We start from the raw sequence: 115,343 nt of genomic DNA, 5'->3' as shown, positions 1-115,343 counted from the left end.
GATCACCAATGCGGAATACCGGATTCAAGGAAGTCATTGGCTCCTGAAAAATCATTGCCATTTGATTTCCTCTTAACTTCTGCATTTCAGAAGTCGGAGTATTTACAACATTGTATACCTGATCTCCCGCATCAAAACGGATTTCTCCTTCTACTGTCTGACCGGTAGGTCTTTGTACTAACTGCATCATGGAAAGACTTGTTACAGACTTTCCACAACCAGATTCTCCTACGATACCTACTGTTTTTCCTTTTGGTACTTCAAAGGATACTCCATCTACTGCCTTTACTACTCCGATATCTGTAAAGAAATATGTGTGTACATTATCAAATTCCACTACATTGTTCGGATTTTTCATTTTTGTAATATATTCTTCTTTCGGAATATTTTTACGATTTCTCTTTTTCTCTATTTCAGCAGTAATTTTACGATTCTCCTTGGAAATTCGTCTGGATTCTTTTGCTGAAATATAATTTGCATTGTTTTTATTTTTATTTCCAAATAATCCCATACTGCTCACCTACCTCTTCATTTTCGGGTCAAATGCATCACGAAGTCCGTCACCGATAAAGTTAAATCCTAAAACGGTCAGCAAAATCAAGATACCTGCCGGAATCCATACAAACCAGAAGTTTGTCATAACATAAGAATCGTTTACTGCATTGATAATGTTTCCCCAAGAAGCATATGGGAATTTAACGCCCAATCCTAAGAAGGATAATGTTGCTTCTGTTAAAATAGTATCACCAAGTCCCATGGTTGCAATAACAATCAACTGTGGAACTACGTTTGGAATTAAGTGTACAAAAATTCTTCTATGAGTACTAATTCCTAATGCTTCTGCTGCTGTCATAAACTCTTGTTCACGCAAGGAAAGAATCTGTCCACGCACCATACGCGCAACACCTGCCCATCCTAACAATCCTAACATAGCACATAACACGAAAATACGAAGCTGTGGATCAATTTTCCAGAAGTCCATGATGGCTCCTAAAATAATATATAATGGCAAAGACGGGATACAATAGAAAATATCTACCAGTCGCATAATCAGGGTATCTACCCAGCCGCCGAAATATCCGGCAACGCCTCCCATGATAACACCGATAAACACTTCCAAAATAACGGTAACAAATCCTACCATAAGGGAAATTCTACCACCGAACATCAAACGTGTCAGCATATCCATACCATGTCCATCCGTTCCGAGGATATGTGTTTTGGAAGGTTTGGCATATGTATCGTTTACCTGCGTTTCCACATAATTTCTTACGGTGTACTGTTCATTCTTACGTTTTAAAACATATTCTGTTTCTTTTCCTTCTTCATCGGTATAGGAAAACTTTTCTTTTCCTTTGTCAATTGCTTCTAATGCAGCTCTTCTAAAATCCAAAGTTAAGAAAACACCATCATTTGCAGGGCTGATATTATAAGTAGACACAAGAACATATTCTTTGCCATCTTTATAAAACAATGCACCCTCGTCATTTTCTTTAATGGTATATGTGGTTCCTTCAATTTCTACGGATGTAGTTTCTGCTTCTACTGCATCTAAAGCCGCACACTTGAATGTAAAGGACGGCTGAATATCTGCTGTAGCGCCACTAAATACAAATTTAGATGCAATTGCAATATTTTCTGCCACATTGATACTGGTCATACGTCCCTTCTGAGTAATGCTGTAATGAACACCATCTGCATCAAACTCTGTTGCATTTGTAGCTACTGCTGCTTCATAAGCTGCCTTTACGCTGTCTGTAAGCTTACCTGCTACTACTTCGTTATAATTAAAAGCTCCACGTACATTTGTTGTAGTAGCTATCTCTTCACCCTGAACAATATAATACAAATTATCGCTTTTTTTCAACAATCCATAAGTAACATCTTTTGCTGTGAAACTTGTTTGTTCTTTATTAATTGCAAGAATCATCTGTGCCTGTGCTGCTGCCGGAAAATCCTTTCCATCCGCAATACTATACTGCCAGTCTTTATTTTCTGCTACACCTGCATAATCCTTAATAGCTGTCTCTGTGGTACGGAATACCTGTTTTTCACTGTAAGGAGCAAACATTCCTCCTACAAATGAAAATAAAAACATACAGACAATAATAATCAAACCAACCATGGCTAAACGGTTACGAAAGAAACGTTTTGCAACCATCATACCTGGTGACAGCACTTTTACTCTTTGCTCATCATCCAAAGAAGTAGATGTGCTATTATGCTTTGTATCTAAATTCTTTTCTTCGCTCATCGTGCTTCTCCTTCCTAGTGAACTCGTACTCGTGGGTCAACTACTGCATAAAGAATATCCGCAATCAAGTTACCCAGCAATGATAATATTGCCAAAAATGTCAAATAGAACATGGAGAATGGAATATCTCCTCTGGTCATACTTAAATAAGATACATATCCAATTCCCGGTATCTGGAACAACTGCTCGGTAATCATTGCTCCTGCAAATAATCCCGGAAGACTTCCTCCTAAGATGGTAACAATCGGAATCAATGTATTACGAAATGCATGATGATTGATAACACGTTTTTCTGAAAGTCCCTTTGCTCTTGCAGTACGGATAAAATCTGAATTCAATACTTCAAGCATGTTGGTTCTTGTATAACGCATCAAACTTCCGATACTTACAATTGTCAAGGTTATAACCGGAAGAATTAAGTGTTTTGCATAATCTAAGAACTGTCCAAATGGACTTAACTGTTCATGCATACGACCTACAATTCCATATAAGTCTAACCAGCCTAATTTTACAGAAAATATCATTTTTAATACCGTTGCAAAGAAAAAGCTTGGTAATGAAATACCAATCAATGCAATAACTGTAACTGCATAATCGGTTCTCGAATACTGTTTCCTTGCCGCTAATATTCCCAAAGGTATCGCTATTACTATTTCTAATATAAATGAAACCGCTCCTAACGCAAAGGAATACCAAATAACATCTTTAAATTTTTCAATTACAGGTACATTCCACTGCCAGGAATCTCCAAAATCACCTTGAAAAACATGTCCCATCCAGACCACATATCCCTGTGGAATGTTAACATTTAATCCATAAGACTCATTTAACTGATCTAACCACTCTTCGTATGATTTTGCACCTGGCTTAGAAGACATTTCTCTCGCCTTATTTTCTACATAGGATGTTGGCATACATCTCATGATAGAATAAATAATTAATGTTACGAAGAACAGGATTACAATGCTTATTCCTAAACGCTTTGCTATGAACTTTTTCATCGTTCCACTCTCCTATCTCTCTTTCCTTATCTCTTCTATATTAAAATACTTTACTCGCTCCCAAAAAAGTATATTATTTTCTACCTTAATATTGTTCTGCGCTTTCATTTCTGCCCCATAAGAATGCGCTACCTCTTAACAATAACTTTGAGCCCACAGGATGCGGGCTCAAAGCCAATTTTGAATCTTATTTGATTCTATTATTTCATTTCTACATTCTGAACTTCGTTTAACCATCCGTAGAATGGTGTAACATCTTTTGTCATTGTATCCTCATTGATACGTTCTGGACTGTAGATTACACAGTTTTCTCTCTGGTAAGTAGGAAGTTCTACTGCCCAGTCTAAGATAATATCCAAGCACTGTTTATACTCTGCCTTACGGAATGCCTGATCATCACTTGTACGAGCTTCCATAATTAAAGAGTCTAATTCTGGATCTGCAATGTGATAATGGTTAGAGTTTGTTCCACCCTGTCCTACAACATTTGTGCTGTAGTATACCTGATACATATCCGGGTCAATGGTTGCTCCCCAAGCTGCTGTCCAGAAGTTTTGTTCTCCTGCATCTAACTTATCCCAAAGAACGTTAGAATCACTTGGGTTATTGATTGTTAATGTAATACCGATAGACTCAAAAGCTTCTTTCGCATCTGTTAAAATACCAAATGCCGGATGGTCTGAGCTACCTTCTGCTGGAATAATTACTTCATATTCCATGCTTGCACCTTCTGGTGCTGCTGTTACTTTACCGTTTTCTACAGTATAACCAGCTGCTTCAAAATATCCTAAAGCTGCCTGTTTTGCTGCTTCATATTTTTCATCTGCGCTCATTCCATCTGTGTAAATTGGGTTACCATTTACATCCTTAGAGTAAGCTACTTCATAATCTGCATCAGATTTCTGTGGTGCAGCCCAAGAAGTATTAGAAATTGGGTAATTAATAATGCTTGCTGCATCGCCATAGTAAGAGTCAATATTAACATCTCTATATACGGAGAAGATTGTCATCATTGCTTTTCTTAAATCTTTAGAAGCATCGCTACTTGGATCTCCACCAACGTTTACAGTATCTGCGTTACAACCAAGGTATCCATATCCAAGATTATCAACTGTATCTGTGATAAGCTTATCTCCGCTAGTCTCACCATTGCTGTTGATACCAGCGATCTGCTCGAATGTCTCTTTGCTTCCGGATGGATCTGTTAAGTCAACTGTTCCCTGCTCTACTGCAGTAACTTTTTCTGTTTCTGCAGTTTCTTTGAACTGTACATTCTTTGTCTTTGGAGCACCTAAGAAGTAATTCTCATTTGCTGTATAGTAAATAGTCTTGTTTTCGTATTTATCAAATACATATGGTCCAGCTCCCATTGGCTTATCTGTCTTTTCACGAACGATAGATAAGTCTCCACGAGTGAATCCAAAGGAGTTGTTATCATAATCATACAGACTCTTGTCACCATAGTAATGCATTGGCGCAACTGCAAGTCCTAACTGATAAATTGTTGTTGCATCATATCCATCAGTTACAACCTGTACGGTGTAATCATCTACACGAGTAATACCGGAAATATTAGGAACTTCTTCACCTTCACCAGCTGCTCTCATATCTTCGATTACAGCAGTTTCAGCAAGTTTAGTTACATCTTCATCAAAATAACTTTCATCACCATAGTTGGTTGCTAAAGTTTTATAATCTGAACCGTACTGTGCAATAATGTCTGCTAATACAGTATCATCATCCTTATCTGCAGGATCATAATTTTCATCTACTGCATATAATGTTGCAAAACACTGTGCTGCTGTCATTCCCTCTTCGCATCCGTAAGAAGTAGGATCAGAAACTACGTCTGATTTTACCCATTCGAATTCGGATGTAAGTAATGGAGTAATTAATGTTTCTTTAATCTGGTTAGCTAAATCTTCTGGCATTTCATCGATTTTAGCCTGAACCATTTCATCTGTTACAGAATCTGCTGCTGTAGAGTTAGCACGATATGCCTTCACACCTTTGATTGGCTGAGAATACAATGTGCTGCTTCCATCATAATCATTATCGCATAATACATACATATTAAAGATTACATCGTCAGCTGTTACTGGCTCTCCATCGCTGAACTTAAGGTCATCACGCATCTTAATAGTATAAGTAGTATCTCCAGTTGCATCATCGATATTTACATCTACATCAGATGGGGTATAGTATGTATAATCTGTACCGTTGTAAGATGTTGTCTGTCCTTCAATACCGTTGTAAATAATTCCGCCTGCTCTGTCAGTTCCGATAAGTAGAATCTGTGTCATGTTTGCTGCATCCTGATCGTACTGTGTGTCTGCAAAGAAAGGACTGAACTTTGCGCTAAAAGGTGCATACCCCACTACTAATGGTGTTTCACCATCACTTGCTTCTGTCTTTTTGTCAGAAGAAGTCTTTTTTCCATCGTCAGTTTTACCGCATCCTGCAAGCATTCCTGCTGCCATGCATCCAACGAGGAAAAGGGAAAGTAATTTCTTTTTCATAATATTTCCTCCTTATAAATATGGTATATATATAAACGCAATTGCGTTCATATCAAAATTATTTTGTATCTTTCTGCTTCTGTGCTTCTACCACTACACTCTTATACATCTTATTGTGATATACAAGTGCTACATAATCCATTACTGCCAGAACTATCATTATTGCTAAAAATATTCCCTCTGACAATGTATCTGTATTTTCTTTATTTCTTATAAGAAACATTCCGTCAGCACCCACGGTAAAGATACATAGAAAAAATATTGCCAATATCGACTTCATCATCCGGAGTATTGTCATTTCATACTGGTGTTTCTCCATTCTTTCCGGAATCCGAAAAAATCCTACTGCTCCCATCGTGTAATAAATCAACGGAAGTATCATACAAAGATACGGTAATACGATGTATGCCTTATAGCTTCCCGGACTATTCAATAAACCGGCGATAACAATCAAAACCATCTGCAATACTGCAAAGACCAATTGAATTACAGAACGTTTCTTTTTGTCTGTTTCTTCCATATAGAAGATATAATAATCTCCTTCATACGAAAACTTATCTTCACCTGATTTTCTCTTATAATCCTGGACAAACTTTTTCTTCATACCATCCTCTTTTACGACACAATGTTACGGCACATTATACCACAGCTTCAAACCAGCGACAAGTCAATGTGTTACCGCTTTACTGTTTTACCTAGTGAAATTGTCGGTTTTTTGCTTTGTGGACATTCGTCTTTCTGTGGCAAACACTTTTTTCAATGTTCTAAAGTATATCATAAAGTTTTTATTTGTACTATACGTTTCTACTGGTATTTTTGGGTTATTTTTACTACTTTTTTGCATATATATGCCTTTTTTCATTATTTTTATTCAACTCTTTATTTAAACAACGCGATAGTGTGATAAATTGCACATTATTTTTTTCATACATTTTTTATACTTTCCCGCTTTTTCTCCTTTTTTTGCCGTCTGGCATATTTATTCAAGTTTATTTATTATTTATTCTTATAAATGCTCGTACTTTTATAAACTTATGCTTTTTTTAGCTTTTTATACTCTTTTTTCCCATCACTACTCAAAAAGTACCACCACACAACTCCGTTCATAATTAAAAAGGCTGGTATTGCTTTTGTTTTGTCCCAGAGAACAATATCTGTATCTGTTACAATGGCTGCTATTAATAATAATGAAAAGGTAACTATCACTGACATTATTCCTGTGATAATAATCATTCCCATATCTAAGTTTGCTTTTTTCTTATTTTTATTCTTCATTTGCTTATCCTCGCTTTCTTATACATTTATATATGGCTCTCTTTCTTATGGGATTATTCTAGCAGAATAGATGTACCGAAAACGGGACTTGTTTTTTTCTTGTTGCGTTTTTTTTAGTTCTGGTATAATATGAATACTTGGTGAGTACGAGCGGATGTGCTGTACCACCTTAACATGAAATGAATTTTAAATAAGGAGAGCTCAGATGAAAAACTGTTTTGTTGCCCAGTCCGGCGGTCCTACCGCTGCAATTAATGCCAGTCTCGCCGGTGTAATCAAAGGTGTATTGGAACATTCTGATTTTGACCGCATATATGGTTCTTTAAATGGAATCACCGGTATCTTGGAAGGAAGATACTTAGACCTAACCGATATTTTTCAAAAAGAAGAAACTTTGAATCTTTTAAAGCGAACTCCTGCCATGTATCTTGGTTCTTGTCGCTTTAAACTCCCAAAACCGGAAGACGATATTCAACCTTATCAATTTATTTTTGAAAAATTCGCAGAAATGAATATCGGTGCCTTTTTCTATATTGGCGGAAATGATTCTATGGATACAGTGGACAAGCTTTCTGCTTATGGTGCTTCTATTGGCAGTGACATTCGTGTCATCGGTATTCCGAAAACCATTGATAACGACTTATGTGCTACCGACCATACCCCCGGATTTGGTTCTGCTGCAAAATACGTTGCATCTTCTATTTTGGAAATTTCACATGATACACTGATTTATCATGTAAAGAGTGTTACCATTGTGGAAATCATGGGACGTGACGCAGGATGGCTTACCGCTGCTTCTGCCCTTGCAAGAAATGAATATTCCACTGCTCCTCATTTGATTTATCTGCCAGAACGTGACTTTGATACCGAGGCATTTTTAGCTGATGTTTCCAGACTTTTGCAGGAACGTGACAATGTAATTATTGCTGTTTCCGAAGGTATTCGTGATAAAGACGGCAATTATATCAGTGCTTCTGCCGGTGCGGTAGATAATTTTGGACATAGCCAGTTAAGCGGTGCAGGAAAAGCCTTGGAATATCTGGTACAGGAACGTCTGCATGTAAAGGTTCGTTCCGTAGAAGTAAATATCTTACAACGATGTGGTGGACACATTGCTTCTCTGACAGATTTAGACGAATCCTTTGCTCAGGGTGAATTTGGCGTAACACTTGCCGGAAATGGCGAAACCGGAAAAATGGTAACACTTTCCCGTACCTCTAATACTCCTTACGCTGTCTCCTATAGTGCTACTGCTATCGCAGATATTGCCAACAAAGTAAAGAGCGTTCCTATGGAATATATTAATGCTGAGGGAAATGATGTTACTTCTGAAATGATGACTTATCTGAAACCTCTGATTCAGGGCGAACCGGTTGTTGACTTTAAAGATGGTCTTCCGGTATATCTTCCGGTTGCACATTTGGTATAAAATAGCTATATTAAATACTTGTAACGCAAACAGGAAGAAGTGCAAATGCATTTCTTCCTGTTTTTATGCTTAAGTGTGATATTTACTTGTTCTTATTTTCTTGTACTTTATTTTCCTGTTACTACTTCAAAGTACCGTTTTATTTCTGTCCATGCTGCTTTTGATTCCGGCATTAACATCATTCCCATTTGAAATACATGAAACATTCCTTTATAAATATGGAAACGCACACGCACACCTTGCTGTTTTGCCTTATGGGCAACTCCTACCGAATCACTTAACAACATTTCTACTTCTCCTGCCTGTATTAACATTGGCGGAAATCCCCAATATTCTCCAAACATAGGTGAAATATATGGATGACGCGTGTCATTATCCCCCACATAGTCTTTATTGTAAATAAGACTATCACGGGTATTTCCGAATAATGGGTCACGTTCATAGTTATCTTCGTAAGATGGTCCACTGGCTGTTAAGTCCGCCCATGGGGACATGAGAATCAATCCTCCTGGAAGCTTTCGATTATGATCTTTTAGATACATACAAAGTGCTAAGGCCAAACCTCCACCTGCCGAATCTCCTGCTACGATAATCTGTCTGCTATGCCATCCTGCTTTTTTCAACCATCCGAAAGCTGCAACTGCATCTTCTAAGGCTGCCGGATAAGGATGTTCCGGTGCTACGCGATAGTCGATGGTAAGGACATTCATTCCTTTACTTGCTTCGCAATACAAACCTGCGAAAGAACGATAGGCATTGCGCATAGCTCCAATATATCCACCGCCATGAAGCTGCAAAATCACATAATCCTTGCGTGGTTTTTCCTTTCTCGATAAGTACTCCATGGTAAAATTCGGCATGGTTATCTCTTCCATTTGAAAACAATCCGGACAATGCCATTTGGGTTCTATCAACTTTTTTCGTAACTCTCCGGTTTTAATTTTTCTTCCTATCAGGTTGTCATTGGTAACATGTGCAATCATTTCCCGAATGACTCTTCCTCTTGTGCTGACTTCTGCCATTTTTCCTCCTATACATGGAATCTTCGCTTCAATTCGTTCTTTGCCTTGCGGTCACCAAATATCACGGTTGCCAACAATAAACAGGCGGATACTGCTGCTGCAATCACGGAAAGAACGGGACTGGTAATTACATCCATTTTCCACATAACAAGACATGCCCCAGACACTAATACTGTGCATATCTGCATCAGCAAATAACTCTGCCAATTTGTCATATTTACCAGCATTAATATTACAATGGTCATATCCAATAAAAGTACCGCTCCCGGCATGACGTAGTTTACCGACCAGCCACGGTACCCCACAATATTATCTACTGCAATCACAAGTAATACCGCACCTATAACCTGCACCCAGATAACGCTTCGATATCCGTTATTCTGCTGAATGGAATATTTTAATGTAATATAAAAATATAAAATACTAACTCCTGTAATGGCAGACCACCAGGTTCCATGATAGTTCAGGTAATTTATTATAATTAATGCGACTTCTGTTACAATAGCTAAAAAGCTATAAAGTCTAACTACAAAATTCAGTTTTTTCACATTACTTTTTACATTGGGATATCCTACCGCTATGTCTTCCTGTGGTAATTGCTTTTCTTGTTCTAACACACTTTTACACAACGGACATATCACTGCTTCGTCTAAAATTTCTACATTACATTTCTTACATCGTCTCATTCTTCATATACTCCATTTGTTTCTACCTGTACGGCAATTCCATCTTGAGCAAGTCGCTGGAAAAATCCTCGTTGCACGGCAGTTTCTGCCAAGTTGGAACTTATGGTAAATACCAATCTGTCTTTATAGGAACAAATTGTTCCTTTTACATTTTGCCCTTTGGACATGGATAAAAATGCGGAAAATTGTTGAATATATGCCTGATACTCTTCCCGCACTTGAATGTTTCCGATATTTGTTACCGTTGTAGTGTTGGCAAGTGCACTGGTACGATATACATACTTCATTGCCAGACTTTTTACAAATAACGGAACTGCACGCAAAATAAAATTTTTCTCATTGGAAACATTGTATGCAAACAAATTTTCTAAGTTTTCACGGGTAATCTGACTGCGCAGACTTTCTGCTACTATTTTTATTACTTCTTCAAAAGTATAATTTTCTTTTTCAGGTTTAAATACCGCTGAAACAATTACAAAAAAATTCTTCATGGTAATGGAATCAAAATACGGTCTTAAGTTTACCGGTACACAAGAGCTAATTGGTCGTCCATGCCTGTTTTTCGCTCCATGTAAAGAGTCCTGATAAATACTCCACAAAAAAGCGGCTACCAGATACTCATTAATGGATACTCCATAACCTGCACTTACTTTTTTTAACTCTTTTACCGACATATAGCCATGCATTATGCCTAGCTCTAAAGGGTCTAATTTTTCCCCTTTTACCATATATGCACGTTCTGTCTTATAGGACTTTTTATGCCCCTTTTTATAATTTTCCAGATAACTGTCCTCTCGATTTAAGGAAGTTTCACTGCTTAATCCATCCCCTAATTTTTCTGTTAATTCAGGATGGGCAAGTCTCAAATATTGATACGTTAATTCTTTTAAAAAGGTAATTCCACCCATTCCGTCTGTTAATACATGGAATACCTCAAGATTAATTCTGTTTTTATAATAATTTACCCGGAACAGGTAATTCCTGTTCCGGTTTGGTGAAATATATCTACAAGGATAACGATACTCTTCTTTTACCTCCGGTGCCGGTTTCTGGTTGGTTTCAAAATAGTACCAGAACACTCCGGAACGTATACGCACATTGAACACATCAAACCAAGGCAATACCCGCTCTAATGCCTCTTGCAGCAGTTTCGGTTGTACCTCTTCTGTTAGTGTTACCGATATACGATAGACGTTGCTCATACTCTCTCCGGCGATAACCGGAAAAAGATGCGCTGTATTATCTAATTTATCCCACTTTATTTCACTTGAATTTCTTTTCATGCTTCTACCTTTATTGTTCTATAATGTTTTGGATTCTCATAATCCTTTTCGTAACCGTCATCTTCGTAAAGTTCATATTCTGCTGTTTTGGTTACAAAATCTAATGTCTTTAATTCCTGTTTTTCTGCTTCTTCCATATATTGTCCACCCACGGTATATGGAACAATTTTCTCCGGACGAATGAAAAATACTACTTCATCTAATGCAATATCTACATAGTAATGACCTTTTTCTAAGACTTCTGTCTTAATATCTGTCATACTCTTCATACGAACCAGTTTCATTTTTTCCGGCAGATATACATATCTTCCTTCGGCATTCTGTGTATAAACAGGTGCTATCATAATGCTTTCTCCCAATAGCAACTGATCTTCTACTTTTGCTGCCTGTTCATCCTTTGGATATGCAAATGCCAATGGTGTGAAAAGCATTTCATTACGCAACGCTGCCTTCATATATTCACTATACAAATATGGCATTAAACCATAACGTATTCCAATGATATTCTTAAATGCCTCCTTATGGATAAACTGATAAGCCTCCTGTTCTCTGGTTCCGATTGCCGCATGATTACGCATAAGTGGGGTAAATACACCCAGTGCCATCCAACGAAGTACCAAATCCTCTGTGGTATCTGCACCGAATCCACCTAAATCTGCCCCTGTATACAAGAAACCACACATATTCATAGATGGCAACATTTGAAGATTCATCAATAAGTGTGACCACCAGGACTGATTGTCTCCCATCCAGGTTCCGCCATATCGATGCATTCCGATATAGGATGCTCTGGAGTAAATAAGTACACGCTTTTCCGGTTCTAATTCTTCAAAAGCCTCACCTGCTGCTCTTGTCATGTTATAGCCATACAAATTGTGTACTTTATCATGGCATACCTTTTTTCCATCCATATTATGGTAGATAGATGCATAATCTTCCGGATTATTGGCAAGTCCGTTTACTAAATCTCGGAAACCGAATACTTCCCACATATCCATATCACGATTATCCATTTTCTTAATCTTTTTCATTACAGCATCCAGATTCTTATCGGAATAGAAAATAGCAGGCTCATTCATATCATTCCAAAAGCCTTCAATTCCCTGATCTAACAGAATCTTATACTGATGTCCAAACCATTTTCTTGCGTTACTGTTTAAAAAGTCTGGAAAATGTACTCTTCCCGGCCATACTGCACCTACAAAGTTGCTGCCATCTTTTTCCTTACAAAAATACCCTTTCTCTACGCCTTCTTCGTAAGTTTCATAGCCTTCTTCAATCTTTACCCCTGCATCGATAATCGGTACTAAATGAATATGCTCCTTTTCCATTTCCTTAACAAATTCAGGGAATTTCGGAAATGTCTCTTGGTTAATGGTAAAATCCTTAAAGCGTTCCATATAATCAATGTCCATGCACACATTGTCTAATGGAATGCCATTTTCACGATATCCTTTTACTACATTACGAATATCTTCTTCACTCTGATATCCCCAACGGCTCTGTGTATAACCAAATGCCCACTTTGGCGGAATGTAGCTTCGTCCTATCATAGTACGGAATTCTTTGATAATATCAAGAATCTCTTTTCCCTCTATGATGTATACATCTAAGTTCCAATCCTCTGGGGTAATACGGATTTCATCCATTCTGGTATACCCCATATCCAATACCAGTTTTCCCGGATAATCTATAAATACACCAAATCGTTCTTTTCCTTCAACTACAAAGAAGTTGTGTGCTCCATACAAAGAATGCTGTGTCTCTGTATGATTTGGCTGATCTGCACAATTACTCTCATATATCCAGCCTCTTTTATTGATTCCTCTTACATTTTCGCCCAATCCATAGATACGGTCTTCCGCGTTAAGCTGATATACAAAGCTCTTCTCTTCTTTTTTTAAATATGGAATTTTTCCTTTTTGAATCGCAATTTTTTCTACTACTGCATCTGTTTGAATTGGGTTCCCAATACGGTATTTACGAATTTTGTTCATGATTTTTCCTCCTGATTGTGTCTCCCTTTACAATCTTATGATTTCATAAATTGAACATCCTTTGTCCACCAAACATACAATCCAACTTTCTATTCTGGTGGGCGGCACTGGTATTAACGGAAACATATGTCGCAAAATAATATTTTCCTCTAACTCACTCAAGGTAAAATCTTCACTTGCATTTCTCAATGCGGTTCTTGGATGATGAAATCCATGCAGTCTGTGACTTTTATCCTTTTCATGCCAGTCATATAAAAAATAATCATGCAACAGTGCACCGTATATTAATTCTTCCTTATGTCTGGTAAGATGCAGAAATTCTGCAAGACACAAGCTATAATATGCTACGCGAATACTGTGCCAATATACCGATGTATTGCCATGCTGACAAAAGGCTCTAGACTCATTCATCCTTCCTTCGCGACATAACTTACGCAAAGCTCCTGCCACAAAACGTTTTCTTTCTGCCTTCGTCATTTTCCTACCTCCTTTGGCTGGTAACATTTTACCATATACACGGATATTTTTCCATAAGTCCCGCTATTTTCCCCTTAAAAATTTATGGGTATCCTGGGCAATTATTTTTTGCAAACACCAGATGCAGGCAATATTTGGAATCGCCATCAGGGAATTGAATAAATCAGAAACTCCCCATGCTAATTCCAGCGACATGACTGCTCCTAAGTATACTGCAAACAGATACAGAATCCGATAATTTTGAATTCCACCCTCTCCCCACAAATATACTACTGCACATTCTCCATAATAGTTCCATCCGATGATGGTTGCAAAGGCAAATAATACCAATGCAACAGATAATATTCGTTCTCCCTGAAAAGGCAATTGGGAAAAAGCCACAAAACACAGTCTATCCTGAGATACCTGTATGTATTTTTCCGGGCTTCTTATCATACTACTAACAATGGTAATTCCGGTAATGGCACACATCACCACTGTGTCCCAAAAAGTTCCCGTCATGGATACCAGCCCCTGCTGCACCGGTGAAACAGTTCTTGCTGTTGCTGCTGCCATTGGTACAGATCCTAACCCTGCCTCATTAGTAAACAATCCCTTAGAAATTCCTACTCGCATAGCAGTCATCACAAGTGTTCCTGTCATTCCTCCTGCCAAAGACTTAGAGGTAAATGCCGAACCTACAATTACCTGTATGGTTTCTCGCAAATAAGCTACATTTTTTCCCATAATAAAAAAGCACCCTCCTAAAAAAAAGATGCTCATAATCGGCACGAGAAATGCACAGACCTTGGCAATCTGTTTTCCGCCACCTAAAATCACAATTCCAGCCAGCATGGCTGTTCCCATTCCTATTAGATGTGGGGATATTTCTGTCTGACCGCATACTGCTGCTGAAATGGAATGTGCCTGTACACTGCTACCGATTCCAAAAGATGCCAATACTGCAAATATGGAAAATAAAATTGCCGCCCACTTTTGATGTAATACCTTTTCCAACACATACATGGGTCCTCCCACAAAGGAACCGTCTTTTCTTCTTACTCGGTATTTTACAGACAAAAAGCTTTCTGCATAACAGGTGGCAATTCCAAATACTCCGGTAATCCAGCACCAGAATATTGCTCCCGGTCCCCCTAATGCAATGGCTGTTGAAATTCCGATAATATTTCCGGTTCCAATGGTTGCTGCCAATGCTGTTGATAATGCGGAATAAGGGGAAACATTTCCTGTTTCCCCTTCTGTCTTGCTAAAACTTTTTCTAATTCCCATTGGTATCCATTTTTGAATAATTCCTAACCGAAATGTAAAATAAATATGTGTTCCAAGCAGTATTACCAACATTGGGAAGTTCCATAAATATGCCTGTATGGTTTTTACTACTTTTAATATTGTGTCCATTCGGTACTCCTCTATACTTATTCTATTTTAAGTATATTGGTACCTGCCTTTTTCTATGAAATATTTTTACATTAATCTGTTCTCTGTTTTTTGCACATACAAAGGGCATGCACAGCTTTCCTGTACATGCCCTTTTAAATCAATTTCTACTTATCTATCAACCTTCTTTGGGATGCTTTTCGCAGTCACAATCAACTGCCGCCTTGCCCGCTTCTGCTCTTGCACCAAAAATAACCGGTACTTCTACGCACAATTTCTGACTGATGGTAAATTTACATACTTCTTCCGGCTTTTCAAAATGAATATCGCATCCCGGTGAAATCACTGCCTTTCGGATTCAACATTTTGTTTTATTGTCAAATCTTCTCCCCTCAGGATTATTTTATGTAAATTGTATTAATAGGTCACTACTTTTTACCTCAAACTGCTAAACACTAAAATGTTGCATGCTTTCTTCTAAACCATCTGCAATGGACTTTAACCCTTCTGTACTTCCTTCTACCTGTTTGAAATTCTCTGATACCAAATTGGTATTTGCACTTACCTCCTGGGTTACCGCTGCATTTTGCTTTGCAATATCTGATAATTCTGCCACTGTTTTTATAATTTCCTGTCGTGCCGTATCCAAATAAATAACGCTATTTTCAATTACATTCATACTTTCTAAGGATTCTTGCAGCTTCAACATTACTTCATCTGTCATGCTTCTTGTTTCTTTCATATTATTTGTCTGATTTTCAATGGTCTCTGCTACTTTTTCCATAGTTATAACCGCCATATTAGAATCTTCCATTAGTTGAGCTACAATTTCTTCTATTCGTTTACTAGATTCATTGGACTGACTTGCAAGCTTCTGTATCTGGTCTGCAACAACTGCAAATCCCTTACCATTTTCTCCTGCCCTTGCAGCTTCAATGCTTGCATTCAGGCTTAACAGGCTTGTTTCGTCTGCAATAGATGCAATGATGTCTGTTGCCTCTTTTATCTTCTGGGCTGACTCATTGGTCTGCTTTGTCTGTCGTGAAATCTCTGTTACAAGAGCTCTTACTTCCTGATTGCTTTCTAACAGCTTATGAATGGTTTGTGCATTCTTTTCTTCTGACTCATGCATTGCTTTGGCATTTCGCTTCATTTCTGACATTTCTCTGGAAGTCTGTTCAATTTTTTCTCCCATATCTGTTACATTATCCGATGCTTTTCCGGAAATATTTGCCTGCATGGAAGCACTTTCTGCAATACTATTTACTGCATTACCCACTTCTTTCATGGATGCTGTTGTTTCTCTTGCCGTATTTTCCAGTTCTCCAGATGCATCCCAGACTGCCTTGGCATTATCGGCAATTGCTTCAATACTTTTTGCCATCTCACTTTCCAATATTTTAATTGCTCTAGACAAATCACCAATTTCGTCTTTTCTTTTTAATAATTGTTTATCAACCTCTGTCTTTAAATCACCTTTCGCAACAGATTGTACCAATCCAATACTCTTCTTTAAGGAGCCTGTCAGCGAACCTGTAAATATCATTGCCGCTACAATACATATTGCCATTACCACTACTGCCACGGCTACTATGGCATAAACAATTTTATTTACTGCGGCATCTTTTTGTCCCTTATTACTACCTACAAAAATCATTCCTATAGGTGTGTCTCCTTCATCCTGACACACCGGCATATAATAACCATAATACATCGTTCCATCGATAGAAACTGTTTTACTAAAATATTCTTCTCCCTTTTCTAAAACCTGCTTTTTTACTATCTCCCCTGCCGGTGAACCAAGAATTCTATCTCCGTTTTTATCAACTGCAGAACTCATAATTCTTCTATCTCCGTAGAAAAATGTGACCTCCATTCCTGACTTTTCTTTAATACTGTCTACAATGCTGTCTGATTTTGAAATATTGTAACTTCCCTTCCAAATATCACCATTTTGCGCTTCCAAATACTCTCCTGCATTTTGGTCATATGCGGCAAATGTTGCCGTTGCCGCACTTCTTAACGCATCTTTGATTTCCTGTACCAATGCGCCTTTTACTACTGTTAAGGAAATTAATATTACTACTATTCCTAACAACAGAACCGGTAAAACCATTAATGAGAATATCTTCTTTTTCATAACATTCCCTCCCTAGTCCACAACTTGTACATTTTTATAGTACCAGTTAATATTTCCTGTTATTGTTGCATCATCTAATGTCTCACCTGTTTTTCCAATTATTTCTCCTGTATTGGTTTCTATTTCTCCGTCAAAAACATTGCATTCCCCAGATAAAATTTTTGCTTTTGCTTCATCTACCTTTTCCTGTGTTCCGTCTACACAAAAATCAGCTAAATCGGTAATTGCTACCAATCCTTCCTGCATACCACCGTAATAGTTTTCTCCCGTCCATGTTCCGTCAATGACGCTTTGTACCGCAGTTGTATAGTAAGCACTCCAATTCCATATAACACTGCACAAACAAGAATCCGGTGTTTCTTTCCGCATATCTGAATTATAACCTATGCCATATACCCCGGCATCTTGCGCCATTGTCTGTGGATATGGGGTATCACAGTGCTGTGCCATCACATCGCACCCCATATCCAAAAGTTCTTTGGATGCTGTTTCTTCCGCTTCCGGGTCATACCAACTATTTGTTACTTTTACATATACTACAGCATCAGGATTTACCGAAGCGATTCCCATTGCAAATGCATCGATTCCTCCTGTTACTTCTGAGTTGGAAGAATCCTGTGCTGCAACATAACCAATCTTATTGGTCTTTGTATTCATTCCTGCTACAATTCCACTTAAATAACGCGCCTGATAAATCCTTCCAAAATAATTTATAAAATTCTTGCCATTACTCTTGTACCCCGTTCCATGGCAAAAATAAATATCCGGGTATTCTTCCGCCATTTCGGCGGTTACATCCATATATCCCCAACTGGTAGCAAATATAATATTGCACCCTTCCTCTATACACTCCTGTAACGCAGTTCTAACTGCATCTTCATCTGTATCATCCACATTGATTTTTCTTATAATCTGATCATTGGAAAGTCCAAGATTTTCTTGCATTCCCTGGATTCCCAAATCGTGTGTATAAGAATAACCGCTTCCTTCTGCCGGATCAGAAAGATGAAGCACTCCCACCTTGATATTTTCTTTGGCAATGCCTGTTCCTTTTCTATCCGTTTGCTTTTTATCCGATGTTCCTGTTTGTTTTGTGCTTACGCTGTCTTCATACCCTTGATTCGTTGCATAATCATCCACTTCTTGTTTCGTACCACACCCTGCTGCCAATAGTATCCCTAAGGATAGTATCGCAGTTTTCAGCCAACCTTTTCTCATACCTCTTCCTCCTAAACTGTAAAAACCATACATTATAAATATAATTTTATTTTATCCTATTTCATACACTACTGCAATAGCAAGCTAAAGTTATACTATTCTTCTAAAACCTTTTTGCAATACCACTCCCTATTTACCTGTTTTGCGATTCCATGAGTTAAAATAACAGGATGATTGATATCGTTTGGAGGGATATATGCAACTATGCCGATTTTTCCATCAGACATCATTACTTTTCTTTTTCTAAAATGTCTTACCATATTATTTACAAAAACAATGGTGAGTTTTTCATCTAATCCGGTATATTCATTGGCTTTCATTTTCGCCAAAATATCAAAGGGCAAACGTTCTTCTTTATAACTGCGTTCTGAAACCATAGCATCATAAACATCACAAATAGCGGTAATCCTTGCAAAAACAGATATTTTTTCATCGCAAAGCTTATCCGGATACCCTGAACCGTCTAATTTTTCATGGTGATGTCGAACCGCATCCCGCACACTTTCGTCGTATTGCTCGTCCAATAATTCACTGGAATAAACAGGATGTTTCTTTATTATCCGGTATTCTTCTTCGGTAAGTTTTCTTGGTGCTAAAAGTATCTGTTCCGGTATTCTGGTTTTCCCGATATCATGAAGCAGACCTGCCATAACTAACATTTGTATTTTCTCTTCCGGCATTTTTAGCCAATACCCCATCATTCCGTTTAAAAAAGCAATATTTAGTGAATGACGTTGCAATCCTTCGTCAATTTTTCTTGGCACATTTATGCATCGAAAGAAATCCTGAAAATCCATTCCTTGTATTTTCTTTGTTACTTCCTCTGTTACTGCCTCTGCCCCCTCATATTCCACTTCTGCTGCATGTTCAATCATTCCTAAGAAATATTGCACTTCTTTTTTTAGTTTGGTATATCCAAATCGATCTTCTACTATTTTTTGCTGAATCTCCGCAGGCATATCCTTTTGTTTCATGATTTCCTGATAAGCTTCTTCACAGACCATAACACAATCATCCACGGTTCCCAGATTGCGCAGTTGTTCAATTGTTTTTTCTGTAATTCGTTCCCCGGCTTTTATAAAAAGCACTTTTCCATTTTCATTATATAAATCATCGGATAATACCATTCCATCCCACAAATATCTAATTGGAACCTTTTTTAACTTTTTTACTTTCTTCTCTTCTGCCATAGTCTTTCCCACGCTTTCTCCCAACAATATAACGGCATCCGTACTCTGTTGTCCATAAATTCTGATTCTGTATCCGAACTACTTCATACTCTCCTTGTATGGTAGTTTCTCCTAACTCAAGCAAAATCTGTATTCTGTCACCCTTTTCAAAACTTCCTGCCATAGTCTCTAGAAGCACTCCGTTGGCACTGATATTGTGTGTGATAAATTCAATGGGTTTTCGTAATATAATCATCTGTTTTTCAATTACAATTCCTTCTACTTGTCCCTTTGCTTTCATCTCATATCGCTGTTTTTTTCTGTCTTCCTTATTTCTTCCGCTGTGAAGTCTAATCTCAAATTCATTGGCTATTACCGGTCGTTCCAGTACTCCATAATACTCTAATAATCTATTTGGACAAAATATTAACACGGATACTTCCTGTTGACCGGAATACTTTAAACCACTTGCACTGATTTTTACAACCTTTTGCACTGTATCGTATGCAGTAATTCTTGTGTCTGAAATAAGTTGACTGCTCTTTCTGTCTTTCACTTGTATTTTACAACCAACTAAGTCATTTTCATGCCCTGTCATATACCTTTACTCCTTTCCCCTATCCTCGGAAATCTATTTTAAACCTTGTCGGATGCAACCTGCATTTTGTAATTTTTGCCCCAACTGCACATTGCGTCTAAAACAGGTTTTAAACTATATCCCAATTCTGTTAATGTATATTCTACCCGAGGTGGCACTTCTGCATATACCTTACGAGTTAAAAGTCCGCTTTCTTCCATTTGTCGAAGCTGTGATGTCAATACTTTCTGACTCACATTTCCTACAGACTTTTTCAACTCTCCAAATCGTTTGGTTCCCGTAAGGAGATCTCGCACAATCAGTACCTTCCATTTATCACTAATTAGTGTTAAAGTTGTTTCTACCGGACATGCCGGAAGTTCTTTTCCTGTAACATCCATTATAGTACCTCCATTTACCGTTTTTGCTATATATTCCTATACTACGGTAACTTACCAGACATTGTCAAGTTCCCATGCTTATGGTTACCTGAAAGTAACTATGCCACAATATTGTGCGTACTTCTCAATGTTCCATGATGGATATACAATTAAGACGAATCAAGGGAAATCCTTTTTCCCACATTACTTAATTATAATTATGGAGGTATTTATCATGAACAAAGTTATTACATTTTTACAGGAAAATCCAGTACAGTATTTAGCCACTATCGGTCGTGACGGGAAGGCAAAATGCCGTCCATTTATGTTTGCCGGTGAGTTAGACGGAAAATTGTGGTTCTGTACCAATAATCAAAAGGATGTATACAAAGATATGCAGGAATATCCGGAAATCGAGATTTCTGTTTCCAGTCCATCCTATGCATGGATTCGTCTTCATGGAAAAGCTGTGTTTGAAAACAACATGGTGGCGAAAGAAATGTGTATCAAAAATCCGATCGTTAAAAGTCAGTACCAAACTGCTGATAATCCGATTTTTGAAGTATTTTATCTGGAAAATCCACATGGTGTAATTGCTGATTTTTCCGGTAATCCACCATACGAGTTTTAATTATAAGAAGAAGGTGTGAATATGAATCAAAGCGAACGAAGACAATTTCTAATACGGGAACTTTTGCGGGAAAACCGGGATTACCAAGACCTATCCATTCCCAAAGCCTCTGAGGAACAACAATCTCTTTTGCGTGGATTATTAAATATCCGTCCGCCCAAAAGCTGTAATGATACCTTTTTACAGATACAGGATGCGTATCTCTTAGAAAGAACCCAATCGAAAGGTATTACCAAACTTTCCTCGTTAAAGCCGATGTTGCCGGGACTATATCTCTGGCAGGGTGATATTACTACATTGCAGTGTGATGGAATTGTAAATGCTGCAAACAGTGGATTAACCGGCTGTTATGTTCCAAATCATCGTTGCATTGATAACTGTATTCACACCTTTGCCGGTGTGGAATTGCGCCTTGCTTGCGCAGAACTAATAAAAGAACAAGGCTCCCCGGAGCCTACCGGACAGGCAAAAATCACATCTGCCTACAACCTGCCCTGCAAATATATCCTACACACTGTGGGCCCTATTATTCGTGGAGCATTGACAAAAGCAGATTGTGATTCCCTTTCTTCCTGTTATCGCTCCTGCTTGGAACTGGCCGCAAAACATAACCTTGAAAGTATTGCTTTTTGTTGTATTTCAACAGGCGAATTTCATTTTCCAAATGACAAAGCTGCGGAAATTGCGGTACAGACTGTAAAAGAATTTATGCTGAAAAAAACTAGTGTAAAGAAGGTGATTTTTAATGTTTTCAAAGACTCCGACAAATACATCTATGAAAAATTACTCCAAGCTGATTCATCAACTGACCGTTGCCATCCTGGAATCTGATGCCATAGTTATCGGAGCCGGTTCCGGTCTTTCTACCGCCGCAGGTCTTACTTACTCGGGCAAACGATTTAAAGAACATTTTTCTGATTTTCAGGAGAAATATGGCATCACTGATATGTATTCCGGCGGTTTTTATCCCTTTGATACGTTAGAAGAATATTGGGCATGGTGGAGTCGACACATTTTCATCAATCGTTATCAGAAAGCTCCATATGCTGTGTATGAGGACTTGTTTACATTAGTAAAAAATAAGGACTATTTTGTACTTACCACAAATGTTGATCACCAATTCCAGCTTGCAGGTTTTGATAAAAAGCGTTTGTTCTATACCCAGGGGGATTATGGTCTATGGCAATGTAGTGAACCCTGCCACCAGAAAACTTATGATAATGAAGAAATTGTACGAAAAATGGTTGCTGAACAGACGGATATGCGTATTCCTTCTGAACTGATTCCTCACTGCCCTATTTGCGGAAAACCTATGACTATGAACCTGCGTTGTGATAATACTTTTGTACAGGATGAAGGCTGGTATACTGCCTGTCAGCGATATGAAGACTTTATACGCCGCCACAAGGGACTTAAGGTTCTCTATTTGGAACTTGGTGTGGGCTATAACACACCCGGCATTATTAAGTATCCTTTTTGGCAGTACACCAGTGAAAATCCACATGCTAAGTATGCCTGCATCAATATGGATTCTTGCTTTGTGCCTGGGGAGATAATGGGGCCGTCGATTTGTGTGGAAGGGGATATCGGGGAGGTGGTGAAGGGGGTTGTTAAATGTAGTAAGCATAAATTATAATAATATACTTTTCTAACCATAACCTTTCCTTAACCAAAAATAGACAGTCATCACGCTGACTGCCTACCCGCTAATAGGATTCTTCCTGTTTTTATCTGCATTCTATTTATAAACCGATTATAGTTCTCTTGCATAAAGTCTGACCTCATCTATTCTATAACAATAGTCAGAAATTTTCTCGCGTCGCGAAGGCTTTACCTCAAATATCATTTCTTCAACACCATATATTTCACCTACATTCTTTCGGTTTAAAAACCAATCTGCTTTAGAAGGACGTGCATAACAACGCAGCCAATTCTGCTCCTTGATATTGTAAAATCCTTGTGCCAAATACCAGTAATTAGCTGCTTCATCTTCCTGTGTCCATACTTCACAATATTTGATACCTTTCATTATAAGTTGTTTTTTTACTTCATCCCATAGAGAAGCAGCAATATGATTTCTGCGATATTCTGGCAGTACAGCCAAATGCCAGATTACAGCTCCAACTTTTTTGCCTGCCACACACAAACTTCCAACTTCCTTTTCTATTTCAGCATCAATTAAGCCAATAATTTTGCCATCTTCTTCCGCCACAAGGCAAATTGAATCATTCTCATAAATTTCCCGGTGGGTCAAAACATCGTTGTAATATGAGCAATCCAAAAACGAAAGAACTCGACACCTCAACCATTCCAATTCATCGTTCTTTGTATATTCTCTGATTACCATTAAATTATCCTCCCTATATTATTTCCAAATGTTTAAACGCCTGCCTAATAGCTTCTTCTTTCTCTGGCGTACGCTTAGGCTGTGTTACATTGTCAAATTTAGTCAAATTAAAGTTCTTCCTTGGAAAGAATGCCCTTCATCGGTATATTCTCCTACAATCTCCATATCCTGAAATTCTGCATATTTTCTAAGCTTGTCCTTCTGTGCATCCAAGCTATAACCATCAACCTGAATTGCTGTTGATACACGAGTATATATGTAGCATTTTGTTTTCTTTTTCAATACATTCACTCCCCCTCTACTGTGGTAAAATCAAAGTTGGATTTTTCAACAGCGTGGCAATAACCGGGGCATATTTAGATATTCCATAATCTTCAACAATACTGGTTATTCTAGCCCCAGCATCCTTTGATGAAGCACCACATAAGAAAACTCTTTCATCATCAGTTCCATAATCCAACACTATAAATCGATCATGAAATATACCGCCTGTCTTTTTCATTGACAAATTTACTGTTGGGTACTCCTTGCAGAAATCTGTAAATTCTATGTTGTGAAGTTTATTATTTCCAACATTATCACTGAATAAAATAATATCTACTCCGGTAGGAGAATTCTTAAAGTGTACCAGAGTTCTTAAGCCAATATAATTGTCAACGACATATATTGACGACTTAGCCTGTTTATAAATGGACTCATATACCTCATCTGCACTACTAAATTTTGCATTAAACATGAGCCACTTGTCATCATCGTCTGAAACAAAGCTGTTCATCATATCAGCTAACTCAGATTTTGTCACAACATCCTTCAGTCCTTCTGCAACATCTGAAATCTGCTTTTCCAGCGATATCATATCTGAGTTGATTTTGTTAATTTCTATTCTGTTGTTAGCAGTTTCCATGCTTAACTGAAGTATTTCCCGCTGACCTATTAAATCACGATTTTCTAATATGTAATCTTTCATTTTCTTAAAGGTTCTTATTAATGCCTTGCTCTGCTTAACAGCCAACGGTCCTTTCAAGACAGTCATCAGCATATATAATCCTTGCTCTGTAAATACATGAGGATTATAACGACTTTTTGAACTTATATTTGCGGTACAATTTTTGTACCGCAAATGTTCTAATTCCTCATCTGTCAATTCAAACATAAAATCTTCATCAAATTTTTCAATATTATTTTTTACTGTCTATTAAATCCCTTCGTATCATAGCCATATATCTCTGCTAAATCAGCATCAAGCAATACCCTTTTACCCCTAATTTTATACAGTTTTTCTTTTAGATATTCTTCTGTTACTTCTATTACTGTAACATCGATTTCTTTCTTTTTATCTTCTACCATAGAACCCCTCCATCCATTTTGCGGTTAAAAAATCGTCCGCAATTTTCATATATTTTTTCTAATAGTTTATTTAAACTTATTCGCTCCTTCCTTAGTCCTGAAATGTTTACTCAAAAAATAAGACTTGTAAATGTTATCCCCTGTAATCTTATCTGCCAGCAGAGAACGTTTCTGGTGTTAGCTCTGGTGGAATCAAATTTTCCTTCACCGCATCCGTGTGAATACGGTAGTTCACCTTTGACAAAGCCCTGTTCAAGTTCCAGTCCAATGAAAGTCGGCTGTTTTCATCTTGTTTTAACCTACGGTAATCTTTCATAATATACAGTTGAAATTCCGGAGAAATCCATGTAGCAAATGCCATAGCAATATCGCTATGTGCATAAGTTCCTCCGCCATATCTGCCTGCTTTTGACACTATTCCAATAGCATTGGTCTGTTCAATCCATTTGGTTGGTGTCATAACAAACCTGTTTAATCCTGCCCCACTTCTAACCGCCTCGAATTGCACACAGTTAAAATCTGGATTATGAAGTTCTTCCCAAACAGCCAAAAACTCAACTGTATTTCTGTTTCGCATCCAGTTCTGAATGACAAATCTGGGATCATTATCATTTCTATATTTTGCAATATCTGTCAACGAAATATATTCATTTTCAAAATCTTTCGTGTAAATCCCAATATCAATTCCTTTTGCGTGAATAATTTCCCTAACTATTTTATTTATCTTCTTTGCCGAACCGAACTACGTGAACATACAAATAAGTCAGTATCCGATCTGCATCTCAATGATGATGCAGTCCAAATACTGACTGATGAAAAATATAATCCACAGTTATTATCAGAATTACTCTCTCATGAAAGCTTCCACAAATTCATAACTGACCTGGAAATCTATATTGATGGTTTTAATGATAAAGGAATTCAGATAGCAAATGCTTTTCTTGATGTGATGAGATATAAACTGAACGAACTCGGTGGCGACTCCACTCATGTTTTTACAAAAATATTTGATACTTCTCCAACTCAGATTGCTACAGAGGATACTTCCGAAGCCTCTAATGATGCTTATATTAACGGACTGCTCCTTTTGTTTTGCAAAAATTTGGAAATGAAAATCACCCAGCTTTCTGTCGAAGAAAAACAGACCTTAAAAGAAATATTTTCCCGTTCCAAGCCGGCAAAGGAACATAGGAAACGGAGAATACGAAATCCGAAATTATAAGATTTAAATTAACCATTTTCAAAACAAGCCACCGAGCATTATCCCTATGTGGCTTGTTTCATCTATGATTATTTCCATTATAAAGTTTAGGTTTCATGTACAATCGACAGCCCAACTTAACTATCTGCTTTCTACTATTGTATATGTTCCTGATTCAAAATTTACATATAATGTTGCAAATGCACTATTATATTCCCATTGGATTTCCAGAGACCTCTCCCCTCCGGAGATTGCTACCTCTGCGCCTTCCGAGAATGCCTTATGGGTATTTCGCATGCGGATTAACGCAAGCTGTTTTTGAACCACATCTTTTTTCAACCCTTCCGTGATCTGATCAGTAGAAAGATTTGTCCGGTTGATTTCCTTATGTCCGGATTCCCCTGCACGCTGCACCGCTTCATGGTCATTTTTTCCGGCAAACAGATCCAGATACCAGATCTGCGGTTTGCCCGGCATAAACATCTGGATGGCCCGCGCCAGAAGCATTTTTTCATCCGACTCTCCCAATGCACTGTAGTACGTGGCATTTACCTGATAATACAGATTCTTTTGTCCATGTAAATTTTTGACCATGCCTCCGCGGGATACAATCCGGTCAATTAACGACTGGATCTCCTCTTTTGGAAGCAGTCCCTTTAAATCCAGAAGCGGGATGCCGTCGTGACAGCCAAGCATGTTGACCGTGGAGATCTTCTTTTCCACAATTTCCTTCGCCCATGCCGCAAGGTATGTTCCGCGCCTGTTCTCAATCGCATCAATGACCAGTCCCGGCAGGAAAAAGTCGTAGGTCGCATAGCCTTTTTCTGCAAGCGTCTGGTATATTTTTTCGTCATACGCTGCGTGGATCTCTGGCAAAAGCGTAAGTCCCAAAGGTTCTGCCAGCGCATGAATCTTCTGTAGAAGTTCCCATGTCTCCGGATCATTGAGAAAGTTTTTCTTTCCCGGTGCTTTCGGCGCATAGGCAAAGGCATCCAGCCGCACGATCGCCGCTCCGTAAGAAGCTATTTTCTCCAGTGTTTCACGATAAAACTCCCACACCTTTGGCGACTGGATGTTTACATCCATCTGTCCAAGATAGTGTCTGCCATGCACTTCCTGATAAAAGGTATTCCAGTACGGCACCTTTTTCCCATCCGGAAATTCCACCATCAGGATCGGCAGCCCAGGTTTGCGGAAAAACATCTGCTTCAGGCAGCTTTCCTCCGGCTGGATATAGCCTTCCTCCGTCATGGTTCCATGCCCTTCCCAGAAGCGGTTCCAGTCGATGAAAAAATCGCGGTACACAGAAGCCTCCCCTTTTTCCACAAGATCCTGAAACTGTGGGGACTGTGCGGAAGCATGGTTTAAAATAAAATCCAGTTTCAGGTCAATCCCCATATTCTTTAACTGGTCAAGGTCTTCCCGGTTGGCAAGCTGCTCATTCAGGTCATAATCGATCACGGAAAATCCCCGGTCGAGATCGGAATGATACAGGCTCGGCAGAATGTAAAAGGAAGAAAATACATCCTGCATTGCCTCAGTTTTTAGCAATGTTACAATATCTCCCAGATTTCCTCCAAGACTGTCGGGATATGCATTGAGCATCGGTTTATGGTTCATAAACTCTTCCGTCCTTTCCCACGATTAATCCTGCATTTTTGCGCTGCACTTCAAGTTTTTCCTGTTCCAGCTCTACCACGCGGCAGATAAACGGGCTTGCGGCATTCTCATCGCGGTTTCTGCGGATGCGCCGCTCCTTTGTCTCCTCCGGGGAACTTTCCAGAAAGACGGGCAGATCCACACCGTGTAACTCGTCACTGCCTCCGTGTGTCCACTCCAGAAGCAATACGGATATTCCGGAAAAATCGGTTTCTTCCGATGAAATCTCGCCATCTTCCCGTCCCATATGCCGCAATGTGATCGTATCTTTTCCCTCATGAAATGCCGCAAGCACTTCATTGATCCGGTCGAAGTCAATCTCTTTCTTTGTTCCGAGATATCCACGCAGTCCGTCTTCCCCTGCCTCTTTATACACACGCATCCGTTCTTCATCGTTGCGTTTTGGAATCCGGTGTGGATAATCATCGCCCGAGAGCAGATAACAACCCGTTCCGTCATTTAAAAAGTACTGCTGCAATGCCGTTGCAAGCGTTGTTTTTCCGGAACCGGAGCCACCGTAAATGCTGATGACCACCCGGTTTTCGACATTCCCGTCACACCATTTCTGCACTTTTTCATATAATCTTTCCGCCTCTTTCAATTCGGTAAAGGCAAACTGATACGCCTCATATTCCCCGGTAAACGGCGGAAGCGGAATTCCCGCATGCATCAGTGCCGCACCGGAATACTGTCTGCCGCTTTGTTCTCCCAGATACACAGCATCCGGTTTTAACCCACGCAGGCGGACATAAACGGTCGCCTGATTTGCCTCAGTCATAAGACGCACCACACTTACCAGTGCATGATCCTGTTCCTCTGATACCGACATCCATGCCGCAATTTCATCTGTAAACGGATCAGACAGCCGCCAGTACGTTCCCTCGTTAATGAGCGTTTCATACTTCTTATACGTTTTGATCTGCTCCCGGATCTGCTGCTTTTCCTCATCCGATAAAAGCGCCGGGTTTAATTCGTAACCGAAGGTTCCAGCCATCGCCGTCACCCCGCGGGTGTGAAAACTTGTCACCCGTCCGGTCTGGTGATTCGGCACCGCCGAAACATGCGCCCCCATCGCGGAAACCGGATAGAAAAACGAAGTTCCGTACTGGATTCTTGTGCGGTTGATCGCATCGGTATTGTCGCTGCACCAGATCTGTGGGGAATAATAAAGCATTCCTGCGTCAAACCTGCCGCCGCCACCGCTGCATCCCTCCAGCAGAAGATCCGGATAGCGGCTGCACAAACGCTCCATGAAATCATAGACACCAAGCACATAATCATAGGAAAGATTTCCGGCATAAACATCTGCCATGCTGCGGTTCATATCCCACTTGACATAATCAATTTTTCCCTGATCGAGCACGGCACAAATCTGATCAAATACACAGTCGCGCACTTCTTTTCTGGAAAAATCAAGCAGTAACTGGTTTCTCGAGCGCACCGGCTTTTTCCCCGGAATCTGGATTGCCCAGTCCGGATGCGCCCGGTACAGATCACTGTCTTCATTGACCATCTCCGGCTCAATCCAGATGCCAAATTTCACGCCCTGCTCATGCACACGGGCAATAAGTTCTGCCAGACTGCCCCCCAGTTTCTTTTCATTGACCTGCCAGTCCCCAAGGGAAGAATTATCATCGTTTCTTTTCCCGAACCAGCCATCATCCATTACTACCATATCAATTCCAAGGGAAGCGGCTTCTTTTGCCAGATCCACAATCGTATCTCCCGTAAAATCAAAATAGGCTGCCTCCCAGCTGTTGATCAGTACTGGGCGCTGCATATGGACATATTTGCTGCGGCACACATGGTTGCGGATGCAGTTATGATACTGCTGTGACAATGCCGACAATCCCTCTGCCGAATAAGATAAAATAACTTCCGGCACCGTAAAGGTTTCTCCCGACGCAAGCGGATAGGAAAACAGTTCTTCATTTAATCCAAGAAGCAGGCGCGTCTGGTTGAACTGGTCTTTTTCCGCCTCACAGGAGAAATTCCCGCTGTATACAAACAGCATTCCATAGCAGCTGCCTGCGGTCTCCGTTGTCCCTTTTTCTGCCAGAATCACGGCAGGATTATACTGATGGCTGGATGTTCCCCTGCGGCTGCCAAACGCAATGGTTCCATGTCCCAGCGGCGTACGCTCCAGATTGCGCTCCATGGCATGTTTTCCATAAAACCGCAGGACATCAAAATCTCCCTGTACAAAATCCAGACAGGCTGCCGCTGCCTTTTCGATCGTAATCTGCCCGGTTCCTGTATTTTTAATCCGGACACTTCTTGTAATGACATCGTTTTCTTCCAAAACACCGTACAGCAAATGTACTTCAACCTGTGCGTTTTCATCTGCAAGGACAATTTCCAGTGTCTGCGCTTCCTTTTCCTCTGCCCAGACAGCCGGAAGTCCCTGTAACTGGTATTTGCCGCTTCGGATCTCATAACTTTTAAAAAGTAGATCTGCACTTTCCACCCCTTTTTCATTTTTGATATTCAGTGCAATATTGCGGTAATCCCCGGTGCCAAGGGACGGATACTCCTGTGGCAGCGCATCCAGCGAATAGGTGCGGTCCATACCGGCTGCATAAGGATTTCCGGAAAATCCGCGGTCTGCATAGGTTAGGACATAGTCCATGGAACTGTTTGTTTTTTCTCCGTAGTACAAATGAAGCAGATATCCCAGTGGATCAACCTGCATCTGATAAGTTGTATGCGCCGTATGCAGGGTAAATATTTTTTTATTTGGATTGTATATAATTGCCATAAAAGTCACCTCGTTTATTCTTTATCCTTTGACTGCACCGTTTGCCACACCATTTAAAATTTGTTTCTGGCAGATCACATAAAAAATCAGGATTGGGATCAGCGCCAGAATATAGGAGGCAAACGCCAGATTGTAATTGGTTCCAAACTGTGTCTGGAAATTAAGCTGTGCAAGCGGCAGCGTATTCTGTCCGGTTCCAGACATGATCACAAGCGGTGTCATAACATCATTCCACGTTCCAAGAGCTGTCAGGATTGCAACTGTTGCATGCATTGGCGTCATCATTGGAAAGACCACTTTCCAGTAAGTAGTCCATGTGCTTGCTCCGTCAATATCTGCCGCCTCTTCCAGCGCTATCGGAATATTTTTTAAGTACCCACTGTAAAGAAGGACGTTCATTGGCATATAAAATACCAGATACAACAGAATGACACCCGCGCGGTTTCCAAGTCCCATATGCGCCGTCTGCTTTACCAGAGGCATCATTAAGATGGAAAACGGAACAAACATTCCGCTGACAATATACAGATAGATAAATCGGAAACTTTTTCTTCTTGCCATGCCGCGTCCAATCACGTAGCCTGCAATTGAGTGGATCAGGATTGCCAGTACGATCGTTACCAGTGTGATCAGTAAACTGTTTCCAAGAGAGTGCCAGAAATCGGTCACTTCCATTGCCTGACGGAAATTTTCAAAACTCCACTGTTTGGGGAAAGAAAGTGCACCCGCCACATCGTTTGTCATCTCACTCGGTTTCTTAAATGCAATAATCACTGCCATATACAGCGGGAAAAATACCGTAACCGTCCCCAAAATCAGAACAATCGTAAGTACCCAGTTTGTTTTCAGTTTTTCTTTCATCATAACTGCTCCTCCTTCTTATTCATGACTGTCATCTGGAAAAGTGAAATCGCCACAATCACAATAAAGAAAATGACTGCATTTGCACTCTGGAATCCAAACTGTCCGCCATCCATACCATTTTTATAAATCAGGTAAGAGATGGATTCGGTGCTCTGTGCCGGACCACCCTTGGTCAATGACATGATCTGGTCGAATACCATGAGGAAATTCTTTGTGCTCAATACCAGATTGATTGTTACAAACGGTATCACCAGTGGAAATGTTACTTTCCAGAACTGCTTCCATTTACTGGCTCCATCAAGCATACTCGCCTCATAAACGTCCTCCGGGACAGTCTGCAGACCGGAAATATAAATAATGGTATTCATGGCAACTGCCTGCCATACACCGACGATCAGCACACCAATCCATGCGTATTTTTCACTTGCAAGAATACTGTTCTGTAAAAATCCAATGTGGAACACATTTCCCACAGTTGGGAGAATGTAAGTAAAAATAAAGCTGAAAATATAACCGATGACAAGTCCGCCTAAAATATTTGGCACAAAGTAAATACCGCGCAGTGCACTTTTAAAACGGATTGCACTGTTTAATCCAACTGCCATGATCATGCTCAGCACATTTACCAGTACAGTTCCCGCCAGTGCATATTTAAACGTAAACAAATAGCTTTTTCCCACGCGGGAATCCGTAAACAAATCTGCATAGTTCCGGAATCCGACATAATCGTACGTTCCGTATCCTTTATAATTGGTAAAGCTGTAAATCACACCTTTGATCATTGGAAGTGTATTGAATGCAAAAAATAAGATCACAACTGGTATGATAACCGCCCAGAATGTTTTGTCCCTGTTTGACATTTTCTTTTTCATTGTGCATCCTCCTGTTCTTTCTGATAATCCTGTACTTTCCGAATCAGATCCCGGTTATAGCGCTTCCAGTCGGAATCAAATTTTGTCAAAAACTTTTCCTGTGCATTGTCGCTTGTATCCAGCAGGAACGTCTGGATCATGGCATCCACACCCATCTCACTCGGATAATGGTGATCCTGATAATCTGCCATGCGGTTGTTTTCAATGTAAGGACGCATATCCTCGAGTGTTTCCGGAATTGCAAAATCCCCGTCTTTGCAGGCAATTCCGCCCTGTTCATCCAGATAAATCTGAATGGTCTCATCTTCATACAGATATTTTAAAACTTCATATGCAGCCTCTTTATTTTTGCATGCTTTCATTATGGAAAACTGCAGATCAATTCCTGAATTTAATACATTGTCTGATTCGTTATCATTTGCAGGAAATGTAAAAGAGCCAATATTCATGTCCGGATTGACCGATTTGATCTGTGGGATCGCATAGCTTCCGATCGGATACATGGCAGATTCCCCGCGGGCAAATGCTGTACATGCATCGTTGTAACCATATGCATACGGATTTTTTTCGGCGTAATCCAAAAGCGCACGCATCTTTTCTGCTACCGGTCCATACGTATCGGAAAATGTGGTATTTCCCATATTTACCTGATTGTATGTATCCGAATCGGTAAGTCCGACTGCCAGCGCATTCCACGGAGCCAGACAGGTCCAGGTATCTTTAAAGCCCAGATACAGCGGAAGTGTTCCGCTCTGTTTTATTTCATCACACAGTGTGGTAAATTCCTGCCAGGTGGTCGGAACTTTCCAGCCATTTTCCTCAAACAGATCTTTGTTATATAAAATTCCTGCCGCGTTTGCCGCATATGGAAGTGCATACGTGCCATCCTTTGGAATAAACTCCAGTTCCTTATCCATATCCAGATATGCCTGTTTTACGGTCTGGACTTCATCCAGATTGGAAATATCATCAAACAAATCTGCATCTAAAAAGTTGGAATAGTTGCTGTCTCCTCCGATTGCGATGATATCCGGATAATCCTCCCGGATAAAACGTGTCTTTAAAATAGTCATTGCTTCGTTTGGAGATGAAATCGTCAGATGGATGTCATCATGTGTTTCATTGAACCGCTTTTCAATTTTTTCAAATGCCTTAACTGCTTCTGGTTTGTAGGAAACCACTTCAATCTCCGTTTTTCCATCCGCCCTTTTTTCGCTTCCGCATCCAGCAAGTCCTGTCATACACATACCAAGTGCAAGCACAGCCGCAAGACCACGGAAAATATTCCTTTTTGCCATATTCCTCTCTCCTTTTCTTAAATATATCCGCTTGCCTTTTTGATAATCTAATTATAACATACCTTTATGCGTCCTTAAATACCTATATTTTTTTAATTTTATACCCAAATGCAATATTTTGTGCTATAATAGATACTAATATCGCATTTTGGTATATACGGAGTGTTTTATGAGTAATACATTTTTTAATATTTTTCCAAATGAAAATTTTATTGATCTGTGCATGTATCAGTTTGGATACGAACAGTGTGATCCCGGTCATTCTTTCGGACCTGCAACACGCAACCACTACCTGTTTCACTACATTCTTTCCGGAACCGGAACTCTCATGGCAGACAATGCAAACGGGGATACACAGACCTATTCCGTAAAAAGCGGACAGGGATTTATGATTTTCCCGGGGCAGATCAATACTTACATTGCCGATGAACAGCTTCCATGGGAATATATGTGGATCGAATTTGACGGCTTACGTGTAAAAGAGGCTTTAAGCGTCACAGATTTGTGCAAAGACGCGCCCGTTTATCATTCCCACTCCAAAGAATTGCGGGAAAAACTTGCCGATGAAATGCTTTATATCGTCAATCATCCGCAGGAATCCTCCTTCCATCTCATCGGGCATCTGTATTTATTTATGGATTATCTGCTGCAGTCTGCAAAATCTACTAAGCTGGTTTCCAGTGGACGCATGAGTGATTATTATATAAAAGAAGCAATCAATTATATGGAACAGAATTTTCAGAATAATATTTCGATTGAAGATATCGCTGCGGTATGCGGCATCAACCGGAGTTATTTTGGGAAAATCTTTCGCGACTCGATCGGCCGCTCTCCGCAGGAATTTCTTATGAACTACCGCATGGTAAAGGCTACCGAATTGTTAAAGCTGACTTCCTTATCCATTGCAGATGTCGGCTCTGCTGTCGGATACGAAAATCAGCTTCATTTTTCCCGTGCTTTTAAAAATATTTATGGTGTTTCTCCGCGGGAATGGAGAAACCAGAACAAGTAACACTAGATAAGATAGATATCATTCCTATCAGTCTTAATATCTCTCAGTATCATTACCTTGTCCATTGAACACTTCCATATCAGCAAAAAGGACATCCCCTGACCTGTAAACTCTACAGTTCTGGAATGTCCTTTTTCCCATATTTCACTATATTTTCAATACATATGCTTTTATTTGCTCATAAGTTGCTTGTCTCCGCTCCGCTTCGGTCCACGCTAGACAAAGGTCCACCGGACCTTTAGCGCCCTTGGAAAGTAAGACAACCGTCTCCACATTCGCTGTAGCCGGGAACATATCCACACAACAAATTCGTTCTGCACGATATCCTCTCGCCTGCAACACTTCTAAGTCTCTTGCAAGGCTGGTTGGCTTACAGGAAATGTATACTAATCTATCCACACCATAAGCAATGATTTTCTCCAAAGCTTTTGGGTGAATACCGTCTCTTGGTGGGTCTAACACAATAAAGTCCGGTTTTTCTTCTATTTCATCTAAGACTTTCAACACGTCTCCTGCCAAAAATTCACAGTTATGCAGTCCATTAAGTTCTGCATTTTCCTTTGCTGCCTCTACTGCTTCTTCCACAATCTCTACGCCAATTACCTTTTTTGCAACCGGGGCTAAAATCTGTGCAATCGTTCCTGTTCCGCTATATAAGTCATAAACGGTTTTGCCATTTCCTGCATCTGCTACATACTCTCTTGCTGTTTCATACAACACTTCCGCTCCAAGAGAATTGGTCTGGAAAAAAGAAAACGGAGAAATACGGAACCGAAGTCCCAGCAATTCTTCATAAAAATAGTCTTGTCCATATAAGATGTCTGTTCCTTCATTAATGACTGCATCTGCCAAACTATCATTATGTGTATTTAAAATTCCTACGATACTTCCATCCAGTTGCAACGCCTGTAAACATGCGACAAATCCTTGCAATAATTCCTGTTCTTCTGCCCCTGTTATCTGGGTTGTTGTCACCAAATCCACCAGTATCTCACCTGTTTTTACTGCCTTACGCACCAAGAGGTGACGCAAATATCCCTCGTGGCGCATCTTGTGATAATATGGTGTCTGTTTCTCTTGAAAAAAGGACAGCACTGCCGATAAAATCTTAGAGTAATCCTCGTCTACAATCTTACACCCTGTTACAGTTACAATATCATGGAAACTTCCCCGCTTATGCATTCCTAAGGACAACGGTCCATCCTTTACCATATCGCCAAAGGAAAATTCCATCTTATTGCGATAAGCCTGTTGCCTTGGACTTGCCTTTATTCCCTCAAAGATTCCATCATTAATATCATAATAAGGGCTACAGACTGGCTCTAGCAATTCTTTTACCTGTTTTTCCTTTAGCTCTAACTGCTTGTCATAGCCAAGGCTTAAAAATGTACAACCACCGCAAATACCAAAATGTTCGCATGGAGCTTGTCTCATTTCTAATGGAGATTTTTCCAGTACCTCTAACAGTCTTCCTTCTCCCTTTCCTTTTCTTACCTTATTGATAGAAAAAGATATTTTTTGTCCGGGAATTACATTTTTTACTACTACTGTTTTTCCCTCTTCCACATGCACAATTCCCTTATTTGGAAATGCTACACGTTCTACAATTCCTTCACAAATCTGTCCTTTTTTCATAATGCCTCCGTTTGCAGAAAAAGCTCCCGCATCAGCTAATACGGGAGCTTCTTACTAGTCACATATTTCTATAATTCTTCTTATTCTTCCTCAGTGTCATCTTCGTCATCGAAGAAATCATCTTCGAAGTCGTCATCAAAGTCATCTTCGAAATCTTCTAAATAATCCGGTGTAAAGAAACGGTATACACCGTATGCAATAGCTGCTACTGCTGCTACTCCACCAATAATAGCAAATATCCAAAGTGCCTTAGACTTCTTCTCTTCCTTTTCCTGTTTGTGCAGTAAGTCATTCAATTTCACTGTGCTTAATAATTCATCAAATTTTTCTTTATTCATAATTACCGCTCCTTCTCCGTTTCTATTTGTTGATAATCTCAACTTTTAAGTTGCTTTTAGTATACCACATCTTTGCCTGTTAGCATACCAATTTTTACAAATTTTATACTTTTTTTAGTTTTGCAAAAGAAGCAAACATTTTCTTTGTTCCTACCTTGTCAAAGTCTACTGTTACCTCATAATCACGTCCTCCTTCTACTATCTGAGTAACTGTTCCTTCTCCAAACTTCATATGTCTTACTCTGTCACCATTTGTATAATCCAGTGAAATTTTGCTGGTGGCATTACTGGAAAAAGTTGCACTCTGATATGGCTTGGTTTCATAGGTATTTCTGGTACTGAAAATCGGATTCACTTTGGAATTCGCCTGACGGAAAGACTGACTGGGTGCTTCTGATAATGTCTTTGTTACAGAAGGATTGCGTACTGCTCCTGTCAGAAGATTCCTTGGAACCTCTTTTACAAACCTTGACACTTTATTATATTGTGTTTCTCCACGAATCATACGTTGTTTCGCACAAGTAATTGTTAAATCTTTCATGGCACGGGTAATTCCCACATAACACAAACGACGTTCCTCTTCGATTTCAGATGGATCATCCGCTGTGATTGTCATATAGCTTGGGAAGATTCCATCCTCCATACCTACTAAGTAAACATTTGGAAATTCCAAACCTTTTGCACTATGCAATGTCATCAACACTACATAATCATTCCCTTCCTGAAGATCATCAATATCTGCTACTAATGCAACTTCCTCTAAAAATCCACTTAAGGTTGGATTTTCTTCTCCCTCTTCGTAGGCAACAATTTTACTAATCAATTCATCAATGTTTTCGATACGCGCCTGTGCTTCTTCGGTATTTTCTGCCTCTAATTCTGCCACATATCCTGTTTCTTCGATAATATCCTGCAATAACTGTGACGGACTTAAGTACTCCACTTTACTACGCATCGACTGAATAAACGTAACAAACGGCTTAATCTTTGCTCCTGCCTTTCCAATGGATGGAATATCATCTGCAAGCTTCAACGCATTATAAAAGCTCAAATCGTTTTCCTGTGCATAGGTCTGGACTCTGGATAATGTAGTTGCTCCGATTCCACGCTTTGGTACATTGATAATTCTTCGTACTGCAAGGTCATCTCTACCATTATCAATGGTCTTTAAATATGCCAGTAAATCCTTGATTTCCTTTCTGGCATAGAAGTTTACACCACCTACAATCTTATATGGTGTATTATTTACCACAAATCGTTCTTCAAACAAACGAGACTGGGCATTGGTACGATAAAGGATCGCACAATCTCCATAATTGTAAGTACCCTCTTTTACCTTCTTTTGAATATCCCGAATCACATAATCCGCCTCTTCGTAAGCTGTATCAAACTGCTGGAAGTTAATCTTCTCACCCTCTGCATTGTCTGTCCAAAGCACCTTGGACTTTCTGCCTACATTGTTGGAAATCACACCATTCGCTGCATTCAAAATATTCTGGGTAGAACGATAATTCTGCTCCAACTTGATTACTTTTGCATTTGGATACACTTCTTCAAAATTCAAAATATTTTTGATATTTGCACCACGGAACTTATAAATAGACTGGTCATCATCACCAACCACACAAAGGTTCTGATATTTTCCTGCCAGTAACTTAATCAGCTGGAACTGTGCGGTATTGGTATCCTGATACTCATCCACCATAATGTATTTAAAACGTTCCTGATAATAATCTAACACTTCTGCATCGTTTTGGAATAACTCTACGGTTTTTACAATCAAATCATCAAAATCCAGTGCATTGTTCTTGCGAAGCTCTGCCTGATATTCCCGATAAACTGCCGCCTGTTTTTCCTTAGCAAAATCCCCTGCTGCACTTAGTGTAAATGCTTCCGGAGAAATCAATTCATCCTTGGCAGAAGAAATTACTGCCATAAAACTCTTTTCCTTATATATCTTGGTGTCAATCTGCAATCTTTTACAAATATCCTTCATCAGTGTCTTCTGATCATCGGTATCATAAATGGTAAAATTCGTGTCATAATCCAAGCGGTCAATATGACGTCTTAAAATTCTTACGCAGGTAGAGTGGAAGGTTGATACCCAGATGCTTTCTGAACCAAATCCGACCAAATCATCAATACGTTCCCGCATTTCTCCTGCTGCCTTATTGGTAAAAGTAATCGCCATGATATTATAAGGATTTACCTTTTTTTCCTCTATTAAATATACGGTTCTGTGGGTAAGCACACGCGTCTTACCGGAACCTGCACCAGCTAAAATCAGAACCGGACCTTCTGTATGAAATACAGCCTCCTGCTGCATGGAATTTAATGTGTCGTACATACTCATAATCTTATCCTCTCAAAAAACTAGAGAAACCCGATAGACGAGTTTCTCAAATCAAACATATGTTTATTATAAAGGATATTGTGGGAGATTTCAACCGTTTTTGGAAAAAGCCATAAAACACTTGTCATATAGTTTTCAATACTATATAATAGAGACTGAGGTGAAACAAATGACAATAGATGCAAAAGATTTATTAAATAGCATATTAGAAAGTCTTTCCCGAATCGACTATGTAAAACCGGAAGACCTTCCCAATATAGATTTATACATGGATCAAGTGACTACTTTCATGGACTCTCAGCTTGCCGTATCAAAGCGTCATCCTGAGGACAAGGTTCTTACCAAGACCATGATTAACAACTATGCGAAAAATAATCTGCTACCACCACCGGTAAAAAAGAAATACTCCAAGGAGCATTTACTTGCTCTCATTTTTATTTATTACTTTAAAAATATTTTAAGTATCGGTGATATTCAGGAGATTTTAAATCCCATTACAGACAAATATTTTGCTTCTGACTTAAACTTCAACCTGGAAGATATTTATTCCGAAGTCTTTCGTTTAGAAAAGTCTGAAGTTTTAAGCCTGCAAAAAGATATTACTAAGAAATACAATACCAGCCATCAGACATTTGCCGATGTCTCTGAAGAAGACAGAGAAGATTTACAGCAATTTGCTTTTATCTGTATGTTGAGTTTTGATGTATATGTAAAAAAACAGTTAATTGAAAAGTTAATTGATTTAAAAGTTGCTGAACGTGAAAAAAAGGAAGCTGAAACAGATTCCAAGTCCAAGAATAAGGAAAGTAAAAAAGAAAAAGAGAAAGAATCTGAAAAGAACTGATTTTGAAATATAATTTACCAAATAGAATACTAAAGCTGATATGATTCCCCTTAAGTAATTAAGGGGGATTTTTCTGTATATCACACAAACAACCATATTTGAGATTTTTCTTCTCAAATATGGTTGTGTCTAAAAAAATTCTATAACAACAAGTTCTATAACACCTTTGACAAAAATTCCTGTAATCTTGCATTCTTGGGGTGTGCAAAAAATTCCTGTGGTGTATTTTCTTCACGAATCACCCCTTCATCAATAAACATTACTCTGGAAGCCACTTCTCTTGCAAAGCCCATTTCATGGGTAACTACTACCATTGTCATCCCATCGCAGGCAAGTTCTTTCATGATTCCCAGTACTTCTCCTACCATTTCCGGGTCTAATGCTGAGGTAGGTTCATCAAACAGCATAACATCCGGATTCATAGCAAGTGCTCTTGCAATTGCAATTCGCTGTTTTTGTCCACCGGAAAGCATTGCCGGGTAAGCCTCTGCCTTATCCGGAAGTCCTACTCGTTCCAATAACTCTAAAGCTTTTTTCTCTGCCTCTTCTTTTGTCATGATTCCAAGCTTTACCGGAGCCAGTGTAATATTATCTCGAATATTCATATTTGCAAACAAATTAAACTGCTGAAATACCATACCTATTTTCTGACGAATCTTATCTACATCTGTTCCCGATGCGGTAATGTCTTTTCCCTCAAAAATAATATTTCCCTTTGTTGGTGCCTCCAACAAATTTAAGGAACGAAGAAATGTTGATTTTCCACATCCGGAAGGACCTATAATAGCCACCACTTCACCTTGACAAATCTCTGTACTGATTCCCTTTAAGACCTCATGTTTGCCATAATACTTATGCAAATCTTTTACTTCTATCAATGTATCACCGTTCATTTGCTCTCAGTCTCCTTTCCAGTCTTCCCATGCAATAGGAAAGTCCCATTACTAAAATCAGATAAATAACAGCAACTGCTAACAACGGCAACAATGGAGAATAAGTAATTCCACGAATAATATCTCCTCCGTGAGTTAAATCAGTTAATCCGATATATCCACTGATAGAAGTCTCTTTTAACAAGACAATAAATTCATTTCCGAGAGCCGGCAGAACATTTTTAAATGCCTGTGGCATTACTATGTAGCGCATGGTCTGCTTATAGTTTAATCCAAGGCTTCTTCCTGCTTCAAATTGTCCCTGGTCTACTGCCATAATTCCGGAACGAACGATCTCAGCCACATATGCACCGGAATTTAGTCCAAATGCTACAAATGCTACTACTATCTTTGGTACATTTACAGTTGCAAAAATAACATAGTAAATAATCAAAAGCTGTATCATGGTTGGTGTTCCACGCATTACCGTCAAATATATTTTACACAATGCATTGGCAACTTTCATATGTCCGGTTTTATCATGGTTGGAACGAATAATTGCTACCAAAAATCCAATTGCAATACCTACAAGTACTGCCAACAATGAAATAATCAGAGTATTTCCTAATCCCTGTAAAATATATTTATATCGACCATCTTCTATAAAATTAAGCCTAAAATCTTCTATAAATGCTTGCAAAATTTTTCCTCCATCCCACTTACTTTGCTCTTACGATGATTACCTGTTTTGCCTTTGCATAGGTATCCGTAAAGTCAATGTTCTGAAGTCTATCTTCTGTTACAGTCATTCCTGCTACGCCAATATCTGCCTTTCCAGACTGTACCGCATTGATAATTGCATCAAAATCCATATCTACAATTTCAAGTTCCATTCCTAACTTATCTGCAATTGCCTGTGCCATATCTGCATCAATTCCTACAATTTTTCCATCCTGATAATACTCATATGGCTCAAATGCCGCATTGGTTGCCATTACCAGTTTCCCATTGGAGCGTTCTACTCCTTCCGGTGATTCGTATGGAGTTGTTCCCTTTGTGTCATCTCCGATGTAATTAGCAATAATTTTGTCCAAAGTTCCATCTTCTTTTAACTCTGCCAAAGCAGCATTAATTTTCTCTTTTAATTCTGTATTATTTTTTGCAATTGCAATAGCATAGTCTTCATCCGCATATTCTGCATCCAGAATCTTTAAGTCCTTATTTTTTTCTACAAATGCTTCTGCCGGCTCTGAATCGATAACAACACAGTCAATCTTTCCCTGTTTTAAAGACTGTACTGCATCTGCGCCCTTTTTATAACGTTCTATTTTAGTTCCAGCATCATCACCTTTGTAATCGTCTGTTACATAGATATCTCCTGTAGTTCCAAGCTGTACCCCAATTGTTTTCCCTGCCATATCGTCAACAGAAAACACTTCATTTTTCTTTACTCCACATCCAACTACTGACATTGCCATTGCTCCTGCTAACAATACTGTAGCAATTCTCATTCTTTTTTTCATAAAATATTCCTCCTGATGGTATCTCTTCCCTTTGGGGTTTTTACTGTATAAATATACACGCTCGTGTATATTATAACAGATTCCCTAAAATTTCAACTATTTGAAGTATTATTTTTACTTATTTACTTCCTCTTTTCTATTTTTTCTACTTATTTAAGATTATGTAAATCAGAAATGTTCTACTCCAGATATAAAAAAATAGAGAATTTTGCCATTGCAAAACTCTCCATTGAGTTCGTATCTGATTTTAGGTTAAAGCAATAATAATACCTGTTTTTTAAATTGTCAATATAAAAATTATTTTTTCATAAAAACTCTATTGATTTTCTTAGATTGTACTGCTAGACTAATACAATAGATAACTTTTTTATACACTCTTTTGTGGATAAAAATAACTCGGAAAGGATATTTTATGATGAAAAAAGTATTAAAAAAAATAGGTAGTGTTTTATTTTGTCTGCTTCCAGTTTTGTTAGCATTTGGTATTCAATTGGCAGTTTCAATTCCTGCAGTTATGCTAAAATCTGCTTCTTTATTAGCAAAACACCCGGAATATTTTTCTGACTTAGATAGCTTTCAATCTGCCATTACAAATGCAGTTTCCGGTGACTTTTCTATTTTAATCTCTGTTATTTATGCTGTAATTGCAGGATTGATTATGTGTTTCTGGTACTGGAAAAAGTTTGTTCCGAAAAAGGTTCCAAAACGAAAATTTTCTGAAATTATTAATTTGAAAACATTTTTCGGTCTTTTATTTCTTATTGTTGGTATGCAGTATGTTGCTTCTTATTTGGTAGTTTTGATTAACCTTATTCATCCTGCCTGGTATGATACCTATACTTCTATTATGGAAACAGCCGGATTCAGTGATATTTCTCCTTTACTTGCTGTATACTCTGTAATTATCGCACCAATTAGCGAAGAGCTTATTTTCCGTGGTGTTACCATGCATTATGCTAAACGGATTATGCCGTTTTGGGTTGCTAATATTCTTCAGGCATTTCTCTTCGGTGCCTTTCATGGAAATGTCGTACAAGGAACTTATGCTTTTGTAGTCGGTCTGTTCTGCGGATATGTATGCAACCGTGGCGGCAGCATCTATCTTTCCATTTTATTTCATATGTTGTTTAATGCATGGGGCACCTTGCTTCCTAGCTTCTACATGAGCTTTTATCTCATGCTACCTATTACAGTTCTGGCTGTATGGATTGGCTTTTACTTATATAATAAAGGCAGAACCAATCAGTATGATTGATTCTGCCTTTTCTCTAAGTCGCTTATACGTTAAAACGGAACAAAATTACATCTCCGTCTTTTACTACATATTCTTTTCCTTCCAGTCCGACTAAACCTTTTTCTTTTGCTGCGGAAAGGGAACCACAATCTAATAAATCCTGATAGTTTACTACTTCCGCACGGATAAATCCACGCTCAAAGTCAGAGTGAATCTTACCTGCCGCCTGTGGTGCCTTTGTTCCTTTCTTGATTGTCCATGCTCTTGTCTCGTCCTCTCCTGCTGTCAGATAACTGATTAAACCAAGAAGACTATAACTTGCCTTTATTAACTTCTCAAGTCCGGATTCTTTTAATCCCAGTTCCTCTAAGAACATTGCTTTTTCTTCATCATCTAATTCTGCAATTTCCTGTTCAATCTGGGCACAGATAACAAATACTTCACAGCCTTCTTCTTTTGCATTTTCGCGCACTTCCTGAACAAACTTATTATTTGCTCCATCATCTGCCAAATCGTCTTCTGATACGTTTGCAGCATAGATTACCGGCTTTGCAGTCAACAGGTTATATCCCTTAAACCACTCTTCTTCATCCTCATCTTCTAATTCAAATGTTTTTGCCAGTTTTCCATCTTCCAGATGTGCTTTTACTCTCTCTAACAATTTTAATTCTTTTGCAAGTGTCTTGTCCATTCTGGCAGCCTTAGCTGTTTTTGCAATTCTACGCTCCAAAATTTCAATATCAGAGAAAACTAATTCTAAGTTAATGGTCTCTATATCACGAACCGGATCAATACTTCCGTCTACATGCACAATATTGGTATCTTCAAAACAACGTACTACATGCACAATCGCATCTACTTCACGAATGTTAGATAAGAACTGGTTTCCCAGACCTTCTCCTTTACTTGCGCCTTTTACTAATCCTGCAATATCAACAAATTCAATAACAGCCGGTGTTACCTTCTTGGAATGATATAAATCTCCAAGCAGTTTCAAACGTTCATCCGGAACGGTTACAATTCCCACGTTTGGATCGATGGTACAGAATGGATAGTTCGCTGATTCTGCTCCTGCCTTTGTTAATGAGTTGAATAATGTACTTTTTCCTACATTTGGTAATCCTACGATTCCTAATTTCATAATGTACTTTACCTGTCCGAAAATCCTTGATTTAAAGGGATTTTCGCCTTTCTATGTTATTTTACTACACAAATTACTACACAATTTTTAAGGCTTTCTCTATCTTTTCTACTTCTTTTACCTTTTCATCTTCTGTCACATGGACATACAGATTCATGGTAATTCCTACATTAGAATGCCCTAATATTACTTGCAAAGTTTTAGGACGCATATTTCCTTCAATACACCTTGTAGCCATTGTGTGCCTTAATACATGCATTGAAAATCTACGAATACCAGCTTTATCACACAACTTAAATAGTGTTGTATCATATGCAGAGTTTTTTGTCGGTTCTCCTTTTCGATTCAAAAACACAAATTCAGAAAAATCCATATTGATAACCTTCAATGTTTTCAACTTTTCTTTCTGTGCTTTCAATATCCTAATTGCTTCTTCTGTCAAGGGTACATCCCTATATCCAGACTGGCTTTTCGGTTCGCCTATTCTCCACTCTCCTACAGAATGCCGATACTCCATTGATCGTTGAATATGTACTACTTTCTTCTCAAAATCAATGTCAGACCATTTAAGCCCAATCATTTCTCCTGTTCTTAGTCCAGTCTGTAGTATAAATGCAAATTGATTGTAATTGCTACAGTCTTTCGCTACTTCCAAGAATTTCTTCTGTTCTTCTACTGTCAATGCTCGTATTTTCTTCGGTTCTTTTCCTATATTGTACTTGACTGCTTTTGTTACTGGGTTCTTTAATATCACATCATTCTCAACTGCATCTGAAAACATACAATACAAAGCAATTCTTGTCTGATATATTGTAGTAGTTCTATATTTGTCCTTCATCTGATTAAGAACATTTTGACAATGCATAGGTTTTACATCTGACAAAATCATATTGCCTATGCAACCTTTAATGTTGTGTTCAAACCTTTCTCTGTAATTTCTTATTGTGTTAGGTCTAATACTATCCCCCTTTATATTTTCAAGCCAATACTCAAACCATGCTGTGACTGTCATATCACCACAAGCATTGATTCCACCATGTTCATCCTCGAACCTAGCGTCTGCGTACCAATTACGGCATTCTTGAAGTTTCGGAAAATATCTTTGAACGGACTTTCCTGTACGCTTGCTGACAAATCTTGCCGTGTACAATCCGTCTTTTCTTTGGCATATTCCTACACCAAGCTCTCTTCCTTTTAAATCTTTGCCCGTAAAATCAACTCCTTTCTGCTGTGTAAGCATAAAGAGTTTGATACAGCCTAATATTATATCATAAGTCCTGCAATTTTGAAACCACAAAATTTTTATAGCTCAATGCTCTTTGATATATACTGTTCAAACTCTTTTCTCTTTACTAATTTTTTATTTCCTACATAAAGTACAAAGTTGCACTTCGGTTGTTTCAAAAGTTCTTCTATTCTGTTAATTCCTATATTTGAATAGGCTGCCGCCTCTTTTATTGTCATATTTAATTTTAACCAAAATGGCATTTCTAAAGTCTTACTGTCTGTCATACTTATAAAAAATCACACTCCTTTATGCTAATATGTGTTATAATGAATAAAAATGTTTAAGGGGATTCAATCATGGATAATAAAGAAAAAGTCATTCAACTACTTATAGATGAATATAACAACAGTAATTCCAATCCAATACAGATAGACAAAAATGATATAGGTGTTTTGCAAATTCCAGAAAAGGAAATCATCAAAATACTTAATACTTTACATGAAGATGGTCTGATTATTGCCAAGCCAAGATCACCACATAAAGATTTTAGTTTATACTGGGAAATTACTATTAAATCTGAATGTTTAGAATACTTCAACAATAAAAAGCAAGTTAAAATTGCTAATAAAAGAGACTGGATTAAAACTTACATTCCAATTATCATTTCTTCTCTTTCCTTAATAATATCAATAGCAGCCTTAGTTATTAGCATCATAAAATTATCTAAGGGAATGTAACTGACCTAATGCAATAATACCCCTTGCAAATTTACAAGCCTCTTTGTAACCTAAATCATAAACAAATGCCTTTGATATATCTAATGCAGCACACTCAATTTTGTATTCCTCTTCCTTTGATTTTGGTTTATTTTTCAGAAGATTTTCATAGTCTGATAAAGCCTTTATTGTTTCATTAAATATCATATAATTCATTCCTCCATTTTTATAAAAGGACAGAAGCCATTACGACCTCTGCCCTACAATCATCACTATTATTTTTCTAATTCCTTTTCCAGTTTATCAGCAAGCAAGTAAACAAGACCGCTTACCAACGCACCGCACAAACATTTTGTAGCTTCTTTCTGATAGATAGGCATTGATTTTTCAATACCAGATACATCAATACCACAAATGTTCTTTAATGGGATCGCCACATTACAATCATATTTGAATGCGTACATCATACATCCCATAGCCTTCTCGAATGGAATATCAAACTGTTTCATCAAGCTATACACGTTATTCCATGTATTTTCTACCTTTCCTCTGTCATATCCCATACCGACAAATAAGCCAATGTATGTATTTTTCTGTAACTCTTCATCCGTCATATCATTATCAATATTGGTATCTGCTATTAAATCCTTGCACATAAACTCAATATCATCAAACTTAATTATCTCACTTGAATAACTCCATACTGATTTAGAAGTATCAATGCAAATTACTGTTACTGGTTCTACATCCTCATTTTCTTTGAAATCTCCGACACAAGTTATCTTTCCTGTGTATTCCTTATCAGCAGTTCGACATATTACCTTGTCGCCTTCATAAAACTTTTCTGTGATACCATCCTTTGTAAATTCAATATAACTCTTTGCTTTAATATTATTCATTCTCTTTATCCCCCTATACTTCATCTTCTTTCTGTTCTAAAAATCCCTTTAACAGTCTTTTGTCATAGAAATGTCTGTGAATCTTCTTACATACACGCACAATAAGACCTACAATCATGTCTAACAGATTGATTGCAAGGAATGTAACAACTGATCCACCAATAATCATTACAATAGCCTTTGCAAAGTTAAAAGGTTCTGTCCACATTGCATAATTCCAGATTGTAAGCAGTACCGCCACAATCTTACTAATATTCCAATAATTTCTAACAAGTTTTTCCATCTTTTTTGTCATTCTGTTTTTCCTCCAATTTTCTTAAATTTCACAAATGTCTTTGTATTTCTGTAGCAACTCATTATTCATTTCTTCATCAATCATGTATCGTGCCTGTGATTTTAGATTAGGGCAATCCATTATAAGGCTTGTCATTCCAACGCTTCCGCTTGCTTTCATAAGTCGTCTGATTGCTGTATGTCTGAAATCAAGTTGTCTGAGATTTTTTACTCCGATTATTTCTCCTATCTCGCCACACCAACGACTAACCATAGCTTTTGAGATAGGTTTGTTATTTTGTTTCTGCCCTCTGAATACATACCCATAATCATTGTATTCATTATCCATCCTGTTCTGTTTCTCTGTCTGTAGCATTTGTGCCACATCTTCATTAAAGAATAAAGTTTTATCATCTATGTAGACTACACGTTTATCAATATCAATCTGATTCCATTTAAGAATAAGCAAATCTTCTATGCGGATTCCTGTAGATAAGGAAAACATCATATACATTTTCAAATTATCTGGTAATTTTTCAGATGCCATTTCAATCTGTTCTTCTGTAATATGATTAGTTACAATCTCTCTGCTGTTTCGCTTCATGCTATAACTCAACACATCACTTTTCGGCACTTCGCCAATACCAAACAAATACTTATAACACCGCACAAAAGACACAATATCACGATATATAGTGACATAAGCTGCACCAAATTTACTGCTCAAATAATAAGCATATTCATCTAAATCTTTTCCTGTTATCTGGGTAATTTCGACATCATTCAGATTTTCATAGATATACGCAAGAAATTTAGAAACACATAATGATTCTTCATAGACAAAACTCTTTTGATGTTTTTCTGTCTGAAATCTCTCATACATATGTTTTATATAGAGTTGCCAATAATACACATTTTTCTTATTTACTATTTCAAGAATATCTCTCCTGCCAACATTCATATCATTATAATACACCTGATTGCTCATTCAACACCTTCTTTCTTTACAATCTGTATAATTCTGTCATATAACGCTTTAGGTATTTTATCTTTATATTCATTTTTTACAATCTCGATTGCTTGTTTATGTTTTTCAGTTCTTCTATCAATCTTTCCTTTACCATTACATAAATCTACAATTCGCTTTGGTGCGAAAATATATGTATCTGGTGAAATATAGTGATTATTCATATCAAATACTCTGTATGATAAACTTACTTCTTCTCCATCAATTTCATATATATTTTCGTTGTACCATTTCAAGAAATTCCCGTATTCTTTCCATTCATCACATAATACAGCCTCTTTGTCACATTCCTGTCCTCTATCAAGTGCAAGTAACCTTTGCCACTTTTTATATGAAGTGGTACTGGAAATATGCTTATTGCTTTTTCTGGTAGTCCGTGACCTTATACCTCTATATTTAGGGCAATCACCTTTAACTTCAAATCCCCACTCACTCCAATCTACACCATTCTTTGCTTTCATAAATCCTCCTAAATTCCAAACTGATCCTTGTACTGTCGCATAAATTCCACATCGTTCTTATCGCAATAATGGTGTAAGGTTGTAGCAATATTTTTATGATGTAAAATCAATGAAGTAATAGCAATATCTCCACCTTTTTGTAACAGATGATTACAGCAAGTATATCTGAAATCATGTGGTTTTAATCCAGGCACACCACACATAGCACCTACTTTATGCGCCCATGTTCCCAATGTACCAGATGTTACATGACGAATTTCTATTGCATTATCTTTATAAAAAGTTGTTGTTGAATAGAAAACCCATCCACCATCATTTATCCTATTGGCTTCTCTCTCGGCTCTCAATTTCAGCAACAATTCTTTTACATATTCGCTAAAATGCAGAGTACAATAGTTTGAAAATTTTTCCTTTACATGGTTTACACAACGCTTTTCAAAGTCAATCTGCTCCCATCTGATAGATGATACCGCTGTAACTCTCGCCCCTGTGGACAATGAAAAGAACGCATATACTTGTAATGTCCTATCTCCATTTTCTTCCAGTTTTTCCTTCAAGGTTGCAATCTGTTCATCGGTCAGAAAGTGCCTGTGTTCTTCTGTCTTTAGTTTGTGTGGCTTTGGGATATAATAAATTGGATTAAAGGTACATACACCTTTACTGATAAGAAACTTATAGAATGTTGAAATATCACTCATTTTCTTCCCTACGCTGGGTGGTTCTAAGTGACATTCATTTCCAAGATACAATAGATAATCTTCCATTTCCGCTACTGTTATATCTACAATAGATTTGTTGTTAAGATGATCCGCTACATATTCCAGATATTGTAGCAGCATTTGAATTTTTGCACTGATTGTTACTCTTTCGTATGCAGATACATTGATATGCTTCAGATAGGATTCTGCATACTCCCTATTTGGGTCTGATACCTTTTGAAGTATCTCTTTCCTTCGTAGGGATATATCTCTTAATAAATTGACTTCTTCCATTTATATCCCCCTTGTCGCTTTTGATTTAATATTAGCTTCCAGATAAAAGAAATAATTGCTTGCTCCCATGCTCCTAGCAAGTTCTTCTCTCATGGCTTTCACCTGTTCCAACTTCTTCTTATTTTCCTCTTCTTTGGTTTTGTTTTCAGTCTCCATATAAATCCTCCGTTAATATTTCATAAACATCTTCTGTGATACATGACTTGTACTTTTCAGCAAGACTTTTCAACTTATCAGCATCCCTTGTATCACGTTTTAAATACTTATCAATCTCTGTGGGAACGATAGCACTATTGTTTGGATTATACACAAGGTTAGAATTACTTATCAATGACCTTGTAATCGTTATTGAAGTATCTTGCACACCCATGTAATTAGCATTGAACCACTTTTGAAATTTCCTATAATCAAGCCAACTATTACAGCAAGTCACAAAATTACCATTCTGTTTTTCTCTGACTTTATCAGATGGGCTATAACAACGATTTATCATTTTACGCCATATTTTATATGACAGTTCTTTCTTTTCATCACTTGTAACATATGTACTGCTATATCCTATACCTTGAATCTTTTTCTGTGGCTTTGGTGGAAGTTCCCATAATGAATAATTTATCTCGCTCATTCTCTCACCTCATAATGCAATAATGCTCTGTATAGGGAACGTGGTATTTTAGTCGCATATTCTTTAGCAACCCTTTTAATATAACGCTCCTTATCATCTTTATAGCTTGCAAATGCTTCTTCTGGTGTAGCAAATCCAGACCTTCTTTTTGTGGTATTCTTTCCGTCTATCTGCATATAGCAAGTAGAATAATATGTACCTGTTGTTTCTCTGAATCCTACACCTCTAGGCAAATCTGTTTTAGATAAATTCTTTGGTGTGATAAGTTGCATAATCCGTCTGGGAACAAATATACACATATCAGGACAGAACTCATTATTATCTTGATCCAAGATATTCCTACACAAATCCATCTGTTCATTGTCAACTGTGTAATAGTTTTCACCGAACCAGTCATTAAAATTAGCAAAATCAAGCCATTCTTTACATACTGTAATCTCCTGACCCTTTCGCTTTTTAATGTATTTTTCGCTATTATCATAAACAAGTCTTAGCATATAAGACCATGCGTGATATTCTTTTGAGTTATATATCTTCTTGTCTGTGGAAGTGTTATAAGCAACATTGTACTTTTTGTACTTCTGCTCATTTAATCCCCACAAATCTTCATCCAAGATTTTATCCATGTAGTTACCGCCTTTCCTAAAATTTATATATAAATCAGCTTAGTGCTGTTGTATTCGTATTCGCAAAATTTTTTGATAAAAAAATATGTCAATTCAGATAAATGCAATATAAATTGCTTAGTACAAATTATGTAGTCTGTTTTTGAAAAGTCCTCTTGACCCAACAATGCGTCTACTTTATCAAGTTCGTTTTCCAGAGGAATGCTGTAATAGCCTTCAAACTCAGGAACAGTCGATAAATAATTATTGATCGCATCTGTAATCTCCTTTTCGTTTCCAATAAATTGTTTACTTGCAACTGCTGTATCAATCAGCTCTTGCTTAAATGTGTCAAAATCTTCTTCTGTCTTAGGTATTTCACTACCTTGTAAAGCAGTCAACATTGTCTGTTGTGCTAAATTTTCATTCAAATTATCAATAGAAGAGTTATATGATTCTACTGATTCTTTCATTTCACTATATCTGCTATAAATAGACTGATACAATGAATTATCTGACAATTCTTCCGCTGTAAATGCTTCTGAATCTCTTAATGCCTGTAACGCATCTTCAAGCCTCTTATAATTTTCTAATGCTCCATCTACTGTGTCATTGCCAATTAGAACTAACTGACCACCACCAGTACCATATGAGCCACTATCAATTACACCAGCTTTTTCAAGCTCCTTGAATGCTTTTACTGCATCATCTCCTGTGCCACTAATAATATTATTTGTACCCCAGAAGTTATCCTTTGCAACCTTCATCAAATCTTCTTTAGCCGCATTTACACCAGCAACTAAATCAATCTGTTGGTCTTTTAATGAATCAATGCTTGCTTGTTTAATGGCATTTGATAATGAACCATATTTCGCAATCAAATCATCAATGCTTTCTCCTTCAAGTCCAAGTTTCTTTAATAACTCTGCCTGTGTAGTCATTAAATCTTCTTTTGCACTTGCATCTGTTTTTACTGCATCCGATAACTGGATGTATTTGTTTGCTAATGTAGCAATCTCATCACCTAATGTATTGGCTGTGTCTGCTGCTTCTTTAGCTTTCTGTCGTGCTTCCTCTACAGCTTGATTATGCTTAGATACTGCGGATGTTACTGCACTAACTCCAAGGCTAATACCCATAAGTACAATTCCTACTGGATTGCTAAGAAATACACTCTTTAATGTAGCTCCAAGTCCTGTCATAGCAGCTTTAAGTGAAAATGTGCTTGCTGTACTAGCTGTATTAGCTGCGGTCTGTGCATTTGTCGCTTGCGTTAAATTCATTTCAGCAAGTTTCTGTAATGCCATTTCCTTAGTCATGCCTTGCATCTGTAAAATACGGACACGATCAGCCTGAGTGAGTGTTTGTGTCGCTAATACATTTCTTAACTGCTCTGTGGTTAATGAACTCGTTGCATCTGCAATACTCTTCAATGTCTGGAATCTAGCAGATAAATTTCCATTCGGAACATTACTTGCCATTTGTAAGGCTTGTCCATACTGTTCTACTTGCTTTGTGGCTGTAATAAGTGCCATTGTGCTTGTTGTAAGGAATTTACCAATACCAAGTGCAAGTACACCTTTTAATGTACCTTCAACAATTCCCCAATTATTAGCAAACTCTAATACTGCCGAACCAAGATTTGCAAGGTCACGAACTGTATTACCATTGATAATGCTCTGATATGTCTGTGTGAGCGTATTGGAAAATCTCTGACACGCTGCATCTGCACTGGTCATCCAAGTCTGATACTCTTCTGTTGCACTTCCTGCACTATTGATTGCATCTTCATATGCTGATGCAGATTCCTTCATTCCAGATAATATTGCGGCTCCTGCTGCACTTCTTGATTTACCGAAAAGAGTTTCAAGAACATTTGCACGGCTTGTATCGTCTAACTGATCCATAACCTGTGAAATCTCATATAATTGGTCATAATAAGACTTGAATGTATGGTCATCAACCATAATATCAACACCTGTTAATGCCATGAGTTTTTCACGCAAATTACTTGTGGCTGTTGCTAAATCGTCAACCTCTTCGCCCATTTCCTGTAATTCTTCGATAGCGTCTGTGTCACCAGAAGAAGCTCTCATTCTTAATGAACCGATCTTAGCTGTATTTCCAAGATATGAAGGATCATTGTAGTATTTATTTGCAGTAGCAAACATTGTAGCTGCCTGTTCAATACTTGTATGTGCTTCTGTCAATGTACCAGCACTTAATCTGATACTCTCTGCCAATCCCTCTGCGTCAATACTATATTTGTTCGACATATTATTGATGAGGTCTGTATAGGCTTCAAGTTTCTTGTCCATCTGGTCATCTGTATAACCACCAATTTCATCAAATGAAGCAATGGAAGTCTTAATTGAGCCAATAGCTGTGTCGATATCTACATCTCCAACATTACTAAGGATATTCGCCCACTTCGCACCAAGTTCAGCATCATCTAATGACCAACCTAACTTCTTAAATTCCGTTACCGCATCAATCAATGAACCTACTTTTACATTCAGTTCCTGTGCTTTATTCATGGATTTATCAAAATACTTGTATAAAGCATCTCTGTCTGCGATTTCGTCTGTAACCTTCTGTAAATCTACAAGGCTATCATCCATTGTTTTTGCTTCTGTAGCCGCATTTCTAACCTGATTAGTAAGAGCATAGATAAAACTTGCACCACTAAAGAACTTCGCATAACTGCTCATAGACTGTTGGAATTTACTAATAGCTGTCATTCCACCTTTATTCGTTGCTACAAGCTCCGTCTTAAATGCTGATAACTCACCTCTAAGAGTTTTTAATTCACCTGTACTCTTTGCCACACTAGCAGAATTTAACAACTGATTGTACTTAGCTGTCATATTCTGATCGCTAAATAGCTTGTTATTATTCCTTCCCAGTATCTTAATCTGGTTAATCAACTGCTGTTTGTTCGTGTCAAAATTCAGATGAACCTTATTACTATTTGCAACCCTCTGTGCATTGTTTATTGCCTGTCTGGTTGCTGTCTGCACACCTTTTGTATTTACATTCGGTGTGATGTTAAAGGTCATATTATTTAATCCCTTTAACTGTGCCTTAATAGCTTTCCTTGTCTTAGGCATATCAAGATTACCAATCAGCTTGACATATAAATCCCCAAGACTTTTCGTGTCTGCTTTAATCTGTCGCTTACTTTGTGATTTGTTAAGTCCAGCAATCAGATTTAGTAGAAAATTTTGTTGCATCTTTTTTCCTCCTTTTTGAATTTTTGCTATTGACAATCCCATTTTCTATCTGATATAATCAAATTGTTTATTTTACGATTTTGCTGCATAAAAAATAAAAGGTTGTGAGATAAACACTCACACATAATTGGAATTTCTGATTGAATTATCATAGAAAAATAGAATTGATATTTATTATATAAACGCATAGAAGCGTAAATATCTGAAGGATTATTTTTTCTGGTCTAAATAATTTCTAATCCTGTTTTCAACTTCATCTGTCATAAGAAGTTTCCCATGTAGAAAATTACTTAGTTTTGAACCACTCATACCGATTTCGTCTGCAACAAAGGATTTTTTCAATCCGTTCTTTTTAATGTACTCATTAAGTTCCTGTTGTAAACTCACATAGTTCTCCTTTCTGCCAACAAATTTTTTTGGCATAATAAAAAGGTCAAGCAGCTAGTACGACAGAACCGCCTGACCTCTTTATGGGGTGTCATATAAATTGTTTTCCATGTGAAAACTGTCCATTGTTTTGAATATGATACTATTTGTAAGATACGCATAAGCTGTTTGAGGACTTATGTAATCTTGAAGTACACACTTCTAACTATTGGTGTCAAACTCACCGCAAGTCCAATTTATATGTCTTTCCATATATAAGTGGAAATAATTACTCTCAAAAAATCCTTTATTTTAGCCATTTGTAACAGTTCAACTTGCGAAAATATGTTCACTTTTCACAAAACAAATGTTCTTTATCGTCTGTTACACTTATCACACTTACCAGTTCCATCCCCCATCTGCTTTGCATAGAACATCTTCCCACATGAGAAACATCTTTTCACCGCCTTATACTTCATATACACACGCTCATTGTCTTTTTTCAGCACTTGTACTTTGTTCTTCTTACTGTCAATGATAAATACCTTTACTTCCTGTCCTTCCTTATATCTACCATTTACAGAGAACGGATAATCTCGCCCCTTATCTTCAATATAGACCTTTCCAGTTTTAGACCTTGTATCATATGATTTTATGATACCTTTTTTTATGTCCTTTTCCTTCGGTTGTTCCAATACATCAAATTCACCAAATGCAACTACAAATATCTGTTCCCATATATTTTCAAAATCTGTAATTGTAAGAGCAACTTCTTCATTCTCTGTATTATCCCTATCAACACAAAATGTCATACGATAGTACATTGTAGGTTTAATCTCTCTCGGTACTGCCACTCCTGGTAATGTTTTTTCAAAGTATTTATCATCCTGTAACTTCTTATAGTCTTGAATCATAGCCTTACTGTCACTTCTTCCCTCAACCTCTACAATCGGATTATATTCAAGCAGTCGTTCTAAGATATACTCTGCATAATCCCTATGATTATAATACTGATTCTGATCCGCTTTCTGCCATGCCAATAGCAGACAAGCCAACCGCACAATCCTTCTTCCGTCCTTTTCATTTGTGCGATATTTCTTACTGATTTCTTTTATCTTCTGAATCTCACTCTTATATATTACAATCGGCTTGTCATTAAAGAACACCTTGCAGTCATACTCTTTATCGGATTCAAGATATTCATTGATAAAATTCACTAGAGCTTCACTCTGTTTTAGATTTCCTTCCTTGTCACACTCGGCATCTTCATATAGTGATTTGAATATTTTTATGCTACGCTTGCGTTCCTCTTTCTTTTCAATATAGTATTCGTCCGTATATAAATACAGTCGCTCCATAATATCATCTTTTCTGGTACGGAAAACCTCTGCAATATCATCAATCGTCCAGTCTATCTTGCCTGTCATTCCTACAATGTCATGTTTTATCATTAGTTCTATTGTGCTATCTCTATATGTAGGTATTTTGCGGATATACTCATACTCTCTGACATTGATTTTATCCCCAAGCACCTTATCTAATAGCTGTTTATCCGTCAAATGCAAGAATCTTTTAATATGTTCAAAGTGCAGCAGTATTTGTTTCTGCTGTTCTTCCTCTTCCAAGCTGTCATAATCTTCTATCACATCATGGATTACAGCAAGGTTATCCTTGCCATAATCGTATGTTTCCATAATACTTTTACATTTATATTCATCTGAAAAAATATTGCTTCTAATCATCTTCTTCCTCCTCAACATTCCTATCCTCTTCCCAGAATACAATATCTTTTCCAAGAATTGTTATAGGCTCATTATCCGTATATTTCTTTGCTTTTTCTGGAATATCCCAGTCAATTTTCTTTTTGCTGTATGGGATTACATCTAAAATATCATCGCCCATGACTTTCCACAGAAAATTATTGATACTGGTATATTTGTCCTTTGGATATTCCTTCAGAACAGTTACCAACATATCAAAGATTTCAGTAAATCCAACCTTTAACTCTTTGAGTAACTTTGTCCTTGTATCAAATATCAACGCATCCAATTTACTGACTGTAAATGTCTTTGTCTTTTCCTCTGTATCTTTTCGATTCTTTTTACTGTAAATCTGCATCAGTTTAGATACAAACTCTTCATAAGTAGCCTTGATAAACTTCTTTGTGGATGGAGTAACCTTGACTTCCTTTGCATATCCCATAAGGATATAGCTGTCTGATCCACTCCATTTATCTTTCATAATGGCATTTAATTCTTCCTCAAAGATTTCCAGTTTCCAACAAATCTTATTCATAAGGCAATCTGTGAGAAGTAACGGACAATTATCTCTGTAATACTCCCAGAAATATTTTTCATCCTCTGTAACTAATTCTCTTTCGCCATGCAAAACACCTTTGACAAATGTATCAATAGATTCAAATGTGTACATTTTACAAATATCTCTCATGCGTGTTTGATACTGTGTGTATTTATCCTTATAGTTGCTTTTTACATTGATGAAGAAGTACGGTAAATAACTAGGAATATACTTGTTACTCTCCTGTAATTTCCTTGCAAATTCTTCTTTTTCTTCCTGCGTATATCGCCTTAGTTCATTCTGTGAATCTTTCCATCCAATCTGTAAAAATTCCTGTGACAAACTAGGTTTTACACCTGTCTTTGTAGAATCAATCTCTTCTCCGATTAAGTATCTGTCCTTCTTAATGGTCTTGAATAATTCAAGCTGTCCTACGCTGCAATCATACTCTGGATAGTTCGGATCAGTATGGTGTAGATATTCTGGATGCTTTGCAATCTTATTTCCATTTGCATCTACTGTAATCTCTGCTTTTTCTTCATCAACTGGATATAAAGGCATCATAGCAAATAGGCTTGTACTCATGTTTGAATATACACCAACTTTATTTCCAAATCCCTGTTTATCCGATTCTGTAGCTTCGTTTATGTCATATTTTTTCGGCTTCATGTTGTCTACACCCTTTTCATAAGTAGTAGGGTAAACATCCCACGCATTATTTATATAAACCTCTGAATTGAATGTGCAGACCATATCACTATCAAAATCACTATCTGAATGCTTTACAGTAGATAAGTCATGCAGACTGTAAATGATACCGCTTTTGATGTACTTATAATATCTCTCCATTTCGTCAAAGATTTCTGGTGTAATGCCGACCTTATAAATATTGTCTTTATTACAGACTGTCAAAATATTATGTTCCGCAATATCCGTCATAGGACTTCTACAAGCGTCTATCGTTTCAACATTTTTCTTCTGCCAATACTGACTATATACTGCATTAGGCGGAATAAGACCAATTCCATTCGCTTCAATATCTCTTGCAACCTGTGTTGCTCTATGTTTATGAGAACTAGGAATATCCCCATTTTCATCCATCCAGTAATACCAATTAAAAGCCCATTGGCATAAAGCATATGGATCACTAATCATAAACTGATAGTTACTGTTCCCATCTGGATATAACTTTCCTGCCTTTGCACGATTCAAGTAACTTTTGATGATTTTCTGAATCTGACCGCCTATATATTTATCTTTTATCAAGTCTGGATTTCTCAATAGGGCATTATTCAATGTGGTAGTTTTCAACTCTTCTTCTGCATCCACATCCTCATTATCTGCCCCATTATCTTCCTCGCAATCAATGTCTGATTCTTCATCGTCCATATCTTCTTCATCTTCTGTGTCCGACAAGTCTTTTACATCTTTTGCAAGTGCATATAATATATATTCAGGCTTACCTTCAGCAAGCAATCTCAAATAGTTCTCTGTAGGTGCAATCAGTTTGTCAATATCTTCATCTTTACGAACATTGCTTGTCGTTGTGAGCTGGTAATTCTGACGCACACAATCCTTTTCGTCCTTTGGATTAGGTGCAACTCTCTGTACTCCCCATATAGCTTCTGGATTGCCATTATAAAGGTCAAAATTGTAACCCATACCATCAGATTTATACAGTTTCTTATACTTCCATTGTGATTCTGTCAGAATAACATCTACACATTCTTTTCCATCCTTATCCCAAAGTGGTGTATATTCTATTTCATCTTCGCTCATGCCCTTGTATCTGACATCTACGATTGTTTGAAATCCCTTTGCTTTTGCATACTCCATAATAGGAAATGTTACAAGCAATCCTTTTACACCAATGCTTCTAGCATTAAAGGCAGATGGGGTATAGTTAATGTGTAAATCTTTCGCCCATTTCTCCGCAAAAGTCGGTGTAATCAATCCCATACCATCAAAGGAATTAAGATATGCTGTATGAATAATATTCCCATTTTCATCTTCTTCCCACTTTGTTTCAAAGAATGGTCTTGTATCAATGTCATAACTGAAATTATCAGAATTTTCATCCTTATTCTTTTTCACAAAGTAGACCAAATGATTTTTATTGTTCTTATCCTTAAAGGTTATATATTCAAAATCGGGAATAACCACAACTCTAGGCTTTCTGACAAATATACAGCCTGTTGTGGTAAGTCCTTCATATGCTCCAAACTTAGAAGGTGGTAATATTTCAGATGTTTTTACATCAATCTGAAAACCTACTCTGATTTTTGGTAACACCTTATCAAGAATATCTTCTTGTATGAATAAAACTGTATTCTGTTTCAGATTTCCGCTACTAGCACTTCTTCTGACATACTTTTTGCCATTGTAATAGAATCCTTTTTGGGAAAACTTGTCATAGCCTGTCTTATTCGTTTCTATGCTGATAACATATGGGAAAAATAAAAAGTTCTCCATTTCCATTATCTTATCATTGATAGCGTTGATTCTACCCTCTGTCGGATGTTCATTTGCTTTTCGTTTCAGCTTCTTAATCTCTTTTCGCATCTCTTTTAATTTCAGATATGCTCTGTATTGTTGTTCATTCGGTGTAATCTCTTCTCCATTTTCATCTATGGTTGTTTCAGGACTTACAATCTCTCTGATTTTTTGAAAAAGAATATTATCTCCAATGGTAACAAGTCCACTATCTCCATATGATTTAGTCAGCCAATCAATCAACGGGGTTTCTTTAATATGATAAAATTCAATCTCTCCACTACCCTTTTCTTTCTTCTCATACTCTTTGGGTGAATTAGTTATCATTCTTGAACTCAGCTTCAATATTTTATATTGAACTGGTACAAATCCTTCTTCTTTCTGTTTCATATAAATTTCTCCAATCGTACTAATTTTTTTATTATGCCAACTACAGAACGTGCTTTATCTGTAAAGATGTTTGAACTCTTCATAAATAAATACACCTTCTACTTAATATATTCTCCACTTAGGAAGAAACTTTTTTGATTTTTTGTGTTCCATATTCAGTTATTACTATCACTTTTGAAAACTGCGTGAATAACGCATGAAAAGTCATTACATAAGCTATGAAAACTCATGTAACGACCTATGAAAATGCTTGACAAGAAATATAGATTTCATTGCTTTTTTCAAGAAAAAATGTTGCCTACATAGGCATGATATTGAAGGTCACTTTTTCAGAAAATGCAATTTTACTTCACAATCTGCATAAAACTAGGCTTATTGCTCATTTTTGCAATCTTTCCAGTCTGATTATCAATCACAATGCCATTTTCACGATCCACACTATATGAATCTATGTTATTATCTTCACAGAATTTATCCATAAATGTCATACCAGTTTGACGCTGATACATAGCACTCATGCAACTCATATAGAATACTGTCAACTTTCTTAACTCTCGATTCTCATAATCCCACATAAGATCGAATACACCATCATGACCAACCGCATTGTCAAGACCTTTTTCCTTCAGAACATCCATTGTGAAGAAATAATCCTTGCTACCCCATTTATCGCCATCATAGGTTTTATCTATCGGGAATATCTTAATCAGATTACCTAACTTGATACGACCAATAATACCGAATAAACCATCTATCAGATTAAAGGAATTTTGCTTGACCTCAAATGATGTCTGATATGTGCTGTCTAATCTATGATTTATAGCATCAATTTCAATCGCAGAATTTATATACTTCACACCGCATAAAGCAACTTTCATCAATTCATCCTGCGACCATTCATCTATGCTCTTGTGCTTTTGAAACATAATGCTAACTGTACTATAATACTGCCTATTCCACATATCATGTAAAGCAATCACCCTTGTAAGTCTATTCAGTTCGACAGTGTCTTTGTTTCCTGTTTCAACTGTAAATTTATCCATATTGTCATTTCTCTCCTTTGATCTCATGATCTTTCTTCCATAACTCCATAAGCAATGTTTCTACATATTTTCCTTTGGACATATTCAAATCACTTGCTTCTCCTTCTAACCAGTCGCTTATAAACGATGGTAATGTTACCGTTGTTCTTACTTTGCAATATGGAATTGCATTATTGATAATACGTTTTGCATTTTGCGGATGTTTAATTATAAGATCTATAATCCTGTTCTGCTCTTTATCTGACACCTTACTTAATTGATATATTTGTTCTGCACTTATTTTTTCCTTTTTGTTAAGTTCTAAGCGATTAACAATCTCTTCAAATATCTCCGCTTTTTCCTTACCAATATTGTTTTCAATGGCTTCACGATATTCTACATATCTACAAGCATTTCTCATTGTTTTTACATTTATCTGCAAATCAGCAGCTAACTCTTTTTTAGTTTTCATTTCTGTGGTAATGTTACCATTCTTCATATTTCAATATTCCTTTCTCACCAAATGGTAATGTTACCATTTACGCAATCTTCTTATTCCTTGCACCATAAACCAGCGCATCCGCTTTTCCTTCTACACAATCAACAGTTACAACAACTTTCTTTGCACTTGCCATATCGGGAACATCAAACATGACTTTCTGCATAGCGGATTCAATGATACTTCTAAGACCTCTCGCCCCTGTTTTCTTTTTAATAGCCAACTCTGCAATCTTTCTCAATGCTTCATCCTCAAATTCCAGCTTCACACCATCCATTGACAATAACTCCTGGTACTGCTTTGTGATAGCGTTCTTAGGATCTGTAAGAATACGAACTAAATCGTCCTCCGATAACGGATTGAGTGCTGTAATAATAGGAAGTCTGCCTATAAGTTCTGGCATAAGTCCATACTTTACAAGATCGTGCTGTTCAACCTTTGACAAATCGGCAACTGATTCTTTCTTATCGGAAACATTAGCACCAAATCCAATAGCATTATGCGTCTCTTCTTTGCCGATAATCTTATCAATTCCGTCAAAAGCTCCACCACAAATAAAAAGTATGTTAGATGTATCAATTTTCACTGTCTCGCCCTGTGGATGTTTCCTACTTCCTGTTACTGGTACTTCTGATACTGTACCCTCAATAATTTTAAGAAGTGCTTGCTGTACTCCCTCACCAGATACATCCCTTGTGATTGACATATTTTCGCCTTTACGACTAATCTTATCTATCTCGTCAATATAGATGATTCCTCTTTGTGCTGATTCAATATCATAGTCCGCATTCTGTAAGAGTGTTCTTAACATGACCTCTACATCGTCACCAACATAACCAGCTTCAGTAAGTGTTGTAGCATCAGCAATAGCAAACGGCACACCTAAGAATTTTGCTAAACTTTGTGCCAAATATGTCTTACCACTTCCTGTACTTCCAATCATTAAAATGTTAGACTTCTGTATCTCAACATCAGATTTTTTATTCTGCTTTAGTCGCTTATAGTGGTTATATACCGCAACTGCAAGTGTTCTCTTTGCTTCATCCTGTCCGATAACATATTGATCTAAGTGTGCTTTAATCTGTGAAGGTGTAGCCAACTGCATATTGTTCGTGATATTTTCCTCTTCTTCATCATTGAGTAGGTCACTTGTTATATTGATACAGCTATCACAGATATATCCATATTTACCTCTAATCAGCTTGTCTACTTCATCTTTTTTGCTTCCACACATACAACAAAATTCGTTATTTTTATTTGCCATTATAAAGTCTCCTTCCATCAAGTGAAAAATTGTAAACTTATTATTCAGATAAATAGAGGGTGCTTATTTCGGATGCCGCTAGGCAGCCGATATACTCTCTCTTTATCGTATGAATGATAATGTTTAATTCATATTTTGAACCATCTAAGGTACGCTCAAATTAAGTTTCTATTAGATATATTCTTTCGTTGAAAGATTTGTGTAGCCATAGCGGAACAAATCTTTTTGTGCTGTAAAGCACCCACTATTCAAGGAAGTAACATCCATTCATAATAATCCCTCTTATCTGGTCACACACAGCATTAGTAGGAATATTTTTATCCTTTACACTCTGCAATGCCGTTTTAATACCATCCAATGACATTCTGTATTCTTTCATAAGAACATCAACAAAAGGTTGTCTGTATTCTATCAGCTTATCCATTTCCAACTTATGATTGTTATAATTGGATGCTCTGTACCGCTTTTCCTTATAAGCAAGGTCATTGATTTTCTTCTCATGTTTTGCTATGCAATTTAATATGTACTCTTTTGTAAGAGTATTTGTATTTAATTTATCTTCCATTTTTAATCTATAACTTCTATCCATGTCTTATCTCCTTAATGGGTGTCTGCGTGGCAGCCACAAATGATATTTGTTCCGTTCCTTGCGTCACTACACAAAATCATTGATTCTCGTATGATTTTTATATGTTTTCAAAAATTGGCACTTTATAATGCCATATAAAGGATTGTTTATATATCCCGTTTTAAAGTGCCAACTTTTTATAATCACTGGTCAAATACAAATAATTCATCAATATCTGAATTACTTTCCAGAAATTCTTCCATTACAAATGTTCTATCCTTATGACCTATCCTTATTAGTTCATCAGTCAAAATGCTCTGTGCATCTAAATATGTATCTGGTGGGTTCCACATTTTCTTTTTATGTGATTCAATTCTTGGAGTATCACCCCAATATTCTTCAATCAGATTTTTCATCTGCTGTTGATATTCTGCTTTATTTTTTTTCATACAGGTCTTTAGCATTTGAATTTAGATAATCGACTACTTTCTTATTTAATAATTCCTTTTGTAGCTTCATTTCCAATTCTGGTAATGCCTCTTTAACTCCATCAAATGTATAAATCACTTTTATCTGCTTAAAATAGTGATTCCATCCGTACTGCTGATACAATAAATCATTCACTTGTTGATAAAAATCTGCTTGTTGGAATCTGATAAAGACTTGGAACATTTTTTCATATCCCATAACGTTATGTAAGATGTGTCTTTCGACTTCAAGAATTTGCTTTTTCTGAAGATCAGTAGCTTCAAAATACTGTTCTTTACCTCTTTTATCTTTTGTGACAATAACTGTCTGAATTTCATAAGTAATTAGTTTTCTATTTTTCAAACTATTTAATGCAGAAAAAAGAATCTGCTCTAATTTTTTATTACATCTTTGATAAAAGTGTCTAACTTCCCATGAGGTAATTCTATAATCGAGATTTTTTAATTTATTTTCTGGTGTTCTTCCATATTTATGACTTGCCATGCCTAACATTTCCCACCAATTGCGTTTCGTAAATGTTCTTGTATAGCCTTCCTGTTTTGATAGGTACTGTAATAAAATCACTTCTATACACTGCACATAAATTGAATTATTACCCAGTTTGCGCTTATCTTCTTTTGTTAATGGAGTATCATATATATCTGAAATAATAAATTTCTGTCCGGACTTTTCCCATTCAAAGTAACGTGCAAAATCTTCTAATTGATATTTTTTTGATTTACCGCTTTTAACTTCCTGCCCTAGCAATTCACATAGCATTTTATAGTTTTTAACAGTCATACCAATTTCAAGTTTCAATATATCAATACCGCCTACAGAATTTTGCGGTAGTAATAAGCTATCATCCTCTTCAAATCCTTGTATAAAATCCTTTTTTAATTCTTCAAGAGAACCAACCCATACATTTTTTAACTGTTCCTTATTCTGAGGCTTGTTGTTTTGGCTTAAAATATCAGCAATATTTATAGCAATAATCTTATCAAGCAAAGGATCTATGTCGCACGCATACTGTTTTAAGACACTTTCTTCTATATCCCTATCCTTATATTTATCAGCATTCAGGATAATCTCTTTTGCATATGTGACTACTCTATTTGTATCTTCCTTCACTTCGTCAAGTGTTGGTAATTTTGTTATTCTTTCTGCTTCATCTGGTATAACAGATATGTAATCTCTCCCATTTGAAACATAAAAGAATCTCTCCAATACCTTCGCTGTTTGATTTTTGTTACATGGATTCAGATAATCCATATAGTCTGTTCTTTCTTCTGTACTAATAATTCATTCCTCCAATTCTAATTTAATGTAGGCACACCACCAATAATAGATAATGTGCCTGTCTATTCCGTTCAATATGTAATCAGCATCTTCACTGATAATTATTTTGTTTTAATAAAAAGGGGAATTATGTGCATCTACATTAGATGACATTATAACCAATCTCATTCATTGGCAGACTTGCTACTCTCACCGCAAATATATCTCTGTTACTTATATATTCTCCACTCGGAGATTGATTTTACATCGGATAATGCAAACCAGCATATGCAACTAATTCTGCAAACGACATTCCGTGTTCATCTGTCTGTACTACATTATCTGAATTTACGACAATATACTTATTGATATTATACTGGTCTTTAATTGGCTTGATATGGTAGCCTTCATCCTTTAATGCTTTCTTTACCATCTTGTATGTAAGAATTGGCTGTACATGAAGTGCCTGTTTTTTGCCATTAGTTCCAATTCCCACCTCAAAAGACACAATATCTTCTTCTGATAAATTCCTTTTTCTATCAGTTTCAATATTGCTGTAATGCACAAAATAGTCTTTATTATCCGAACCTCTTATAAATCCCCATCCCTTTTGATTGTCAAAAAGTAAAACGCTTCCATTCATATACTGTATTCCTCCGTATTCTAAAAATTTTCTTTAATTGGATTGATAGCACACTTTTCTGCAAAGCCATCAATCAGCTTATCAAAACAATCTGAACAAATATCTAAATCAAGCATACTTCCGTCATGGTTACTTCCATAGCCGATACGATCATGGATACTAATGACCATCTGACCTTCAAATACTTGCTCTGCCGTTTTTCCACACACATTACATCTGGTTAATCCTTTTGCCATATCTTCTGTTTCCTCTCTTTATGCTGACAATCTTTCGCTAAAATCTTCATAAAACTGTTTTGTGACAGTTTCCATATCCACACCATCACTAAGTTGTAATGTTACGTCTATATCGTCATAGCAGTAACAACTTGCTTTTCCGATCGCAATATGCAGTTTATTTTCTGCAATTTTTTCATACGAAAAATCAATCGTATCGGCAAATATGCCCGAATTGGTGTAGAACTCTAAGTCTTCTTTGAATTTTTCAACTGATATTGGTTCTTTTCCACGTTCATCGTAATTCACTACTGCACTTGTAACGGATACAAGATTATCTGTGATTGCTTTAAATAATCTGTTTGCTGTTGTTTTCCTCATAATGTATATTCTCCTAATAGATTATGTTGATCGTGATTCCTGAACCATCTGTCATAACAATGTTAATATCAAGCACATTGTCTGGATTATCTTCATTGACACAACCAAAAATTGCTGCAATCTGCTCTATGCTGATTGTCGTGGATGCAGCAATTTCTTCCTTTTCTATCATAAAAGAATAATTTATAATAGAACCTTCTTCCTCATTGTCTGCCTTAACATACTCCATATGATTAAAATAGTGACTTGAACCGCAAGTACCAACCATATAGTTTATATTTCCACCAAGTCCATATCTGGTCATCTGGATAAGTCTTTCAATGCTCATGTCAAGAATGCCATTCTTTAATATCTGTCTTGCTTCCTGTGATTTATCTGCTTTCTTCATCTGTATTACTTTTGATTTTCCCATATAGCAAAGTCCTTTCTTTGGTTCATGGGTGGAATTTCACCACCCACACTATATTGTTCTCTGTTCAGTTATGATTAGTTGCTGTTTTTCTTTGATACAAAGATTGAAATTTCTAAGAATGGCTGTCCATATGGACGAATCAGAATGGTATCACATGATGAATTTTCTTTAATATAAATCTCATTACAGCTATCATCTACAAGTGGGAATGTCATTGAATCAATCTCCATTTCGTAGGCTTCTTCCGTTTCTACCAAGCTGCAATTTTTAATATCATTCAGTTTGATTTCCAGACCAAACGCATCATGGATATTTACAAGCATTACTTTGTGCGTATCATCATTCAGATAATCCATCAATGAGAATACATCTGATTCATAAAATCTTTCTCTAACTTCTCTCTTTGCATTGGTATCTGTATGATAGATACAAACACTAACTCGGCTTCCATCTTTCATATTGATTTCAATTAAGCAGGTGTCCATACCATCAAGCATTTTCCCTGTTACAGATTCAACATCGCTTTCCTCAATGGTAAAATGTGATGTACTGCACTTCTGACTAAATTCATATCCATCGCAAACCTCATTAAACTGGTTAATGCTCATAGAAAGAATTGTATTTCCGTCTTTGTGTACCGATAAATCCGAATACTCATAGATATTTACCAGTTCAAAATAATCTGTTGCTTTTGCATCCTTGTTGTTTAATACGTTTTCTACTGCTTTACTCATAAATTTTTACCTTCCTTTTCTTATGTTAGGTGAGTAGGATTTTGAACCTACCCACCATGATTGACTTGTTATCTGCTGATCTTCTTTGCTCTCAATTTCTCTAAAGCTGTTAATCCCTTTGGCTTATCCTTGATCGTGGTTGTCTGTTCTACAGTCGGTGTGGCGAAAATATCAATGTTCTTTCCACTTCTAACCTCTGTTGTGGCTTTCCTTGAATTTTTGATAATATCGGCTTCCTTCTGAATACTCTCGGTCATTGCGTCAACTCTGCTATATGGCATTGTCAAACCACTAAGGATAATTACATTCTCCTCCGATTCTGACAGATAGCCATGAAATTCTGTTGGTGCCGTTCCGATTTCTTTTCTAAGGTCTGTCATATCAATTTTGCTTTCCTTTGCAGATACCGCCTCGGATATACCCATTGTTGTAATGGTCTTATCTTCCCTCTTTGCGAAGATATTACTGTCACGACTAAGTACATCAATGATGTTTGCTGTCGTTCCGTTGTTCTTATTTGCCCTTGTAATCACTGAAAATGATGGAGTTAAAAGACACGCTTCGATCTCGGCTAAGTCCATATTTCCATCCTGTGACTTGTTGTTGATGCAGAGAACACTTGAAAATAATGAAGCAAATGTGTTGTTAATCTTCATCTTGTCGGTTGCATTGTTATCCAGGATGTAAATGCTTCCCATTCTCGGCTTCAATTCCTCAATCTCATAAAATGTCTGTCTTGCATTATCTCTAATTTTCAAAGATTCATTGTCGGCTGGAAGTACCACAATCATTCCTACTTTATATCCTTCATCAAGAAGAATCTCGGCTAACTGTGGTGCAATCGCTGATCCTGTCCCTCCACCTAATGAAGTTGCAATGAATACAATCGAATCTTCGATTATGTAACTCTGCAATTCTTCCAAAATGGTATCAATGTTTTCTGCTAAGTCCTGTACTCCGTTCTCTCGGTTACACGCTGCACCTTTGGAATTGTTCATGTGGATCTTATGTGATAACTGTACGGATGCTAAATCTTCTGTACTTGTATTGATTCCCACAAATGATGTATTGGCTTTGTTACCGCCTAAATCATTTACAAATTCCTCAATCTTTGCTGTGATCGAACCGCCTGCCTGTCCGCACCCGATAACTGTTACCTTCAATCGTTCGTTGATCGTCTTATTCATTATCTGTATCTCCTTCCACTTCCTTCATCCAGTTAATACCTTCAGAAGTTATGTAATATGTGTTTGAGTTTCCTTCTCTTAAACCTCTGTCAATAAAGCCTTTCTTTATCAACGCTGCTATTTTGTCATAAATAGTCCTATCACTCCACTTTTCGCCATCAGCAACCATAGCTTCACTGATTGCTTTCTGTGTCAAAGCATATAACTGACTGTTAGCTTTGTTGGAGTATAGAATATTCAAAATAGAATACATAATTCTCACTTTTGATTCCTCCTATCTGGAGAGTGACTTTGTAGCCACTCTCTAACCTATTCTAATAACTAATACACTATTTAGTGTCGGTTTTCCCCTTTTTCTTTGCAGATTTCTTTTTCTTTTTTCTCTGTCGCTCAAAATGCTCCCAATCTCTTCTACCTCTTCTTGCGTGTTCATATTCGTTATAAACATACTGAATTGGTCTGATGAAAGGATCTTTACCAGCTTGTACTAGAACACGTTTACCATCGTACACTTTCAAAATCTTAACTCCTATTACTCCATTCCATGCACAGGTGTAATAAGTCTTCGTGTTAAAAACAATCTTGTCTTTGTTAATCATGCAATTTCTCCATATTCCGTTTTCAATGTGCTTTATTTATGTGTTTCTTCTATATAAATGTGTTTGGGAAATAAGCAATTAGCAGACCGCTAATGCTTGACTAAAAGAATTTTCCATGATAATATTGATTTCAGTTATAAGTGCGTCAAGTTTACCAGACTTGTCACAACAATTACCATGAGCCTTTAGCGTTGGATGTTACCAGCATCCAGATTATCGCTATTGGCTTTTTCTTTTATGTACCAATCACTTTTATATCGTTTTAATGTACGTTTGCTTTTGTGGTACTATTCACTAACTCTTACATGACTTTGTACCTCTCTTGCATGGTCTTACTATACCACTCGCATAATAACTTGTCAATAACTTTATGATAATTTCTTAAAAATTATTATGTTTTATTTCCGTTTTGTAATAATAACAGTATAATTATCATTTAATAATCATGTTGAAATTATTGTTTTGCTATGATAAAATAATCATCAAGGAGGTGGCATCATGCCTAATATTGAACTAACCGAAAACCTGCGTAGTACCATTAGAGATTTACGGAAAAAGAAAAAGAAGCGTGGAGATGAACTGTCAAAGGAACTCGGAAAAGGTGCTTCTTACATTTCCCAGATTGAAAATGGTAAGATAAAAGAAATAGATTTTGATTTATTGGATCAAATTTTTCATAAGATAACCGATTTGTCAGATGTACAGTATAATGAATTTATCAAAAATTTATTAGATACTGCTGCTTCTCATATGACCAATGAGGAATTACAATATGAAAAATGGATGCATCAATTCAATTACGAAATAAGAAAATATCCTATAACAAACGAATTAGTTACATTTATCCATGATAAATTAGCAGAACTTCATTGTACACCAGAAGAGTTTGTTTCTATTATAAATACTAATCGTGGACTTGAGGGTGCAAATATAGAAGAGCCAAATAAATTATATATTGATATTATTGATACTGGTAATGGATCATGGGGTGTATTCACATCAATTAAATTTGATTTACCATCTGACTTCATAGATAAGATTTTAAATAAAAAAATGACAAGTATAAATTATGTAAATATGCAAGGCATTTTATATAATATCTTTATATCAGAAGGTTGCACACCACAAGAAGCTCACAAAAAATCTGATGCTATTCTGGATCAGAACAAATTTTATACTATCCAAAAAAGAAATAAGTTGATTCAAGATAGTATAAAAGAAAAGACTTCTAATAATGAAGATTTCACTTTTTATGATGTTCAACCAACAGACTATGATAAAAAGTATGAAAAGCTCAAGCATGATATTACAGGTGGATTTAATGCTCTTAGAGATAAAAATATTTTATACACATGTGAACGCTTAGAAGAATTGTTAAAAAATATGAAATATGACCTCGGACTGGCTATAGCTGTAATGTCCGCACCTATTCATAAAATAGATTCTGATAAAAAGGAAGAGTTTTGGAATGATTATAAGGAATTATTATTAAAATATGTTCCTCAAAAGGAAAAGGAAGAGTAATTTCCAAATGAAACCGTTGTTTCAAATAGAGTGTCAAAAACTACAATATATTGTATATTTCCATTCTGCAAAGCACTATATATTGTAGTTTTTATGATAAGCATACTAAATCTGGTACATTTTACGGATAGTATGCTTATTTTTGTGCATTAGAAAAAGCCATAGCATAAACTATGACCTTTTCCGTCTCAATCAATCAATATATTTAGAAGGTTCTCTAAATACCAATATATTATACTATCAATCTAACTTATTTTCCATATGTAAAATCAAATTGCCACTTCTATATATGTATCATCTGCGGTCTTTTCACAGATATAGTTATCATCTCTACCAAAAAACTCTTCACCGCAACAATCACGACAATCTGGATTCCATACTCTAATATTTCCATCTGCATCCTGTATGATCCATTCATCGGGTGTATCATGGCTATATTTAAGAATGAAGAAATCATACATTTCTGTTTCGTTGGATAGTAACGCATATTTTCCTTCAAAACAATTTATATATCCTACTTTCTTACTAGGATTTGTTTCTTTTCTATGTAGCACGGGCATAGGCTTTTCATACACAACTGCTACTTCTACAGTTTCGCCATCCTTATTGATATACTGCTTATTGTCTGCGTTGATATAATCCCATGCTTCCTGTTCCGTATCAAAGAACTTCATGCCCTCATGCAGATTATTTTCTAAGTCGTTTTCTGGCTCATTGCTCATATATACAACCCAGCCTGTCTCCATTCCTGGTTTATACTTTGTTGCTCTAACTGGCTTAGTCTGATATGTCTTTGCGTTCTCCTTAAAAATGTCATTCAATATAAAATTATTTGTGTCCATAGCTTAATGTTCCTTTCTCCTAAAAATGTAGCCTTGTGCAGCAGTGTAAAAAGCATCCTTTATTTTTTCCAACTGCTCCGATGTGAATTTATCTTTCAAACTCTCTTTGTAGTCATTCCACGCTTCTGCTTTTACTCTGTTGCTTTCAATAATATCTTCCATTGTTATAGCCATGCTTCATTACCTCTTCACTTATATAATGCACATTTTAGATTACGTTTTCCCTGTGTTGAGAAATTTTTTTTAATTTTTTCTTCAATGATACTTTTACCTATTATGAAAAACCAATATATTGCTAATGGTATGAGAATCAAAAGGATTTTCATTGTTACATTTTCTACAATCATAGATGCGACCAAACCGCACGCCCACAAGACTGCTCCTATATAGAATCCATATGTAAAAAATTTCAATTTTCTCTTCATTCTAATACCTCTCGTTCTTCCTGATCTTCTCTAGCTTTTCCTTCTTCTGATTTTTATATCTTACCTTTGCTCTTGGTTTATATTTGTTACAATGCTGGCAGTAATGAGCATGATCCGCTTTTCTGCCTTTTGTACACAATCCTGCACATACATAATATAAGCATGGTGTCTGTCTATCTGTTGCCATCGGCTGTGACCTCCTTATTTAATTCTCTGCATCGTGCTTCGGCTTCTTCCTGTGTGGCAAATAATTCGTCTTCGCTAACCTTTTTTCTCTCATATAAATTTCCGTCAATCATATATGTCAATTTACTGCTCTTTGCAGTAATTTTTATTCCAATGCTTGTAATTGCATGTGGCTTTTTATCTGTAAAGTATTTATCCACAATGTTTGAATTTACACAAATATACTTGCTTCCCTCACATTCAGGACACCTCATTGTATATCCTTTAAATAAAATATGTCCTGTACCATTACATATTTCACATTTTTTTCTATTCTCAATTACCTTTCTCTCCTTCTTAATAAGAAAGACTTCCTGCCCTACTTCAAATTTTGTTTCCATGTTAATCTTCATTGTGTTACCTCTCTTTCCTTATTGTTTTGTTGTAATAATACTTGTTACATCCAAAAATCATTTTCCATATACGATAAGCTATTTTTCGACTTAATTCCTTGTTTATGCCCTATATAGTAGGCTTTTTCAATGTCGTATGTTAATGCACTTATTAGTGTACACATTTTCAATATTACCTACTGCATAGGAATGATTCTCGATTTTATTTAATTCCTACTATTTTGGTAGGTTATCGTAAATACTAAACAATTTTGTATAGTAATATCAAGCATTTTCTCTATGTTCGATATAGTGTACGATAACGCTTTTATTCCTGTTTATTCATTTCTGCATTGTATTCTGATTCAATATCATCCATAATATCATGCAGATTTTCCATTTCTCCCTTTAACCAGTACAGATGATCGTTTGCAAGAATCGGCTTTCCTAACTGGTACTGTCGCTCAATCTTATCCATCATATACTGAATACCAGCTTGAAAACCTGCATTAAAAATCTGCTGTCTATCTTCTGCTTTCTGCTCCTGTGATCCGTTCATCTTCTTTTCTTCCTTTGCTTTTGTTTCCTTCAATAATTCTAATAATGTCTTATCCATTCTCATACCTCCGTTTTATGTGTAAATTATTAGCAATACTGCAATGATACTTCCTATGATTATTTGTAATACAGTTTCCTTTGTTATTGGTTTCGGTTCTCTGTTCACTCAACCTCTCCTTCCTTTAGTTCCTTACATATATCTAATACACTTTTTGTAAACGCTTTTCCCCACCCTACCAGAGAATTTATAATAATTCGCTCTTTTTCTTGATTTGTTCCAAGTTAGGGTTTAAGTATTTCAATGTGGTCTTAATACTGGTATGTCCTGCTTGATTTGATACCTCATTGATGCTATATGCTCCACTCTCTAATGCGTTATAACAAAAGAAATGTCTAAGCATATGCGGATGGATATGGTAGCCATCAACACTAAATTCATCAAATACTTTATTGATAGTGGACGGATTCAAAATCTTCCCTTTGCTGTTATGGAATAAATAATCTGATTCCACATTATCTGATCTCTGATATTCCCTTATAGCAGAGATAACCTTTGAATTGATAATAACAATTCTTTGTTTTTCGCCTTTTCCGTCTGCTACTCTGATTTGGCTTGCAGCAGTGTTTACATCTACCTTTTTCAAATGCAATACTTCTGATATTCTTAATCCTGCATAAGCCATAATGGTGACTATTGCATAATTCCGTTTTGCGGAACATCCTTCAGATTGCAACACTCTTTGTCTGAACTCTTCAACTTCCTTTTTCGTGATATTGGTAGGACTGATTATTTCCGCTTGTACCTTTATCAAGTCTGCTTTGCTTATTACAATGTTATCTGGTTGCATCAGCTCATTATATTTAATAAGTGCAGATAACTTTGCATTGATGGACTTTGCATTTAGATTCTGTCCTGTCCTTTTACAAGTTTTCACGTTCTTCAAATAACTTTTGTATTCCAGAATATTTTCCCTATACAGCTTCTTAAATTCTACATCCCCGAAGCTATCATTAAACCATCTGAAAAATTCCTTTACCGATGCAACATATATTTTGATTGTCTTTTCGGATTTTCCCTCTAAGTGCATCTTGTTTTCAAAATTCCTTATCAGTTCATCCATAAGCGCACACCTCCTAGAAATTTTATTGAATTATTATTTTGCATATTTTCAGAAATTATATTGAAAATATATTTCCCTCTCTATAAACTAATACACAAAAATTCAGTAATATTCCCCTTATATTGAAAAAATAATTGAGGTCATTTTTGCCTTATTCCTTGTATATATCCTGTTCTTACCTTATACTATATATGGAAGGAGTTGATTTATATTTACATTGAGATACAGAAGCCGAACCGCTTCAAAGATTTATTACATAAGATTCATTCTAAAGTGGAAGATATATTGTTTTCCATTCTACAACACACACCAGATAAATTCATTCCAAAATCCCTTATGCGTTGGTTTGAGAAATACACCAACAAACGACTTGCACAACTGAAAAGTGATGTGATCCGCAAACGCTGGCAGACAATCGAACTTGAAAAGGCTGTTGATAATATCCACCAAAAGCAGCAGTCATAAAAATAAGAGGTCTTTCTTCTATATATAATATAGTAGATTTACCTCTTTTTTGTTTGAACATCTGTTCCCTTTATGTTATACTGTTATTGTGTAATTGAAACGAAAGTAGGATGTGATTTTCCGATTATTAGATGCCCTCTAGTTTACAAAGGAGGGTAATGCCCTATGAACACGCTTGAAGTTTTAACTTTAGTGCTAGTAATTTTTGCGGCTCTATCTTACATAGATAATCATAACGATAAAAAGAAATAGCATCCCAACCGACCAAAGTTAGATGCTATTTCAAATTTAGTATTCAACTGAGGGCAAAATCGGATATTGCATCCGATTCGCTTTCTAAGTAGATTATACAATGGGGTGCTTGAGAAATCAAGTGCCCTTTTTAATTGTCCTGTGATTCTGCTTGCTTCTTTGCGTTCCTAGCCTTTGTTTCTTCTGACTTCTTCTGTGCAGCCTTCTTCTCTTCCTCTGTCATATTTCGCTTTGATTTTCCTTTTTCATCTTCTGGATAATCAATAACATATTCTGTTCCGTCTGCTTTATCTTTTAAAATAAGATTCATTTCCAGAGCATCCGCAATTTCCACCAATTCAAGGGAAGAAAATTTGTCTCTGCTCATTTTATTGCTTAAATTCTGCCTAGTAACATTTATTTCCTCTGCAAGCTCTATCTGAGATTTTCCCTTTGCTTCTAATATATCCTTAATTACTGTCGTTGCTGACATATCAATCAAACCTTTCATTTTATGTTCACTTCCAATTATACTTGATTTTCCATATTTTTTCAAGGTCAGCAAAATTTCACTTGATACATGATAATAACAGTCTATGTGCGATTTTCCATTTTAACTTGCACTTTGTATTTTTCTCCGTCTGGTACATAAATATTTCTGTTACTTTTTGATACAGATCTATCGGTAATATCGAACCTTTCATTTGATTACATTCGTAGCAACATACCTGTAAATTTTCCACCTCATCTTTTCCATTTTGAATCAAGGGAATTATGTGATCTAAGGTAATATCTGAAAACAATAGTGATTTCCCACAAATCGCACATTTTCCGTTTGCTTTATCATATAGAATTTTTCGTACATCTTGTGAATAATGCTTTCTGTTCTGTTTCCGTCTTGAATATGTATCTTCTGTATCAAATAAATAATATCCTTTGCATTGTGCTGGCTTGCTTAATATTTTCCGCATTGCCTTATTTACATGATAAAACTGTGTAGCCTCGTTTATGTCTTTTGTCTTTTTTACCTTTCCTGTCTTTGTGTTCTGTATATAATACTCTCCGTTTGTAATTACAATAGCCATAATAATTCCTTCTTTCCATTACAGGACAGCCATTTTTAGGCTGTCCCTTTAATCTGCATTGTTTCCGTTTATCGTTCATCCGGGAAACAAACTGTAGTAGCATTGTCTCCTGCCTTTTCGGAAATTCTATTGGTGATGATCCAGATTTTCCCTTTTGAAGTATCATAAGCACCTAAAAGGTACAAATCATCTGGATAATTCAACGCTTCTTCATTTGTCTTTTTATCTTCATCATCCAGATTTCCCCAGTCTTTAACCGCATATCTCTGTAAGGCAATAGTGACTTCAACTGCAAATTTCTGTTCCGCAGCCATTAAATCATTGATTGATCTTGTTACTACTATCCGTCCCATATTGAAAAATTTTGATGTTATCATTTTGCTTTACCTCTCTTTCTCTTATATCAACCCAACCATGCAAGCCATTCTATAAAATGGATTCTTTGCAATTTTCCGCATATGTTCTGCTTTCTGTCTCTCTTTGCGTTCCATCCTATCCATGATTAGAAGCCTGTTATCCATTTCCGTATATTCCACCATCTGCAAAGGTGTTAAACTGCTGTATGGTGTTTTAAGGTTTCTATCTATAATCTGATTTCCGTCTGCTGTATCAATAATTCTAAAATTAAACATTTCGCTTTCCGTCCTTCCTATACTTCCATTACATCGGCTACAATTCGCTTTACCTTGTCAAACTGCTTATATACTCGCTTCTGCTTGATTCCGTGATTTTCTGCTATTTCCTTTAGTGAATAGCCGTCTACTTTATCCGAAAATATTTTGCGTTGTTCCTCTGTCAATTCTTTTTCTATCTGCTCTACCATTTCCCTATATTCAAGGGATGAAGTATTTTCCATTGTGAGATGATCTTTGAATGAATCTGGTGTGAATAAATCTAGGACATTTGTATCAAAGCTAATATCTGCCCCAGCTTCTGTACTTCTCTTTTGTGCTTTCTGTTTCCGAAAATGACTATGTACCGCCCTTTTCATATACATATAAGAAACTGCTTCAAAATTACATTTTGCTTGTAGTTGCGTATCATTCAGATACTTTTCTACCGATAACAGAAAATCAAATATTACAATGTCGAAAAATTCTTCTGCATCCAGTCTTGATTTCTTCATAAAGTCCATGATTAGATGATAATTTTCTTCTACATACTGTCTTTCTATGGGTGTTAGTGGTTTTAATTGCTCTTTATTTTCCATGCGATAACCTTCTTTCTATTGGTGGCAAGTGTGCCATTTCTGACACACCGCCCAACCCATATTTACATATCAAGCAAATTTCTCCATTTGTGGTATTCATCAATGTTTCCAAAATACTTTGTATCATTGAATAATCTTGCCATAGCACAATTTCCTGTTCTTCTAAGTGTTAAAAGTCTAATAAGCTCTTTTATCTCTGCAAGTGTCCACTCTCTATACTCGTCTAATTCAAGCCTTGCCTGTCTTGCAATCTCTGTATCTGTATAACCCTGTATTCTCATATCGAGAACCATTTCAAGAAGTTCTGGTTCTGCATATCTGCTAACATTAGCAAATAAATCACGCAAAAATTCTTTTTCAATTACATAAGCTTCAACATTTTTGGTTTTATCAATCCAGTACACTTCTAATGGATGTGCTGAAAAAGGATTATCACCCTCTAATTCATAATCAAGACTAACAAAACCGCCCTCTGGCATACGCTTTTGTGTGTGATCTGCTCTATGCTTGCCATAAACTGCACGAGAAAGAACTTTTTCAGCAACCGCATGAAACGGATAAATATGTAATTCCTCTCTGCTGCAATACTTCTTTACTGCATTAAGATAAGGAATAACTAATTCGTCATACCAATCTTCTACTGGTAAATGATTCCATCTCATAAACTGATATAAATAGTCGTGATGTTCTTCTGCAAACACTCTTTCTTCTGCTGTTAAAGGTCTGTCGGTGTAATCTGCTTTCTGTCCTCTTCTCCATGTTTTTTCTGTCATAATGCTACCTCCTAAAATATGTATTTTGATTGATTGAATTTGTACGGCTACTATTGAGCCGATAGGCAAGTTGTAATTGAATACCACGGCTTGACCGCTTGCCTGGATGGTATTGGGTGGAATTGCTCCACCCTTGCCAACTGCTGATTGCTTGTTATTAGTCGATTCTTAATACTGGGTAAGAACTTACTTTACTTACTTTTGCATAATCATCTTCACTAAGTAATTTTTTTACTTCCTCTTTGTTGACTGTTTCACGCTCACGCTTTGAAAGTGTAGCCTTGAAAACATTACCGATAAATCTACGAATAGGCTTACCCTTTTTATCTACCGCCTCACATCCTTCTGTTTCATTAAGGAACTCCATAACTTTTGAATTTAAAGCTGTAATATTGTCCTCTGCTTCTTCCTTGATTCTTTTCCACTCTTGAATCTGCTCCATTGCTTCATTCATTTCTTTAGCTGTCATACACATAATGACTACCTCCTTAAATATGTTTGATTGATTTTGTGTAGGTCTGTTTTGTTTGACCTTGTAACTGTATTGTACACTTGTTAGTGTGCAAAGTCTATTGACGAAATATACAAAATGTACACTTGTTAGTGTTGTTTTCATTGTACAAGTTCACTACTTAGTGTACATATTGCACAAGATCGCTGTACACTCTTTAGTGAATTTGTATATTGATATTGTACACTCGTTAGTGTATTATAATGGTATCAAATCAATCAACATATATTTTTAAAGGAGGTTTTTCTATATGAAATATTTTAAGAATGTAGAAACACTGGAAGAATTAAGAAAACAGTATAAAGAGCTATTAAAGAAGTATCATCCAGACAACCCAAACGGATCTACAGAAGCAACGCAAGAAGTCAATGCAGAATATGACAACCTTTTCAAAGTGTTAAAAGACAGACACGAACACAAGACAGAGCAAGCAAGCGACACTGACAAAAAGAGCTATGATAATATGAAGTATGATTTTTCAGAAGATGAAAAGTTAAGAGAAGTTTTACAAAGTATTATCACATTACAGAATATCAATATTGAAATAGTCGGTTGTTGGATATGGGTAGATGGTAACACATACGAACATAAAGACAATTTAAAGGCTCTAGGGTTTAAATGGGCAAGAGAAAAAAAGAAGTGGTATTTTCATACAGAATCATTCAGAAAAAGAAGCCACAAAAAATTATCTATGGACGATATAAGAAACTACTATGGAAGTACAGAAGTACAGACAGAAACAACAAAGAGATTAAAAGAAGCGTAAAAAATAAGGGTGTAGGACTTGCAAGCCTGCACCCGATACATAGAAAAGAGGTTGTATATTATGGCATATATCAGAAAAACAATAGACGAATATAGATTACTTTGTAACTATGGTTATGGTTGGGAGTGTATTCTAACAGAAGAAACAAAGAAAGAAATAGCAGACCGCAAAAGGGAATATATAGAAAATGCTCCGCAATATCCGTATAGAGTAGTTAAGAAAAGAGTTAAGAAGTCAATTCAATAACAGAATACCGATAGAAATATTAAAGGGTGTAACCGATAAAGTTACACCCTATTTTTATATGCTCTATTGATATTTTTTATGTTCTTATATCCTACTTGTTTAGTAGGGATTGTATGGTTCGGGGGTATCAAAAACGAAAAAAGGGAATTGTTTTTCTCTGCCGCCCTGTAGTTGGTTCTTCTCGACACGGACTTGAAAAATTTTGCACTACGATATTTTTCAGTTTTCTCATTCTGATTTAGCTGAATCAATAAGTTTTCGAGCAGTCTTATTATAGCTTTTATAGTTATTAAGATCGTATTTGCCATCCAAATAATTATAATAATCTATATAAGTGTTATAGTTCGTTTGTGATTTTGTATATTCATCTAAATATTCATTTTTGTTATGTTGGTAATTATACAAATAGATATTATAATTGCTTATATTTTTTATTTGTTCTTCCACATAAGAATAATCCCCAAGTGTAGCCATCGTTCCGTTTTTTATTAAATTTACTTTAGTGTTGATGTTATTATTTGATTCAATCATTGAGTCAATGTATTTTTCAATTTCTTGTTTTTGTTCCTGTTCTTTTCTTTCTTGGTTTGAACAATATAATGCAAATCCAATTCCTATAACCAGTAATACGCCAATAAAAGACAAATAAATTTTATATTTTTTGATAATTTATCCATAACTATTCACCTCTTTTTGTTTAATATATGCACCCCATATCCTTTGAATAAATCAACATAAATCAACCCAAATCCGCTTCAAAATCCATCATATGTAAACTTGATAGCCTATGAATATACAAAGCCAAATTGACCTCAAAATCATTGATTTAAGCAAGCATATATACCATAGGTGGGGGTACTCTTAAACCTGTGGAAATTAAGTACCTTATATATACCAGTATATATGCAATTATTGATTCTTATATTATCTAACGAAAGAGACAATTATACTAATGAATTCAAATATAATTCCAATAATAACTATATTTCTCATAAATCTTATATCTCCTGCCATTTGTTTTGTGTATTCATATGACGGATCGGATATAATATTATCTTGTTTCTTTTGTAGTAATTCATTGTTTTTTGATATTTTCTGATTATATTGTTCAACTTCTTTTGACTTTCCCGAAAGCACATATTTACATGCCGCAATAGCTTCATCTGAAGAATCTGGATTATTTAATATCTCTAATACTTCACTCTCTTCATACATAGCAAATTGATTTACAAGATTTTGATATAATTCTTTGTCCATAACATTGCACCTCTCATTGGTTATCATACATAAGCGACTGTACCTTAAAACTTCCATCACTATTCATTACAATATAAATAGTTGCAAGGTTTGTATCTGAATCAGTTCTTACAACATTGCAATTAAATGTGATTCCTGTTTTATAAGCACTACTAGGCACATCGCCAAGTAAATTAACTGCAAGAATATTATCTTGTTTCTCCATTAAGTTATCGGTATATTCTTTTATTGCTCGCTTTATTTCTTCAATCTGAGAATCGGATAATTCTAATCTATCTTCTTCCTCATATTTTTTTGCATTCTCTTCTACATGATAATAGCAGTAATTACTCCCAGGACTTTTCTTAGCTGTACATCCATCGGCTATACATTTATGGTCTTCGCAATAGTTACTTCCTTTTGATTTAAAGTTGTCACACCCTCCAAATTCACATATATTATCATACACCGCAAATATTATTAACAAAACAACCAGTATTCCAATAATCCCAACACTAATTTTTATTTTCTTCTTATCCATAAATTATCTCCTCTATCGGGGGTACACAAAAACCACACCATATTAAATACCATACAGCAGCAGTCGTACCCTAAAATTTCAGAAAATTATTTTTTCTTCAGTGCAGCATTTCCATCAAGATTAGCAATGCTATATACGATCAGAGAATCGCCCTTAATCTCAAATGCTTTGATTGTTTCTCCTTCAGCAGTAAGATATATCTCTTTGCCCTTCACTTCATAATCACAATTTCTTTCTTCCTTGCTACCAGAAGTAGAAGGCAGATTTATTATGGCTTTACCATTTTTGAACTCTACCGAAAATGTACTATACATCTTCTGAAAATCCGTTCCATAATATTCCCCTATATCTTCCTGTTTAATATTTCCGCTATCTGTTATGTAATAATCCACAATCCATGTTCCATCAATGGATTTATTCTTAAATATAAAGCAGATAACAAGAAAGATAATAACTGCTATTCCAATGATTATTGGTATAATTATTCTCTTATTCTTCATGCTCTACCGCCCCTTTATTTTCAAAACTATTTTTCCAATCACTCCAACGACAAACAGAACTATTCCGCTATTACAAATAAAGTTTTGTATATCAACTATTCTTTGATGTGCTTCCCATTCTGACTTTGTAACAGATGTACCAAAATAATAACCAGCTCGTAATTGCAAACTTTTATCTGCTGTCGAAATACTCCATCCAAGACCAATCGCAACAAGTAATATTCCTATACATAATAGTATAGATGTAATCTTTTTATATTTTGCAATCTTTTCTGGATTCATTGATATTTTTATTCTATACCCACAATGAGGACAGCTTTTTGCAGTATCAGATACTTCTTGTCCGCATTCAGGACATTTTATAAGTGCCATACATTCACCTACTCTCCTATTTCAACTTATTCTTAATATCCTGTAATAACTGTATGATTTCTGAAAATCCAAGAAACATCATACCACTAATAATCGTTCCTATTTCTGGCAGAATAAATCTCAAAAATGAAAACTCATATCTATATCCATCTCCACCAGCAATAACAAGACTTCCTATTGTACCAGCAATCAGAATCAAAATCCCAATAGCCTTTAAAATTCCACCAATGGTATTTTCATTGCCAACAACATCATTTGCACTACTTGCTTGCTTTCTTTTCTTCTGGCAGCACACTACTGAAGGATGCACCGCAATTAAAACACTTTCCAGATGCTTTCTCATCATTATTTAATAAAGTTTTACATTTAGGACAATACATATCTGACATAATATCTACCTCTCTTCCCTGTTCTATTACAATAATCCAAATATTCCAATTATTCCAAGAATAAATCCACATACAAGACCAATGATAATAAGATTTTTAATAAACCTCAAATCTCCTGCTATCTGGTGTATATCATCATATAATGGATCATTTTTCTGTGCTGTAATCTTATTTTCTATTCGCTCTTTTTCCTGTTGCTCCAGAATAATATCTTCTTCCGTCTTTACATTTCTTAAATATGCTGCAACATTTTTATCCGTAGCATCGGAAATCACTTCATCAATAGAGATATTTCCTTCTATATAAGAATTTATTTTACCACGACATTTAGCACATAATCTGTATTCTTGATTATCAATGTTCAGCATATCATAATCAATATCTAAAAATGGTATCTTCTTTCCACAACAAGTACATATATCAGCCATAATTCATCCTCCCTTTACATTTACCAACATTATATCCCTTTTATCGAAGATATTCAATTCAAAGAATACAAAGTACACTTGTTTCATAAACTAATGAAACGGAGGTGCTACGATGATTGATTATTCCCCATTCTGGAATACACTTGAAAATTCAAGCGAAAACTGGTACACACTTACAAGTAAACATCATATGTCACATAGCACACTCCACCGATTGAAACATAATAAAGATGTATCTACTAAGACACTTAATGATCTGTGTCGGATTCTTGATTGTGATATTTGCGATATTGTCAGATATATTCCATCTGATACCGATCAGCCATTATAAAATCTCATTATACATTTTCTGCAAAACAGTATCTATATTTTTCGTATTGCACATTATAATCTTCTTGTTTGTCAATGCTCCTGTTGCCTTAACCTTATAAAACATACTGTGTGACATCCATTTAATCAGCATTACCACAGCATCCACTTCTATATTGGATATATTAGCTGTTTCCGATTCCATAAATATACTGTTCGGGAATTTGTATTTCAAATCTGGTAATGCATCCGATATATGCCCTGCAAACAAATATCTCTTAGATTGCAGCAGTTCTAAATCATATGTATTGTTTATTTCCTCAACTTCTGGTTTATTTAATTCAGAGATAAACAATTCTTGATATTCTAACCTTCTTTTCAAATCTGCAATCTCAGAATCCTTATCCTCGATAACCTTTAACAATTTATTATTTTCGGCTACCAATGGTGCTGTTTGTTTAGAATTATCTGCTGTAATTTGCAAAGACAATGTACTATTTTTCTGTATCAAACTCTTTATCCTATTTTCTTTATCTGTAATTGTCTGTTCCAAGTCAGAGATAATATCCTCATAGCGTGTTGCAATATCTTGATTTGTAATTTTCTCCCATGAGAAGTCCTTATAATACTGCTTCTGCATAAGTGCAAACATCTTATACAATACATCCATCTCATACATACATAAAATGGTCTGATATACTATCGCATAATTTTCTGGTATGCAATCTTTTGATAAGGTAATTTTATTAAAGCCTTGTTTTTTCTCCATAACTTGCTCAATATATCTCGTAGCCACGTATGATTTGAAATAGTTTCTAATCAATCCATCTACATCAGGAACATATAATACAGATTCACCATACCATTTTTCATTACCTGTCGTAGTCATAGCATTGTACCATGAAGTACCGCCATTCTGATTTGCAATAATGTCTCTTGTAAATATTTCTATCTGTCCAACAATTCCGGATCTACTTGGCATTTCTCCATTTATACTATGTGACTTCATTTCATTATGAATATACTCAGCCAGCTTATTTTCATCTATATGCAAATAATCAGCTAATTCACTTCTCCTTTTTAAAAGGTATCTATCAAAAAATTTTGACCGTAAAACAAATTCTTTATCTGCCCTATTTGCACCGCCATTAGACAAATATTCTCTTGCTTCTTCCTCATCCGCACAAAAGATAAAAGCATTGTCAAATGTGTTTTTATCAGTCATATAAAAACTGTAATTCAGCATATATCTATCTTCTTCATAATCAAAACCTTTTAATACTTTGTCTGGTTCAGTAAATACATCTGATCTGTAAAACAAAAAATGAAGATAGTAATTTTCTGTATATGTCATTTTAAATTTAGGAACACTTTTTATAGCACTCATAGAAGCATATTGTGTTTCCCAATCAATAAACATCTTTTTAATTTTAGGACATCTTTTTGCATATAACAAATCAACTAAGTCTGCAATTTCCTGTCTATCGTTGATATAATCAGCAATTACAAATAATATATCTGTATATACAATACTGGTAAATAATGCCCCTAATGTTCTTTCTTCGCTTAATTTTGCGACAAGTTTATCATTATTTCTCAAATTAAGGCTCTCATATATCTTCTGTAACTCATTATATCTTTTATTCCGTATATCTGTTGATAAGAGTTGCATTATATTGTACTTGATTCCTATTTTACGCTGTTCATCCGTCAATTTCATTTTCGCCCTCCAATAATCATACAGTTATCTACAATATCTTTCTCCATTCTACCATATTCACCTACAAAAAGGTAAAAAAATAGGCATATCAGATAACCTAATATCCAATATGCCCTGTGTATCAATCAGTAATCTCAATCTGCCAATTCATCATAGCTTGATAAATCTTGTCTGGTATCTTGTCCTTATGCTGTTCTGCTATATCCTTAATAAAATCTTCCTTATATTCCTTGTATCTTGTAAAAGCTGCTTCTACTGTCTCATACGCTCCCAGCTTTATATTTTTTCCTGCAAATGACATATTCGCAACATATTTCTTCTTATCCTTATCAAAATATACACCAAGCGGATAATCGCCTCGGTTCTTTTTGCCATTAGTGAATAATGAATTTACCATCTTAGGAACAAAGCAGACTGTCTCAGGACTATAAACTGTATTTCCTTTAATCAAAATGTCCTTGTCTAACTCAAATGCTTCATCAAACATTCGTATCTCGATAATATGCTGTTCATACCATAGCTTGAAATTACTATAATTCTTCCATTCCTCACATATAGTACAACCCTTATATTCTGGATATAATTCGTGTACTGCATTACTATAACAACGATTCATTATCCAATGCCATCTCTTATAGGATTCCTCATTGCTGTTGGTATATAATATTCCATGATACCCTACACCATACATAACACGCTTTGCAGTCTGTTTACTCCAATTATCAGGCTTATATCGAATATCATTCATAACATTTAATATAAACTGCTCCGAATCATCACCTGTTTTCTGGAAATGATTATTTACAATACGGAATTGCTCTTGATTTAATGGATATAAGTTTCTGTAATAGCAGTCTTCCTTATCATGTCCACTATGCCAAACATATACATTGTTAGCCTTATCTTCATTAACAATAAATGTTTCAACAACCATTTTAGGTGCATATACATAATCACGCTTATATGTCCACTTACCATCAATAAATACATTCTTTTTTAGACTATATCTCAATTCACCATTGATATATGATCCTTGCAACAGATTATATTTTCCCCAAGCCATTGTAATACATTGACCATAGTTTGACATCCATGTATCTTTATAATCCATTAGCTTTACAAATATTTCATCTGTCCCTAGAAGAGTAATATCAATATCCAATGCAGATATATCAAGTATTCTTTTAGGACTGATTTCTTTATACTGGCGATCAACTAATATTTCCAAGTTATCAGAGAATGTAAATTCCTTCTCCGTCTTTTTCTTCTTGTATTCCTTGTCATACTTAGCTTCACATTCTTTACAGCTTCCTCTATAATACGGATTTCCAAACTGTCCTGTTGCTAATCTAAAGTTTTGTATCGGTAATATTCTACCACATTTCTTACATATTTTTGTTTCGTCCATTATCCTTTTACTCCTTATTCTTTGCATAAAAATAAGACAGCAGAATCAAATCATACTGTCTTTCAGTCAATCAATATCGAATAGGGGGTAAAAGGGGTGGGTAGTAACATATATATATCTTAGTTACAACCCTACCCTTTTACCTACCCTTATATCTCATCTTCAATTATTATGTAGGGATAACCATCTGATTTAATGTCAAATTGCTCTTTTAATACCTTATTAGCCTTGACTTTCTTCAATCCATAGCAATCCATAATCTCATTCAAACACCGCTTAATCTGTGTTTCTGTGACCTCATATCTGTATTCATTCCCAAGAATATATACAACCTCTTTTTCAGTACAATATCCTTTTCTTTGAATACAATGTAAAATCACTTCTGAAATCTTCAATGTACGCTCGTCACTAGCCTTTGTAGTAGTCCTGTTGACAATCTCACCATATTCATTTTTCTTTTTCTTATATTGTGGATATAATGAGGCGGCTACCTCAAAACCTTCAGAACGATAGAACATATCAAACGATACACCGCCAATTCTATAGCCTTTATCTTTCCAACGGATTCCATTATCTTCTATTGTTTTCAACTGCTGTACTACCCATGATGGAATAGCATAGAAATTGACACGATTCTTATTACCATTCGTATATTTTAATGCGTTTTTCAATAATTCCTTTGGTATCTGGTCATTATCTAATATCCGTATCAAATCATGGTAGATTAGCATTTTCACATACTTATTGATCTTGTCAATTTTCTTCTGACTATTACCTTTTCCCATATATTCAGCCAACTTTTTATTGGTAACATAAAAGACTATTTCTCCATCGTCATTAGAAAACTTCTCGCTATAAATATTGTTTCTTGCAATAGATAACATCATAAGGAATGTATCTTTCGCATATTTGATATTTTTATCAGCCTGTGGACATAGTTCTTGAAATTTATTCAGAGTGATGTTATTTATCATCATATCTATGTTTTCTCGCTGTTCAATGCTCCATTGAGATTCCTTTATAGACAGATTATAAACATCCATTATGAATTGAATTGCTTTAAATTCAGATTTGAAATCTCCCAACATTTCAATCAACTGTTTTATGTTAAGAGTAAGATTTTCAGAACAACACCTATACTTCTGTACTCCATTTTTTGTAGTAAAGATGTTGGCAGAAGGGTTATGGTCTTCATGCAAAATACAGCAAAAAGACCTCGAATCGTCAATATCTATCAGTTCTGCAATATCCAGTTCTGAATAGATATAATCCCAAAATTCATTTTTTGTGTCAAACTCAATCGGTTCATGTGCTAATACTGTACGCAAATATTCAACATCATGTTCCTTGATTGCTTTGACATTTAAGTTTTCGTATGAGTGATATTCTTTGTCTGCATCACTTTTATCTTTTGTTTTTTTACTGGCAGAAGGCTTCTTTTTGGATTTAGGCTGTGCATTTGATATGTATTGCTCATATTCATCTTTCCAGTATTTTTCAATAACTCCATCCGCATTGATTCTACTGTCATAAGATGGATATAATACCTCTCCACCTTTACCACCGAAAAACAATCTGTCTCTATTGAAACATACTTCATCAATTCCACCTACAGCACCCATAAGAGTAGCTTGTAGTCTATCTCTGACATTGCCATCTGTAATAACAGTATCATTGCAGAAAATCATACGGAATTTATGATGTTCTTCTTTGTGTGAGAATGTCGTGTACATAAAGCAAGGTACAATTCCAAGAGAAATGACCTTATTATATGCTTCATCAATGCACATTCCATTATCAAAATCCAAACCAAATAACTGTTGCTGTACCCAGTTACCAGCTTTCATACCGCCTTGTAAAACTCCAGGCTTAAATGATGCTCCATGACATAAAGCATCTGCCAATTCTTCTATTGTAATATCTGTCTCTGTTAGACTTTTCTGTACCCATCCACATTGTTTTCCTTGTGGTTTCTCCTTGAATCGGTTATTGAAGTACATACATTTAATTCTATTTTCACTATACATGATCCTCCTTTGCTATAAATCAGAGGTCAAGAAATAAAGCTACGACAAATTTGACGCACCTTAATAAACTGCTATATGCAGCAGTCGCATTTTCACTATTTTTCACTATTGGAAATTGTGCAGAATCGCACATAAGATATTCTTGATCTCTGATACAGACTTTCTTTTACTTCCTGCCTGTTGGGAAATATCCATACATTTTATTTTGTATCGGTGTATGTCTGCCGATTATTCGATTGTGAATATTATCTTTCTTCTGATACTGTTACATTCAATCGGTTCAGATACATTTCTATATTCTGTAGGCTTAAATGTCTTTAAAACATCCTCTAAAATTTTCTCTGATAATATATCAATATAGCTGTTATAATTATCTTCGCAAGGATTACAAAATCCTACTACTTGAACAATTATTGTGCCTCTTGTTGCCATTTCCTCATATTTAGAAGGTATATAATCCACATCATAGGAAATACGAATATAACTACTTGTAGCACAGCAATCATCATTGATATAATTAAATATCTTTCTTCCTACCAGTCCTTTCACATTCTCATAATTATTTTCCTTGCCATTTAATAAAATCTTTGTAATTTCCGAATCTTTCAGAATCATTTCCTTAATATTCTGTTTTGTAGTTGTAATTTTGTTTGTCATAATCTTATTTCTCCTTTACTCTCTTTGGACACCACATAGGACTGACTTCTGGTGGGCAATATGCCCCAAGCAATCCATATACTTGTGATGGTTCGTTTTCTTCGCAACAATAAAAATCATCAAATAAATATTCCATATTTTTACAGCGTTCACATCTACTGCAATCTGGTATATCATTCATGCTTTACGTCCTTTATTTTTCAATCAATTCATAGTCAATGTTACACGTATCATCTTCTGATACATCCTTATTCTGTTGTAAGTGCAGTCCAAGTAATGTAACCATGCACCCTATATCATCATTGTGCTTATCTGGTAACTCAAAATAAGCATCTTTAATATGTAATACTTTCGCCATCATTCATCCTCATTTTCTGTATTCTGTTTTCTGTATCTATCTCTAAGATTGTTACTCGGTGTAATCTTCACAACTTGATATGCCTCATGCTGATACACTTTATCACGCACAATGTCATATCTATTTCTAGGTGGTATTGTTACTTGCTCAATCTTCAAAAGATTATTCAGAATAATGGCATTATCGTTATCCATTTCCTCATATACCAATTCATTCAATGCAATAAGCATTGCTTTAATATCCTTTTTGTATAAGCCTGTCTTTTCAGATAGCTTGTCTATTACATCTTTCTTGTATAAAATCATTTACCCCTCCTTTCCTACACTCTGACTGTAAATCCTTGACTTCTCAAATAAGCAACTGCATCTCTTACCAATGCTCCATTGTCTACTGTGTTTGCCATTGTTTCATCCCATACATGAGGTGTATTAGTTCCAAGATTTTTTCCACCATGCAGACCTTCGTTCGCCCATGTTGCAACCTGTTCACCAGATACACCATAATAATTGTTCATGTAATCTGTATCAATATACACCGATGCTACCGCTTTACCTCTGACAATTTTTGCATCTACCTTAAAAGCAGACCTTAGAAAATCATATTGTCTGCGGTAAAATACTGGATCGTATGAATCATAATATCTTTGCAGAAAGAAGTTCAAAGTTTCATATACTCGTTGTGCCATGCCGTCAACCATTTTCTTTAATGTCGGTTGTAATGCAATAGCCAAGTCGTCCATATTATTTATTACCTTTGCCATGTTGTCTGTTCCTTTCTGGTGCATCAATTACAGATATATCCGCTGCGTTATAGTCGCTCCTATCACTTACAAATGGTCTGAAGAATACATAATAGCCTTTTTCAATGTATTCGCCATTCAGCTTAGACTTGTGGATGAAGTAAGACTTTCCATCTTCTCCACGGATAAATCCATATCCTTTGTCATCAAAGTATCGTGTTACTGTTCCAAACATTCATTATCCTCCTGTTGTTTTCTTCTAATGAAATTCCCATTTCAAATTTAGGTCATATAATGGCACTCTGACGCTCTCTGTGGCTCATATAAGCGTTTTAAAGCCATTTATGAGTATTTCTGTGTCTGTGATTTTAAGGCACTAAAATAAGCCCACATACTCATAATAAATACAAGTATATGGACTTATTTAGATGTCCTAATATTCTATTTTGTATCAAACTCAACGTACACAGTTACTACACAATCACTACACAATTTTACCATTAAAATACATAAATTTGCATAGAGATATATGCTACTTACAAATTGCTCAAATGCTGATAATATAAGGCTTTATAGGTATTTATGGAGATATAAAAAGATACATGAAATCGGTACTGATATTACGATTCCTAATTTCATTTTATCCTACACCTACTCAGATATCCTTGGTTTATATGGATTTCTGCCTTTCTGTTTCTACTCATATTTATATAATTTTCAAGACCCTTTTAATAACTTAATACAGCCTTATATTATACCATATGATTTCTATTATTGAAACAGCTAAATCCAAATTTCTAATATTCAATTTTTTTATATTTTTCTATTTATAATTTCTTTTATTTTTCCGGTTTTAATGAACCATAGAAATAGATAAGCATGTAATGTATCTTTGACATTTTCAGGTTGTAAAATGGCAAGGTGCAATAGTTCTTCCGTTGAGGTAGTTGCAAGTGGGTCCTCTAACAATACTTCTTATTTTTGTTCAAATTCCTTTGTCACTTCTTTTAAAAGTTTTCTGATTTGCAAATGCTGTGGACAGGCTTTTTCACACTTTCGTTATCTTTCATCTGTTCTAAATTGCTCATTCTGGAAAGAACCATTTCAATCCCCGGAAATCCTGCGGCAAAACGAATTGCGTAGCTTGTGGGACTTCCACCATGCAAATCTTCTAATACTTTCTTGGCTTCTTCCGGCAGATTTACCAGACTTCCCCCTTTTACCGGCTCCATAACAATCACCGGTTTATTGTATTTGCAATATACTTCATAACATTTACGACTTTCTATAGCAGGGTCTTCATAATCAAGATAGTTAAACTGAATCTGAACTACTTCTACCTGTGGATATTCCTTCAAAATTTCCGCTAACACTTCTGCCTTATCATGGAAGGGAATTCCAACATGTTTTTACTTCTTCTCCTTGCATCGGACGTCGCATACACCCCAAATCCAAAGTTCTTTTTTACACCTTCCATATAATTCTGATATAAGAGGTTTAATTGTAGCCTGATATGCTAAAGATAATCTATGAATTAGCTGCTCCTATGACCCTTGCATTCCATTCTACATCTATCTGAGCGTTGTTCCAATAATAAAATTCGTGTAAAAGTACATAACAAAATTGATATCATCCCCAGAAAATTCAAAATAGATTAAAGATGTTTCTTTAAGATTTCACAGTAGCCGGATAAAAGTTGCACCAAAAGTTAATAGAGATGCAGGGAAAATTTGGATAAGTCTTGTTTTTAAGCATACTGACTAAGCTGTTTATGTAAATTGCTATATTTCATTCAACATATTGTTCCTGTATTTCAGTGGTGAGATCTCATATGTTTTTTTAAAGCTTCTTATAAAATAGCTTACATTCTGATACCCGCTCTGCATAGCTACCTCGGTAACCGGAATATCGGTGTCCTGTAACAGCTGTTTTGCATGCTCCAACCGTAAATATGTTACATATTGCGATAGCGTAATATGAAAATGTTCCTTAAAATACCGCGATATATATTTTTCCGAAAGATGGAACTGTTCCCCAAATTCTTTTAACGATATCTTTCCTGTATAATTCTGCTGTATATATGAAACCATTTCTTTTTCTACCGTGTTTCTTCCGCTTGTATCATTTTCTATAATAAATCCTTTCTTCCACATTTCAAGAATAAATTGTAAAAGAATGATTTTTGTCTTTATCTGTGCGGTTAATTGTGACTCACTTTCATCATTTTTTGCCTCATAGACTTCGATCAACTGCTCACACAGTTCTTTTGCCGTATCATTTATTCTTGGATTTATCATCAAATGACCGCTATTTAATGGTTCAAGCAATTTATCCTCTAACAGGTCATCCGCACGAAAAGATAGATTCTTTAATGGAAAAAGGAATGTATAATAATCCACCGCACCGGTATCTGAACCCATGAGATGCAGATTTCCCGGCGACACAACAAACGCATCCCCGGGGTTTCCAATATAGCTCTCTCCTGATATACTTACCGTCAGGAAACCGCTTTTTACATATATAATTTCAAGCTCATCATGCCAATGCACCGGTATCTGAAATGACCGACCTGCATTCTCTATGTGATATGTACTAAATGGATCGTCCTTTGTACCATGTGGTTTATTTTCCTTTAATTCAAAGTACATAATCTCTCCTACAATTCTACAAGACTCTTACTTTTCCATTTTCCACTCTTCCATCTAAGCACCATTCCAACTGCTCTCGCACACTCATCGCCTGCCATAGCAATATATGCTCCTACCGCCAGAAGCCCCATATGTATTCCAAGAAAATATGTTCCACCAACCGCAAACAGATACATAAATATTGCACCCATTATAACCGGAAAAATAGCATCTCCACTTGTTTTTAATGCCTGACCATATACAAGATTTGTCACTCTTCCAAATTCAAGGAATATATCTACTATCAACAATTTTACCACAAGATTGATCATCTGTGTATCATCCGTAAATATGTGAACGATAAAATGCCCGGACATTGCAAATGCCACAGAGAAGCACGTCGCTGTTATAAGACCATATATCACAGCTTTTCGCGTACCCCTGTCACATTCCTCATACTTCTTTGCCCCAATTCTCCAACCAGTCATAATAGCATTAGCCTGTGCAAGTGCAGCTCCTACACAATATGAGAAATTGGCTATCTGCATAGCATACGAACGAGCTGTAACATTCATTCCGTCCGCATCCATCCGGTTCATAAAACGCACTATAAATGTCATTGCCACATTATAAAGTGCTGTTTCAAATGCAGAAGGAAAACCGATTTTAACAATCTGTGCAAGTATCTTTCGTGGCTGTGCACGCTCAGGGCTCTGCTTTGCTTTTATAAGTACAGCCCCCATTGCCGCTACAATAATAAGATTCACAACCTTTGAAATAACTGTTGCAACAGCAACTCCCATTACTCCCCAGTGAAACACAAACAGAAATACCGAATTCAGTATAATATTAATTGCATTACCAATAACCGTCCCTATTAAGGAATGTTTTGTATATCCAAACACTCTTAAATAACTGGAAAAAATAGGAATAAGTGCATTTAAAAAACTTGCACCTCCAACAATTTTAAGGTATGTTTCAGCTGGCTCAAGCAAAGCTGGGGCAATACTTACAATCCTCAGTACTTCTCCAGAAAAGACAGCAAGAATAACAGACATCAGGATACCTGTCAGTGCATTAAAAACAAGTCCAAGCTGTCTCGCCTGATATGCAATTCCGGGTCTTCCGGCTCCGATATTTTGTGACATAACCGCTACCATACCGGATGATATTACCCCGAACATAATGATAAAAACACCTATATATGTATTTGCTGTTCCGACAGCCCCCACAGCATGGTCACTTACAGATGATAACATAAGTGTATCGACCATACCTGAAAGCATATAAAATAAAGTTTCTAAGCATATTGGCACGGACAGTTGTGCCAATGTTTTTCTTTCACCTTCCATGTTTTCCTCCCTAAATACTAATATAACATATATTATCAATAATACGATATATTTTCTCACATTTCTTGTATAATATTATGCAAAAATTGCACTATTTCTACTTCTATTTGCGAATGGAGAAAAACACAGTCCTAATTTGTTGTATTTTCTTTCGTTTTCCATATGCTGCACCATCTGCCCGAAAAAGTGTCTTAATTTATGAGACCATTATAGTGTTCGGTATTCCTGATTTATATCCACACCATAAACCTTGTTTAATTTTTCTGTATCAACGTGCTCCAAACCATTACCACCTGCGATCCCAAGTATCATAGCAGATTGTACCTCATATTGATTTAATTGTCCTTTCATCATCTGATTCATTGCTTGTAACTGTTACACTCTTTTCAAAAACCTCAGAGAACAATCGCATATACCAACCAGCAGAACATTCACAATACTTTAAAATTTTTCATTTACAGTTTTTGATTCCACTTGACGTTATATAAGTTCCTACTAATATTACCAATACCGATATAACTGCAATAATACCAGAAATGAAATCTCTGATACCATCTCCAGCCACAATAAAATGAAGAGCAGCCAATATTATACCGATAACTATCAATATAATTCCATATAATACTTTTTTCCACTGTATATTTAATTTCATCCGGACACTCCTATCTACCCCGCTAATAAACTTGCTATAATCATATCTGCTTTTGGGAGCTGACTTTTTGAATATATTCTACCAACCCATTCCTTTTCTAACCCTATCAGTTTTCTCTTTTCCAAGCAATCGTTCTAACATTATAAATGCAACATCATTGGCAGTTTGCGGGGAATACGAAGTAATTATATTTTTATCCACTACAATAGGCTCATTCATAACGTTAACTCCAAACTCAGCAAGTTCTTTCTGACGATATGCATCATTCAAATGATAGGTAGTAGCATTTCTGCCTTCCAGAACTCCAGCTTTTCCAATCGGCAATGCAGCTACACAAACACTTGCAATAATCTTTCTTTGCTTGTCAAACTCACAGATTAATTGTAAGAATCGTTCATCATATGCTTCCTCAAAAAAGCCATATACATAATCTCCACCCGGAATGGCAATGGCATCATACTCATCCGCACTGATTTCTTCTATCAATCTATCAACTTTAAGCTCATTTCTCCAAAAAGCACTGTGTACTACCTTAGTAAACCCACAAACATCTACTTGCATATCAAATCCATATTCACTTTTCGCCCACCCGCAAACATCGTAAAAAGAAGAAAACTCCATCATTTCAAAACCTTTACAGCAAAACAATAACACTTTCATATACATTCTACCCCTCTGATAAATTTTTCTATCAGTCTGTTGACTTCATCCGGCTGGTCCGTATTGGAATTGTGACCGGCATTCTTTATCCATTTAAGCGGTAAACCTTCTCTCTGATGCCATTTTTTATTGTAGCTTTTTGCTGAGCCCGCTTTATCCTTTTCGCCACAGATAAGAAGTGCCGGACAACTGATACGATATGGCAGATCCGCTTTGATTGCCTCAGCAAGCATTCTGTACCCGAAGCCGGCAAGCCTTGCATATTCTTTAGGCTCTGAATCATAGGACATCATCATCTTTCGCATAAGCTTCTGTCCATATTCCGTCTCTGCGCACCCTCTTGAACCAGCCCTAAGAAGTGCTTTCCATGGATATATCTTATATAATGGCTCTGCTCTTTCAAGAAGCCATATTTCCATTGCAGTCATATAAGACTTTTGAAGCGGTGCAGAATCAATGGAGATAAACCCCTTTATCTTATCTGGATATAATTCCATATACATTTGAGCCAGATATCCACCCATAGACTGACCAATAATGATCGGATTATATATTTCTTCTTTTGCTAAGATTTTATCAAGCCATTCTGCCATGTCAGACAGACTGTAATTATCCGTAAATGGTCTGGATAATGCATGTGATGGTGCATCCCATACAAACACATTCTGTTTCTTCTCAAAATATTCTGTCTGCTTCTCGAAAAGCCTGTGATCTGCTGTAAGTCCCGGCAAAAACACTAACGTAATTTTCTGCTTATCTACTATATTTACAAAATAATGGATGCAGCCACTAGGTGTCTTATAACTGTTTTCTGTCATTTTCCGTTTCCTTTCCATAAACCATTTCCCAATGATTTATCATTTCCAGATATTCCTGCTCAAAAGCTGTTACATCATAATTCCCTGTTCTATACCAATATTTAAGCATCCCATCTGAAGCATACAGAATTTCTTTATATATACGAGAAAACTCTATATCCTTACGAATTAAATCGAGATTCAAAATTGGCAGAAGCATTTCCAATGTCGTTTGGGCAGCATCCTGTACATCCGGTTGGATGATTGATTGAATATCCGGCTCGGTTTCAAAGTATGAATTAATGGAAAACAGGGATAAAAATGTGTATTTTCTCATCACTGCACACTTAGCCATCAGACCACGACGCATCATTTCAAAAAAATCATCTGTTTCATATACCTTATATTTACACATGTATTTTTTTGTTAAATCCGCTGCATGCTTCCATAGAAAAAGATATAGCTCCAGTTTATTATGAAAATAATGAAACAAAAGTGACTTGGATATTCCGGCTTCTGCCGCAATTTCTGAGGTTGGTGCCTTTTTATATTGATTCGTTGCAAATACTTTATATGCAGCATTTAATATTTGAGATTGTTTTTCTTCCGGCAATGCATAAAATTTTTCATTCATAAGCTACCTCCGTTGACCAATTCGGTTAATGCAAGTATATACCCATTGACCGATTAACGGAAGACCTCATTTGATCATCACGTCAATGACTATCTGTTCATAATAACGTCTCTATTATCCATAGTGGTGCACTCTCATGAAAATACTCCTAAAACATCTGTATAATTCTTGCAATCTCCATAACTACAATCTTTAGCATCACTCCACCGGACATCACATAAAACCATATCTCACGCATATGCTGTGACTTTGCAATTGGTGTTGCTATTGCTGCAATAATTATGATTGCAGCTCCAACACATCCAACAATGTTTGGAACACTCACAAGTGAAAATATACCGGGCTTACAGCTTCCATCTATCGTATACTGAATTGCTTTATCCAGTCCGTCTCTTGCGGCTGCAAAGCAGCATATAACAAGACCATATGCCAAAACAAACAGGCTCCTTCTGCCCCAGAAATTAACTCCCTTTTTACAAATGTGTGTCTAATGCATAAGCCCTTATAATTATTCGTTTTTGCCACTTTTATACATTTTCTATTCATTTTTCATAATGGGGAGCTTATTTTTCGCTAAGTTGTCGTGCAATTTATTAGAATGGGATTTTTGAAAGAGCCAGCACCTTGAATGGGCTGGCTCTTTCAATGTCACCTGTAATTGACAAACTTAAATTTGTTACTCTAATTCCGTGCGAAGGGTGAATTCATCGGGAAGATCGTAAATCGCTTTTTTCAGGAAAAGCGGATAAAAATATTCATCTTTCAATCTATCAAACTCCAGCCATTCAAAAGTATGGATATGCTTTCCTTCTGTCAGAGTAAAGACGTTTCCTCTTTCCAGTAGAGTTGTCTCTGAAATATCCACCAGAAAATAAATACACAGTTCATGATAATGTAGATTATCCACATCTTCGGTAAAAAAAGCCTGATTGAGCCATAATGGACGTGTAATCTTTGGAGTTACACCAAGTTCTTCCTGAACTTCCCGAACCACTGCTTGCTCAGCAGTTTCACCCATCTTAACTCTTCCACCCGGAAGATAAAAATAGGGTGAACGTTCATCGTGCATCGCTAAAATTTTATTTTCCGCGATTATCATGGCACATACTCTATAATTAAATTTTTGATTTTCAGAATTATAGGAAATATCCATTGCATTGCCTCCTCTAAATTCTAATTTTCCAATTTAACAAATTCCGATTTTGTAAAACACTTCCGTTTCATATAGACACTTCATCCCACAATTACCGTACATATACAATATATATACTGCTGCTTTCAGTTAGAATTGCTGTAAAGAGTTTCTACTTTAGTACCCCCATATTTGTATCATAAATGTTCTTTCACATATTGCAGAAATTCCGGTGTCTTTGACCAGTATTTTACACCCCAGTTTTCAAAATTCCATTCTTCCATGTAATCGTTGCACTCGAAATCCACATAATATATTTCTTCATTATGTACAACAAAATTCGTTGGAAAATAATCAATATTTGTATTGGCAGCATATAACAGCGCACACATTTTATACAATTGCTCGATATAGTCAGTTTTCATCTTGTCTTCTAAAACCAACTGATAAATAGTGTCACCATCAATAAATTCCTTCAAGATGCGTTCGTTTTTCACATCTGTTTCAAGCATGGCAGGCATTTTGATTCCGATTTCTTTCAGTCGCTTGTAATCTCTGATTTCCGCTTCAAGCTTGTTTCCAAACTGATAGTAACTACAAGGCTCATGGTGTATCTGCTTCAAAACATACTTATTATTTCCAGTATCTACCAAATAAGAATATCCGCCTTTCCCCTTTCCTAACAATTTAATTATTGTATAGTTTTTTCCATTTACGGTCATTTCTTTATTCATGTGGTTCCTCCTAAAACAACGAATTTGCAGTTTAAAACGCCAAGCTATCATACACTATGATAAACTGATCATCCATTTACGCTTTCTAAAAATAACCAGTGATACAACAAGCCTGAATATTTCCTCAGTGGTAAGCAATGTATACACACCAACAATGCCCCACTTAAACACATATGTAGCAAGCAAGCATAGAGGAATTCCGATACACCATGTGCCAACACTATCAATCACCATGATAATTTTTGTATTTCCACCACTTCTTATGATGCCTCCGCCAAGTATCATATTTTCCACCTTAACTGGAGCATACAAGGCAAATATGATAAGTAGCATTTTTCCAAGTTCTTTTACACTATCATCCACACGATACAATCCGGTATACTCTCCAGCAAGAAGAATGAGCAATGTCGATACAGCTGCTGCACCGATTAAGCCCGCATACATAATCTTCTTCGATTCTGTGTAAGCCTCATCATATTCTTTCCTTCCAAGTCTCTTACCAACTATCACACCGGCAGCAGCTGACAAACCGCTCAATGCACCTACAATAATTCCCTGTATCGGACAGGTAAGTGTATAAGCTGCCAGGTTTGATGTGCCAAGATGACCATATACCGCAGATTCCACATTCTGTCCGAGGCTCCACAAAAATTCACTGACCATAATCGGCATGATCATTATCAAAAAATCCCTAATGCTAATCTTTCTAAAATACAGGGACAGTAGCGGTTTATCTCCATCTTTTCTGATACATAAAACAAATCCAATAACAATAAATACAAGGTTAAACAACTGTGAAATAAGTGTTGCAATCGCAGCTCCCTTTATTCCCAGACATGGAAATCCGAATTTCCCAAATATCAGCAAACAGTTCAATCCTGTGTTTACAGCAACTGCTCCAAAGCTTACCCAAAATGGTATCGTGGCATGCTCTTTACAGCGCAGCCATGTAGATAAAATATTGCTGACTGCCATTGGGATATAGGAAAACGCTACAATTCTGAAATAGACCGCACCTGTATTTACAATACTCATATCCTTAGTATACAGTCCAAGAATCTGCATTGGAAAAACTCCTGCCGTCAAAAAAAACAATGCTGATATAATAATTCCGCAAATAAGGCTGACGTTAAAGCTACACCAGGCTTCCTTCGCATCTTCAGCACCAATAAACTGTGCGATTAATATCCCTGCCACCGTGCTTACCGCACCAATCACCACGGAGAAAATCAAAGAAAAATTTCCACATAATCCAACTGCCGATATATTAGTCTCTCCGAGCTGTCCTATCATAATCTGGTCAACAATGGAAAAGGATGCCTGCAGCATACTTTGCAAGGTGACAGGAATTGCTATTTTACACAATGATTTCATAAATTTTGACATGATAACACCCTCGTACTTTCTCTTTTTACTAATTCAACAGGTAACACTATTTCAGTCTCACAATATGCTCCATCACGCATCGCCTCAAGACATTCAATTGCATTTTTCGCCCTAAGTGATGCCTCCTGATGAATCGTCGTAAGTGCAGGATTGCTTTCTCGGCTTACCATGTTGTCATCAAAACCGATTATCTGGATATCCTCTGGAATTCGTATGCCCTTTCCCTGTAAAAACCTCATAAACTCAAGTGCATAAAAATCTGACACTGCAAAAATAGCTGTAACGCTGCTCTTTAACAGCTCTGAGAATTTATCCTGATAAAAGCATACTCTTTCCTTTTCAGTCTTTGGAATCTGCCATATCAATGTCTCACCCGGCTCAAACGCTTCGCAAAATCCTTCGATACGCTCCTTATCCATACATATGAAATTATCTGCTATACATAATGCTTTTTCATGACCAAGCTCTCTAAAATATTTTCCTGCCTGGTAGCCTCCATCATAATGATTAATGACTAAATTAACTACCTTAGAACATTTCTCGAAATAGCCATCATACACAACAAAGGATATCCTCATCTGATTTCTAAGCTTTTCATAATCCGCTTCACAAAATCCCATCAGAATCAGACCATCCATATTCCACATGGAAGCAAACACCGGAATCTCACTAATATCTGCCGTTGTTTTTATCATCAGAAAATATCCTTTTTCATTAACCTCGTGGGAAAGAGCATTCAATGATGACATCACAAATCCATCCTCTAAAACCCTGCCCTCATACTTCATATGGTCATTCACCACCACTCCGATGATTCTGGAATTATTTCTTGCAAGCAAAATACCTGCCATATTCGGGATATATCCTGACCTTTCAAGTTCCTGCTGGACACGTTTTACTGTTTCATCTGAAATCTTTTCTGTTTTTCCATGAATCACTTTTGAGACAGTAGCAGTACTAAGACCTAACGCATCTGCGACATCTATGATTCTAATCCTGTTCTGTGTCATATCCATTCCCTCTTTTCTTGATATTCTGATTATATGGTACAACAGAAATGTGGGGTTTACAAAGGTTAAGCGTGTAACCCATCACAAAATTCATGTTCGGTTTTTGTGACATTTTACTACAACATTACGCATTTTCGGTAATTTGAACACACATGAAAGGGCATTTATGAGCATAAAAGATGGCAGGCAGTCTCATTTACTAAAACCACCTGCCTGTTTGCTTATATTAATGCATCTCATTAGACTGATAAATCGAAAAATTATCTCACTTTTGTCTTAATACAATACTAATCGGACGTGAATACCGGCTTGTTGTCGGAGACACTGAACAATTTATTAATATGCAAAACAAAAGATAATATTCTGGCTCAATATGCTACCAGTGAAGTGTATGTTCCTGTTGGGCACTTTTAATGCAATAAGGCACAATTTCCTGTTGCCAAAAAGACCGAAGTTCTCTGCCTCGGTCTTTTACCCTATTTCTTATCTTTTGATTCTACCATCAATAAAATTCCTTCTTCGAAAGATATCTCTGCCTTTTCTTCACTTATTTCGTTACTAACCCCTAAGGAATGGTAACATTGCAACTCATATTTTTCCAATGGATATTTAAACCCACGCAAAGTTAATCCCTTTACGGTAGGAGTAAAGGGAAACAATGAGATATAGTCCCCATACTGTTCTTCCCGTCGGATTGTCATTCCCTGATTTAGCATTCGAATCCGATTGCAACTGTCTAGCATGATACACTCACAATCCCGTTCCATTGCCATTCCCAACAGATGAATATTACCAAGTACATGGTCTATTCTTGTTCCGGTTGCTCCTAATAACCAGATTTTTTTGCAGTCGGCATCTATGGCAGTACGAATAGCAAGTTCCGTATCCGTCTCATCCTTTTCCGGCTGGAATTTACGAATCTTTATATTGGGATTATTTTCTTTGAAAAATTCTAATACACCTGACTTTACGGAATCAAAATCTCCTACGATTTCATCTGGAACTAATCCGTTTCTATAAAAAAACTCCATACCGCTATCTGCCGCTATGGTTAAGTCACACGGATTTTCTTTTAAAAATTTCAAAGCAAATGTATCTTCTATGCTTCCGCCTGTTACAATCAATGCCTGCATATTTCTTCCTTCTTATTTCTGCATGATATTTAAAAACTCTTTTACATTTTCTTGTATATCGCCATGGAAAACTGCACTTCCGGCTACAATAATATTAGCCCCTGCTTCCATTATGGTTTCTACGTTAGAAAGATTCACTCCACCATCAACCTCGATATCTGTTTTCAGTCCTCTTTCTTCTATCATCTGGCGTAATCTGCGAATCTTTTCTGTAGTATAGGAAATATATTTCTGTCCTCCAAACCCTGGGTTTACCGACATCAACAATACCATATCCAGTTTTGGCAAAATATACTCAAGTACGCTTAAGTCGGTGGATGGATTTAAAGCTACTGAAGCTAAAATTCCCTTTTCCTTAATTGCCTCAACAGTACGGTCTAAATGCTTACAGCTTTCTGCATGAACAGAAATAATATCTGCTCCACAGTTTACAAAATCATCTATATAACGAATGGGTTCTTCTATCATAAGATGTACATCAAAAATCCGCTCTGTACACGGTCTTATTGCCTGAATAACAGGCATTCCATAAGAAATACTTGGTACAAATATGCCATCCATTACATCAATGTGCACATATTCGGCTCCTGCCTCATCAATCATTTGTACTTGTTCTCCTAATTTTGCAAAATCCGCTGACAATATGGACGGTGATAAACAATTCATAAATTCCTCCTAGTATTTCTTAACATTTTTCAATTCTTCGTACATTGCAACATAATTTTCATATCGAATCCGGCTGATTTTTCCTTCTTCTAATGCCTGCTTCACACCACAATCCGGCTCGTGAATATGGCTACATCCTAAGAAACGACACGCTGGCTCATATTCTTTAAATTCCTTAAAATATTCTCGCAGTTCTTCCTTTTCAAATCCCATCAGATACAGAGAACTAAATCCCGGAGTATCCATAATGTAGGTATTATCTTTTATATGAATCAACTGAGAATGTCGTGTGGTATGTTTTCCACGTTCAATCTTTTCACTAATCTTTCCGGTTTCCATTTCAATATCTTCCTGCAAAAGATTGATAAGAGAAGATTTTCCCACACCGGAAGGTCCTGCAACTGTAGTTGTTTTCCCTTCTAACACTTTTTTTACTTCATCAATTCCTTTTTCCTTCATTGCACTGGTAAAAAGGATATGATATCCACACTTTTCATAGGTTTCTTCTAACTTACGCAGTTCTTCTTCCGTAGCCAAATCCTGCTTATTAAAGCAAATAATAGTTTCCACCTGTTGCTGCTCCATCATAATCAAAAAACGGTCTAATAAGTTAAAATTCGGCTTTGGCTTTGCTGCTGCAAAAATCACCATTGCCTGGTCAATATTTGCCACTGCCGGACGAATCAATTCATTCTTTCGCTGTAAAATACGACTGATATTTCCAACTTTTTCTTCTTCATTGATAACATCAATCTCTACATTATCGCCCACCAATGGCTTTATTTTTTCTTTTCTGAATATTCCTTTTGCCTTACATTCGTACACTCCGGCTCCTATTACATGCACATAATAGAAGCCGGCAATTCCTTTGATAATCTTTCCCTGCATACACTCTTCCTGCTCTACAGACTCTAATTCTGAGTAAAGGTCACATTAATTCTTGTTCCCTCACCATTTGTTTCCTGCTTTGGATTTCCTGATTCATCTGTAACAGTCCAAGAACACTTCACGATAAAGTATCCATCACTGCAATTCTTAATATCACTTGCATTTGCGGTAAATGGTAATGACTGTCCTGTCCAGTCTTTTACTTTTTCATTATTGGATGTATACAACGTTACATCAATTTTTACATCCGTTGCACCATCTGGGATACTAAGTTTAGAGCTGTCTATTGTATAATTTACCAAAGAATAATATTTATCTACTACTTTCTTTCCAAGACTAATTGTCAGTGTTACTCCTGTTCCCGGATTAACATAGGTTCCTTCAGAAATACTCTGAGAAATTACACATCCCTCCGGTACTGTATCACTATAATCAGAACTTACGCTAGATACCTCAACTCCAATACCTGACAATGCACTTCGTGCATCCTGCTCTGATTTTCCAACTACACTTATCATCTTTACTTGTTGTGTTCCACGACTTACAATAATCTTTACTGTATCGTCTTTCTTTGCCTTTGACTTTCCATCCGGAGTCTGGGAAATGACATCCCCTTCCGGTACATCATTGCTGTAATCGTAGTCGGTATCTACTTTAAATCCGGCAGCTTTTAAGGTATCTGTTGCGGCATCTTTATCCAGTCCTACCACGCTTGGTACTTCAATCTCACCTGCACCACTGCTTAAATTAACGGTAATGGTAGTATTTTTCTTTACCATATCACCCTTTTTCTCACTCTGACCTACTACCAGACCTTCTTCATACTTATCGGAAGACATTGTGTCACCTTTTTCAATGCCAAGCCCTAAATCATTTAATGCTTTCTTTGCTTCATCATATGTCTTTCCTGTTAAGTCAATCATTTCTATTTTATCTGTGGTTTCTTCTTTTTTGGTCGTATTATCCTTGTCTGTGGTCTTGTCTTTAAACTTAAATACTCCGGTAAGGCTAATTGCGATATAGGCTACAATAAGTACGATAATGACTGCTGCTACAATTCCCATAATGGTAACTGCCTTTTCCATCTTTGGATTCAGGAATCCGCCTTCCTCCTCGTCATCCTCATCTTCGTCATCCTCATCGTCATCATCTGTATCCACATCTTCGTCATCGCTATTGTAATACACTTTTCCTGCCTGCTCTTTGATAGTTTCTACTTCCTCCGGTTTCATTACTCTTGTTTTTTCCTGCTGTCCTACCGGAACCATTACTACAAAGTCTTCATCCGGACTAATCAATGCCTTTTTCAAGTCGATTAATAAATCTCCAATGGTCTGATAACGTCTGTCCGGACTTTTCTGTGTACATTTCAAAATAATTTTTTCCATACTGATTGGAAGATCCGGTACATATGCACTTGGCACCACCATTTCTTCCTGCAAATGCTGAATAGCCACTGCTACGGTAGATTCTCCGTCAAATGGAACTCTTCCGGTTACCATTTCATACATTACAATACCTAAGGAATAAATATCACTTCTTCCATCTACAAATCCATTTCTTGCCTGCTCCGGGGATGCATAATGTACTGAGCCCATAACATCTGCATTGATGGTATTGTTAGTAGCTACTCTTGCAATTCCAAAGTCTGTTACCTTTACCTTCCCTTCGGTGGATATAATAATATTCTGTGGCTTAATGTCACGATGTACAATATGTTTATTATGAGCCGCCTCAATTCCTCTTCCTACCTGGATGGCAATGCTGACTGCCTCTTTGAAGGACAGACGTCCCTTCTTTTCAATATAAGTCTTTAAAGTGATTCCTTCTACGCACTCCATAACAATGTAGTGCATTCCGTTTTCACTTCCTACGTCATATATATTTACAATATTCGGATGTTCTAATCCTGCCGCGGACTGTGCCTCAGTACGGAACTTTGTTACAAAATTAACATCCTCTGAAAATTCCTGCTTTAATACTTTAATGGCTACAAAACGTCCCAGTGTATGATCCTTTGCCTTATATACATCTGCCATTCCGCCAGTGCCGATTTTTCCTACTATTTCATATCTGTCTGCCAGATACATTCCCTCTTTTAACATGTTTTCACCTCGTCTGAAAATGGTTCTATCACGACTACCGTAATATTATCATTACCGCCGTTTTCATTGGCTGTTTCTACTAAACATTCAATTCCGTCTGCCGTGCTTTTCTGTTCTTTAAGTATCTTCAAAATGTCTTCATCTTCTATCATATCTGTCAATCCATCAGAGCACATCAATACACGTTCTTTTTCTTTTAATTCTACTTCAAAAAAGTCTACTTCCAATGGCTTCGCTCCTCCAATGGCTCTCGTTATGATGTTTCGATCCGGATGCACTCTTGCATCCTTTGCATTCAGCTCACCTCTACGAACCATTTCCTGCACAAAGGAATGATCCTTAGTTATCTGATGTATTTCTTCTCCAATCACATACAGACGACTGTCTCCTACATTGGCTACATACATTTCATTATCCACAATGGTAGCTACTACTACTGTAGTCCCCATACCGTCTAAGTCAATATCTGTCTTTGCCTTTTCTAAAATTGCCTGATTCGCACGTTGTATTGCCTGTTCAATAATGCTTACCGGCTCTTTCTGTTCATCCTTTTCAATGGAATCTACAATCGTCTCTACGGTATATCTGGATGCATAATCTCCTGCATTATGGCCTCCCATTCCATCTGCTAAAATACACAAATTCGGAAGATTACCAATTCTGCCTTCAGATGTATACACATAATCCTGATTCATCTCTCGTCTTTTTCCCTTGTCTGTCTTGGAAAATGCTCTCATGATAATCCCTGCCTTTCTGTGTGAGATAGGAAGCGTTTGCGTAATTGTCCACAGGCTCCGTCAATATCTCTGCCCATTTCCCTTCTAATAGTAACATTTATCCCATATTTTTCAAGTTTATTTTTAAAATCTGAAATAACCTGCGGATTGGATTGCACATAATCTCGCTCTTTTATGGGGTTTACCGGTATCAAGTTTACATGACAATTCAAGCCTTTTATCAACTTTGCCAACTGGCTTGCATCCTCGTCTGTATCATTGACTCCGCCTACTAAACTATATTCAAAGGTAATTCTTCTTCCGGTTTGCTCAAAATAATATTTGCAAGCCTCTATTACTTCATCAATTTGATATTTATTAGCTACCGGCATTAACTCTAATCGTTTTTCCTGTGAGGACGCATGTAAGGATAATGCCAATGTAATTTGCAGTTTTTCTTCCGCAAGCCGTTTCATATTCGGTACAATTCCACAAGTAGATACTGTAAGATTTCTCTGACTGATATGTAATCCGTTTTCATCTGTTAAAAGTGAAATAAACTTCAGCAGATTATCATAGTTGTCCAGTGGTTCTCCTGTTCCCATAACTACAACATTGGAAATACGCTCTCCAATATCTTCCTGAATACGGTATATTTGATCTAACATTTCTGCCGGAGTTAATCCTCGCACCAGACCATCCAAAGTAGATGCACAAAAACGACATCCCATACGGCAACCTACCTGTGAGGAAATACAAACGCTATTTCCATGCTTATATTTCATCAATACACTTTCTACCATATTTCCATCTGCTAATGCAAACAGGTACTTTCTGGTACCGTCTAGCTTTGACTCCTGCATCTCTATCTTCTTTAATGCAGTTAACTCACAGTTTTTTTCTAACTGTTCTCTTAATTTTTTTGAAATATCCGTCATATCCTCCCAACAGCTCACATGTTTCTGATGAAGCCATGCGTAAATCTGTTTTCCGCGAAACTTTTTTTCACCATAAGAAACCAGTAATTCTTCCAGTTCCTTTTGATTCAATGACTTAATATCTGTTTTTTCCATTCTTTATTCCTATCACTTCCGCACCATTCTTGCCAGAAAGAATCCATCGTTCTTTCCCTTCTTTGGCAATATCTGCTGCTGTCTTTCCAGTTCAAAGTCTGCATGTTCTTTTAGAAACCACTGTACATTTTCCTCATTTTCCTGTGGATTAATGGTACAAGTGCTGTACATAAACACGCCACCTGACTTTACATAATTCTGTACTGTATGTAATATCTCTCTTTGCAATGCTGCCAACTCTGCACATTTTGCTTCTGACATTTTATACTTGATATCCGGTTTCTTACCAATCACTCCCAAACCGGAGCAAGGCAAATCTGCAATTACAATATCTGCTTTTCCAACACTATCTTCTTCTAAAACTCTTGCATCTGCCTGTTTTGCACGAATATTCGTAAGTCCGCAACGTTCTATATTTTCTTCTATCAGTGACACCTTATATTCCGTCAAGTCTCTTGCTTCTACCATTCCGGTTCCATGCAAAAGCTCTGCCATATGAATACTCTTTCCACCGGGAGCTGCACAGACATCTATCACCTGTGCTCCCTCCTTAGGCTCTGCCCACAAAGATACCAACATAGAACTAACATCCTGTACATAAAACATTCCTTCTTGAAAAGCTGTAATTCCTGATAAAAAATCATAACCATCTATATACAGTGCATTGGGAACTTCTTCATTCTCCATTACTGTAATTTGTTCTGCTTCTAATTCTTTTATCAACTCTTCTTTGGTAGTTTTCTCTGTATTCACACGAATAGAAGTTGCGCTTTTTTCTAAAAATGCCTGAAACATTTCTTCCAGTTGGGTTTTATCATACTGTTTTTGCCACTTTTCAATCAGCCATTCCGGAATAGAATACTTTACGGAAAGCCATTTTTCAGGTTCCCTTTCTTCATCCGGCATAGAAATCTGTTCCAGATTCCGACTGATATTGCGAAGGACACCGTTTACAAAACCTTTGAGATTATGAAAGCCCTTTTTCTGTGCAAGTTTTACTGCTTCATTACAAGTAGCAGATACCGGAACGGAATCCATAAACTTCAGTTCATAGACACTGCTTCGTAAAATACATCGAATAACCGGCTTCATTTTATTGACTTTTACCTTGGAAAACTGATTTATCACATAGTCTATTAATATCATATTCTCCAAGGTGCCTTCACATACCCTTGTCAAAAAGCTCCGTTCCTGCTTTTCTAAATACTGGTATTTATCTAAGGTGTTTTTAATTGCAATGTGGCTATACTCACCATTTTTTGTAATTTCCAAAAGTACGTCTAAAATTAATTCACGCACATTGACACCGTTAGTCATCATCTCCTCCTCTTCCACCGAATAGGATAATCAAACGTAACAACTGAAGTATTGCGGATGCTGCACCTGCTACATAGGTAAGTGCCGCAGCTCCTAACACTTTTTTCGTTCCCTGTAATTCTTCGTGTCCGAGAATTCCTGTGTTTTCCAGTATTTTCACTGCACGACCGGAAGCATTAAACTCTACCGGAAGGGTTACTAATTGGAATAATACCGCCATAGAAAAACAAATAATTCCTAAATCAATTAAAAAAGTTCCTGTTTTGCTGGTAAAAAATAACCCGATTAATATCAATGGCCATGCAATACTTGAACCAAAGTTTGCAACCGGCACTATGGCACTTCGAATGTTTAATGGGGCATAATTAGTCTGATGCTGAATCGCATGTCCACATTCATGTGCTGCCACACCTACGGCTGCTACCGAAGTAGAGCTATATGTGCTGTCCGACAAACTCAACACTTTATTTCTCGGATCATAATGGTCTGTCAAATTACCGGAAATGTGCTGTACTGTTACATCATAAATTCCTGCTGAATTCAAAATACGTTCTGCCGCCTGTGCGCCTGTCATACCTGACATACTCCGTACTCTGTCGTATCGGTTAAAGGTCGATTTTACCTTTGCAGAAGCCGCTAAACAAATCAGTGCACCGATTACTACTAAAATATACGTTGGGTCAAAATAAAATCCATATCCATATGGCATAATTACCACTCCTTTTACATTTTATTATTTTCCAAGTATCATTCCTGTTTCTAAACTTACTCCTCGCAAAAATGCATCTGTCTGCATTCTCTTTTTTCCTTCCAGTTGAATTTCTTCTAGCTGTAACATTCCTTTTCCGGTTTGAACTGCTATGGTATTTTTTCCAACTTCTATGGTGCCCGGTTCTTTTCCTGACTCTTTATCCAAAACAGACGCTTTCCACACTTTTAATGTTTTCCCATTCCAGTGAGTATATGCACTCGGCCATGGATTTAATCCACGCACCAGACGTTCGATTTCTTCTGCCGGCTTTGTAAAGTCTATTTCTCCCAACTGCTTTTTTATCATCTTGGTATGGGTTGCCTTAGCATTATCCTGTGGGGTATAGGTTGCCGTTCCATTTTCGATAGCAACCAATGTTTTTACACAAAGTTCTGCTCCGGTTTTTGCCAGACGCTCAAACAGGCTGCCACCTGTCTCCTCCGGGTCTAACTCCACTTCTTCCTTTAAAATCATATCTCCGGTATCTATGCCTTCATCCATACGCATGGTCGTAACGCCTGATACTTTTTCTCCATTGATAACTGCCCACTGAATTGGTGCTGCTCCACGATATTTTGGAAGTAAGGATGCATGCACATTGATACATCCGTATTTTGGCATATCTAATATCTCTTTGGTAAGAATCTGTCCAAATGCTACTACCACCATAATGTCCGCTTCGTATTTTTTTAAATATTCCACGCATTCCGGTTCCCGGATTTTGGTTGGCTGATATACTTCAATTCCATGTGCCAACGCTGTCTCTTTTACCGGCGTATATTGCATAGCTTTTCCTCTGCCCTTTGGCTTATCCGGCTGTGTAACTACAAGGGTAACTTCATGCCCTGCCTGAATTAATGCTTCCAAAGTTCCTACGGAAAAGTCCGGTGTTCCCATAAAAATTACTTTCATTTCAAATCTCCTTTCGGATCTTATACTTCTTCCTCTTCCTCATAAACAACATCATGTAATTCGCCTTCTACTTTTTCCACATACATGTGTCCGTCTAAGTGATCAATTTCATGACAAAATGCTCTTGCAAGAAGCTCTGTTCCTTCTATCTCGTACTGCTGCATATCTTCATCATATGCTCTTACTTTTACATAATTTGGTCGGGTTACTACACCGGATTTGCCCGGAAGGCTTAAGCAACCTTCTTCCCCTGTCTGTGAACCGTCTGTTTCTACGATTACCGGGTTAATGAGAACAATTGGTCCTTCCCCAACATCAATCACTACCAGACGTTTTAATATTCCAACCTGTGGAGCTGCAAGACCTACTCCGTTTGCTTCGTACATGGTTTCTAACATATCTTCGATTAACTCTTTGATTCTTGGAGTTACCTCTTTGATTTCTCTACACTTTTTTGTTAATACTTCGTCGCCCATCTGACGAATGGTTCTTAATGCCATTTTATTTCCTCCTGTCTTTGCTAAAATCCATTCATAGGATTAAAATCAAACTGTATTACTATATTTGCAAATTCCCGATGCCTGTTTACGAATAGTTCCAATGCATCTTTGATTTTTACTAACTGTTGATAGTCTTTCGACTTAAAATAAATTACTTTTTTATAAATATCTTTTACCTTGGCTACTGCTGCATCCGTAGGCCCTATGGTCTTTACACCTGTTATTTTTCCGTTTTGTGCAGACTGTTCTATTTTTTTTGCTAACAATTCTGCACTTAACGCAGCTGTCATTTCATCCTTAGATGCCACTAACATAACCATCATATGTCCTACCGGCGGATACTGCATCAGCTTTCGATAAGAAATCTCTGTTTCATAGAAGCCCTTATAATCCTGTTTTTTGGCAAGCTGAATACTGTAATTATCCGGACTATAAGTCTGAATCACTACTTCTCCGGGGAGTTTTCCACGTCCTGCCCTTCCTGCTGCCTGTGTTATCAACTGAAAGGTACGCTCTGTGGCATGATAATCACTTACATAAAGGGATAAGTCTGCTGCCAACACACCTACCAAAGTCACATTTGGAAAATCATGTCCCTTTACAATCATTTGTGTTCCAATCAGTACATCTGCCTCCTGATTGGCAAAAGCGGACAAAATCTTTTCATAGCTGTCTTTATTCCTTGTGGTGTCAAAGTCCATGCGTAACACTCTTGCTTTGGGAAAACGTTTTTTTACGATTTCTTCAATCTTTTGGGTTCCTGCCTTAAATCCGCTGATATATTTAGAACCACATTCCGGACATTCCTTTGGTGTTGTTTCCTCATATCCGCAGTAATGGCATACCATTTTTCCATTATTATGTTGACTTAAGGATACGTCACAGTGGGGACATTTTACTACATACCCACAAGCACGGCAAGACACAAATCCGGACATTCCTCGTCGATTGATAAACAACATGGTTTGCTGTCCCTGTTCTAATCGTTCTTCCATCAGTTCCTGCAACTTTTCACTTAAAATAGAACGGTTTCCCTGTCTTAATTCTTCCCTTAAGTCTACCGTGTAACACTGTGGAAGTGGTTTTTCTTCAATTCTTTTTTCCAGCTCTAATAAAATATACTCGCCGGTTTGTGCCTTATAATAACTGTCTATGGATGGTGTTGCTGAGCCTAATACTACTGAAGCTCCTGCCATATTGGCACGTTCTATGGCTGTCTCTCTTGCATGATACCTTGGAATGGTTTCACTTTTATAGCTGGTCTCATGTTCTTCATCTATAATAATAAGCCCTAAATTTGAAAATGGTGTGAATAATGCAGACCTTGGTCCTATCATTACATCCAATTCTCCGCTTTTGGCACGTTCAAACTGGTCATACCGTTCTCCCGGTGACATTTTGGAATTCAGGATAGATACTCTTTCTCCAAATCTTTGATAAAACCGCACTACCGTCTGATAAGTCAATGCAATCTCCGGTATCAGTACAATTGCCTGTTTTCCTGACTTTATGACTTTTTCAATCAGCTCTATGTAAACTGCTGTTTTGCCGCTTCCAGTCACTCCGTGCAATAAGTAGGTATGATACTCTTCCTTGGAAAAATCCTGCCATATCTTTTCTACAACCTGGCTTTGCTCTTTATTTAAGACAATTCGCTTTTCTTCCTGCTTCATTTCACCCAGAGGATTACGATAGCTCCGACTTACTTCTACTTGAACAATTCCAAGTTCTTCCATTGCCCGTATTACGGCAGCAGTAATATTAAGCTTTCGCGTCACCATCTCATAGGGCAAGGTATGTTCCTCGATAAGTGCTCCTACCAATCTTGCTCTTGCAGTACTATGCTTTCGTTCAAATACTGCAAGTTGTTCTCTGGCTTCTTCTTCTGAAAGTAATAACTTTAAGGAACGTTGTTGCTTTTCCCTTGCCTTTTGTTTTACGGGAAGCACTGTCTTTAATGCATGGTTCATAGTTCCACCGTAGTTTTTACGCATCCATGCTGCCAGTGCAATTAACTGTGATTCGATAGGAATACTTTCTTCTGCTATGGAATCAATCTCCTTTAGCTTTTCTACCTCATACTCCGGAGTATCTGTCAATTCTACCACATATCCGGTGGTCTCTCGGCTGCCTTTTCCAAAAGGAATCATTACCTGCATTCCAATTTCCAGAACCTCTTTTAATGGTTCCGGTATTTTATATTGGAAGGTTTTATCCAGTTTTTCATGAGAAATATCAACAATGATATTGGCATACTCTGCCATCTTCCCACCACCTGTCAATTTAATGTCTTAATTCTTCTAATACTTCCTGAATCAGTACACGTTCATCCATTGGATATTTTTTACCCTTGATTTCCTGATAATCTTCGTGTCCTTTTCCTGCCAGTACAATGACATCTCCTGGCTGTCCATGTTCGATTGCATATTTTATGGCTTCTTTACGGTCAATAATTTCTACATATTTTCCGTCCGTTTTTGCCATACCGATTTTAATATCATCTATAATTGCCTGTGGCTCTTCAAATCTTGGGTTATCAGAAGTAATAATTGTCAAGTCTGCCAACTTTCCTGAAACTTCTCCCATCTCGTAACGGCGAAGTTTGGAACGATTTCCGCCACATCCAAACAGGCATACCAGACGCTTTGGCTGATATTCTCTTAAAGAGGTCAACAAGCTCTCTAAACTCATTGCATTGTGTGCATAGTCAATCATAAGAGTAAAATCATCAGATACTTTAATCATTTCAATTCTTCCCTTAACCTTTGCCACCTTCAATGCCTTTTTCATATCTTCTTCTGTTACGTTAAAATGACGACAGATTGCAATGGCTGTTAAGGAGTTGTATACACTGAATTTTCCCGGTACATCAATTTCTACGTCCATATTCACCAGACCTTTTGCCTGATATGATACTCCAAGATAGCCCGGTTTACTTACAAGCTGTGTATTTATTGCCCGCAAATCTGCTTTTTCTGAAAATCCAAACGTTTCAATCGTACAAGTATGGCCTTCGATAACTTTTTCACAATGTTCATCGTCAATGTTTACAATTCCGGTTTTACACTGTTTGAACAACATACCTTTGCATGCCATATATTCTTCAAAAGAAGCATGCTCGTTTGGTCCGATATGATCTGGCTCAATATTGGTAAAGATTCCGATTTCAAAAGTAAAGCCTGCGGTACGGTGCATCATTAATCCCTGAGAAGATACTTCCATTACCACACACTGGCATCCTGCTTCTACCATTTTGCGGAAATACTTCTGAATCACATAAGACTCCGGTGTAGTATTGCTTGCCGGAATTACTTCATCACCGATAATTGCCTCGATTGTTCCAATCAGCCCTACCTTATATCCTGCATTCTCTAAAATGGACTTTACCATATAAGTAGTTGTTGTCTTTCCCTTGGTTCCGGTTACACCGATTACTTTTAATTCTTCTGCCGGATGATGGAACCATGCTGCTGATACTAATGCCAATCCGTAACGAGTATCTTTTGTACGGATAACGGTAAGGTCTTTTGGTGCTTCTACTTCATCCTGTACTAATACTGCTGCCGCACCCTTTTCTGCTGCTTCTTTTACAAACGTATGACCGTCTACTACGGTTCCTTTAATACAAACAAACAGACAGCCCTTGGTGATTTTTCTAGAATCATATACTAAATCTGTAATCTCTATCTCT

At 36.6% G+C, this 115,343-nt stretch carries 129 protein-coding genes and 3 pseudogenes (2 of these 132 cut by a window edge); 14 read left to right on the top strand and 118 right to left on the bottom strand.

Annotated features, from left to right (window positions below):
* The 6 genes from KQI83_RS11030 to KQI83_RS11005 form a co-directional block, all read right to left on the bottom strand.
* A protein-coding gene (locus KQI83_RS11030) for an ABC transporter ATP-binding protein (RefSeq protein WP_216557791.1) crosses the window boundary here: on the bottom strand, nucleotides 1–511 show its start. Its footprint begins 656 nt before the window's first position; 511 of the gene's 1,167 nt are visible here — the first part of the coding sequence; the start codon lies at nucleotides 509–511; its stop codon lies off the left edge, out of view.
* A gap of 9 nt (nucleotides 512–520) precedes the next feature.
* Nucleotides 521–2,254 (bottom strand): ABC transporter permease, encoded by a 1,734-nt coding sequence (locus KQI83_RS11025; RefSeq protein ID WP_216557788.1) that lies wholly within the window; start codon nucleotides 2,252–2,254, stop codon nucleotides 521–523.
* Nucleotides 2,255–2,268: 14 nt separating this feature from the next.
* The gene (locus KQI83_RS11020) at nucleotides 2,269–3,255 is read right to left on the bottom strand and encodes an ABC transporter permease (RefSeq protein WP_216557786.1); all 987 of its coding nucleotides are present in this window, start codon (nucleotides 3,253–3,255) and stop codon (nucleotides 2,269–2,271) included.
* A 200-nt stretch (nucleotides 3,256–3,455) separates the two neighbouring features.
* A complete protein-coding gene (locus KQI83_RS11015) occupies nucleotides 3,456–5,774 on the bottom strand; it encodes an ABC transporter substrate-binding protein (protein ID WP_216557783.1) in 2,319 nt (772 codons plus the stop codon).
* A gap of 58 nt (nucleotides 5,775–5,832) precedes the next feature.
* Entirely contained in the window at nucleotides 5,833–6,378 is a 546-nt protein-coding gene (locus KQI83_RS11010; RefSeq protein ID WP_216557780.1) for a hypothetical protein, read from the bottom strand.
* Between the two features lie 428 nt (nucleotides 6,379–6,806).
* Entirely contained in the window at nucleotides 6,807–7,049 is a 243-nt protein-coding gene (locus KQI83_RS11005; protein ID WP_216557777.1) for a hypothetical protein, read from the bottom strand.
* A 205-nt stretch (nucleotides 7,050–7,254) separates the two neighbouring features.
* Here KQI83_RS11005 and KQI83_RS11000 point away from each other — a divergent pair, with 205 nt between their 5' ends.
* Nucleotides 7,255–8,478, top strand: coding sequence for a 6-phosphofructokinase (locus KQI83_RS11000; RefSeq protein ID WP_216557774.1), 1,224 nt, complete (start codon nucleotides 7,255–7,257; stop codon nucleotides 8,476–8,478).
* A 107-nt stretch (nucleotides 8,479–8,585) separates the two neighbouring features.
* On the opposite strand, the gene KQI83_RS10995 is transcribed toward KQI83_RS11000, so the two are convergent.
* The 12 genes from KQI83_RS10995 to KQI83_RS10940 form a co-directional block, all read right to left on the bottom strand.
* Complete coding sequence (locus KQI83_RS10995; protein ID WP_216557769.1) at nucleotides 8,586–9,500, bottom strand: alpha/beta hydrolase; 915 nt, start codon at nucleotides 9,498–9,500, stop codon at nucleotides 8,586–8,588.
* A gap of 8 nt (nucleotides 9,501–9,508) precedes the next feature.
* Nucleotides 9,509–10,186 (bottom strand): DUF6320 domain-containing protein, encoded by a 678-nt coding sequence (locus KQI83_RS10990; RefSeq protein WP_216557766.1) that lies wholly within the window; start codon nucleotides 10,184–10,186, stop codon nucleotides 9,509–9,511.
* Nucleotides 10,183–11,469, bottom strand: a complete 1,287-nt coding sequence (locus KQI83_RS10985) for a hypothetical protein (protein ID WP_216557761.1) — start codon at nucleotides 11,467–11,469, stop codon at nucleotides 10,183–10,185. The genes KQI83_RS10990 and KQI83_RS10985 overlap by 4 nt, the downstream gene beginning before the upstream one ends.
* A complete protein-coding gene (locus tag KQI83_RS10980) occupies nucleotides 11,466–13,466 on the bottom strand; it encodes a glycoside hydrolase family 31 protein (RefSeq protein WP_216557758.1) in 2,001 nt (666 codons plus the stop codon). Before KQI83_RS10980 ends, KQI83_RS10985 begins: the two co-directional genes overlap by 4 nt.
* A gap of 27 nt (nucleotides 13,467–13,493) precedes the next feature.
* The gene (locus KQI83_RS10975) at nucleotides 13,494–13,943 is read right to left on the bottom strand and encodes an HD domain-containing protein (protein ID WP_216557755.1); all 450 of its coding nucleotides are present in this window, start codon (nucleotides 13,941–13,943) and stop codon (nucleotides 13,494–13,496) included.
* 63 nt (nucleotides 13,944–14,006) lie between these two features.
* Entirely contained in the window at nucleotides 14,007–15,341 is a 1,335-nt protein-coding gene (locus KQI83_RS10970) for an alanine/glycine:cation symporter family protein (protein WP_216557752.1), read from the bottom strand.
* A gap of 157 nt (nucleotides 15,342–15,498) precedes the next feature.
* Complete coding sequence (locus KQI83_RS10965) at nucleotides 15,499–15,666, bottom strand: hypothetical protein (protein ID WP_216557749.1); 168 nt, start codon at nucleotides 15,664–15,666, stop codon at nucleotides 15,499–15,501.
* A gap of 102 nt (nucleotides 15,667–15,768) precedes the next feature.
* Entirely contained in the window at nucleotides 15,769–17,460 is a 1,692-nt protein-coding gene (locus KQI83_RS10960; protein ID WP_216557745.1) for a methyl-accepting chemotaxis protein, read from the bottom strand.
* A 12-nt stretch (nucleotides 17,461–17,472) separates the two neighbouring features.
* Nucleotides 17,473–18,678, bottom strand: a complete 1,206-nt coding sequence (locus KQI83_RS10955) for a BMP family ABC transporter substrate-binding protein (protein ID WP_216557742.1) — start codon at nucleotides 18,676–18,678, stop codon at nucleotides 17,473–17,475.
* 95 nt (nucleotides 18,679–18,773) lie between these two features.
* Entirely contained in the window at nucleotides 18,774–19,880 is a 1,107-nt protein-coding gene (locus tag KQI83_RS17115) for an HD-GYP domain-containing protein (RefSeq protein WP_216557739.1), read from the bottom strand.
* The gene (locus KQI83_RS10945) at nucleotides 19,822–20,445 is read right to left on the bottom strand and encodes a PilZ domain-containing protein (protein WP_216557736.1); all 624 of its coding nucleotides are present in this window, start codon (nucleotides 20,443–20,445) and stop codon (nucleotides 19,822–19,824) included. Before KQI83_RS10945 ends, KQI83_RS17115 begins: the two co-directional genes overlap by 59 nt.
* A 38-nt stretch (nucleotides 20,446–20,483) precedes the next feature.
* Complete coding sequence (locus KQI83_RS10940) at nucleotides 20,484–20,825, bottom strand: winged helix-turn-helix transcriptional regulator (RefSeq protein WP_216557733.1); 342 nt, start codon at nucleotides 20,823–20,825, stop codon at nucleotides 20,484–20,486.
* Nucleotides 20,826–21,039: 214 nt separating this feature from the next.
* Between KQI83_RS10940 and KQI83_RS10935 the strand changes: the two genes are divergently transcribed.
* Genes KQI83_RS10935 through KQI83_RS10925 form a run of 3 tightly spaced genes read left to right on the top strand, consistent with a single transcriptional unit; the run spans nucleotide 21,040 to nucleotide 23,071 of the window.
* A complete protein-coding gene (locus KQI83_RS10935) occupies nucleotides 21,040–21,435 on the top strand; it encodes a pyridoxamine 5'-phosphate oxidase family protein (protein WP_216557730.1) in 396 nt (131 codons plus the stop codon).
* A gap of 21 nt (nucleotides 21,436–21,456) precedes the next feature.
* The gene (locus KQI83_RS10930) at nucleotides 21,457–22,266 is read left to right on the top strand and encodes a protein-ADP-ribose hydrolase (protein ID WP_216557727.1); all 810 of its coding nucleotides are present in this window, start codon (nucleotides 21,457–21,459) and stop codon (nucleotides 22,264–22,266) included.
* Nucleotides 22,181–23,071, top strand: a complete 891-nt coding sequence (locus KQI83_RS10925; protein WP_330622383.1) for a hypothetical protein — start codon at nucleotides 22,181–22,183, stop codon at nucleotides 23,069–23,071. Before KQI83_RS10930 ends, KQI83_RS10925 begins: the two co-directional genes overlap by 86 nt.
* Nucleotides 23,072–23,188: 117 nt before the next feature.
* On the opposite strand, the gene KQI83_RS10920 is transcribed toward KQI83_RS10925, so the two are convergent.
* From KQI83_RS10920 to KQI83_RS10905, 4 genes and pseudogenes are all read right to left on the bottom strand, one after another.
* The gene (locus KQI83_RS10920; protein ID WP_216557724.1) at nucleotides 23,189–23,782 is read right to left on the bottom strand and encodes a GNAT family N-acetyltransferase; all 594 of its coding nucleotides are present in this window, start codon (nucleotides 23,780–23,782) and stop codon (nucleotides 23,189–23,191) included.
* Between the two features lie 126 nt (nucleotides 23,783–23,908).
* Nucleotides 23,909–24,064, bottom strand: a pseudogene (locus tag KQI83_RS10915) (recombinase family protein); the annotation flags it as partial.
* Nucleotides 24,065–24,080: 16 nt separating this feature from the next.
* A pseudogene (locus tag KQI83_RS10910) lies at nucleotides 24,081–25,129 on the bottom strand (ORF6N domain-containing protein).
* Between the two features lie 169 nt (nucleotides 25,130–25,298).
* Nucleotides 25,299–25,853 (bottom strand): annotated as a pseudogene (locus KQI83_RS10905) (KilA-N domain-containing protein); the annotation flags it as partial.
* Between KQI83_RS10905 and KQI83_RS10900 the strand changes: the two are divergent.
* Entirely contained in the window at nucleotides 25,824–26,351 is a 528-nt protein-coding gene (locus tag KQI83_RS10900) for a hypothetical protein (protein WP_216557720.1), read from the top strand. The pseudogene KQI83_RS10905 and the gene KQI83_RS10900 sit on opposite strands and share 30 nt — an antisense overlap.
* A gap of 120 nt (nucleotides 26,352–26,471) precedes the next feature.
* On the opposite strand, the gene gtfA is transcribed toward KQI83_RS10900, so the two are convergent.
* From gtfA to KQI83_RS10875, 5 genes are read right to left on the bottom strand one after another with little or no spacing between them, the layout of a single operon-like run.
* A complete protein-coding gene (gtfA, locus tag KQI83_RS10895) occupies nucleotides 26,472–27,950 on the bottom strand; it encodes a sucrose phosphorylase (protein WP_216557717.1) in 1,479 nt (492 codons plus the stop codon).
* Entirely contained in the window at nucleotides 27,940–30,747 is a 2,808-nt protein-coding gene (locus KQI83_RS10890; protein ID WP_216557714.1) for an alpha-galactosidase, read from the bottom strand. Before KQI83_RS10890 ends, gtfA begins: the two co-directional genes overlap by 11 nt.
* 21 nt (nucleotides 30,748–30,768) lie before the next feature.
* Nucleotides 30,769–31,611 (bottom strand): carbohydrate ABC transporter permease, encoded by an 843-nt coding sequence (locus KQI83_RS10885; protein WP_330622379.1) that lies wholly within the window; start codon nucleotides 31,609–31,611, stop codon nucleotides 30,769–30,771.
* Nucleotides 31,608–32,483, bottom strand: coding sequence for a carbohydrate ABC transporter permease (locus tag KQI83_RS10880; protein ID WP_216557710.1), 876 nt, complete (start codon nucleotides 32,481–32,483; stop codon nucleotides 31,608–31,610). The genes KQI83_RS10885 and KQI83_RS10880 overlap by 4 nt, the downstream gene beginning before the upstream one ends.
* Entirely contained in the window at nucleotides 32,480–33,781 is a 1,302-nt protein-coding gene (locus KQI83_RS10875; protein ID WP_216557707.1) for an ABC transporter substrate-binding protein, read from the bottom strand. Before KQI83_RS10875 ends, KQI83_RS10880 begins: the two co-directional genes overlap by 4 nt.
* Before the next feature lie 169 nt (nucleotides 33,782–33,950).
* On the opposite strand from KQI83_RS10875, the gene KQI83_RS10870 reads away from it, so the two are divergent.
* A complete protein-coding gene (locus KQI83_RS10870) occupies nucleotides 33,951–34,793 on the top strand; it encodes an AraC family transcriptional regulator (RefSeq protein ID WP_216557703.1) in 843 nt (280 codons plus the stop codon).
* Nucleotides 34,794–34,940: 147 nt separating this feature from the next.
* Here the strand turns inward: KQI83_RS10870 and rlmD are convergent, their stop codons facing one another.
* The 3 genes from rlmD to pcrA all read right to left on the bottom strand — a co-directional run bounded on the left by rlmD (nucleotide 34,941) and on the right by pcrA (nucleotide 39,119).
* The gene (gene rlmD / locus KQI83_RS10865; protein ID WP_216557700.1) at nucleotides 34,941–36,428 is read right to left on the bottom strand and encodes a 23S rRNA (uracil(1939)-C(5))-methyltransferase RlmD; all 1,488 of its coding nucleotides are present in this window, start codon (nucleotides 36,426–36,428) and stop codon (nucleotides 34,941–34,943) included.
* Between the two features lie 80 nt (nucleotides 36,429–36,508).
* The gene (locus tag KQI83_RS10860; protein WP_216557697.1) at nucleotides 36,509–36,766 is read right to left on the bottom strand and encodes a hypothetical protein; all 258 of its coding nucleotides are present in this window, start codon (nucleotides 36,764–36,766) and stop codon (nucleotides 36,509–36,511) included.
* 103 nt (nucleotides 36,767–36,869) lie between these two features.
* On the bottom strand, nucleotides 36,870–39,119 hold the full coding sequence (gene pcrA, locus KQI83_RS10855; protein WP_216557694.1) for a DNA helicase PcrA: 2,250 nt from the start codon (nucleotides 39,117–39,119) through the stop codon (nucleotides 36,870–36,872).
* Between the two features lie 169 nt (nucleotides 39,120–39,288).
* Between pcrA and KQI83_RS10850 the strand changes: the two genes are divergently transcribed.
* The gene (locus KQI83_RS10850) at nucleotides 39,289–39,963 is read left to right on the top strand and encodes a DUF1836 domain-containing protein (RefSeq protein WP_216557691.1); all 675 of its coding nucleotides are present in this window, start codon (nucleotides 39,289–39,291) and stop codon (nucleotides 39,961–39,963) included.
* 155 nt (nucleotides 39,964–40,118) lie between these two features.
* On the opposite strand, the gene KQI83_RS10845 is transcribed toward KQI83_RS10850, so the two are convergent.
* The 3 genes from KQI83_RS10845 to KQI83_RS10835 are packed head-to-tail and all read right to left on the bottom strand — an operon-like array spanning nucleotide 40,119 to nucleotide 42,358.
* Nucleotides 40,119–40,856 carry an amino acid ABC transporter ATP-binding protein gene (locus KQI83_RS10845; protein ID WP_305798547.1) on the bottom strand — a complete coding sequence of 246 codons (738 nt, stop codon included), beginning with the start codon at nucleotides 40,854–40,856 and terminating at the stop codon, nucleotides 40,119–40,121.
* Complete coding sequence (locus tag KQI83_RS10840; protein WP_253295589.1) at nucleotides 40,846–41,535, bottom strand: amino acid ABC transporter permease; 690 nt, start codon at nucleotides 41,533–41,535, stop codon at nucleotides 40,846–40,848. Before KQI83_RS10840 ends, KQI83_RS10845 begins: the two co-directional genes overlap by 11 nt.
* Nucleotides 41,536–41,554: 19 nt before the next feature.
* Nucleotides 41,555–42,358, bottom strand: a complete 804-nt coding sequence (locus KQI83_RS10835; protein ID WP_216557688.1) for a transporter substrate-binding domain-containing protein — start codon at nucleotides 42,356–42,358, stop codon at nucleotides 41,555–41,557.
* Nucleotides 42,359–42,773: 415 nt separating this feature from the next.
* Between KQI83_RS10835 and KQI83_RS10830 the strand changes: the two genes are divergently transcribed.
* Nucleotides 42,774–43,613, top strand: coding sequence for a CPBP family intramembrane glutamic endopeptidase (locus KQI83_RS10830; protein WP_216557683.1), 840 nt, complete (start codon nucleotides 42,774–42,776; stop codon nucleotides 43,611–43,613).
* A gap of 22 nt (nucleotides 43,614–43,635) precedes the next feature.
* Here the strand turns inward: KQI83_RS10830 and ychF are convergent, their stop codons facing one another.
* From ychF to KQI83_RS10815, 3 genes are all read right to left on the bottom strand, one after another.
* Nucleotides 43,636–44,733, bottom strand: coding sequence for a redox-regulated ATPase YchF (ychF, locus tag KQI83_RS10825; RefSeq protein WP_216557680.1), 1,098 nt, complete (start codon nucleotides 44,731–44,733; stop codon nucleotides 43,636–43,638).
* Nucleotides 44,734–44,809: 76 nt separating this feature from the next.
* Entirely contained in the window at nucleotides 44,810–45,973 is a 1,164-nt protein-coding gene (locus tag KQI83_RS10820; RefSeq protein WP_216557676.1) for a tyrosine-type recombinase/integrase, read from the bottom strand.
* 62 nt (nucleotides 45,974–46,035) lie between these two features.
* On the bottom strand, nucleotides 46,036–46,245 hold the full coding sequence (locus KQI83_RS10815) for an excisionase (RefSeq protein WP_216557673.1): 210 nt from the start codon (nucleotides 46,243–46,245) through the stop codon (nucleotides 46,036–46,038).
* Between the two features lie 72 nt (nucleotides 46,246–46,317).
* Here KQI83_RS10815 and KQI83_RS10810 point away from each other — a divergent pair, with 72 nt between their 5' ends.
* Entirely contained in the window at nucleotides 46,318–46,698 is a 381-nt protein-coding gene (locus KQI83_RS10810; RefSeq protein ID WP_216557670.1) for a hypothetical protein, read from the top strand.
* On the opposite strand, the gene KQI83_RS10805 is transcribed toward KQI83_RS10810, so the two are convergent.
* From KQI83_RS10805 to KQI83_RS10675, 27 genes are all read right to left on the bottom strand, one after another.
* On the bottom strand, nucleotides 46,681–46,884 hold the full coding sequence (locus tag KQI83_RS10805) for a hypothetical protein (protein WP_216557667.1): 204 nt from the start codon (nucleotides 46,882–46,884) through the stop codon (nucleotides 46,681–46,683). The genes KQI83_RS10810 and KQI83_RS10805 overlap by 18 nt on opposite strands.
* A gap of 68 nt (nucleotides 46,885–46,952) precedes the next feature.
* Nucleotides 46,953–47,576 carry a hypothetical protein gene (locus KQI83_RS10800; protein ID WP_216557664.1) on the bottom strand — a complete coding sequence of 208 codons (624 nt, stop codon included), beginning with the start codon at nucleotides 47,574–47,576 and terminating at the stop codon, nucleotides 46,953–46,955.
* Nucleotides 47,577–47,589: 13 nt separating this feature from the next.
* Nucleotides 47,590–47,871: a hypothetical protein gene (locus tag KQI83_RS10795; RefSeq protein WP_216557661.1), complete on the bottom strand. Its 282-nt coding sequence runs from the start codon at nucleotides 47,869–47,871 to the stop codon at nucleotides 47,590–47,592.
* Nucleotides 47,872–47,892: 21 nt separating this feature from the next.
* Complete coding sequence (locus tag KQI83_RS10790) at nucleotides 47,893–48,837, bottom strand: tyrosine-type recombinase/integrase (RefSeq protein ID WP_216557658.1); 945 nt, start codon at nucleotides 48,835–48,837, stop codon at nucleotides 47,893–47,895.
* Nucleotides 48,834–49,337 carry a hypothetical protein gene (locus KQI83_RS10785; protein WP_216557655.1) on the bottom strand — a complete coding sequence of 168 codons (504 nt, stop codon included), beginning with the start codon at nucleotides 49,335–49,337 and terminating at the stop codon, nucleotides 48,834–48,836. The genes KQI83_RS10790 and KQI83_RS10785 overlap by 4 nt, the downstream gene beginning before the upstream one ends.
* Nucleotides 49,338–49,345: 8 nt before the next feature.
* Entirely contained in the window at nucleotides 49,346–50,329 is a 984-nt protein-coding gene (locus tag KQI83_RS10780) for a tyrosine-type recombinase/integrase (protein WP_216557652.1), read from the bottom strand.
* Nucleotides 50,330–50,485, bottom strand: a complete 156-nt coding sequence (locus tag KQI83_RS10775) for a hypothetical protein (RefSeq protein ID WP_216557649.1) — start codon at nucleotides 50,483–50,485, stop codon at nucleotides 50,330–50,332.
* On the bottom strand, nucleotides 50,475–50,954 hold the full coding sequence (locus KQI83_RS10770) for a hypothetical protein (protein ID WP_216557646.1): 480 nt from the start codon (nucleotides 50,952–50,954) through the stop codon (nucleotides 50,475–50,477). The genes KQI83_RS10775 and KQI83_RS10770 overlap by 11 nt, the downstream gene beginning before the upstream one ends.
* The gene (locus tag KQI83_RS10765; protein WP_216557642.1) at nucleotides 50,951–51,580 is read right to left on the bottom strand and encodes a hypothetical protein; all 630 of its coding nucleotides are present in this window, start codon (nucleotides 51,578–51,580) and stop codon (nucleotides 50,951–50,953) included. The genes KQI83_RS10770 and KQI83_RS10765 overlap by 4 nt, the downstream gene beginning before the upstream one ends.
* A gap of 23 nt (nucleotides 51,581–51,603) precedes the next feature.
* On the bottom strand, nucleotides 51,604–54,792 hold the full coding sequence (locus KQI83_RS10760) for a phage tail tape measure protein (RefSeq protein ID WP_216557639.1): 3,189 nt from the start codon (nucleotides 54,790–54,792) through the stop codon (nucleotides 51,604–51,606).
* Between the two features lie 210 nt (nucleotides 54,793–55,002).
* A complete protein-coding gene (locus tag KQI83_RS10755; protein ID WP_216557636.1) occupies nucleotides 55,003–55,179 on the bottom strand; it encodes a hypothetical protein in 177 nt (58 codons plus the stop codon).
* A gap of 353 nt (nucleotides 55,180–55,532) precedes the next feature.
* A complete protein-coding gene (locus tag KQI83_RS10750) occupies nucleotides 55,533–56,900 on the bottom strand; it encodes a hypothetical protein (RefSeq protein WP_216557633.1) in 1,368 nt (455 codons plus the stop codon).
* Complete coding sequence (locus KQI83_RS10745; RefSeq protein WP_216557630.1) at nucleotides 56,893–60,339, bottom strand: hypothetical protein; 3,447 nt, start codon at nucleotides 60,337–60,339, stop codon at nucleotides 56,893–56,895. Before KQI83_RS10745 ends, KQI83_RS10750 begins: the two co-directional genes overlap by 8 nt.
* A gap of 344 nt (nucleotides 60,340–60,683) precedes the next feature.
* Nucleotides 60,684–61,382, bottom strand: coding sequence for a hypothetical protein (locus KQI83_RS10740; protein ID WP_216557627.1), 699 nt, complete (start codon nucleotides 61,380–61,382; stop codon nucleotides 60,684–60,686).
* A 4-nt stretch (nucleotides 61,383–61,386) separates the two neighbouring features.
* Nucleotides 61,387–61,860 (bottom strand): hypothetical protein, encoded by a 474-nt coding sequence (locus KQI83_RS10735; RefSeq protein WP_216557624.1) that lies wholly within the window; start codon nucleotides 61,858–61,860, stop codon nucleotides 61,387–61,389.
* A gap of 40 nt (nucleotides 61,861–61,900) precedes the next feature.
* Nucleotides 61,901–63,124, bottom strand: coding sequence for an ATP-dependent Clp protease ATP-binding subunit ClpX (clpX, locus tag KQI83_RS10730; RefSeq protein ID WP_216557621.1), 1,224 nt, complete (start codon nucleotides 63,122–63,124; stop codon nucleotides 61,901–61,903).
* Nucleotides 63,125–63,368: 244 nt separating this feature from the next.
* Nucleotides 63,369–63,713, bottom strand: a complete 345-nt coding sequence (locus KQI83_RS10725; RefSeq protein ID WP_216557619.1) for a hypothetical protein — start codon at nucleotides 63,711–63,713, stop codon at nucleotides 63,369–63,371.
* A gap of 182 nt (nucleotides 63,714–63,895) precedes the next feature.
* Entirely contained in the window at nucleotides 63,896–64,141 is a 246-nt protein-coding gene (locus KQI83_RS10720) for a hypothetical protein (RefSeq protein ID WP_216557616.1), read from the bottom strand.
* Nucleotides 64,128–65,432 carry a hypothetical protein gene (locus KQI83_RS10715; protein WP_216557613.1) on the bottom strand — a complete coding sequence of 435 codons (1,305 nt, stop codon included), beginning with the start codon at nucleotides 65,430–65,432 and terminating at the stop codon, nucleotides 64,128–64,130. The genes KQI83_RS10720 and KQI83_RS10715 overlap by 14 nt, the downstream gene beginning before the upstream one ends.
* A gap of 268 nt (nucleotides 65,433–65,700) precedes the next feature.
* Complete coding sequence (locus KQI83_RS10710) at nucleotides 65,701–66,081, bottom strand: cold shock domain-containing protein (RefSeq protein WP_216557610.1); 381 nt, start codon at nucleotides 66,079–66,081, stop codon at nucleotides 65,701–65,703.
* Between the two features lie 20 nt (nucleotides 66,082–66,101).
* Nucleotides 66,102–66,317 carry a TM1802 family CRISPR-associated protein gene (locus KQI83_RS10705; RefSeq protein ID WP_216557607.1) on the bottom strand — a complete coding sequence of 72 codons (216 nt, stop codon included), beginning with the start codon at nucleotides 66,315–66,317 and terminating at the stop codon, nucleotides 66,102–66,104.
* An 18-nt stretch (nucleotides 66,318–66,335) separates the two neighbouring features.
* Nucleotides 66,336–66,677, bottom strand: coding sequence for a hypothetical protein (locus KQI83_RS10700; RefSeq protein ID WP_216557604.1), 342 nt, complete (start codon nucleotides 66,675–66,677; stop codon nucleotides 66,336–66,338).
* 13 nt (nucleotides 66,678–66,690) lie between these two features.
* A complete protein-coding gene (locus KQI83_RS10695) occupies nucleotides 66,691–67,089 on the bottom strand; it encodes a hypothetical protein (RefSeq protein ID WP_216557601.1) in 399 nt (132 codons plus the stop codon).
* Between the two features lie 74 nt (nucleotides 67,090–67,163).
* Nucleotides 67,164–67,823: a hypothetical protein gene (locus KQI83_RS10690; RefSeq protein WP_216557598.1), complete on the bottom strand. Its 660-nt coding sequence runs from the start codon at nucleotides 67,821–67,823 to the stop codon at nucleotides 67,164–67,166.
* A 68-nt stretch (nucleotides 67,824–67,891) separates the two neighbouring features.
* On the bottom strand, nucleotides 67,892–69,010 hold the full coding sequence (locus tag KQI83_RS10685) for a hypothetical protein (RefSeq protein ID WP_216557595.1): 1,119 nt from the start codon (nucleotides 69,008–69,010) through the stop codon (nucleotides 67,892–67,894).
* Nucleotides 69,003–69,272: an archaellum operon transcriptional activator EarA family protein gene (locus KQI83_RS10680; RefSeq protein WP_216557593.1), complete on the bottom strand. Its 270-nt coding sequence runs from the start codon at nucleotides 69,270–69,272 to the stop codon at nucleotides 69,003–69,005. The genes KQI83_RS10685 and KQI83_RS10680 overlap by 8 nt, the downstream gene beginning before the upstream one ends.
* Nucleotides 69,273–69,339: 67 nt before the next feature.
* Nucleotides 69,340–69,609 (bottom strand): hypothetical protein, encoded by a 270-nt coding sequence (locus KQI83_RS10675; protein WP_216557590.1) that lies wholly within the window; start codon nucleotides 69,607–69,609, stop codon nucleotides 69,340–69,342.
* A 498-nt stretch (nucleotides 69,610–70,107) separates the two neighbouring features.
* Here KQI83_RS10675 and KQI83_RS10670 point away from each other — a divergent pair, with 498 nt between their 5' ends.
* Nucleotides 70,108–71,133, top strand: a complete 1,026-nt coding sequence (locus KQI83_RS10670; RefSeq protein ID WP_216557587.1) for a helix-turn-helix domain-containing protein — start codon at nucleotides 70,108–70,110, stop codon at nucleotides 71,131–71,133.
* Between the two features lie 269 nt (nucleotides 71,134–71,402).
* On the opposite strand, the gene KQI83_RS10665 is transcribed toward KQI83_RS10670, so the two are convergent.
* The 7 genes from KQI83_RS10665 to KQI83_RS10635 form a co-directional block, all read right to left on the bottom strand.
* Complete coding sequence (locus tag KQI83_RS10665; protein WP_216557584.1) at nucleotides 71,403–71,975, bottom strand: hypothetical protein; 573 nt, start codon at nucleotides 71,973–71,975, stop codon at nucleotides 71,403–71,405.
* Nucleotides 71,976–71,978: 3 nt separating this feature from the next.
* Nucleotides 71,979–72,149, bottom strand: coding sequence for a hypothetical protein (locus KQI83_RS10660; protein ID WP_216557581.1), 171 nt, complete (start codon nucleotides 72,147–72,149; stop codon nucleotides 71,979–71,981).
* A gap of 14 nt (nucleotides 72,150–72,163) precedes the next feature.
* Complete coding sequence (locus KQI83_RS10655) at nucleotides 72,164–72,400, bottom strand: hypothetical protein (RefSeq protein WP_216557578.1); 237 nt, start codon at nucleotides 72,398–72,400, stop codon at nucleotides 72,164–72,166.
* 1 nt (nucleotide 72,401) lies between these two features.
* A complete protein-coding gene (locus KQI83_RS10650; RefSeq protein WP_216557576.1) occupies nucleotides 72,402–72,587 on the bottom strand; it encodes a hypothetical protein in 186 nt (61 codons plus the stop codon).
* The gene (locus tag KQI83_RS10645) at nucleotides 72,574–72,966 is read right to left on the bottom strand and encodes a hypothetical protein (protein WP_216557573.1); all 393 of its coding nucleotides are present in this window, start codon (nucleotides 72,964–72,966) and stop codon (nucleotides 72,574–72,576) included. The genes KQI83_RS10650 and KQI83_RS10645 overlap by 14 nt, the downstream gene beginning before the upstream one ends.
* Nucleotides 72,967–73,285: 319 nt before the next feature.
* Nucleotides 73,286–73,573: a hypothetical protein gene (locus tag KQI83_RS10640; RefSeq protein ID WP_216557570.1), complete on the bottom strand. Its 288-nt coding sequence runs from the start codon at nucleotides 73,571–73,573 to the stop codon at nucleotides 73,286–73,288.
* A 187-nt stretch (nucleotides 73,574–73,760) separates the two neighbouring features.
* Nucleotides 73,761–74,636, bottom strand: coding sequence for a tyrosine-type recombinase/integrase (locus KQI83_RS10635; protein WP_216557567.1), 876 nt, complete (start codon nucleotides 74,634–74,636; stop codon nucleotides 73,761–73,763).
* 201 nt (nucleotides 74,637–74,837) lie between these two features.
* Here KQI83_RS10635 and KQI83_RS10630 point away from each other — a divergent pair, with 201 nt between their 5' ends.
* Complete coding sequence (locus KQI83_RS10630; protein WP_216557564.1) at nucleotides 74,838–75,101, top strand: hypothetical protein; 264 nt, start codon at nucleotides 74,838–74,840, stop codon at nucleotides 75,099–75,101.
* 382 nt (nucleotides 75,102–75,483) lie between these two features.
* Here KQI83_RS10630 and KQI83_RS10625 read toward each other — a convergent pair whose 3' ends face one another.
* The 7 genes from KQI83_RS10625 to KQI83_RS10595 all read right to left on the bottom strand — a co-directional run bounded on the left by KQI83_RS10625 (nucleotide 75,484) and on the right by KQI83_RS10595 (nucleotide 78,875).
* The gene (locus KQI83_RS10625) at nucleotides 75,484–75,843 is read right to left on the bottom strand and encodes a helix-turn-helix domain-containing protein (RefSeq protein ID WP_253295588.1); all 360 of its coding nucleotides are present in this window, start codon (nucleotides 75,841–75,843) and stop codon (nucleotides 75,484–75,486) included.
* Between the two features lie 58 nt (nucleotides 75,844–75,901).
* Nucleotides 75,902–76,417 carry an HNH endonuclease gene (locus KQI83_RS10620; protein ID WP_216557561.1) on the bottom strand — a complete coding sequence of 172 codons (516 nt, stop codon included), beginning with the start codon at nucleotides 76,415–76,417 and terminating at the stop codon, nucleotides 75,902–75,904.
* A gap of 68 nt (nucleotides 76,418–76,485) precedes the next feature.
* Nucleotides 76,486–76,794: a hypothetical protein gene (locus tag KQI83_RS10615; protein WP_216557558.1), complete on the bottom strand. Its 309-nt coding sequence runs from the start codon at nucleotides 76,792–76,794 to the stop codon at nucleotides 76,486–76,488.
* A 21-nt stretch (nucleotides 76,795–76,815) separates the two neighbouring features.
* Nucleotides 76,816–77,049, bottom strand: a complete 234-nt coding sequence (locus KQI83_RS10610) for a hypothetical protein (protein WP_216557554.1) — start codon at nucleotides 77,047–77,049, stop codon at nucleotides 76,816–76,818.
* A gap of 17 nt (nucleotides 77,050–77,066) precedes the next feature.
* Nucleotides 77,067–77,627 (bottom strand): sigma-70 family RNA polymerase sigma factor, encoded by a 561-nt coding sequence (locus tag KQI83_RS10605; RefSeq protein ID WP_216557551.1) that lies wholly within the window; start codon nucleotides 77,625–77,627, stop codon nucleotides 77,067–77,069.
* Nucleotides 77,628–77,689: 62 nt separating this feature from the next.
* Nucleotides 77,690–78,400 (bottom strand): hypothetical protein, encoded by a 711-nt coding sequence (locus KQI83_RS10600; RefSeq protein ID WP_216557548.1) that lies wholly within the window; start codon nucleotides 78,398–78,400, stop codon nucleotides 77,690–77,692.
* Between the two features lie 157 nt (nucleotides 78,401–78,557).
* A complete protein-coding gene (locus KQI83_RS10595; protein WP_216557545.1) occupies nucleotides 78,558–78,875 on the bottom strand; it encodes a hypothetical protein in 318 nt (105 codons plus the stop codon).
* Nucleotides 78,876–79,161: 286 nt separating this feature from the next.
* Between KQI83_RS10595 and KQI83_RS10590 the strand changes: the two genes are divergently transcribed.
* Both KQI83_RS10590 and KQI83_RS10585 read left to right on the top strand, forming a co-directional pair.
* Entirely contained in the window at nucleotides 79,162–79,677 is a 516-nt protein-coding gene (locus tag KQI83_RS10590; protein WP_216557542.1) for a J domain-containing protein, read from the top strand.
* Between the two features lie 60 nt (nucleotides 79,678–79,737).
* Nucleotides 79,738–79,923: a hypothetical protein gene (locus tag KQI83_RS10585; protein WP_216557539.1), complete on the top strand. Its 186-nt coding sequence runs from the start codon at nucleotides 79,738–79,740 to the stop codon at nucleotides 79,921–79,923.
* Between the two features lie 228 nt (nucleotides 79,924–80,151).
* Here KQI83_RS10585 and KQI83_RS10580 read toward each other — a convergent pair whose 3' ends face one another.
* From KQI83_RS10580 to KQI83_RS10550, 7 genes are all read right to left on the bottom strand, one after another.
* Nucleotides 80,152–80,568: a hypothetical protein gene (locus KQI83_RS10580; protein WP_216557536.1), complete on the bottom strand. Its 417-nt coding sequence runs from the start codon at nucleotides 80,566–80,568 to the stop codon at nucleotides 80,152–80,154.
* A gap of 279 nt (nucleotides 80,569–80,847) precedes the next feature.
* Nucleotides 80,848–81,180: a hypothetical protein gene (locus tag KQI83_RS10575; protein WP_216557533.1), complete on the bottom strand. Its 333-nt coding sequence runs from the start codon at nucleotides 81,178–81,180 to the stop codon at nucleotides 80,848–80,850.
* A gap of 13 nt (nucleotides 81,181–81,193) precedes the next feature.
* Nucleotides 81,194–81,700: a hypothetical protein gene (locus KQI83_RS10570; protein WP_216557530.1), complete on the bottom strand. Its 507-nt coding sequence runs from the start codon at nucleotides 81,698–81,700 to the stop codon at nucleotides 81,194–81,196.
* 86 nt (nucleotides 81,701–81,786) lie between these two features.
* Complete coding sequence (locus KQI83_RS10565; protein ID WP_216557527.1) at nucleotides 81,787–82,200, bottom strand: hypothetical protein; 414 nt, start codon at nucleotides 82,198–82,200, stop codon at nucleotides 81,787–81,789.
* A gap of 3 nt (nucleotides 82,201–82,203) precedes the next feature.
* Complete coding sequence (locus KQI83_RS10560) at nucleotides 82,204–82,572, bottom strand: zinc-ribbon domain-containing protein (RefSeq protein WP_216557524.1); 369 nt, start codon at nucleotides 82,570–82,572, stop codon at nucleotides 82,204–82,206.
* 16 nt (nucleotides 82,573–82,588) lie between these two features.
* On the bottom strand, nucleotides 82,589–82,918 hold the full coding sequence (locus tag KQI83_RS10555; RefSeq protein WP_216557521.1) for a hypothetical protein: 330 nt from the start codon (nucleotides 82,916–82,918) through the stop codon (nucleotides 82,589–82,591).
* A gap of 69 nt (nucleotides 82,919–82,987) precedes the next feature.
* Nucleotides 82,988–83,389 carry a hypothetical protein gene (locus KQI83_RS10550; protein WP_216557518.1) on the bottom strand — a complete coding sequence of 134 codons (402 nt, stop codon included), beginning with the start codon at nucleotides 83,387–83,389 and terminating at the stop codon, nucleotides 82,988–82,990.
* Nucleotides 83,390–83,501: 112 nt separating this feature from the next.
* On the opposite strand from KQI83_RS10550, the gene KQI83_RS17225 reads away from it, so the two are divergent.
* Complete coding sequence (locus KQI83_RS17225) at nucleotides 83,502–83,720, top strand: helix-turn-helix domain-containing protein (RefSeq protein ID WP_216557515.1); 219 nt, start codon at nucleotides 83,502–83,504, stop codon at nucleotides 83,718–83,720.
* Here KQI83_RS17225 and KQI83_RS10540 read toward each other — a convergent pair.
* The 34 genes from KQI83_RS10540 to KQI83_RS10375 form a co-directional block, all read right to left on the bottom strand.
* Entirely contained in the window at nucleotides 83,715–85,412 is a 1,698-nt protein-coding gene (locus KQI83_RS10540) for a hypothetical protein (RefSeq protein ID WP_216557512.1), read from the bottom strand. The genes KQI83_RS17225 and KQI83_RS10540 overlap by 6 nt on opposite strands.
* Nucleotides 85,413–85,539: 127 nt before the next feature.
* Nucleotides 85,540–86,826 (bottom strand): hypothetical protein, encoded by a 1,287-nt coding sequence (locus tag KQI83_RS10535; RefSeq protein ID WP_216557509.1) that lies wholly within the window; start codon nucleotides 86,824–86,826, stop codon nucleotides 85,540–85,542.
* 149 nt (nucleotides 86,827–86,975) lie between these two features.
* Complete coding sequence (locus tag KQI83_RS10530) at nucleotides 86,976–88,853, bottom strand: hypothetical protein (protein WP_216557506.1); 1,878 nt, start codon at nucleotides 88,851–88,853, stop codon at nucleotides 86,976–86,978.
* 228 nt (nucleotides 88,854–89,081) lie between these two features.
* A complete protein-coding gene (locus KQI83_RS10525) occupies nucleotides 89,082–89,510 on the bottom strand; it encodes a hypothetical protein (RefSeq protein WP_216557503.1) in 429 nt (142 codons plus the stop codon).
* A gap of 4 nt (nucleotides 89,511–89,514) precedes the next feature.
* Nucleotides 89,515–89,691 carry a hypothetical protein gene (locus KQI83_RS10520; protein ID WP_216557500.1) on the bottom strand — a complete coding sequence of 59 codons (177 nt, stop codon included), beginning with the start codon at nucleotides 89,689–89,691 and terminating at the stop codon, nucleotides 89,515–89,517.
* A gap of 12 nt (nucleotides 89,692–89,703) precedes the next feature.
* Entirely contained in the window at nucleotides 89,704–89,868 is a 165-nt protein-coding gene (locus KQI83_RS10515; protein WP_216557497.1) for a hypothetical protein, read from the bottom strand.
* A complete protein-coding gene (locus KQI83_RS10510) occupies nucleotides 89,868–90,173 on the bottom strand; it encodes an HU family DNA-binding protein (protein WP_216557494.1) in 306 nt (101 codons plus the stop codon). The genes KQI83_RS10515 and KQI83_RS10510 overlap by 1 nt, the downstream gene beginning before the upstream one ends.
* Nucleotides 90,174–90,187: 14 nt before the next feature.
* Nucleotides 90,188–90,628, bottom strand: coding sequence for a hypothetical protein (locus KQI83_RS10505; RefSeq protein WP_216557492.1), 441 nt, complete (start codon nucleotides 90,626–90,628; stop codon nucleotides 90,188–90,190).
* On the bottom strand, nucleotides 90,609–90,842 hold the full coding sequence (locus KQI83_RS10500; protein ID WP_216557490.1) for a cold-shock protein: 234 nt from the start codon (nucleotides 90,840–90,842) through the stop codon (nucleotides 90,609–90,611). Before KQI83_RS10500 ends, KQI83_RS10505 begins: the two co-directional genes overlap by 20 nt.
* A gap of 772 nt (nucleotides 90,843–91,614) precedes the next feature.
* On the bottom strand, nucleotides 91,615–92,004 hold the full coding sequence (locus tag KQI83_RS10495) for an aldo/keto reductase (protein ID WP_216557854.1): 390 nt from the start codon (nucleotides 92,002–92,004) through the stop codon (nucleotides 91,615–91,617).
* A 384-nt stretch (nucleotides 92,005–92,388) separates the two neighbouring features.
* The gene (locus KQI83_RS10490; protein WP_216557486.1) at nucleotides 92,389–93,255 is read right to left on the bottom strand and encodes an AraC family transcriptional regulator; all 867 of its coding nucleotides are present in this window, start codon (nucleotides 93,253–93,255) and stop codon (nucleotides 92,389–92,391) included.
* Nucleotides 93,256–93,263: 8 nt separating this feature from the next.
* Nucleotides 93,264–94,586 (bottom strand): MATE family efflux transporter, encoded by a 1,323-nt coding sequence (locus KQI83_RS10485; RefSeq protein ID WP_216557484.1) that lies wholly within the window; start codon nucleotides 94,584–94,586, stop codon nucleotides 93,264–93,266.
* A 207-nt stretch (nucleotides 94,587–94,793) separates the two neighbouring features.
* Nucleotides 94,794–94,949: a hypothetical protein gene (locus KQI83_RS10480; RefSeq protein WP_216557481.1), complete on the bottom strand. Its 156-nt coding sequence runs from the start codon at nucleotides 94,947–94,949 to the stop codon at nucleotides 94,794–94,796.
* 88 nt (nucleotides 94,950–95,037) lie between these two features.
* Nucleotides 95,038–95,238, bottom strand: a complete 201-nt coding sequence (locus KQI83_RS10475) for a hypothetical protein (protein WP_216557478.1) — start codon at nucleotides 95,236–95,238, stop codon at nucleotides 95,038–95,040.
* A 78-nt stretch (nucleotides 95,239–95,316) separates the two neighbouring features.
* On the bottom strand, nucleotides 95,317–95,904 hold the full coding sequence (locus KQI83_RS10470; RefSeq protein ID WP_330622372.1) for a DJ-1/PfpI family protein: 588 nt from the start codon (nucleotides 95,902–95,904) through the stop codon (nucleotides 95,317–95,319).
* The gene (locus tag KQI83_RS10465; protein WP_216557475.1) at nucleotides 95,895–96,716 is read right to left on the bottom strand and encodes an alpha/beta fold hydrolase; all 822 of its coding nucleotides are present in this window, start codon (nucleotides 96,714–96,716) and stop codon (nucleotides 95,895–95,897) included. The genes KQI83_RS10470 and KQI83_RS10465 overlap by 10 nt, the downstream gene beginning before the upstream one ends.
* A complete protein-coding gene (locus tag KQI83_RS16790) occupies nucleotides 96,697–97,329 on the bottom strand; it encodes a TetR/AcrR family transcriptional regulator (protein WP_253295587.1) in 633 nt (210 codons plus the stop codon). Before KQI83_RS16790 ends, KQI83_RS10465 begins: the two co-directional genes overlap by 20 nt.
* Nucleotides 97,330–97,477: 148 nt before the next feature.
* Nucleotides 97,478–97,762, bottom strand: a complete 285-nt coding sequence (locus tag KQI83_RS10455) for a hypothetical protein (protein WP_253295586.1) — start codon at nucleotides 97,760–97,762, stop codon at nucleotides 97,478–97,480.
* Between the two features lie 243 nt (nucleotides 97,763–98,005).
* Nucleotides 98,006–98,482, bottom strand: coding sequence for an NUDIX hydrolase (locus tag KQI83_RS10450; protein WP_216557473.1), 477 nt, complete (start codon nucleotides 98,480–98,482; stop codon nucleotides 98,006–98,008).
* 176 nt (nucleotides 98,483–98,658) lie between these two features.
* Entirely contained in the window at nucleotides 98,659–99,195 is a 537-nt protein-coding gene (locus KQI83_RS10445; protein WP_216557470.1) for a hypothetical protein, read from the bottom strand.
* Between the two features lie 54 nt (nucleotides 99,196–99,249).
* Nucleotides 99,250–100,581, bottom strand: a complete 1,332-nt coding sequence (locus KQI83_RS10440) for an MATE family efflux transporter (RefSeq protein ID WP_216557467.1) — start codon at nucleotides 100,579–100,581, stop codon at nucleotides 99,250–99,252.
* Nucleotides 100,566–101,591 carry a LacI family DNA-binding transcriptional regulator gene (locus tag KQI83_RS10435; protein WP_216557465.1) on the bottom strand — a complete coding sequence of 342 codons (1,026 nt, stop codon included), beginning with the start codon at nucleotides 101,589–101,591 and terminating at the stop codon, nucleotides 100,566–100,568. The genes KQI83_RS10440 and KQI83_RS10435 overlap by 16 nt, the downstream gene beginning before the upstream one ends.
* A gap of 476 nt (nucleotides 101,592–102,067) precedes the next feature.
* Nucleotides 102,068–102,724, bottom strand: a complete 657-nt coding sequence (locus KQI83_RS10430) for a thiamine diphosphokinase (RefSeq protein ID WP_216557463.1) — start codon at nucleotides 102,722–102,724, stop codon at nucleotides 102,068–102,070.
* Between the two features lie 12 nt (nucleotides 102,725–102,736).
* Nucleotides 102,737–103,390, bottom strand: coding sequence for a ribulose-phosphate 3-epimerase (rpe, locus tag KQI83_RS10425; RefSeq protein WP_216557460.1), 654 nt, complete (start codon nucleotides 103,388–103,390; stop codon nucleotides 102,737–102,739).
* Between the two features lie 9 nt (nucleotides 103,391–103,399).
* A complete protein-coding gene (gene rsgA / locus KQI83_RS10420; protein ID WP_216557457.1) occupies nucleotides 103,400–104,278 on the bottom strand; it encodes a ribosome small subunit-dependent GTPase A in 879 nt (292 codons plus the stop codon).
* Between the two features lie 23 nt (nucleotides 104,279–104,301).
* Nucleotides 104,302–106,383: a Stk1 family PASTA domain-containing Ser/Thr kinase gene (pknB, locus tag KQI83_RS10415; protein WP_216557454.1), complete on the bottom strand. Its 2,082-nt coding sequence runs from the start codon at nucleotides 106,381–106,383 to the stop codon at nucleotides 104,302–104,304.
* Nucleotides 106,377–107,120 (bottom strand): Stp1/IreP family PP2C-type Ser/Thr phosphatase, encoded by a 744-nt coding sequence (locus KQI83_RS10410; protein ID WP_216557451.1) that lies wholly within the window; start codon nucleotides 107,118–107,120, stop codon nucleotides 106,377–106,379. The genes pknB and KQI83_RS10410 overlap by 7 nt, the downstream gene beginning before the upstream one ends.
* Nucleotides 107,117–108,172, bottom strand: a complete 1,056-nt coding sequence (rlmN, locus tag KQI83_RS10405) for a 23S rRNA (adenine(2503)-C(2))-methyltransferase RlmN (protein WP_216557448.1) — start codon at nucleotides 108,170–108,172, stop codon at nucleotides 107,117–107,119. Before rlmN ends, KQI83_RS10410 begins: the two co-directional genes overlap by 4 nt.
* A 12-nt stretch (nucleotides 108,173–108,184) precedes the next feature.
* Nucleotides 108,185–109,489, bottom strand: a complete 1,305-nt coding sequence (gene rsmB / locus KQI83_RS10400; RefSeq protein WP_216557445.1) for a 16S rRNA (cytosine(967)-C(5))-methyltransferase RsmB — start codon at nucleotides 109,487–109,489, stop codon at nucleotides 108,185–108,187.
* Nucleotides 109,482–110,198 (bottom strand): zinc metallopeptidase, encoded by a 717-nt coding sequence (locus KQI83_RS10395; RefSeq protein WP_216557442.1) that lies wholly within the window; start codon nucleotides 110,196–110,198, stop codon nucleotides 109,482–109,484. Before KQI83_RS10395 ends, rsmB begins: the two co-directional genes overlap by 8 nt.
* A 24-nt stretch (nucleotides 110,199–110,222) precedes the next feature.
* The gene (gene fmt / locus KQI83_RS10390; RefSeq protein WP_216557439.1) at nucleotides 110,223–111,152 is read right to left on the bottom strand and encodes a methionyl-tRNA formyltransferase; all 930 of its coding nucleotides are present in this window, start codon (nucleotides 111,150–111,152) and stop codon (nucleotides 110,223–110,225) included.
* 20 nt (nucleotides 111,153–111,172) lie between these two features.
* The gene (gene def, locus KQI83_RS10385) at nucleotides 111,173–111,652 is read right to left on the bottom strand and encodes a peptide deformylase (protein WP_216557436.1); all 480 of its coding nucleotides are present in this window, start codon (nucleotides 111,650–111,652) and stop codon (nucleotides 111,173–111,175) included.
* Between the two features lie 20 nt (nucleotides 111,653–111,672).
* A complete protein-coding gene (priA, locus tag KQI83_RS10380; RefSeq protein WP_216557433.1) occupies nucleotides 111,673–113,916 on the bottom strand; it encodes a replication restart helicase PriA in 2,244 nt (747 codons plus the stop codon).
* Nucleotides 113,917–113,935: 19 nt separating this feature from the next.
* Nucleotides 113,936–115,343, bottom strand: partial view of a UDP-N-acetylmuramoyl-L-alanyl-D-glutamate--2,6-diaminopimelate ligase gene (locus KQI83_RS10375; protein WP_216557430.1) — the 3' portion only. It continues 59 nt past the right edge of the window; the window shows 1,408 of its 1,467 coding nt (coding positions 60–1,467); its start codon lies off the right edge, out of view — the gene reads right to left on this strand; its stop codon occupies nucleotides 113,936–113,938.

This window comes from Roseburia sp. MSJ-14, assembly GCF_018918225.1.
Lineage (GTDB): Bacteria > Bacillota > Clostridia > Lachnospirales > Lachnospiraceae > Petralouisia.
The sequence above is the reverse complement of the archived record's forward strand: the minus strand, read 5'-3'. Positions and strand labels throughout refer to the sequence as shown.

Excerpts from the sequence above, each read along its gene's own strand:
- KQI83_RS11025 (WP_216557788.1), bottom strand. The coding sequence starts at position 2,254 with ATGAGCGAAGAAAAGAATTTAGATACAAAGCATAATAGCACATCTACT.
- KQI83_RS11020 (WP_216557786.1), bottom strand. The coding sequence starts at position 3,255 with ATGAAAAAGTTCATAGCAAAGCGTTTAGGAATAAGCATTGTAATCCTG.
- KQI83_RS11015 (WP_216557783.1), bottom strand. The coding sequence starts at position 5,774 with ATGAAAAAGAAATTACTTTCCCTTTTCCTCGTTGGATGCATGGCAGCA.
- KQI83_RS11010 (WP_216557780.1), bottom strand. The coding sequence starts at position 6,378 with ATGAAGAAAAAGTTTGTCCAGGATTATAAGAGAAAATCAGGTGAAGAT.
- KQI83_RS11005 (WP_216557777.1), bottom strand. The coding sequence starts at position 7,049 with ATGAAGAATAAAAATAAGAAAAAAGCAAACTTAGATATGGGAATGATT.
- KQI83_RS11000 (WP_216557774.1), top strand. The coding sequence starts at position 7,255 with ATGAAAAACTGTTTTGTTGCCCAGTCCGGCGGTCCTACCGCTGCAATT.
- KQI83_RS10995 (WP_216557769.1), bottom strand. The coding sequence starts at position 9,500 with ATGGCAGAAGTCAGCACAAGAGGAAGAGTCATTCGGGAAATGATTGCA.
- KQI83_RS10990 (WP_216557766.1), bottom strand. The coding sequence starts at position 10,186 with ATGAGACGATGTAAGAAATGTAATGTAGAAATTTTAGACGAAGCAGTG.
- KQI83_RS10985 (WP_216557761.1), bottom strand. The coding sequence starts at position 11,469 with ATGAAAAGAAATTCAAGTGAAATAAAGTGGGATAAATTAGATAATACA.
- KQI83_RS10980 (WP_216557758.1), bottom strand. The coding sequence starts at position 13,466 with ATGAACAAAATTCGTAAATACCGTATTGGGAACCCAATTCAAACAGAT.
- KQI83_RS10975 (WP_216557755.1), bottom strand. The coding sequence starts at position 13,943 with ATGACGAAGGCAGAAAGAAAACGTTTTGTGGCAGGAGCTTTGCGTAAG.
- KQI83_RS10970 (WP_216557752.1), bottom strand. The coding sequence starts at position 15,341 with ATGGACACAATATTAAAAGTAGTAAAAACCATACAGGCATATTTATGG.
- KQI83_RS10960 (WP_216557745.1), bottom strand. The coding sequence starts at position 17,460 with ATGAAAAAGAAGATATTCTCATTAATGGTTTTACCGGTTCTGTTGTTA.
- KQI83_RS10955 (WP_216557742.1), bottom strand. The coding sequence starts at position 18,678 with ATGAGAAAAGGTTGGCTGAAAACTGCGATACTATCCTTAGGGATACTA.
- KQI83_RS10945 (WP_216557736.1), bottom strand. The coding sequence starts at position 20,445 with ATGACAGGGCATGAAAATGACTTAGTTGGTTGTAAAATACAAGTGAAA.
- KQI83_RS10940 (WP_216557733.1), bottom strand. The coding sequence starts at position 20,825 with ATGGATGTTACAGGAAAAGAACTTCCGGCATGTCCGGTAGAAACAACT.
- KQI83_RS10935 (WP_216557730.1), top strand. The coding sequence starts at position 21,040 with ATGAACAAAGTTATTACATTTTTACAGGAAAATCCAGTACAGTATTTA.
- KQI83_RS10930 (WP_216557727.1), top strand. The coding sequence starts at position 21,457 with ATGAATCAAAGCGAACGAAGACAATTTCTAATACGGGAACTTTTGCGG.
- KQI83_RS10925 (WP_330622383.1), top strand. The coding sequence starts at position 22,181 with ATGTTTTCAAAGACTCCGACAAATACATCTATGAAAAATTACTCCAAG.
- KQI83_RS10920 (WP_216557724.1), bottom strand. The coding sequence starts at position 23,782 with ATGGTAATCAGAGAATATACAAAGAACGATGAATTGGAATGGTTGAGG.
- gtfA (WP_216557717.1), bottom strand. The coding sequence starts at position 27,950 with ATGAACCATAAACCGATGCTCAATGCATATCCCGACAGTCTTGGAGGA.
- KQI83_RS10890 (WP_216557714.1), bottom strand. The coding sequence starts at position 30,747 with ATGGCAATTATATACAATCCAAATAAAAAAATATTTACCCTGCATACG.
- KQI83_RS10885 (WP_330622379.1), bottom strand. The coding sequence starts at position 31,611 with ATGATGAAAGAAAAACTGAAAACAAACTGGGTACTTACGATTGTTCTG.
- KQI83_RS10880 (WP_216557710.1), bottom strand. The coding sequence starts at position 32,483 with ATGAAAAAGAAAATGTCAAACAGGGACAAAACATTCTGGGCGGTTATC.
- KQI83_RS10875 (WP_216557707.1), bottom strand. The coding sequence starts at position 33,781 with ATGGCAAAAAGGAATATTTTCCGTGGTCTTGCGGCTGTGCTTGCACTT.
- KQI83_RS10870 (WP_216557703.1), top strand. The coding sequence starts at position 33,951 with ATGAGTAATACATTTTTTAATATTTTTCCAAATGAAAATTTTATTGAT.
- rlmD (WP_216557700.1), bottom strand. The coding sequence starts at position 36,428 with ATGAAAAAAGGACAGATTTGTGAAGGAATTGTAGAACGTGTAGCATTT.
- KQI83_RS10860 (WP_216557697.1), bottom strand. The coding sequence starts at position 36,766 with ATGAATAAAGAAAAATTTGATGAATTATTAAGCACAGTGAAATTGAAT.
- pcrA (WP_216557694.1), bottom strand. The coding sequence starts at position 39,119 with ATGAGTATGTACGACACATTAAATTCCATGCAGCAGGAGGCTGTATTT.
- KQI83_RS10850 (WP_216557691.1), top strand. The coding sequence starts at position 39,289 with ATGACAATAGATGCAAAAGATTTATTAAATAGCATATTAGAAAGTCTT.
- KQI83_RS10845 (WP_305798547.1), bottom strand. The coding sequence starts at position 40,856 with ATGAACGGTGATACATTGATAGAAGTAAAAGATTTGCATAAGTATTAT.
- KQI83_RS10835 (WP_216557688.1), bottom strand. The coding sequence starts at position 42,358 with ATGAAAAAAAGAATGAGAATTGCTACAGTATTGTTAGCAGGAGCAATG.
- KQI83_RS10830 (WP_216557683.1), top strand. The coding sequence starts at position 42,774 with ATGAAAAAAGTATTAAAAAAAATAGGTAGTGTTTTATTTTGTCTGCTT.
- ychF (WP_216557680.1), bottom strand. The coding sequence starts at position 44,733 with ATGAAATTAGGAATCGTAGGATTACCAAATGTAGGAAAAAGTACATTA.
- KQI83_RS10820 (WP_216557676.1), bottom strand. The coding sequence starts at position 45,973 with ATGCTTACACAGCAGAAAGGAGTTGATTTTACGGGCAAAGATTTAAAA.
- KQI83_RS10815 (WP_216557673.1), bottom strand. The coding sequence starts at position 46,245 with ATGACAGACAGTAAGACTTTAGAAATGCCATTTTGGTTAAAATTAAAT.
- KQI83_RS10810 (WP_216557670.1), top strand. The coding sequence starts at position 46,318 with ATGGATAATAAAGAAAAAGTCATTCAACTACTTATAGATGAATATAAC.
- KQI83_RS10805 (WP_216557667.1), bottom strand. The coding sequence starts at position 46,884 with ATGATATTTAATGAAACAATAAAGGCTTTATCAGACTATGAAAATCTT.
- KQI83_RS10800 (WP_216557664.1), bottom strand. The coding sequence starts at position 47,576 with ATGAATAATATTAAAGCAAAGAGTTATATTGAATTTACAAAGGATGGT.
- KQI83_RS10795 (WP_216557661.1), bottom strand. The coding sequence starts at position 47,871 with ATGACAAAAAAGATGGAAAAACTTGTTAGAAATTATTGGAATATTAGT.
- KQI83_RS10790 (WP_216557658.1), bottom strand. The coding sequence starts at position 48,837 with ATGAGCAATCAGGTGTATTATAATGATATGAATGTTGGCAGGAGAGAT.
- KQI83_RS10785 (WP_216557655.1), bottom strand. The coding sequence starts at position 49,337 with ATGAAAGCAAAGAATGGTGTAGATTGGAGTGAGTGGGGATTTGAAGTT.
- KQI83_RS10780 (WP_216557652.1), bottom strand. The coding sequence starts at position 50,329 with ATGGAAGAAGTCAATTTATTAAGAGATATATCCCTACGAAGGAAAGAG.
- KQI83_RS10775 (WP_216557649.1), bottom strand. The coding sequence starts at position 50,485 with ATGGAGACTGAAAACAAAACCAAAGAAGAGGAAAATAAGAAGAAGTTG.
- KQI83_RS10770 (WP_216557646.1), bottom strand. The coding sequence starts at position 50,954 with ATGAGCGAGATAAATTATTCATTATGGGAACTTCCACCAAAGCCACAG.
- KQI83_RS10765 (WP_216557642.1), bottom strand. The coding sequence starts at position 51,580 with ATGGATAAAATCTTGGATGAAGATTTGTGGGGATTAAATGAGCAGAAG.
- KQI83_RS10760 (WP_216557639.1), bottom strand. The coding sequence starts at position 54,792 with ATGCAACAAAATTTTCTACTAAATCTGATTGCTGGACTTAACAAATCA.
- KQI83_RS10750 (WP_216557633.1), bottom strand. The coding sequence starts at position 56,900 with ATGATTAGAAGCAATATTTTTTCAGATGAATATAAATGTAAAAGTATT.
- KQI83_RS10745 (WP_216557630.1), bottom strand. The coding sequence starts at position 60,339 with ATGAAACAGAAAGAAGAAGGATTTGTACCAGTTCAATATAAAATATTG.
- KQI83_RS10740 (WP_216557627.1), bottom strand. The coding sequence starts at position 61,382 with ATGGATAAATTTACAGTTGAAACAGGAAACAAAGACACTGTCGAACTG.
- KQI83_RS10735 (WP_216557624.1), bottom strand. The coding sequence starts at position 61,860 with ATGAAGAATGGTAACATTACCACAGAAATGAAAACTAAAAAAGAGTTA.
- clpX (WP_216557621.1), bottom strand. The coding sequence starts at position 63,124 with ATGGCAAATAAAAATAACGAATTTTGTTGTATGTGTGGAAGCAAAAAA.
- KQI83_RS10725 (WP_216557619.1), bottom strand. The coding sequence starts at position 63,713 with ATGGATAGAAGTTATAGATTAAAAATGGAAGATAAATTAAATACAAAT.
- KQI83_RS10720 (WP_216557616.1), bottom strand. The coding sequence starts at position 64,141 with ATGAAAAAAAATAAAGCAGAATATCAACAGCAGATGAAAAATCTGATT.
- KQI83_RS10715 (WP_216557613.1), bottom strand. The coding sequence starts at position 65,432 with ATGGATTATCTGAATCCATGTAACAAAAATCAAACAGCGAAGGTATTG.
- KQI83_RS10710 (WP_216557610.1), bottom strand. The coding sequence starts at position 66,081 with ATGAATGGAAGCGTTTTACTTTTTGACAATCAAAAGGGATGGGGATTT.
- KQI83_RS10705 (WP_216557607.1), bottom strand. The coding sequence starts at position 66,317 with ATGGCAAAAGGATTAACCAGATGTAATGTGTGTGGAAAAACGGCAGAG.
- KQI83_RS10700 (WP_216557604.1), bottom strand. The coding sequence starts at position 66,677 with ATGAGGAAAACAACAGCAAACAGATTATTTAAAGCAATCACAGATAAT.
- KQI83_RS10695 (WP_216557601.1), bottom strand. The coding sequence starts at position 67,089 with ATGGGAAAATCAAAAGTAATACAGATGAAGAAAGCAGATAAATCACAG.
- KQI83_RS10690 (WP_216557598.1), bottom strand. The coding sequence starts at position 67,823 with ATGAGTAAAGCAGTAGAAAACGTATTAAACAACAAGGATGCAAAAGCA.
- KQI83_RS10685 (WP_216557595.1), bottom strand. The coding sequence starts at position 69,010 with ATGAATAAGACGATCAACGAACGATTGAAGGTAACAGTTATCGGGTGC.
- KQI83_RS10675 (WP_216557590.1), bottom strand. The coding sequence starts at position 69,609 with ATGATTAACAAAGACAAGATTGTTTTTAACACGAAGACTTATTACACC.
- KQI83_RS10670 (WP_216557587.1), top strand. The coding sequence starts at position 70,108 with ATGCCTAATATTGAACTAACCGAAAACCTGCGTAGTACCATTAGAGAT.
- KQI83_RS10665 (WP_216557584.1), bottom strand. The coding sequence starts at position 71,975 with ATGGACACAAATAATTTTATATTGAATGACATTTTTAAGGAGAACGCA.
- KQI83_RS10660 (WP_216557581.1), bottom strand. The coding sequence starts at position 72,149 with ATGGCTATAACAATGGAAGATATTATTGAAAGCAACAGAGTAAAAGCA.
- KQI83_RS10655 (WP_216557578.1), bottom strand. The coding sequence starts at position 72,400 with ATGAAGAGAAAATTGAAATTTTTTACATATGGATTCTATATAGGAGCA.
- KQI83_RS10650 (WP_216557576.1), bottom strand. The coding sequence starts at position 72,587 with ATGGCAACAGATAGACAGACACCATGCTTATATTATGTATGTGCAGGA.
- KQI83_RS10645 (WP_216557573.1), bottom strand. The coding sequence starts at position 72,966 with ATGGAAACAAAATTTGAAGTAGGGCAGGAAGTCTTTCTTATTAAGAAG.
- KQI83_RS10640 (WP_216557570.1), bottom strand. The coding sequence starts at position 73,573 with ATGGATAAGACATTATTAGAATTATTGAAGGAAACAAAAGCAAAGGAA.
- KQI83_RS10635 (WP_216557567.1), bottom strand. The coding sequence starts at position 74,636 with ATGGATGAACTGATAAGGAATTTTGAAAACAAGATGCACTTAGAGGGA.
- KQI83_RS10625 (WP_253295588.1), bottom strand. The coding sequence starts at position 75,843 with ATGAAAGGTTTGATTGATATGTCAGCAACGACAGTAATTAAGGATATA.
- KQI83_RS10620 (WP_216557561.1), bottom strand. The coding sequence starts at position 76,417 with ATGGCTATTGTAATTACAAACGGAGAGTATTATATACAGAACACAAAG.
- KQI83_RS10615 (WP_216557558.1), bottom strand. The coding sequence starts at position 76,794 with ATGATAACATCAAAATTTTTCAATATGGGACGGATAGTAGTAACAAGA.
- KQI83_RS10610 (WP_216557554.1), bottom strand. The coding sequence starts at position 77,049 with ATGTTTAATTTTAGAATTATTGATACAGCAGACGGAAATCAGATTATA.
- KQI83_RS10605 (WP_216557551.1), bottom strand. The coding sequence starts at position 77,627 with ATGGAAAATAAAGAGCAATTAAAACCACTAACACCCATAGAAAGACAG.
- KQI83_RS10600 (WP_216557548.1), bottom strand. The coding sequence starts at position 78,400 with ATGACAGAAAAAACATGGAGAAGAGGACAGAAAGCAGATTACACCGAC.
- KQI83_RS10595 (WP_216557545.1), bottom strand. The coding sequence starts at position 78,875 with ATGTGTATGACAGCTAAAGAAATGAATGAAGCAATGGAGCAGATTCAA.
- KQI83_RS10590 (WP_216557542.1), top strand. The coding sequence starts at position 79,162 with ATGAAATATTTTAAGAATGTAGAAACACTGGAAGAATTAAGAAAACAG.
- KQI83_RS10585 (WP_216557539.1), top strand. The coding sequence starts at position 79,738 with ATGGCATATATCAGAAAAACAATAGACGAATATAGATTACTTTGTAAC.
- KQI83_RS10575 (WP_216557533.1), bottom strand. The coding sequence starts at position 81,180 with ATGGACAAAGAATTATATCAAAATCTTGTAAATCAATTTGCTATGTAT.
- KQI83_RS10570 (WP_216557530.1), bottom strand. The coding sequence starts at position 81,700 with ATGGATAAGAAGAAAATAAAAATTAGTGTTGGGATTATTGGAATACTG.
- KQI83_RS10565 (WP_216557527.1), bottom strand. The coding sequence starts at position 82,200 with ATGAAGAATAAGAGAATAATTATACCAATAATCATTGGAATAGCAGTT.
- KQI83_RS10560 (WP_216557524.1), bottom strand. The coding sequence starts at position 82,572 with ATGGCACTTATAAAATGTCCTGAATGCGGACAAGAAGTATCTGATACT.
- KQI83_RS10555 (WP_216557521.1), bottom strand. The coding sequence starts at position 82,918 with ATGATGAGAAAGCATCTGGAAAGTGTTTTAATTGCGGTGCATCCTTCA.
- KQI83_RS10550 (WP_216557518.1), bottom strand. The coding sequence starts at position 83,389 with ATGGCTGATATATGTACTTGTTGTGGAAAGAAGATACCATTTTTAGAT.
- KQI83_RS17225 (WP_216557515.1), top strand. The coding sequence starts at position 83,502 with ATGATTGATTATTCCCCATTCTGGAATACACTTGAAAATTCAAGCGAA.
- KQI83_RS10535 (WP_216557509.1), bottom strand. The coding sequence starts at position 86,826 with ATGGACGAAACAAAAATATGTAAGAAATGTGGTAGAATATTACCGATA.
- KQI83_RS10530 (WP_216557506.1), bottom strand. The coding sequence starts at position 88,853 with ATGTATAGTGAAAATAGAATTAAATGTATGTACTTCAATAACCGATTC.
- KQI83_RS10525 (WP_216557503.1), bottom strand. The coding sequence starts at position 89,510 with ATGACAAACAAAATTACAACTACAAAACAGAATATTAAGGAAATGATT.
- KQI83_RS10520 (WP_216557500.1), bottom strand. The coding sequence starts at position 89,691 with ATGAATGATATACCAGATTGCAGTAGATGTGAACGCTGTAAAAATATG.
- KQI83_RS10515 (WP_216557497.1), bottom strand. The coding sequence starts at position 89,868 with ATGGCGAAAGTATTACATATTAAAGATGCTTATTTTGAGTTACCAGAT.
- KQI83_RS10510 (WP_216557494.1), bottom strand. The coding sequence starts at position 90,173 with ATGATTTTATACAAGAAAGATGTAATAGACAAGCTATCTGAAAAGACA.
- KQI83_RS10505 (WP_216557492.1), bottom strand. The coding sequence starts at position 90,628 with ATGGCAAAGGTAATAAATAATATGGACGACTTGGCTATTGCATTACAA.
- KQI83_RS10500 (WP_216557490.1), bottom strand. The coding sequence starts at position 90,842 with ATGTTTGGAACAGTAACACGATACTTTGATGACAAAGGATATGGATTT.
- KQI83_RS10490 (WP_216557486.1), bottom strand. The coding sequence starts at position 93,255 with ATGTACTTTGAATTAAAGGAAAATAAACCACATGGTACAAAGGACGAT.
- KQI83_RS10485 (WP_216557484.1), bottom strand. The coding sequence starts at position 94,586 with ATGGAAGGTGAAAGAAAAACATTGGCACAACTGTCCGTGCCAATATGC.
- KQI83_RS10480 (WP_216557481.1), bottom strand. The coding sequence starts at position 94,949 with ATGAATCAGATGATGAAAGGACAATTAAATCAATATGAGGTACAATCT.
- KQI83_RS10475 (WP_216557478.1), bottom strand. The coding sequence starts at position 95,238 with ATGAAATTAAATATACAGTGGAAAAAAGTATTATATGGAATTATATTG.
- KQI83_RS10470 (WP_330622372.1), bottom strand. The coding sequence starts at position 95,904 with ATGTATATGAAAGTGTTATTGTTTTGCTGTAAAGGTTTTGAAATGATG.
- KQI83_RS10465 (WP_216557475.1), bottom strand. The coding sequence starts at position 96,716 with ATGACAGAAAACAGTTATAAGACACCTAGTGGCTGCATCCATTATTTT.
- KQI83_RS16790 (WP_253295587.1), bottom strand. The coding sequence starts at position 97,329 with ATGAATGAAAAATTTTATGCATTGCCGGAAGAAAAACAATCTCAAATA.
- KQI83_RS10450 (WP_216557473.1), bottom strand. The coding sequence starts at position 98,482 with ATGGATATTTCCTATAATTCTGAAAATCAAAAATTTAATTATAGAGTA.
- KQI83_RS10445 (WP_216557470.1), bottom strand. The coding sequence starts at position 99,195 with ATGAATAAAGAAATGACCGTAAATGGAAAAAACTATACAATAATTAAA.
- KQI83_RS10440 (WP_216557467.1), bottom strand. The coding sequence starts at position 100,581 with ATGTCAAAATTTATGAAATCATTGTGTAAAATAGCAATTCCTGTCACC.
- KQI83_RS10435 (WP_216557465.1), bottom strand. The coding sequence starts at position 101,591 with ATGACACAGAACAGGATTAGAATCATAGATGTCGCAGATGCGTTAGGT.
- KQI83_RS10430 (WP_216557463.1), bottom strand. The coding sequence starts at position 102,724 with ATGCAGGCATTGATTGTAACAGGCGGAAGCATAGAAGATACATTTGCT.
- rpe (WP_216557460.1), bottom strand. The coding sequence starts at position 103,390 with ATGAATTGTTTATCACCGTCCATATTGTCAGCGGATTTTGCAAAATTA.
- rsgA (WP_216557457.1), bottom strand. The coding sequence starts at position 104,278 with ATGCAGGGAAAGATTATCAAAGGAATTGCCGGCTTCTATTATGTGCAT.
- pknB (WP_216557454.1), bottom strand. The coding sequence starts at position 106,383 with ATGTTAAAAGAGGGAATGTATCTGGCAGACAGATATGAAATAGTAGGA.
- KQI83_RS10410 (WP_216557451.1), bottom strand. The coding sequence starts at position 107,120 with ATGAGAGCATTTTCCAAGACAGACAAGGGAAAAAGACGAGAGATGAAT.
- rlmN (WP_216557448.1), bottom strand. The coding sequence starts at position 108,172 with ATGGAAAAAACAGATATTAAGTCATTGAATCAAAAGGAACTGGAAGAA.
- rsmB (WP_216557445.1), bottom strand. The coding sequence starts at position 109,489 with ATGACTAACGGTGTCAATGTGCGTGAATTAATTTTAGACGTACTTTTG.
- KQI83_RS10395 (WP_216557442.1), bottom strand. The coding sequence starts at position 110,198 with ATGCCATATGGATATGGATTTTATTTTGACCCAACGTATATTTTAGTA.
- fmt (WP_216557439.1), bottom strand. The coding sequence starts at position 111,152 with ATGAAAGTAATTTTTATGGGAACACCGGACTTTTCCGTAGGAACTTTG.
- def (WP_216557436.1), bottom strand. The coding sequence starts at position 111,652 with ATGGCATTAAGAACCATTCGTCAGATGGGCGACGAAGTATTAACAAAA.
- priA (WP_216557433.1), bottom strand. The coding sequence starts at position 113,916 with ATGGCAGAGTATGCCAATATCATTGTTGATATTTCTCATGAAAAACTG.